The sequence below is a fragment of the Nostoc sp. GT001 genome (genome assembly GCF_030382115.1).
Lineage (GTDB): Bacteria > Cyanobacteriota > Cyanobacteriia > Cyanobacteriales > Nostocaceae > Nostoc.
This window is the reverse complement of sequence record NZ_JAUDRJ010000003.1, coordinates 1,300,243-1,415,585: the sequence shown is the minus strand read 5'-3', so window position 1 is coordinate 1,415,585 and position 115,343 is coordinate 1,300,243. Positions and strand designations below refer to the sequence as shown.

Annotated in this window: 86 protein-coding genes and 5 pseudogenes (2 of these 91 only partly in view); 44 read left to right on the top strand and 47 right to left on the bottom strand. The window is 41.4% G+C overall.

Annotation, left to right across the window (positions count from 1 at the left end):
• The 9 genes from QUD05_RS08720 to QUD05_RS08680 form a co-directional block, all read left to right on the top strand.
• Nucleotides 1-677 carry the 3' portion of a glycosyltransferase gene (locus tag QUD05_RS08720; RefSeq protein ID WP_289795717.1) on the top strand. Its footprint begins 478 nt before the window's first position, so 677 of the gene's 1,155 nt are visible here — the last part of the coding sequence; its start codon lies off the left edge, out of view; the stop codon is at nt 675-677.
• 98 nt (nt 678-775) lie between these two features.
• Entirely contained in the window at nt 776-1,531 is a 756-nt protein-coding gene (locus tag QUD05_RS08715; protein ID WP_289799924.1) for an undecaprenyl-phosphate galactose phosphotransferase family protein, read from the top strand.
• 387 nt (nt 1,532-1,918) lie between these two features.
• A complete protein-coding gene (gmd, locus tag QUD05_RS08710) occupies nt 1,919-2,998 on the top strand; it encodes a GDP-mannose 4,6-dehydratase (RefSeq protein ID WP_289795716.1) in 1,080 nt (359 codons plus the stop codon).
• 22 nt (nt 2,999-3,020) lie between these two features.
• Nucleotides 3,021-3,965: a GDP-L-fucose synthase family protein gene (locus QUD05_RS08705; RefSeq protein WP_289795715.1), complete on the top strand. Its 945-nt coding sequence runs from the start codon at nt 3,021-3,023 to the stop codon at nt 3,963-3,965.
• A gap of 73 nt (nt 3,966-4,038) precedes the next feature.
• Nucleotides 4,039-4,614, top strand: coding sequence for a 5-formyltetrahydrofolate cyclo-ligase (locus QUD05_RS08700; RefSeq protein WP_289795714.1), 576 nt, complete (start codon nt 4,039-4,041; stop codon nt 4,612-4,614).
• Nucleotides 4,615-4,652: 38 nt separating this feature from the next.
• Nucleotides 4,653-5,663, top strand: a complete 1,011-nt coding sequence (locus QUD05_RS08695; RefSeq protein WP_289795713.1) for a catalase family protein — start codon at nt 4,653-4,655, stop codon at nt 5,661-5,663.
• Between the two features lie 199 nt (nt 5,664-5,862).
• Entirely contained in the window at nt 5,863-6,204 is a 342-nt protein-coding gene (locus QUD05_RS08690) for a hypothetical protein (protein WP_289795712.1), read from the top strand.
• A complete protein-coding gene (locus QUD05_RS08685; RefSeq protein WP_289795711.1) occupies nt 6,201-6,626 on the top strand; it encodes an HNH endonuclease in 426 nt (141 codons plus the stop codon). The genes QUD05_RS08690 and QUD05_RS08685 overlap by 4 nt, the downstream gene beginning before the upstream one ends.
• 66 nt (nt 6,627-6,692) lie before the next feature.
• On the top strand, nt 6,693-7,529 hold the full coding sequence (locus QUD05_RS08680; protein ID WP_289795710.1) for a carbohydrate ABC transporter permease: 837 nt from the start codon (nt 6,693-6,695) through the stop codon (nt 7,527-7,529).
• Between the two features lie 157 nt (nt 7,530-7,686).
• Here QUD05_RS08680 and QUD05_RS08675 read toward each other — a convergent pair whose 3' ends face one another.
• Together QUD05_RS08675 and QUD05_RS08670 are read right to left on the bottom strand one after the other, a co-directional pair.
• Complete coding sequence (locus QUD05_RS08675; RefSeq protein ID WP_289795709.1) at nt 7,687-8,340, bottom strand: sugar transferase; 654 nt, start codon at nt 8,338-8,340, stop codon at nt 7,687-7,689.
• A gap of 460 nt (nt 8,341-8,800) precedes the next feature.
• A complete protein-coding gene (locus QUD05_RS08670; RefSeq protein ID WP_289795708.1) occupies nt 8,801-12,856 on the bottom strand; it encodes a hypothetical protein in 4,056 nt (1,351 codons plus the stop codon).
• A 633-nt stretch (nt 12,857-13,489) separates the two neighbouring features.
• Here QUD05_RS08670 and QUD05_RS08665 point away from each other — a divergent pair.
• From QUD05_RS08665 to QUD05_RS08655, 3 genes are all read left to right on the top strand, one after another.
• On the top strand, nt 13,490-14,191 hold the full coding sequence (locus tag QUD05_RS08665; RefSeq protein ID WP_289795707.1) for a Crp/Fnr family transcriptional regulator: 702 nt from the start codon (nt 13,490-13,492) through the stop codon (nt 14,189-14,191).
• Between the two features lie 13 nt (nt 14,192-14,204).
• On the top strand, nt 14,205-14,942 hold the full coding sequence (locus QUD05_RS08660; RefSeq protein WP_289795706.1) for a DUF2232 domain-containing protein: 738 nt from the start codon (nt 14,205-14,207) through the stop codon (nt 14,940-14,942).
• 87 nt (nt 14,943-15,029) lie between these two features.
• Nucleotides 15,030-16,286, top strand: a complete 1,257-nt coding sequence (locus QUD05_RS08655; protein ID WP_289795705.1) for a nicotinate-nucleotide--dimethylbenzimidazole phosphoribosyltransferase — start codon at nt 15,030-15,032, stop codon at nt 16,284-16,286.
• A 100-nt stretch (nt 16,287-16,386) separates the two neighbouring features.
• Here QUD05_RS08655 and QUD05_RS08650 read toward each other — a convergent pair.
• Nucleotides 16,387-18,854: pseudogene (locus QUD05_RS08650) on the bottom strand (ATP-dependent Clp protease ATP-binding subunit).
• 418 nt (nt 18,855-19,272) lie between these two features.
• Entirely contained in the window at nt 19,273-19,824 is a 552-nt protein-coding gene (gene rimI / locus QUD05_RS08645; RefSeq protein ID WP_289795704.1) for a ribosomal protein S18-alanine N-acetyltransferase, read from the bottom strand.
• Between the two features lie 92 nt (nt 19,825-19,916).
• Here rimI and lysA point away from each other — a divergent pair, with 92 nt between their 5' ends.
• From lysA to uppS, 3 genes are all read left to right on the top strand, one after another.
• Nucleotides 19,917-21,347 carry a diaminopimelate decarboxylase gene (lysA, locus tag QUD05_RS08640; RefSeq protein WP_289795703.1) on the top strand — a complete coding sequence of 477 codons (1,431 nt, stop codon included), beginning with the start codon at nt 19,917-19,919 and terminating at the stop codon, nt 21,345-21,347.
• A gap of 146 nt (nt 21,348-21,493) precedes the next feature.
• Nucleotides 21,494-22,417, top strand: coding sequence for a diadenylate cyclase CdaA (gene cdaA / locus QUD05_RS08635; protein WP_289795702.1), 924 nt, complete (start codon nt 21,494-21,496; stop codon nt 22,415-22,417).
• Nucleotides 22,414-23,163, top strand: coding sequence for an undecaprenyl pyrophosphate synthase (gene uppS, locus QUD05_RS08630; RefSeq protein ID WP_289795701.1), 750 nt, complete (start codon nt 22,414-22,416; stop codon nt 23,161-23,163). The genes cdaA and uppS overlap by 4 nt, the downstream gene beginning before the upstream one ends.
• 65 nt (nt 23,164-23,228) lie before the next feature.
• Here uppS and QUD05_RS08625 read toward each other — a convergent pair.
• Nucleotides 23,229-24,244, bottom strand: a pseudogene (locus tag QUD05_RS08625) (potassium channel family protein).
• Nucleotides 24,245-24,483: 239 nt separating this feature from the next.
• On the opposite strand from QUD05_RS08625, the gene QUD05_RS08620 reads away from it, so the two are divergent.
• Both QUD05_RS08620 and QUD05_RS08615 read left to right on the top strand, forming a co-directional pair.
• A complete protein-coding gene (locus tag QUD05_RS08620; protein ID WP_289795700.1) occupies nt 24,484-24,639 on the top strand; it encodes a hypothetical protein in 156 nt (51 codons plus the stop codon).
• A gap of 386 nt (nt 24,640-25,025) precedes the next feature.
• The gene (locus QUD05_RS08615; RefSeq protein ID WP_289795699.1) at nt 25,026-26,306 is read left to right on the top strand and encodes an aspartate aminotransferase family protein; all 1,281 of its coding nucleotides are present in this window, start codon (nt 25,026-25,028) and stop codon (nt 26,304-26,306) included.
• A gap of 47 nt (nt 26,307-26,353) precedes the next feature.
• Here QUD05_RS08615 and QUD05_RS08610 read toward each other — a convergent pair whose 3' ends face one another.
• The 10 genes from QUD05_RS08610 to QUD05_RS08565 all read right to left on the bottom strand — a co-directional run bounded on the left by QUD05_RS08610 (nt 26,354) and on the right by QUD05_RS08565 (nt 39,837).
• Nucleotides 26,354-26,959, bottom strand: a complete 606-nt coding sequence (locus QUD05_RS08610) for a DUF4129 domain-containing protein (protein ID WP_289795698.1) — start codon at nt 26,957-26,959, stop codon at nt 26,354-26,356.
• Nucleotides 26,960-27,164: 205 nt separating this feature from the next.
• A complete protein-coding gene (locus QUD05_RS08605; RefSeq protein ID WP_289799923.1) occupies nt 27,165-27,653 on the bottom strand; it encodes a DUF2243 domain-containing protein in 489 nt (162 codons plus the stop codon).
• A gap of 97 nt (nt 27,654-27,750) precedes the next feature.
• A complete protein-coding gene (locus QUD05_RS08600) occupies nt 27,751-28,143 on the bottom strand; it encodes an Alr5209 family pentapeptide repeat protein (RefSeq protein WP_289795697.1) in 393 nt (130 codons plus the stop codon).
• Nucleotides 28,144-28,231: 88 nt separating this feature from the next.
• Nucleotides 28,232-28,669, bottom strand: coding sequence for an RrF2 family transcriptional regulator (locus QUD05_RS08595; protein WP_289795696.1), 438 nt, complete (start codon nt 28,667-28,669; stop codon nt 28,232-28,234).
• A 184-nt stretch (nt 28,670-28,853) separates the two neighbouring features.
• Complete coding sequence (locus QUD05_RS08590; RefSeq protein ID WP_289795695.1) at nt 28,854-29,528, bottom strand: sensor histidine kinase; 675 nt, start codon at nt 29,526-29,528, stop codon at nt 28,854-28,856.
• 7 nt (nt 29,529-29,535) lie between these two features.
• Complete coding sequence (locus tag QUD05_RS08585) at nt 29,536-30,207, bottom strand: PAS domain-containing protein (protein ID WP_289795694.1); 672 nt, start codon at nt 30,205-30,207, stop codon at nt 29,536-29,538.
• A gap of 234 nt (nt 30,208-30,441) precedes the next feature.
• The gene (gene pgmB / locus QUD05_RS08580) at nt 30,442-33,420 is read right to left on the bottom strand and encodes a beta-phosphoglucomutase (protein ID WP_289795693.1); all 2,979 of its coding nucleotides are present in this window, start codon (nt 33,418-33,420) and stop codon (nt 30,442-30,444) included.
• A gap of 192 nt (nt 33,421-33,612) precedes the next feature.
• Nucleotides 33,613-36,045: a sucrose synthase gene (locus tag QUD05_RS08575; protein WP_289795692.1), complete on the bottom strand. Its 2,433-nt coding sequence runs from the start codon at nt 36,043-36,045 to the stop codon at nt 33,613-33,615.
• 333 nt (nt 36,046-36,378) lie between these two features.
• Nucleotides 36,379-36,762, bottom strand: a complete 384-nt coding sequence (locus tag QUD05_RS08570; RefSeq protein ID WP_289799922.1) for a protein tyrosine phosphatase family protein — start codon at nt 36,760-36,762, stop codon at nt 36,379-36,381.
• A 228-nt stretch (nt 36,763-36,990) separates the two neighbouring features.
• Entirely contained in the window at nt 36,991-39,837 is a 2,847-nt protein-coding gene (locus QUD05_RS08565; protein ID WP_289795691.1) for a PAS domain S-box protein, read from the bottom strand.
• A gap of 471 nt (nt 39,838-40,308) precedes the next feature.
• Here QUD05_RS08565 and QUD05_RS08560 point away from each other — a divergent pair, with 471 nt between their 5' ends.
• On the top strand, nt 40,309-40,560 hold the full coding sequence (locus QUD05_RS08560; RefSeq protein ID WP_289795690.1) for a hypothetical protein: 252 nt from the start codon (nt 40,309-40,311) through the stop codon (nt 40,558-40,560).
• A 592-nt stretch (nt 40,561-41,152) separates the two neighbouring features.
• Here QUD05_RS08560 and QUD05_RS08555 read toward each other — a convergent pair.
• On the bottom strand, nt 41,153-41,374 hold the full coding sequence (locus QUD05_RS08555; protein WP_289795689.1) for a DUF4327 family protein: 222 nt from the start codon (nt 41,372-41,374) through the stop codon (nt 41,153-41,155).
• A 604-nt stretch (nt 41,375-41,978) separates the two neighbouring features.
• Between QUD05_RS08555 and QUD05_RS08550 the strand changes: the two genes are divergently transcribed.
• Nucleotides 41,979-43,211 carry a cysteine desulfurase-like protein gene (locus QUD05_RS08550; protein WP_289795688.1) on the top strand — a complete coding sequence of 411 codons (1,233 nt, stop codon included), beginning with the start codon at nt 41,979-41,981 and terminating at the stop codon, nt 43,209-43,211.
• Between the two features lie 172 nt (nt 43,212-43,383).
• Here the strand turns inward: QUD05_RS08550 and QUD05_RS08545 are convergent, their stop codons facing one another.
• The 3 genes from QUD05_RS08545 to QUD05_RS08535 are packed head-to-tail and all read right to left on the bottom strand — an operon-like array spanning nt 43,384 to nt 45,483.
• Nucleotides 43,384-43,536, bottom strand: a complete 153-nt coding sequence (locus QUD05_RS08545; RefSeq protein WP_289795687.1) for a hypothetical protein — start codon at nt 43,534-43,536, stop codon at nt 43,384-43,386.
• Nucleotides 43,537-43,591: 55 nt separating this feature from the next.
• Entirely contained in the window at nt 43,592-44,833 is a 1,242-nt protein-coding gene (locus QUD05_RS08540; protein WP_289795686.1) for a molybdopterin molybdotransferase MoeA, read from the bottom strand.
• 23 nt (nt 44,834-44,856) lie between these two features.
• A complete protein-coding gene (locus QUD05_RS08535; protein WP_289795685.1) occupies nt 44,857-45,483 on the bottom strand; it encodes a PEP-CTERM sorting domain-containing protein in 627 nt (208 codons plus the stop codon).
• 208 nt (nt 45,484-45,691) lie between these two features.
• Between QUD05_RS08535 and QUD05_RS08530 the strand changes: the two genes are divergently transcribed.
• The 6 genes from QUD05_RS08530 to QUD05_RS08505 all read left to right on the top strand — a co-directional run bounded on the left by QUD05_RS08530 (nt 45,692) and on the right by QUD05_RS08505 (nt 51,814).
• Complete coding sequence (locus QUD05_RS08530) at nt 45,692-46,249, top strand: RDD family protein (RefSeq protein ID WP_289795684.1); 558 nt, start codon at nt 45,692-45,694, stop codon at nt 46,247-46,249.
• 43 nt (nt 46,250-46,292) lie between these two features.
• Complete coding sequence (gene rpmG / locus QUD05_RS08525; RefSeq protein WP_094351774.1) at nt 46,293-46,487, top strand: 50S ribosomal protein L33; 195 nt, start codon at nt 46,293-46,295, stop codon at nt 46,485-46,487.
• 2 nt (nt 46,488-46,489) lie between these two features.
• The gene (rpsR, locus tag QUD05_RS08520) at nt 46,490-46,705 is read left to right on the top strand and encodes a 30S ribosomal protein S18 (protein WP_012411240.1); all 216 of its coding nucleotides are present in this window, start codon (nt 46,490-46,492) and stop codon (nt 46,703-46,705) included.
• Between the two features lie 112 nt (nt 46,706-46,817).
• Complete coding sequence (locus QUD05_RS08515; RefSeq protein WP_289795683.1) at nt 46,818-48,878, top strand: ribonuclease catalytic domain-containing protein; 2,061 nt, start codon at nt 46,818-46,820, stop codon at nt 48,876-48,878.
• Nucleotides 48,879-49,142: 264 nt separating this feature from the next.
• Nucleotides 49,143-50,360: a type II toxin-antitoxin system ParD family antitoxin gene (locus tag QUD05_RS08510; RefSeq protein ID WP_289795682.1), complete on the top strand. Its 1,218-nt coding sequence runs from the start codon at nt 49,143-49,145 to the stop codon at nt 50,358-50,360.
• Between the two features lie 545 nt (nt 50,361-50,905).
• The gene (locus tag QUD05_RS08505) at nt 50,906-51,814 is read left to right on the top strand and encodes a phytanoyl-CoA dioxygenase family protein (RefSeq protein WP_289795681.1); all 909 of its coding nucleotides are present in this window, start codon (nt 50,906-50,908) and stop codon (nt 51,812-51,814) included.
• A 307-nt stretch (nt 51,815-52,121) separates the two neighbouring features.
• On the opposite strand, the gene QUD05_RS08500 is transcribed toward QUD05_RS08505, so the two are convergent.
• The 3 genes from QUD05_RS08500 to hemE all read right to left on the bottom strand — a co-directional run bounded on the left by QUD05_RS08500 (nt 52,122) and on the right by hemE (nt 56,212).
• The gene (locus QUD05_RS08500; RefSeq protein ID WP_289795680.1) at nt 52,122-53,720 is read right to left on the bottom strand and encodes a B12-binding domain-containing radical SAM protein; all 1,599 of its coding nucleotides are present in this window, start codon (nt 53,718-53,720) and stop codon (nt 52,122-52,124) included.
• Between the two features lie 248 nt (nt 53,721-53,968).
• Nucleotides 53,969-54,928: an NAD-dependent epimerase/dehydratase family protein gene (locus QUD05_RS08495; protein WP_289795679.1), complete on the bottom strand. Its 960-nt coding sequence runs from the start codon at nt 54,926-54,928 to the stop codon at nt 53,969-53,971.
• A 222-nt stretch (nt 54,929-55,150) separates the two neighbouring features.
• Nucleotides 55,151-56,212 (bottom strand): uroporphyrinogen decarboxylase, encoded by a 1,062-nt coding sequence (gene hemE, locus QUD05_RS08490; protein ID WP_289795678.1) that lies wholly within the window; start codon nt 56,210-56,212, stop codon nt 55,151-55,153.
• Between the two features lie 221 nt (nt 56,213-56,433).
• Here hemE and QUD05_RS08485 point away from each other — a divergent pair, with 221 nt between their 5' ends.
• Complete coding sequence (locus QUD05_RS08485; protein ID WP_289795677.1) at nt 56,434-57,171, top strand: hypothetical protein; 738 nt, start codon at nt 56,434-56,436, stop codon at nt 57,169-57,171.
• Nucleotides 57,172-57,204: 33 nt separating this feature from the next.
• Entirely contained in the window at nt 57,205-57,828 is a 624-nt protein-coding gene (locus QUD05_RS08480) for a hypothetical protein (RefSeq protein ID WP_289795676.1), read from the top strand.
• A 175-nt stretch (nt 57,829-58,003) separates the two neighbouring features.
• Here QUD05_RS08480 and QUD05_RS08475 read toward each other — a convergent pair whose 3' ends face one another.
• The 3 genes from QUD05_RS08475 to QUD05_RS08465 form a co-directional block, all read right to left on the bottom strand.
• On the bottom strand, nt 58,004-59,320 hold the full coding sequence (locus QUD05_RS08475) for an ABC transporter substrate-binding protein (protein ID WP_289795675.1): 1,317 nt from the start codon (nt 59,318-59,320) through the stop codon (nt 58,004-58,006).
• 42 nt (nt 59,321-59,362) lie between these two features.
• Entirely contained in the window at nt 59,363-60,508 is a 1,146-nt protein-coding gene (locus QUD05_RS08470; RefSeq protein ID WP_289795674.1) for a glycosyltransferase, read from the bottom strand.
• Nucleotides 60,509-60,581: 73 nt separating this feature from the next.
• Nucleotides 60,582-61,241, bottom strand: a complete 660-nt coding sequence (locus QUD05_RS08465; RefSeq protein WP_289795673.1) for a glycosyltransferase family 2 protein — start codon at nt 61,239-61,241, stop codon at nt 60,582-60,584.
• Between the two features lie 566 nt (nt 61,242-61,807).
• Here QUD05_RS08465 and QUD05_RS08460 point away from each other — a divergent pair.
• A complete protein-coding gene (locus QUD05_RS08460) occupies nt 61,808-62,551 on the top strand; it encodes a class I SAM-dependent methyltransferase (protein WP_289795672.1) in 744 nt (247 codons plus the stop codon).
• Nucleotides 62,552-62,602: 51 nt separating this feature from the next.
• On the opposite strand, the gene QUD05_RS08455 is transcribed toward QUD05_RS08460, so the two are convergent.
• The 3 genes from QUD05_RS08455 to dacB all read right to left on the bottom strand — a co-directional run bounded on the left by QUD05_RS08455 (nt 62,603) and on the right by dacB (nt 65,972).
• Nucleotides 62,603-63,406, bottom strand: coding sequence for an FkbM family methyltransferase (locus tag QUD05_RS08455; RefSeq protein ID WP_289795671.1), 804 nt, complete (start codon nt 63,404-63,406; stop codon nt 62,603-62,605).
• A gap of 161 nt (nt 63,407-63,567) precedes the next feature.
• Entirely contained in the window at nt 63,568-64,470 is a 903-nt protein-coding gene (locus QUD05_RS08450; RefSeq protein WP_289795670.1) for a S66 peptidase family protein, read from the bottom strand.
• A 29-nt stretch (nt 64,471-64,499) separates the two neighbouring features.
• The gene (gene dacB / locus QUD05_RS08445; protein WP_289795669.1) at nt 64,500-65,972 is read right to left on the bottom strand and encodes a D-alanyl-D-alanine carboxypeptidase/D-alanyl-D-alanine endopeptidase; all 1,473 of its coding nucleotides are present in this window, start codon (nt 65,970-65,972) and stop codon (nt 64,500-64,502) included.
• Nucleotides 65,973-66,250: 278 nt separating this feature from the next.
• Here dacB and QUD05_RS08440 point away from each other — a divergent pair, with 278 nt between their 5' ends.
• A complete protein-coding gene (locus QUD05_RS08440) occupies nt 66,251-66,850 on the top strand; it encodes a hypothetical protein (protein WP_289799921.1) in 600 nt (199 codons plus the stop codon).
• A 523-nt stretch (nt 66,851-67,373) separates the two neighbouring features.
• Complete coding sequence (locus QUD05_RS08435) at nt 67,374-68,732, top strand: sensor histidine kinase (RefSeq protein WP_289799920.1); 1,359 nt, start codon at nt 67,374-67,376, stop codon at nt 68,730-68,732.
• Between the two features lie 44 nt (nt 68,733-68,776).
• On the opposite strand, the gene QUD05_RS08430 is transcribed toward QUD05_RS08435, so the two are convergent.
• From QUD05_RS08430 to QUD05_RS08410, 5 genes are all read right to left on the bottom strand, one after another.
• Nucleotides 68,777-69,301: a hypothetical protein gene (locus QUD05_RS08430; RefSeq protein ID WP_289795668.1), complete on the bottom strand. Its 525-nt coding sequence runs from the start codon at nt 69,299-69,301 to the stop codon at nt 68,777-68,779.
• A gap of 8 nt (nt 69,302-69,309) precedes the next feature.
• Complete coding sequence (locus QUD05_RS08425; RefSeq protein WP_289795667.1) at nt 69,310-70,569, bottom strand: AAA family ATPase; 1,260 nt, start codon at nt 70,567-70,569, stop codon at nt 69,310-69,312.
• A 91-nt stretch (nt 70,570-70,660) separates the two neighbouring features.
• The gene (locus QUD05_RS08420) at nt 70,661-70,879 is read right to left on the bottom strand and encodes a type II toxin-antitoxin system HicA family toxin (RefSeq protein ID WP_099101175.1); all 219 of its coding nucleotides are present in this window, start codon (nt 70,877-70,879) and stop codon (nt 70,661-70,663) included.
• A 2-nt stretch (nt 70,880-70,881) separates the two neighbouring features.
• Entirely contained in the window at nt 70,882-71,127 is a 246-nt protein-coding gene (locus QUD05_RS08415; protein ID WP_289795666.1) for a type II toxin-antitoxin system HicB family antitoxin, read from the bottom strand.
• A 190-nt stretch (nt 71,128-71,317) separates the two neighbouring features.
• Nucleotides 71,318-72,916, bottom strand: coding sequence for an alkaline phosphatase D family protein (locus tag QUD05_RS08410; RefSeq protein ID WP_289795665.1), 1,599 nt, complete (start codon nt 72,914-72,916; stop codon nt 71,318-71,320).
• A gap of 259 nt (nt 72,917-73,175) precedes the next feature.
• Here QUD05_RS08410 and QUD05_RS08405 point away from each other — a divergent pair, with 259 nt between their 5' ends.
• A complete protein-coding gene (locus QUD05_RS08405) occupies nt 73,176-74,078 on the top strand; it encodes an ABC transporter ATP-binding protein (protein ID WP_289795664.1) in 903 nt (300 codons plus the stop codon).
• Nucleotides 74,079-74,080: 2 nt separating this feature from the next.
• Here QUD05_RS08405 and QUD05_RS08400 read toward each other — a convergent pair whose 3' ends face one another.
• On the bottom strand, nt 74,081-74,761 hold the full coding sequence (locus QUD05_RS08400; RefSeq protein WP_289795663.1) for a tetratricopeptide repeat protein: 681 nt from the start codon (nt 74,759-74,761) through the stop codon (nt 74,081-74,083).
• 651 nt (nt 74,762-75,412) lie between these two features.
• Between QUD05_RS08400 and QUD05_RS08395 the strand changes: the two genes are divergently transcribed.
• Together QUD05_RS08395 and QUD05_RS08390 are read left to right on the top strand one after the other, a co-directional pair.
• On the top strand, nt 75,413-75,739 hold the full coding sequence (locus tag QUD05_RS08395) for a YbjQ family protein (RefSeq protein ID WP_100900674.1): 327 nt from the start codon (nt 75,413-75,415) through the stop codon (nt 75,737-75,739).
• Nucleotides 75,740-76,074: 335 nt separating this feature from the next.
• A complete protein-coding gene (locus QUD05_RS08390; RefSeq protein WP_289795662.1) occupies nt 76,075-76,707 on the top strand; it encodes a hypothetical protein in 633 nt (210 codons plus the stop codon).
• Nucleotides 76,708-76,814: 107 nt separating this feature from the next.
• Here QUD05_RS08390 and QUD05_RS08385 read toward each other — a convergent pair whose 3' ends face one another.
• Nucleotides 76,815-77,075, bottom strand: coding sequence for an NDH complex assembly factor CRR9 (locus QUD05_RS08385; RefSeq protein ID WP_289795661.1), 261 nt, complete (start codon nt 77,073-77,075; stop codon nt 76,815-76,817).
• A 103-nt stretch (nt 77,076-77,178) separates the two neighbouring features.
• Entirely contained in the window at nt 77,179-77,862 is a 684-nt protein-coding gene (sufR, locus tag QUD05_RS08380) for an iron-sulfur cluster biosynthesis transcriptional regulator SufR (RefSeq protein ID WP_289795660.1), read from the bottom strand.
• A 241-nt stretch (nt 77,863-78,103) separates the two neighbouring features.
• On the opposite strand from sufR, the gene sufB reads away from it, so the two are divergent.
• From sufB to QUD05_RS08355, 5 genes are all read left to right on the top strand, one after another.
• The gene (sufB, locus tag QUD05_RS08375; RefSeq protein ID WP_289795659.1) at nt 78,104-79,543 is read left to right on the top strand and encodes a Fe-S cluster assembly protein SufB; all 1,440 of its coding nucleotides are present in this window, start codon (nt 78,104-78,106) and stop codon (nt 79,541-79,543) included.
• 94 nt (nt 79,544-79,637) lie between these two features.
• Nucleotides 79,638-80,429, top strand: a complete 792-nt coding sequence (gene sufC / locus QUD05_RS08370) for a Fe-S cluster assembly ATPase SufC (protein WP_289799919.1) — start codon at nt 79,638-79,640, stop codon at nt 80,427-80,429.
• Nucleotides 80,429-81,823: a Fe-S cluster assembly protein SufD gene (gene sufD, locus QUD05_RS08365; RefSeq protein ID WP_289795658.1), complete on the top strand. Its 1,395-nt coding sequence runs from the start codon at nt 80,429-80,431 to the stop codon at nt 81,821-81,823. The genes sufC and sufD overlap by 1 nt, the downstream gene beginning before the upstream one ends.
• A gap of 14 nt (nt 81,824-81,837) precedes the next feature.
• Nucleotides 81,838-83,124 (top strand): SufS family cysteine desulfurase, encoded by a 1,287-nt coding sequence (locus QUD05_RS08360; protein ID WP_289795657.1) that lies wholly within the window; start codon nt 81,838-81,840, stop codon nt 83,122-83,124.
• Nucleotides 83,125-83,562: 438 nt separating this feature from the next.
• Nucleotides 83,563-84,195, top strand: a complete 633-nt coding sequence (locus QUD05_RS08355) for a Uma2 family endonuclease (protein WP_289795656.1) — start codon at nt 83,563-83,565, stop codon at nt 84,193-84,195.
• Nucleotides 84,196-84,276: 81 nt separating this feature from the next.
• On the opposite strand, the gene QUD05_RS33950 is transcribed toward QUD05_RS08355, so the two are convergent.
• Both QUD05_RS33950 and QUD05_RS08350 read right to left on the bottom strand, forming a co-directional pair.
• Nucleotides 84,277-84,522, bottom strand: a complete 246-nt coding sequence (locus QUD05_RS33950) for an HNH endonuclease (RefSeq protein ID WP_354666173.1) — start codon at nt 84,520-84,522, stop codon at nt 84,277-84,279.
• A gap of 804 nt (nt 84,523-85,326) precedes the next feature.
• Nucleotides 85,327-85,809: a tetratricopeptide repeat protein gene (locus QUD05_RS08350; RefSeq protein ID WP_289795655.1), complete on the bottom strand. Its 483-nt coding sequence runs from the start codon at nt 85,807-85,809 to the stop codon at nt 85,327-85,329.
• A gap of 995 nt (nt 85,810-86,804) precedes the next feature.
• On the opposite strand from QUD05_RS08350, the gene QUD05_RS08345 reads away from it, so the two are divergent.
• Nucleotides 86,805-87,209, top strand: coding sequence for a Na-translocating system protein MpsC family protein (locus tag QUD05_RS08345; protein WP_289795654.1), 405 nt, complete (start codon nt 86,805-86,807; stop codon nt 87,207-87,209).
• Here QUD05_RS08345 and QUD05_RS08340 read toward each other — a convergent pair.
• Together QUD05_RS08340 and QUD05_RS08335 are read right to left on the bottom strand one after the other, a co-directional pair.
• Entirely contained in the window at nt 87,190-87,573 is a 384-nt protein-coding gene (locus tag QUD05_RS08340; RefSeq protein WP_289795653.1) for a response regulator, read from the bottom strand. The genes QUD05_RS08345 and QUD05_RS08340 overlap by 20 nt on opposite strands.
• Nucleotides 87,574-87,957: 384 nt before the next feature.
• Entirely contained in the window at nt 87,958-89,277 is a 1,320-nt protein-coding gene (locus QUD05_RS08335; protein WP_289795652.1) for a tRNA nucleotidyltransferase/poly(A) polymerase-related protein, read from the bottom strand.
• Between the two features lie 86 nt (nt 89,278-89,363).
• Between QUD05_RS08335 and QUD05_RS08330 the strand changes: the two genes are divergently transcribed.
• From QUD05_RS08330 to tsaB, 3 genes are all read left to right on the top strand, one after another.
• A complete protein-coding gene (locus QUD05_RS08330; RefSeq protein WP_251960287.1) occupies nt 89,364-89,612 on the top strand; it encodes a Ycf34 family protein in 249 nt (82 codons plus the stop codon).
• A 173-nt stretch (nt 89,613-89,785) separates the two neighbouring features.
• Nucleotides 89,786-90,277, top strand: coding sequence for a 6-aminohexanoate hydrolase (locus tag QUD05_RS08325; RefSeq protein WP_289795651.1), 492 nt, complete (start codon nt 89,786-89,788; stop codon nt 90,275-90,277).
• 159 nt (nt 90,278-90,436) lie between these two features.
• On the top strand, nt 90,437-91,093 hold the full coding sequence (gene tsaB, locus QUD05_RS08320; RefSeq protein ID WP_289795650.1) for a tRNA (adenosine(37)-N6)-threonylcarbamoyltransferase complex dimerization subunit type 1 TsaB: 657 nt from the start codon (nt 90,437-90,439) through the stop codon (nt 91,091-91,093).
• Between the two features lie 530 nt (nt 91,094-91,623).
• Here tsaB and QUD05_RS08315 read toward each other — a convergent pair.
• Nucleotides 91,624-91,821: pseudogene (locus QUD05_RS08315) on the bottom strand (AEC family transporter); the annotation flags it as partial.
• 102 nt (nt 91,822-91,923) lie between these two features.
• On the opposite strand from QUD05_RS08315, the gene QUD05_RS08310 reads away from it, so the two are divergent.
• Nucleotides 91,924-92,733, top strand: a complete 810-nt coding sequence (locus tag QUD05_RS08310; protein WP_289795649.1) for a M15 family metallopeptidase — start codon at nt 91,924-91,926, stop codon at nt 92,731-92,733.
• A gap of 302 nt (nt 92,734-93,035) precedes the next feature.
• On the opposite strand, the pseudogene mrdA reads toward QUD05_RS08310, so the two are convergent.
• A pseudogene (gene mrdA / locus QUD05_RS08305) lies at nt 93,036-94,858 on the bottom strand (penicillin-binding protein 2).
• Nucleotides 94,859-95,166: 308 nt separating this feature from the next.
• Between mrdA and QUD05_RS08300 the strand changes: the two are divergent.
• The gene (locus QUD05_RS08300) at nt 95,167-96,294 is read left to right on the top strand and encodes an ABC transporter ATP-binding protein (RefSeq protein ID WP_289795648.1); all 1,128 of its coding nucleotides are present in this window, start codon (nt 95,167-95,169) and stop codon (nt 96,292-96,294) included.
• Nucleotides 96,295-96,420: 126 nt separating this feature from the next.
• On the opposite strand, the gene QUD05_RS08295 is transcribed toward QUD05_RS08300, so the two are convergent.
• The 5 genes and pseudogenes from QUD05_RS08295 to QUD05_RS08280 form a co-directional block, all read right to left on the bottom strand.
• Complete coding sequence (locus QUD05_RS08295) at nt 96,421-98,319, bottom strand: PAS domain-containing sensor histidine kinase (RefSeq protein WP_289795647.1); 1,899 nt, start codon at nt 98,317-98,319, stop codon at nt 96,421-96,423.
• Nucleotides 98,320-98,656: 337 nt separating this feature from the next.
• The gene (locus tag QUD05_RS08290) at nt 98,657-104,443 is read right to left on the bottom strand and encodes a trifunctional serine/threonine-protein kinase/ATP-binding protein/sensor histidine kinase (RefSeq protein ID WP_289795646.1); all 5,787 of its coding nucleotides are present in this window, start codon (nt 104,441-104,443) and stop codon (nt 98,657-98,659) included.
• Between the two features lie 73 nt (nt 104,444-104,516).
• Nucleotides 104,517-106,325: pseudogene (locus QUD05_RS34335) on the bottom strand (GAF domain-containing sensor histidine kinase); the annotation flags it as partial.
• Between the two features lie 446 nt (nt 106,326-106,771).
• Complete coding sequence (locus tag QUD05_RS34330) at nt 106,772-109,936, bottom strand: ATP-binding protein (protein WP_502911389.1); 3,165 nt, start codon at nt 109,934-109,936, stop codon at nt 106,772-106,774.
• A gap of 76 nt (nt 109,937-110,012) precedes the next feature.
• Nucleotides 110,013-115,343, bottom strand: partial view of an AAA family ATPase gene (locus tag QUD05_RS08280; RefSeq protein ID WP_289795645.1) — the 3' portion only. The gene runs 513 nt beyond the window's last position; 5,331 of the gene's 5,844 nt are visible here — the last part of the coding sequence; its start codon lies beyond the right edge, outside the window — the gene reads right to left on this strand; it ends in the stop codon at nt 110,013-110,015.

Genomic DNA, 115,343 nt, shown 5'->3' with positions numbered 1-115,343 from the left:
ATCGTGTTGATTACTTCATTGCCAACTCGCAGCATACAGCTCGGCGGATTTGGCGTTGCTATCGGCGAGAAGCAACAGTCATTTACCCACCAGTGAATATTGCAGAATTTCCGTTTCTGTCTGAAAAAGAGGACTTTTATCTGACAGTTTCCCGGTTAGTGAGTTACAAGCAAATATCGTTGATTGTCAAGGCTTTTAATCAACTAAAACGACCATTAGTAGTCATTGGTACAGGAGATGAAATGAACAAGATTCGCGAGATGGCAAACTCAAATATCCAAATACTCGGTTGGCAACCCGATAATGTGGTAAAAAAATATATGTCTAAGGCTAAGGCGTTTGTGTATGCAGCTTGTGAAGATTTTGGTATTGCCCTAGTAGAAGCACAAGCTTGCGGCACGCCAGTAATTGCTTATGGTGCAGGGGGTGCTTTAGAAACAGTGCGAGATATCCGCTCTGATGCGGATACAGGGACAGGTATATTTTTCAATACGCAAACCGAGGCGGCTTTGGTGGAGGCAGTAGAAAAGTTTGAAATGTATGAGGGTTCGTTCAATTCCGAGTATATGCGATCGCACGCCGCGCAGTTTTCACCGCAAATCTTTGCAGATCGTTATCTAGATTTTGTAAACAAGTGCAACGAAAAAAACCATTTTTCCAATGATGGTCTTGATTAACGTCTAATTTTTTTAGGCTTTTGGCAATTTCCACCAGAAGCATCTCATTTTGGCTTTAATATTGGGACTATGTGTGGTGTGGATTATTAAGGAGTATGATGACTGCCCAGAGCTCACTCCTCTCCGGCAAGCGAGGCGTAAGGCAAGACACTAGAGCGTCTACGCGTTTCTTAAAACGCGGTCAAAAAACAAAGACGCCAAAAGTTAAGCCCAAAGGTTTATCTTTTCAGGGTTTAAACGGAGAGTTAGCCAAACGACTGTTCGATATAGTGTTTTCGCTGTCGGTATTAATTTTGTTCTTCCCCGTCTACTTAATTTTGACCTTGCTGATTGCCTTTAGCTCAGAAGGACCAATTTTTTATGTCCAGGAACGGGTAGGGAAAAATTACAAAGCGTTTAGTTGTATTAAATTCCGAACAATGGTAAGCAATGCGGACGAAATCCTCATGCAAATGATGGAAACATCACCCGAATTGCGGCAAGAATTTGAGAGCAGTTTTAAGCTGAAACAAGACCCCCGGATTACCAAAATTGGTCGATTTTTGCGAATTACTAGCTTAGACGAATTTCCCCAGTTCTGGAACGTTTTAAAAGGGGACATGAGTGTAGTCGGTCCCCGACCCCTAGTAGCAGAAGAACTGCCAAAATACGGTTGTCACATTGACGAGATTTTAACAATCCGTCCAGGAATTACTGGTTTGTGGCAGGTATCTGGGCGTAATGACATTCCCTATCCTCGGAGAGTGCAAATAGACCTGCATTATGTCAAATTTAGAAATTTCTGGCTTGATTTATGGATCATCTTGAAAACTGTTGATGTGGTAATTTTACCCAAAAATAACGGCGCATACTGAGTAACTACTTAGGGTGGATTCTGTGGGGCAGTTAATGCCCCTAAATACAAATTTCCCCTCAAGCTAAAGGATTGCTCATTTTTGTTTCTATAATTTGTGCTTTTGTACTTATATTCAGACTTCTGTAAGTGTCGATATTTGGCACTTTTGCCAGAAGTCTAATTTGAAATGACTATTTTATTAAGTCTTCATAAAAATAATCTTGAGCTATCTAAATGTTGAACTTACGTGCTAGATTACTTTTTTTTAAGTATATTTATTTACGGAAAAAGTCTTATAACCACAAGAACTCGTAGGTTTCCCATTAGGCAATTCAGCAATTAGTTGCTAGGTTGTATCAGATTGGCTGTAAATTTTTAATCAAAGACAATAAGGGATAATTGGAGTATGACGCAACAGAAGCGAGCGTTGATTACTGGTATTACTGGACAAGATGGTTCATATCTAAGTGAGTTTTTGTTGGAACAAGGTTATGAAGTTCATGGCATCATTCGCCGGACTTCTACCTTCAACACAGACCGTATCGACCACATTTACGAAGACCCCCACAAAGAGGGAGTACGGTTGTTTCTTCACTACGGCGACTTGACAGATGGTACAACCTTACGGCGTATTTTAGAAGAAGTAAAGCCAGTAGAAATTTACAACCTCGGCGCTCAATCCCACGTCAGAGTAAGCTTTGATTCACCAGAATACACAGTAGATGCGGTAGGAATGGGGACATTGCGTCTGTTGGAAGCAATTCGAGACTACCAGCATCGTACCGGAATTCAGGTGCGATTTTACCAAGCGGGTTCTTCAGAAATGTACGGTTTAGTACAAGCAATACCTCAAACTGAGACAACGCCCTTTTATCCCCGCAGTCCCTATGCCTGTGCGAAAGTTTACGCTCACTGGCAAACTGTAAATTATCGTGAATCTTATAATTTATTTGCTTGTAACGGTATACTTTTTAATCACGAGTCACCACGGCGGGGTGAAACCTTTGTAACCCGCAAAATTACTAGAGCCGTGGCTAGTATTGTTGCTGATAAGCAGAAAAAGATTTACATGGGTAATCTAGATGCCAAGCGAGATTGGGGCTATGCGAAAGATTACGTTAAAGCAATGTGGTTGATGTTGCAGAAAGACCAGCCAGACGATTACGTAATTTCTACTGGTGAAACCCACTCGGTACGGGAGTTTTTGGAACTAGCATTTAGTTATGTGAATCTTAATTGGCAAGATTATGTAGAGTTTGATGAGCGTTACCTCCGTCCATCTGAGGTAGAGTTGTTGATTGGCGATTCCACCAAAGCACGGCAGAACTTGGGCTGGACACCATCAGTAACCTTTGAAGAACTAGTTTCCCTAATGGTAGAAGCAGACTTACAAGCATTGGGTCATACTTCACCCAATGGAAAAGGTTCGCAATTTCCAGATGATATTGCGACTATTCGTCAAACACTGGGCGCTTTGCACTTCTGATTCGCATCACAGAGGATAAAATATGACCGCCTTAGAACTAAAAAATAAACGCATTCTCGTCACTGGTGGGTCGGGGTTTCTAGGCCGTCAGGTGATAGATCAACTGTGTAAAGCAGGAGCCGATCGCGATAAAATTACAATACCGCGATCGCGCGATCAGGATTTGCGTATCTGGGAAAATAGCCAACTTGCAGTTGACCAGCAAGACATAATCATACATCTAGCAGCTCATGTCGGTGGCATCGGTTTGAACCGCGAAAAACCAGCAGAGTTATTCTACGATAACTTGATCATGGGAACCCAGCTAATTCATGCTGCTTACCAAGCTGGAGTAGAAAAATTTGTTTGTGTTGGCACAATCTGTGCATATCCCAAATTTACTCCAGTGCCATTCAAAGAAGACGATCTTTGGAATGGCTACCCAGAGGAAACCAACGCCCCTTACGGAATTGCCAAAAAAGCACTTTTAGTTCAATTGCAATCTTACCGTCAGCAGTACGGTTTTAATGGTATTTACCTACTGCCAGTAAATTTATATGGCCCAGAAGATAACTTTGACCCTGGAAGTTCTCACGTCATTCCAGCATTAGTTCGCAAAGTTCACGAAGCCCAAATTAATGCAGAAAAGCAACTTGCAGTTTGGGGTGATGGCAGTCCCACCCGTGAGTTTCTGTATTCAGAAGATGCAGCACGGGGGATTGTGATGGGGACTCAATTCTATAACGAATCGGAACCAGTTAACTTGGGAACCGGTTATGAAATCTCCATTCTTGATTTAGTAACTCTAATCTGCGAATTGATGGAGTTTAAGGGGGAAATTGTGTGGCAAACTGATAAGCCTAATGGTCAACCCCGCCGCTGTTTAGATACTGAACGGGCCAAGCAAGCCTTTAATTTCACGGCTCAGGTAAGCTTTGAGCAAGGGCTAAAGAATACCATTGAGTGGTATCGTCAACACGCTGCATAACAATGTACTGCTGAATGTAGAGTGATACAAGCTGGGCGATGCCCAGCTTATTTTTTTGAATATTTTTATTTATATGGACAAAGTTAATCATCAGCTAAATAAAGTAGAACTGCGCCGCACTCTACTTAAAAGACGTAAATCAATGTCCGTTGGAGAATGGAGAGAAAAAAGCGATCGCATTTGCTCTCATTTACAAAACTCTACTTTGTTTACCCAAGCAAAAACAATACTCGCTTATTTCAGCTTTCGCCAAGAACCTGACCTCAGTCCTTTATTTGCCAACACCAAATACCGTTGGGGATTTCCTCGCTGCGTTGATAAATCCTTATGTTGGCATATTTGGACACCGAATGATTCTGTCCAAAACGGTGCTTATGGCATTGCTGAACCACATCCCGACGCTCCCATCTTAGATGCTGGCGAAGTAGATTTGATTCTTGTCCCCAGTGTAGCTTGCGACTATCAAGGATACCGTTTGGGCTATGGTGGGGGATATTACGATCGCTTGTTCAGTCTACCGCAGTGGCAGACAAAGCCGACTATCGGAATTGTCTTTGATTTTGCCTATTTGTCCCAAATACCTATTGAACCTTGGGATAAACCACTACAAGTTATTTGTACGGAAACCGGATTGACTCGAAAAGGTTGAAGCATTCAGGATAATGAAGACATCTCATAAAATGTTTTATGACTAATCCAACGTCATCTACCACTGAGCAGGAAACAATAATTGACGAGATTATCGCAACGAGCCTCCAAGCTCAACAAAAAAACGGCCCAGACCTCCGTCAAATTCATAGCAAAAGTCATGGACTCCTTTGGGGAGAGTTTATTATTGAAGCCAATCTTCCTGAAGACCTGAGAGTAGGTTTATTCAAAACGCCCCAAACCTATCCTGCGTGGATTCGTTTATCTAGCGGTGGTTCGCCTCAAAAGCGTGGTAAATTCAACTCCGATAGCCAGCCTGATGTTCGCGGTATTGCCATTAAGGTGATGAATGTGGACGGGCAAAAAGTCCTGGATGATGAAGAAAAAACCCAAGATTTTATACTTAACAATTATCCTATTTTCTTGACTAAAGACGTTCGTGATTACGCCGATCTTTCTCAAGCAGGTAGTGGACAACTTTCCCCAGAACGGCTGGAAGAACTTGGTTATGCCTTTGCTATCTTGCAAAAAATTGGTAGCAAAAAGATAGGAAATCCACTTTTGATTCAATATTGGAGCATGGCTCCGTTTAAATTTGGCGATCGCATTGTAAAATTATCTGTAAAATCTCAACAACCGGAACAAGCACCAGAAACACTTCCAGAATCAGAAAATTACCTTCGAGAAACGCTGGTCAAATATTTGACTGAAGAAGGTCGAGAAGCGTCTTTTGACTTTTTAATTCAGTTTTATTTAGACGATGATAAAACGCCGATTGAAGACCACGTTCAGGAATGGCAAGAAGCAGATTCACCATTTATTAAAGTTGCAACTGTCCGCATTCCCAGTCAGAAATTTGACTTTGAAGAACGCAAACGCTTAGATGAGGGTATATTGTTTTCCCCTTGGCATACACTCCTAGACCATGAGCCTGTTGGAAGTGTAAATCTTTCTCGCAAGAGGCTTTACAGCGAACTTGCAAAGTATCGAAGAGAACAAATTGCCCAACGATCGCGGGAACCACAACCTTATATAGCGGTTGAAGATTAACTACTGTGAATTGGCTAAAAACTGCAAGATAAACCTTTGAAAACTGTGTGTACAACATCAGACTTTCTACCAATTAAATCTAATTAGTAAAAATTGAAATACCAAGATTACCGACTTTTAAAATAAGTCAGTAATCTTGGTTTAATGAATAAACAAATGATAGGTTAGAATAAAATTAAGCAAATTCTCAAGTAAAGCCATGTCTGACTCAGTTCAGTATGTCACTAACGCAGAGGGAAAAAAAGTTGGAGTACTGTTAGATTTAGAAACTTATCAACAGCTAACTAACTTATCTGTAGATTCGGAATTATTGATTGGTTTAAATCTAGATGAGTTGCAAGCCTTGGCAGAAAGTTATTTATCTCCCAAAGCTCAGATACAGTTACAGGAATTATTAGTTAAAAATTCTGACAATGATTTGTCAGATGACGAAACTGAAACCTTAGACAGATTATTGACACAGGTTGATCAATTAAATATTCTTAAAACCAGAGCTAGATATACCTTAAATATTTTTCAAAATAAACAGCAACTAGCGTGAGTGTTTACATTCCTGTTGAATTAAAAAAGGAAATTCGTAATTATTTTGCTGATTGTTGTGCTTACTGTCGCACTGCTGAAGCTTTAACAGTCACTACCTTTGAATTTGAGCATATCATTCCCTTGTCTGCTGGAGGGAAAACTGTATTTGAAAATCTATGCTTGGCTTGTCCATCTTGTAATCGTTATAAAGCAACTCGCCAAACAGCAATTGACCCTAATACTCAGAATGAGGTTAAATTATTTAATCCACAACAACAACTGTGGGCAGACCATTTTACTTGGAGTGAAGATGCTACAGAAATTGTAGGACTTACAACCATTAGTAGAGCAACAATTTATACTTTAAAAATGAATCGTCTGCAATTAACTCGTGTGCGGAAAATGTGGGTGGAAATGGGTGAGCATCCACCAAATATTTGAGCAAGTGCAAAATATTGAAAGCAAGTTGTAATAAATATTTAGAGAACTGGGAAATTTATTAATCAAATGCTGAACTGGAAAAAATCACGATCGCAGATTCTACTAATGTATGCAGTGTTGGGAGCGATCGCCCTGTTGATGCTCTTTCCTTTACTATGGCTAATTAGTACAGCCTTGAAATCACCTACGGAAAATATTTTTCAGTCGCCGCCACAGTTGCTACCGAGTCAACCGACACTAAATAACTTCTCTAGTGTGTGGAATTCTCTACCGTTTGGACAATACTTGTATAACAGTACCTTGGTATCAATACTGACTGTAGGCTTAAATCTGCTGTTTTGCGCTTTAGCGGCCTATCCGTTGGCAAGATTGTCGTTTGTGGGGCGAGACTGGATTTTTATAGCGATCGTCTCTACGATTATGATTCCCTTCCAAATCGTGATGATTCCCCTTTATATTCTGACAGTCCAGATGGGTTTGAGAAATACTTATTTAGGGATGATTTTTCCGAGTTTAGCTTCTGCCTTTGGGATTTTTTTGTTGCGCCAAGCTTTCATGAGTGTCCCCAAAGAAATAGAAGAAGCCGCCCGGATGGATGGCAGCTCAGAGTTAGGATTATGGTGGCATATTATGTTACCAGCAGTTCGCCCTGCATTGGTAACTTTAGCTATTTTCGTATTCATTGGTGCTTGGAGTGACTTTTTGTGGCCTTTAATTGTCATCCAAGACGAAAATTTATACACTCTTCCTTTGGGAGTCGCCAAGCTAGCAGGTACATTTTCTCTTGACTGGCGCTTGGTAGCTGCTGGCTCAGTAATTGCGATCGCTCCAGTATTAGTACTATTTTTATTTTTACAACGTTACATTGTACCTACAGAAACAGGTAGCGGCGTCAAGGGTTGAGACCCAATTCAATAGACTTCTTGCATGAATCAATGAGCTTTCACCCAAAATCCCTCTCCCAAGCTTGGGAGAGGGATTTTGAAATTGTCTCCCCTTCTCACAAAATTGGGAGAAGGGGTTGGGGGATGAGGGCTAGTTTTGCATTCGCGCAAGAGGTCTAATAAGCACCAGTCTTTTTAAATACCACCCAGATAGTTTTAATAATCAGACTCAGGTCATAAGTTATAGACCACTTACGTTGATAATCCATATCCATTTTCACAATGGTTTCAAAGTCTGTAATACTGGAACGCCCATTAGCTTGCCATTCTCCGGTAATGCCTGGTTTGACTCGCAATCTATCCCAGTGGTGTGGATCGTAATTACTGACTTCATCAGGAGTAGGTGGACGAGTACCAACTAAACTCATGTCCCCTAATAAAACATTCCAAAATTGAGGGAATTCATCCAAGCTAGTACGCCGCAAAAATTTACCAACAGGAGTAATGCGAGGATCGTCAACAGATTTAAAAATGTGACCTTTGGCTTGGTTCTCAACCAAATGCTTGAGTTTATCAGCATCGACTATCATGGAGCGGAATTTCCAGATGCGGAAAGTTTTTCCGTTTAAACCACAGCGAATTTGGGAATAAAATATTGGACTTGGTTCATGAATAAAAGTAGCAATTGCTACGGGAATTGCTATCATAAATGTAACAATCAGCCCCACAATTGCTCCAACAATGTCAATTAATCGTTTTCTCACGCTTAAAGTTGACGGGTGTGAAGGCTGTTGCAAACAATTAACTGAATAAAGATAAAGATTATTCACAAGGGCTAACTTAGTTTTATAACAGGAATTTTTACATTAGTAGTGTAGACATGATTGTTGGGCGATTTTTACTACTGTTGTCGTTACTACCGAGTGTTAATATACACAAATTTTAGCCGATGTAAAAACCAAAAACCAAAAATTTACAGAATCTTTCAATTCAAGTGATAGATTGTAAATTTACGGTATTTTATCCACTTAATAAAAACTAATAAAAAGATACTACTATCGTACATATCCCAAAAATTACTGTGCTGAAGTACTAGTAGTAATTCGCAAAATTCCAAATGCTTATGATCATGAGCATTTGGAATTTTGAGTAGTATTCTTATTTCTAGCGCAATCTACTAGTACAACACGGCGGAAATAAACCAATCATTCTAAATCAACAAAACCCTTATGCTGGATTCATTTTTAATTTTTAATTTTTAATTTTTAATTCCGCCTTGCGGTACTAGTCTCAACGATCAACCTCTAAGGCAAAATTCACCGTATATGGTTCCTCTAGTGATTGCTGATTACTAGCCTTAATTGCATCTAGATAACGACGCAAAGATAACAATTGTTGAGAATTGGGACGATAAGTGAGACTCCCTTGTTTTTCAAAAAGTGGTGCTGTGGCGATCGCCTGATAGTCAGGATTTTCTTGCGAACTCTGGGTAAGCCAGGTTGATTCTGTGACTGAAGGTATCAAACCGGAAGGCAGTTCACCTTCCAAAAAAGCCAGCAGCCTTTGCTGACAAATGCGAGTATTGATCCCACGACCCTCAAATAACTGGATAACTTCACCGAAAGATAAGGGACGCTCTGGTAGCAGTCGCAACAATTCTGTAAACAAGAAATAATCAGTGTATTGTTGCCTGGGTATATCTAAAATCTGGGGATGCAGAGGCAGCATCGCCAAACCATAAGCAACCCGACTGCAATTGGGAGCGCCGTTTTCGCCGAGATATAAATCTTGAATAATCTTAGTGCTGGGAAGTTTTTGCCGTAACCAGCGGTTCACCGTCCCGACACAAGCCACTCCACCAGTCAGGATAGCTTGATTAATGGCTTCTGTGGGGATGCCACGAGCTACCAATAACTTGTTGAGTTCTCGGTTCAGGCGGCGCACAAAGGGGATAAATACTTGGCTTTCTAAGTCTCGTCGCTGCAAAACCCACCGCTGATCGGCTAATTCTAGGGTAAAAGAGTCTTGGTGTTGCAAAATCAGCTTTAGGGCTAACGCCGCATCTAATACCGCCTGTCCTAGCAGAGAACTTTCTAGACGCTGTTGGAGGCGAATTCGAGCGGTGATATCTGGTTCTCCGACTCTAGGTAGTTCTAATTCTTCCAACCCTAAAGTCTGCCAACGCATTTGGTCTAAACCGGGAATTGACGGTTGCCATTGCCAAGGATTACTCGTGGAAGTTTTGCTATCGCTTGGTGTTTCTAGGCGTGATTGCCGAGATTTCGGTGGCAATAGCAGCTGGCAAATTATATCTTGTTCAATTCCTTTGCCAGCATAAGCAAAACTATGGAGCATGAAATCACTATATGTCAACTGCTGCAAGGTTTCTGGTAGATTTACCAGCAACATTTCTGTGGCAGTTGTCCCAATGTTAATCACAAGGGTGTTGCCAACAATGGGATGTTCGCTAGTTTTTGCTGGATGAGAACCTTGAGCATCGCTTAGTTTTACTTGCTCACCATTAATAGCATCGAGTTCCGGGAGTAGACTAGCGATCGCTTCTTCGACAAAAAAGACTTGCTGCGGATGTTGAATAAGTTTGCTAGTGAGTAAAGCTTCCCGCACGTTAAAGCGGTATTGTTCCGACCAGCTAGATGGACAGGTACAAATTACACCAGCAATATTATTGATAATCTGCGGAAAATCTTGTTCGCCAATCCCAACAGCGGCAGCCATTAAACTAGGGGTGGTACTTGTTTTTTCGGATTTGAGGGTTAATAGTAACTTAGAGAGCGATCGCACAACCCAAATCAAAGGCCCTGCCGAAAATTCGTTTAATTGCAAAACAGGTTCCCATTTCTGTCGTTCGCTCTTGTAGGGAATGGCTACTTGTAAGTAAGGCTTCAACTGCGCCGAGTAGAGATTATTTTTCGTCGGATCTGCTGTCGATTTTGGTGTTGTAGAAGTGGTAGCCGAGCGATCGGGTGCTTTATCTTGGGCAACAGCCGCAGGTGCTGTCTGCTCATGTGCTTCGATAGTTTCGTTTTCACCGTGAGGTACAGAGGCAATAGGCAGATAAACCTCTGTTGGTAAACGAAACGATTGCTGAAAGGAGCTTGTTCCCGGCGGATTTTCTGCTGACCAGTAGATAGGATGTACAACAAAAGTCGAGCGATTTAATAATGCGGCGGAAATTCCTGTTGTACCTAAATCAATTCCTAAATACCAGACTGATTCTAGAATATTGGGCGAAACTTCTGGATTATTTATGGAGTTGGCAATTGGAGGTAGAGAACTTTCTGGAGTAGGAGTTGTGACTTCCTTTTTTTTTTCAGTTTCTACCTGGGGAACTGCCAAACTGGAGAAAGCAGCTGATGTATTCTCTGCTATTTGGGGATTTTCAAGGGGAGTTGTGGGGATTGTGTCTTGAATGCTATCAAGTAGTTCCGAGAAAACATCCAAGTTGCGATCTGGCTGCGACTCAGAATTTAGCTGCCGATCGAAATTAGCCAAATCCCGATCTAATTGCTGCAACTGTTCTTCATCTAAAGAAATATCTGGTACGGTTGGAGACTGGTTTAACTCAATAGAAAGTAAGTTTTCTTGGGGTGAAGCAGCAATGTAGTTATCTGAAGACAGTTCGGAGCGATCGCTGTTAATTAATACTTCCGATGTGGCGATATCTTCGCTAGGCTCTGCCAACGCAATATCTGCTACTTCTGGAGTCACTGGTGCTGTGGTTATGGCATCATCCACAAAAGATGACACTTCCAACAGTTGCAGTTCACTATCGGTATCAGGCAATAGGTCATTTGCTGTAGTTATGGCATTATCTACAGAAGATGAGACTTCCAGCAATTGCAGTTCACTATCGGCATCAGGCAATAAGTCAGTTAGGGTATTAATTGTATCAACGCTATCTGGTTGAGTGCCGATTTGTGGCAAACTGTCTATTTGTGGAGTAGAGAAGCTAAGAGGTGAATTTAGGTCATTATCTTCTTCAAAAAATAGTTCTTCCTGTGGCTCTGATGAATCTTTGGTTTCGCCTAAAGTCTCTTGGGCTGAAAGACCCGTATCCGTTGTCAAAATCGCAGAATCCACGGTTGGAGAGACAGGCGGGGTCTGGGCGATATTCAACGGAGATGGAGAGGCTGTGGAAGCAGATAATTCATTTGTGGGAACATCGAGGCTGGGATGATTAACATCACCAGCATCAAACAAACTGGCGTAAAGTTGGTCTACTTCATCACCAATTGCCGCAGAAATATCTTCCGGTAATTCGGTCGGGGTTTGAGAATATTCAGATGAGTCTACACCAAGCTGCAACAGCACTGCATCTAGATCCTCCGTGAGGTTAGTTTCCTGTTGCTCAATTGTGAGTGGAGATAAAGTTTCTGGCTGGATAAGCTCCAAGGATTGGGGTGCAACTCTAGCAGCAATCTCGGCTGGTTCAGTCAATGATGGTAGTGTCTCAGATTCCTCTCCCAGGAAAAATGACTGCGAACTAGGTGATTCTTGTTGCAAATGCTGGGTTAAATTGTTGACAAAGCTGGCCATCAGCTGTTCGCCCTGCATTCCCTTGCTATGCATTCTTGCCAGTGCTTGGGACAGAGATTCGTAATAAGTATTAATGTTACGCTGTAGTGCTTCAAAGACTACATTCACCGTTCCATCTAGTGATAATAGGCGTTGATCCAACTCCCTAGCTAGCTGGGTTAAGCGCTCCACATCGTCAGAGGATTCTAATAAAGATTGATTAGCAGAGGTTGCGTAATTAGTTCCTCCTGAAGAACTGGCGGAATTTTCTCTGGTCTGTCCAATCAGTGGTGTTAAAGTCGGCACAAGGCGACTCATGAGTACCTGTAAAAACTCGGTAATCATTTGTTCCTGGTTTGTCAACTGCTGCGCTAAGGAGTAGTTTTGCAATCGCTTTTGTTCTAGTTGCCGAATTTCTTGTATGAGACTGGCTCGTTCTTGCAAAAGCAATTCTAATTCCGATCGCAACGGCTGAATCAATCTCGAAAATTCATTATTTAATTGTCCTGCGCCAACAGTACTCGCTTCCTGACTGAGTTCGGGCTGCGGTAGTGGATACTGGTTGTTACTACGATCAATAAATTTTGTTAACAAAGGCGATCGCGGATCTTCAGAAGACTGATTTGGGATGCTGCTCTCTAATGCTTCTTTTTCTTGTAACCTCACCAAGAAGTCGCGAATTCGCTCTAAAACTTCTTTAGGCTCTTGCGCCTGACCAGACAGAAATCTAGACAGGCGCTTGCCACCGCTGGCAAGTAAGTTGTCAATGTCTGCGATCAGCTTTTGAATTTCATCTGTACTAAAAGTCACTTTTCTACCTTATATATAAATCTATGTAAACTCATGTGAACAATTACTTTACAATCACCGTAACCCTATGGGGATTTTGGTACGTGTAGTGTCACCATAGAAGAAGTTTTGAGTGGCAAGAGCCGCTGCTTGGACTTGTGACTGTCATTATGTTATGGATTACTGGGAGTCGTGGCAATCTTCAATCATCGAAGAAAACAAGGAAAAAAGTTTCTCTTTGCCTCCCCCATCCCCTTGTCTCCCCCTCTCCTTGTCCTCTTCAGACAGCCTTTGCTCGAAAAGCGTAATTTTGCAGGTCATTGGTCGCCTATTTTTTAAAATCGCTAAAATACCTGAGCAATAATTTACTCCCTTTAGTATCATTAATGTTGTTTGCCTATATTCATAACTAATCAAGTTTGCAGTACAGCTAGCCCCTAAGCAATACAACCGCAGGCTATAAACTACTTTTTGCAAAACTTTTACCCCGTTTAAACTTATAGGTAAAGATTATTTAGAAAAACTTCTTGTCGCTTTCTTGTGTAGCATAGTTTAGTTTTTTCTTTGAAAGGGAGCTGTGCAATGATAGCTTAGGCTACAAATGGCGCTCCTGTTTTTTATGTGTACATAGCAGCTTGAATTAAAGATGTCGTAATGGAAGATCGATATAGCTTGCAAGCACAGGCTAATTCCTGGATGATCGCCTCCGCTCCCTTTTTTCAAGGGTTGCCAGAAACTGCTGTGGAAACAGCCCTCACCCATCTTGTTACCCGCACTCACCCAGCCAATCAGGTGATTTTACTGGAAAATGACTGGGGTGGTTCTGTGTATTTTATTATGGACGGATGGGTAAAAATTCGCACCTACAATCTGGAAGGAAAAGAGGTAACGCTGAATATTATTGGCAAAGGTGAATTGTTTGGTGAAATGGCGGCGCTAGATGAAGCACCTCGATCCACCGATGTGATTACCTTGGCCCCAACGGTAATTGGTAGTATGCCTGCTCAGGATTTTGTCAAGTTACTTCAGATAGAACCCTTGGCGGGAGTTCGATTGGCGCAACTCATGGCACGACGTTTGCGGCAAGTAAATCGCCGATTGCGGTTGCGGGAATCTGATAGCCAGTCAAGGGTAGCAGATACGTTGTTATTTTTGGCAGAAGGACAGGGAAAAAAAGGACAAACCGGAACCGAAATCCCCAATTTACCTCATCGGGAATTGAGTAGCTTGAGCGGACTGGCGCGGGAAACGGTGACACGAGTATTGACAAGGCTNAGAAAAAAAGGCTTGATTAAACGGGATCAAGACACTATTTGTATTCCCGATTTGTCAGCCTTAGAAAGAATGATCGTTTAAAAACTTGTCAGATATGAGTATTTTAGATTCTCTCCCAGATGAACCGGAAGAAGATCCATCCCCTGAATCTCCAACTCCTCAGAACCATTGGCTAGATAAAGAACAGCAGTTAATGCCTCCTCAAATCAAGGCAGATGCGCCCTTGAGGATGGTGGAAACGGCATTTTTAGCCAGTGCCGCTAGCTTAATTTGGTTTATTAATTTTTACTTTCCTTTGGGCCCAGTGTTGCGGATATTTTTTCCAGTGCCGATCGCTCTAGTCTATCTGCGTTGGGGTAAACGTGCGGCATGGATGGCAGCACTCACCTCTGGGTTACTGCTGACGGTATTGATGGGGCCAGCCCGCAGTTTGCTGTTTGTCATGCCCTACGGGTTCATGGGCGTTCTTTTGGGCGCTACGTGGTGTCGTCGTCTTCCCTGGATTGTTTCTATCACTCTGGGTACGCTGTTGGGTACTTTGGGAGTTTTTTTTCGGCTGTGGTTGTTGTCTGTTTTGTCGGGTGAAGACTTATGGATTTATGTGATAACCCAGGTGACTGAGTTCATTGAGTGGGTATTTTTTAACTTGAGTTTGTTGGCGAGTCCCAGTGTATTTTTGATTCAAGTGGGAGCGATCGCTTTAATTCTACTCAACAACTTTATCTACCTTTTTGTGGTGCACCTGGCAGCATGGTTGCTTTTTGACCGTCTGGGCAACCCGATCCCCCGCCCACCACACTGGGTACAAGTCCTCATGGATTATGAAGGATAGTCATTTGTCACTTGTACTGAGCGAAGTCGAAGTATTTGTCATTTGTCATTAGTTAAATGATGAGTCCTAACTAATAACCAATGTTCCATGCCCAATTCCCAAATTAGTATTTATACTCAAAAAGAACTAGGTGAACAATGGCTGCAAAGGTATCGTGGTTGTTTACCAGTATTTGCTTGTGTTTTAGGATTTACTGAAACTGCTTTAATTCCAGGTATTTCAGCAGCTGGTCGCACTCCAGAGGATCGGAAATATACAGCTTGTGCCGATGCCGAGTTTTTGTATTACGGCCCAGAACATAAAGCCCAATATCCCCTACCACCATTGACCGCTGGGGCTTCACCTGTGCTGATTTCTCGCGCTGTATTTGAGTCACTAAAGATACCAATTCATTTATTTAATGCTGGTTTACCCCAAGCTCCTGCTGTGCCAGTAATTGATTTGGGTGGCGCTCCTGCTAAGTGTTTAAGTCAAGGGTCTGCTATGGAAATTACAACAGTACACCACTTGTTTGAACAAGGGCTACTTTGGGGAGAACGCCTAGCCGCAAATATTCAACAGGGGTATTTGATTCTCGGTGAGTGCGTCGTCGGAGGTACTACAACTGCCCTGGCAATCTTAACAGGTTTAGGTATAGATGCTGCCGGAAAAGTTAACAGTAGCCACCCTGTTTGTAACCACGCGCAAAAGTGGGCACTAGTGCAAGCTGGACTGGAGAAGATGAGGGAGAGCAGGGTGCAGGGGAGGCAGGGGGAGATAAACTTCCAATCTCAAATCCAAAATCCAAAACTTGCACTGAGCGAAGTCGTTGGCGCAGCCTCTCGTAGAGAAGTATCTAAAATCCAAAATTCTGTAGATCCCTTACAACTCGTCGCCGCCGTGGGCGATCCGATGCAAGTGGTGGTAGCTGGAATGGCGATCGCTGCTAGCCGGAGTTGTGGCGTAATGCTGGCTGGAGGGACGCAAATGCTGGCGGTTTATGCGTTGATGAGTGCGATCGCTCAAGCTTACGCCTTATCATGGCAACCAGAAGCAGTCGTTGTAGGCACAACCCGCTGGGTGGCTGAAGATCCTACTGGCGCTACAGTTGATTTAGTCCTCAACTTAGGAAAAAGCAGCTTAACTCAGAGTGGAAGAACCCCTTCTCTATTAGCAACTCATCTGAGCTTTGCTGATTCTCGTCATCCTCAACTGAGAGCTTATGAGCAGGGCTTTGTCAAAGAAGGTATGGGTGCTGGAGCCGCTTGCATAGCCGCCCATCTTAGCCAAGATTGGCAGCAACACCAACTTTTGGCAGCCATTGAAGCCCAAGTTGAACGGCTAAGTATTGCCTTGAACGTTTAGTGAACGATATACTAACGCAGACCGAAAAAAACGGTAGAGCAATTAATACTCTACCGTTTTCTAATTTTCTATTTGAGATTTAAATCTCAAACCCTAAATCTTACTCAACACCTTGGGGTAACAATTCCCGACGCTGTTGAGAACTAACTTGCACAACCCCATTTTCATCCACATCAACAAGGGCTGTATCGCCATCTTTGATACGACCAGACAGAATTTCTTCTGCTAGGCTATCTTCTAACAGGCGCATAATTGCCCGACGTAATGGCCTTGCGCCGTAGCTGGGACTGTAACCTTCTTGGATCAAACGATCCTTGAAGCGGTCTGTGACTTCTAAGGTGATACCCTTTTCCGTCAGACGACCAAATACTTCCTTGAGCATAATTTCGGCGATTTGGGTCACTTCCGGCTTGTTCAACTGACGGAAGACGATAATTTCATCGAGTCGGTTGAGGAACTCTGGACGGAAGTACTGTTTGAGTTCTTCGTTGACCAAAGAGCGAATCCGGTTGTAAGTTGACTCGCTGGCATCTTCGGAGAATTCAAAGCCGATACCGCTACCGCCTTTTTCAATTACCTTAGAACCAATATTGGAAGTTAAAATCAGCAAGGTGTTCTTGAAGTCTACCGTGCGACCTTTGGCATCAGTTAACCGACCGTCTTCCAAAATTTGCAGCAGCATATTGAATACATCGGGGTGGGCTTTTTCGATTTCGTCGAATAACACCACGGTGTAAGGACGCCGCCGCACGGCTTCGGTTAGCTGACCACCTTCGTTATAGCCAACATAACCTGGAGGGGAACCAATCAGCTTACTGACGGTGTGACGCTCCATGTATTCGGACATATCTAAGCGGATCATCGCTTCTTCGGAACCGAAGAAGTAAGCAGCTAAGGATTTCGCCAACTCGGTTTTACCTACACCAGTAGGCCCAGAGAAGACAAAGCTAGCTATGGGTCGGTTGGGATTTTTCAAACCAACACGAGCGCGACGAATTGCTCGTGAAACTGCTTTCACAGCTTCATCTTGACCAATTAAACGCTGATGCAAGGTGTCTTCCATGTGCAGCAGCTTTTCAGATTCAGATTCGGTGAGTTTGTTCACCAGTACTCCAGTCCAGGAAGCGACAATGTGAGCAATGTCTTCTTCTGTAACTACAGGTTCTTCACCTTCTGTGCCAGTTGCATTGGTCTTGCTTTGAGCGATCGCTCGGATTTCGGCTTTGATTTCCATTTCGCGATCGCGCAATTCTCCAGCTTTGTCAAAGTCTTGAGAGCGCACCGCGTCATCTTTTTCTTTTAATATCTGACGCAGTTCTTTATCTAGCTCTTTGGCTGCGGGTGGCAGCTGGGAATTAATCAAGCGCACTCTAGAACCAGCTTCATCAACTAAGTCGATGGCTTTATCTGGGAGGAAGCGATCGCTAATGTAACGATCTGACAATTTCGCCGCCGCTACCAATGCTTCGTCAGAGATTTTCAGTTTGTGGTGTTGCTCGTAGCGTTCGCGCAAACCATATAAAATTTCAATTGTTTCATCAACTGTAGGTTCACCAACCATTACTGGCTGGAAACGTCGCTCTAGCGCTGCATCTCGCTCGATGTGCTTCCGGTATTCATCTAGGGTTGTAGCACCGATGCACTGCAACTCACCTCTGGCCAAAGCTGGCTTGAGGATATTCGCTGCGTCAATAGCACCTTCGGCTGCACCTGCACCAATTAAGGTGTGTACCTCATCAATCACGAGAATGACATTACCCGCCGAGCGGATTTCATCCATGATTTTTTTCAAGCGTTCTTCAAATTCACCCCGGTACTTGGTTCCTGCTACGAGCAAACCAATATCTAAAGTGACGACGCGTTTATCTTCGAGGATGTCAGGGACATCTTTGGTGGCAATGCGTGAAGCTAAACCTTCAGCGATCGCAGTTTTACCAACCCCTGGTTCCCCAATCAGCACTGGGTTATTTTTGGTTCGGCGACCCAATATCTGAATCACTCGCTCAATTTCCTTGGCGCGTCCCACCACTGGATCGAGCTTATTGTCAATCGCCATCTGGGTCAGGTTTGAACCAAATTCATCCAGAGTCGGGGTTTTTGTGCGCCCAGATGAACCGCCTGGTGAAACTTCGGCAGTTTCTCCCAACATCCGAATGACTTGGGTTCTTACCTTAGATAGATCCACACCGAGGTTTTCTAGCACCCTGGCTGCGACGCCTTCCCCTTCGCGGATTAGGCCCAACAGCAGATGCTCGGTGCCAATGTAGTTATGCCCCAGTTGGCGTGCTTCTTCCAAGGAAAGTTCTAAAACTCGCTTCGCCCGTGGCGTAAACGGAATTTCCACGGCAACAAAGCCCGATCCCCGTCCTATAATTTTTTCAACTTCAATTCGGGCATCTTTGAGATTGACGCCCATTGATTTCAGCACCTTAGCAGCCACTCCAGTGCCTTCGCCAATCAGACCCAGGAGGATCTGCTCGGTTCCGACAAAGTTGTGACCTAAACGGCGGGCTCTTCTTGGGCCAGCATGATTACCTTAATGGCTTTTTCTGTGAAGCGCTCAAACATGGCTTTATCCCATCATCTGCGGTCGTGCCGAGTATGCTGATTTTAGCACAGGCAAAGCTTTTGGATGCCTGTATAACAGATTATAGACATCCTGAACCTATGACTTGAGTTGATGGGCTAATTGTTAACTATTGACTACTTTTATCTTGCTAGTATACTGAGGAGCTTTAGTTCACCAGCTTTTTTGGGATTTATTATAAATAGTTGACTGTTTAAATTAGGGTTTTTTGACTCAATCCCAAACACTTATACTTAACATATATTTTTATTAATATCAAGCAAAAGTAGTTTATATATGTTTTATTTATTTAAATATTTTTTTAGATAAAATATTTAAATAAATAATAGTGCGGCAAAGTTGCATTTTTTTGCTGAAGCCGATCGCAAGCCCCAATAGATCAAAATTAATAATGCCCAACTACTTAAAAAGCAAATGCCAAGAGGATTTGTCCAAGCGATCGCTGACAATAGAATACCATTGGTCTAAAGTTGCTTTAAATTTGCGGTGTTGTAAATCTGGAAGCCAAAGGATTAAAGCATCCTCATCGTTATCTTGGTAGTAACGCCGCCGCCGCCCTGCTGTTTTGAAGCCAAATTTTTGATATAAAGATATTGCCGCCAAGTTGGAAGCTCGGACTTCGAGGGTAGCTCGTTCCATTTTGCGATCGCAAGCTGTCTTAATGAGTGAATATAGTAAAGCCGCACCCATTCCTTGGCGGTGATATTGAGGATGAACCGCCAAAATTGTAATGTGAGCTTCATCTAAAATTGACCAAAAGCAACCCATTCCTAGCAAACTTGTGCTGGAGGAGGGGGAAAATAAACCGAGTAAATCGCTGTTGGGACTATCCAATTCTCGTTTGTAGCCGTCTGGAGTCCAAAGTCCACCAAAACAAGCTTGATCGAGTTCCAGAATAGCACTGAGATTTTCTAATGTCAGTAATTTAATTTCTAAGTCTAATGAGATCACATTTGTTGAATAAGATTACAAACCCTTTGTAAACTGGGAATCGGGAGACAAACTCAAAGCCCGTAATTTGAACAAGGAAAATTTTTATAGTTATGGTATCGACTCACCCCACTGGGGTTCAACATTCTGGAAGTCAATATTTACCTCAAAGGCACGACACCAAGGCAAATCCATCGCCTAATCAGGAACTTTTACCCTTAACTGCCAGAGTCCATAATCATGACTCCCTGGAAATTGGTGGGTGTGATGTCACAACCCTAGTTGAGCAGTTTGGTTCACCTTTATATATTTTAGATGAAGAAACCCTGCGTTCGGGTTGTCAGCAATACCGAGATGCTTTCAAGCAATACTACAAGGGCGAATCTCAAGTATTGTACGCCTCAAAAGCTTGGAATTGTCTAGCAGTTTGTGCGATCGCGGCATCAGAGGGTTTAGGAATTGATGTTGCATCAGGCGGTGAACTTTACACCGCGCTGCAAGCAGGTGTCAATCCTGAGAAAATCTATCTTCATAACAACAATAAATCTCGTGAAGAACTGATTTTTGCCACTGAAGTCGGTTGCACTATTGTGGTGGATAACTGGCACGAGTTACGCACTTTGGTAGAAATTGTTGAGAGGGCAAATTCCCCCTCCGTACAGCCTCGATTCCTGTTGCGTCTGACCCCAGGTATTGAATGTCACACACATGAATATATCCGCACGGGGCAACTAGATAGTAAATTTGGCTTTGATCCAAATGAGTTAGAGGAATTATTTACTTTTGTCAGCAAACAGTCTTTCCTTAACTGCGTAGGGTTACATGCTCATATTGGTTCCCAAATTTTTGAGCGCCAACCGCATCGAGATTTAGCAGCTTTGATGGTGCAGTGGTTACGAGAAGCGGCGAAGTATGGGTTAAATTTTACAGAGTTAAATGTCGGTGGTGGTTTAGGGATTAAGTATATAGAATCAGACGATCCCCCTAGCATTGAAGAGTGGGTAAAGCCGATTTGTGAAGTGATCCAAGAAGCTTGTGCAGCCGAAAATTTACCTTTGCCAAAATTATTGTGTGAACCGGGGCGATCGCTAATTGCTACAGCTTGCGTCACTGCCTATACTATTGGTTCATCCAAAGTTATCCCAGAAATTCGTACCTACGTAGCGATCGATGGGGGAATGTCTGATAATCCCCGCCCGATTACTTACCAATCAGTTTATCGGGCAGTCGTTGCTAATAAAATGTCTTCTCCTTTAACCCAAACAGTCACAATTGCTGGTAAACATTGTGAATCAGGAGATATTCTGATTCATAACGCTCTACTCCCAAAGACTGAACCAGGGGATATTCTCGTAGTTATGGGAACTGGTGCGTACAATTACAGTATGGCATCTAACTACAATCGCTTGCCCCGATCGGCAGCTGTTGTTGTGGCGAATGGCGAAGCAAATTTAATTTTGCAACGTGAAACTTATCAAGACTTAATTCGACAAGATCGCCTACCAGAAAGACTGAAAAATCAAGAGTTAGGAGTTAATAGTTAGAAGTTAGGAGTTGTGAATTTTAAGTTATGAGTTAGTAGTTGTGAACTTTAAGTTTTTTCATAACTCATAACTCATAACTCCTAACTCCTAACTCCTAACTCCTAACTCCCAATCGTAATTAGAGGCAAAAGTTTAATCCAGATGTCATGAGAGATTGGTGGAAGCAATGGCTGACAAACCTAGGATGGTCACAGTCCTTGCTACTTGGGACTCTGGATATTGTGTTGGTGCTGGCGCTGACTTACATGATACTAGTTATCATTAGTGAGCGCCGGACACTGTGGATGGTGCGGGGATTCATTATCTTAATGCTAGCCTCGGCACTAAGTGGCAGATTAGGACTACCTCTGCTAAGTTTTGTATTAGAAAAATTGGTAATTGGTTGTGCTGTGGCGATGGCAGTTGCTCTACAGTCAGAGTTTCGGCGATTTTTGGAGCAATTGGGACGTGGCGAATTCCGCCAGCTATTTCAACCCGATCGGCTGGCAATCCCTAAATCTGATAGTGTAATTGATGAAATTGTTGAGGCTGTTAAAGAATTGTCAAAAAACCGCATTGGAGCTTTACTAATTGTGGAAACCACAGGGCCAATTGATGAGCGAGATTTTTCTGTGCCAGGAGTAAAGCTAAATGCGGAAGTTTCTAAAGAACTGATCCAGACAATTTTCCAGCCGAAAACCTTGTTACACGATGGGGCAACACTGATTCGTGGATCACGAATAGTGTCATCGGGTATAATTTTGCCACTTTCGGGACGCACAGCCTCGCGCCAGTTGGGAACACGCCACCGGGCGGCAATGGGAATTACTGAGCGGGTCGAAAATTGCATTTGTGTCGTTGTCTCTGAAGAAACGGGTTCTATTTCCTTAGCGGAACGGGGAACCCTAAATAGACCGCTGACGATTCGGAAACTGAAAGAGTCATTAGATGCCCTTTTGTCTCCAAACGTGGATAGGGAAGCTGTTGCTCCTGGTCTGTTGAGTTTTGTTCGTCGGATAAGTGGCAAGACACTAGCACTGGTTTCACGTTTACTCAGATTACCATCGACCGCTTCTCGAGATAAAAAATGACAGCACAACAAACTAAACTGCAAGATTTACCTACTGATTTAAAACGAGAACTATTGCCGCAGCACGTGGCGGTAATTATGGATGGTAATGGTCGATGGGCTAAACGTCAGGGTCTACCCCGAATTATGGGTCATAAACGAGGAGTAGATGCTCTTAAAGATTTACTTCGCTGTTGTCAGGATTGGGGAATTCAGGCGTTGACAGCTTATGCTTTTTCAACGGAGAACTGGAAAAGACCGCAAGAAGAAGTAGATTTTTTGATGACTCTATTTCAAAGAGTTTTGCGCCAAGAACTGCGCGAAATGGTCGAAGAGAATGTTCAAATTAAGTTTGTAGGGAATTTGCAAGACCTGCCGCGATCGCTCCAAGAAGAAATTTCCCGTTCAATGGAAGAAACTAAGAATAATCGCGGTATCCGGTTTTCGGTAGCAACTAATTATGGCGGACGGCAGGAAATTTTACAAGCTTGTCAGGCGATCGCAAAGCAAGTCCAGCAAGGTATGCTCCAACCCCATGAAATTAATGAACAGGTATTTGAGAGCCACTTGTACACAGCCGGAATTACTGACCCAGATTTGTTAATTCGCACCAGTGGGGAAATGCGTCTCTCAAATTTTCTTCTCTGGCAAATGGCTTATGGAGAAATTTATATTACCGATGCTCTCTGGCCCGATTTTGACCGTGCCGAATTTCACCGCGCCTTGTGTGCCTACCAACAACGGGAGCGGCGATTTGGGAAAGTCTAAATCTGTTTACGCAATTATGACTATATAACAATACATAATTAGTATAAAAAAGCAATTAAATAAGCTCAACTATTTTTCGGTCGTCGCAGTTTCTTGGAATTCATTGGGCCGAGAATTTGATTCAGGCTACGCAATTGCTCTGCTGTACCCATACCAATTAGCCGATCTCCTGGCATTAAAATCGTATCGCCAGTGGGACCGCCGATTAAAGTGCCATCAACACGGCGAATTGCGAGAACCAATGCCCCAGATTGCGATCGCAATCTCGCCTTTTGCAAACTTTGACCCACAAAAGGACAAAAAGCCGGGTCGAGTAAAAATTCTTCCATATACAATTGGCGGTCTGCACCTGTCAAAATCCCATCTACAAAGTCCAAAACCTGGGGTCTGAGTGCCGCAGCAGCCATGCGCTTACCACCAGTAATATAGGGGGATATCACTTCATCTGCACCCCCCGTCGTAACTTCTGCAAAGCTTCTTCTGTGCTTGCCCGTGCGATCACCCGAATCCCCGAATTCAGTGTTTTAGCTGATAATACAATGTATAAATTTTCAGCATCAGAAGGAAGGGCTGCAACGATGCAAACCGCCCGTTCAATACCAACTTTCAAAAGTGTGTCATCTAATGTAGCATCACCTTGGTAGGCTGTGTAACCTTCAGACTGCGCCCTTTGTACTGATTCAATCTCCGAATCAATCACTACAAAAGGTGCCTCTTCTGCCCGAAATTCCTTGGCAATTTGGCGACCAGTCCGACTAAATCCACAGATGATGTAATGTTCTGTCAGGGATTCCATTAACCGCCTCTGTTGCTGTAGCCGAATTCCTTGTTGAAAGTAGCCTTGAATGATCGCTTCTGTAAATCTGTTGACAATGTAACCGATATTGACTACACCCAACAAAATTAGGGCAATTGTAAATAATCGTCCTCGGCTACCGAGTGGGTGCGTCTCTCCATATCCCACAGTGGCTAAAGTGATGACTGTCATGTAAGCTGCATCTTCCCATGACCAGCCCTCCACTAGCCAATACCACAAAGTGCCAATGAAGAAAACACCGCCAAGAGCGATCGCCCCAGCCATCAACTCTTTTTGGATACGTTGATATTTTTGCTCAAGTGTTGAGAATGAGTTAAAAATAGTACTTTTAGCCTACTTTTTCTAGTTTTCTACTAACTTTAAAGTTATCTATACTAATAGTCCAATAACTCAGGACTACTTACCTTTTTTCTTATCTAGTGCTTCTTGGATAGCGCGTCTACAGAATTCTGGAGGGTCTTCTTGTGCTTTCGCCTCTTCTTTTTGAAGGGGTGATAGATGAAATGAATTCACCCACAGATGAGCAAGCAGCACTTATCAAAATAACATTGGAAGGTAGGAGAATGGCTTACTCTGATCGGTTTGACCAAGAGAACCTGCTGAATTTGCACAAAGCTAAGATGCACCTTGAAATGTTTGTTGGGCTACTGAGCCAGTAACATTTTCAATTTATCGCTAAACTCCCCTCTGCGATGAAGGGAGTTTTTTTGTACTTATCTCTTATACGTCTGAAATTGTTCAAGTAATAACCCCAGGTTAAACAGCAGTTGACGAGTGAAGTATGTACATCCGTAAGAAAACCCCTGGACTCTATGCAAGACTTGCGGTGCCTAAGTTGGGCTGCGCCTATGCAAATTGCCTGTCGCTCATACTCTTGCTCAAGCGTTGAGTAAAAAGTTTTTTTTCACCACCGCCGTGCGTTTGAGGTTATATAAGCGTTAGCCTAAGAAGAAGTACGAGTTGTGCTAAATAAAAAGTATTTTTTAGGGATTTCTAGGAAACTAGTAAATAACTATATAATGAAAAACTTTCAGGAGGAGCGGTAGTGAGCCTACAAACTCTCGTTGACCAAGCCACCATCCCCCCAGATTCAGGGTCAGCATCTAGTCCCTTTGATACAGAGAGCTTTAATGAAGCTGTGATGTCTACCTACGCCCGGTTTCCCTTAGCCCTAGAACGGGGTGCTGGATGTCGGGTTTGGGATACACAGGGGCGGGAATATCTGGACTTTGTAGCGGGAATTGCTACTTGTACTTTAGGACATGCCCACCCAGCGATGGTAGAGGCGGTAACACGCCAAATCCAAAAGCTGCACCATGTCTCTAATTTGTATTACATTCCTGAGCAAGGTGAATTGGCAAAATGGCTTGTCGATCGTTCCTGTGCCGATCGCGTATTTTTCTGCAACTCTGGTGCTGAAGCTAACGAAGCCGCAATTAAACTGGCGCGGAAATATGCCCACACAGTATTAGACATTGAAAAACCGATTATTTTAACCGCCAATGCCAGTTTCCACGGACGGACTTTGGCAACGATTACCGCCACTGCACAACCGAAGTATCAAAAATATTTTGATCCTTTGGTTCCTGGGTTCCACTACGTAAATTACAACGATATTAACGCTGTGGAAGTGGCGATTAGCGAGTTGGATGAAGGCGATTATCGGGTAGCGGCGATTCTGATTGAGCCATTGCAGGGAGAAGGCGGTGTACGTCCAGGAGATGTTGCCTATTTCAAAAAGCTCCGACAGATTTGTGATGAAACTGGCATTTTGTTGATTTTCGACGAAGTGCAAGTTGGTATGGGGCGCAGCGGCAAATTATGGGCTTACGAACATCTTGGCGTTGAACCGGATATTTTCACCAGTGCTAAAGGCTTGGGTGGCGGTGTCCCCATCGGTGCAATGATGAGCAAAAAATTCTGCGATGTTTTTCAACCAGGAGAACACGCTAGCACCTTTGGCGGAAATCCTTTTGTGTGTGGTGTAGCACTCAGTGTTTGTCAGACATTGGAAAAGGAAAATATTTTGCAGAATGTGCAAGACAGGGGCGAACAGTTGCGATCTGGATTAAAGGCGATCGCGGCAAAATATCCTCAGCACATTAGCGAAGTTCGGGGTTGGGGTTTAATCAACGGTTTGGAGTTACGAGCCGACATCGAGATAACCGCAGCCGATGTCGTCAATGCTGCCATCAAGGAAGGTGTATTGCTAGTACCAGCCGGGCCAAAAGTAATCCGGTTTGTGCCACCGTTAATTGTTACAGAGGCGGAAGTCAACACCGCCTTGCAAGCTGTGGACAAGGCGATCGCTCTTCTTACCAAATAGAATATTGTTTGTTTTGTGTAGAGACGTTGCATTGCAACGTCTCTTTTTCATTCCGGGGAAATTTCTCGATAAGCTTGCCGACACTGCTCATAATTGTCTGGCAAAATCTCAGCATTACCAAAACATAATTGCTCGTGAGTCGTAATTAGAGTTTCATAAGGCTGTATGGGAGTCACAGACGATCGCAGCAATTGCAGATATTCTCCATCGGTACGGCTAAGTTTGTGGGGTGCGATCGCATTTTTATCCAACTGCTGCAACATCGCTAAATAAACACAACGGCAAGCCTCACGGTAATTACCTTGACGATAAAATTCTTGCGATCGCTCCAATAAAAGGGCAATAGATGACTCATTAGAGCGATTTTTGACGCGAAAATCAGTGAAATTGCTACTTCTATTTAGCCAAGAATATATGTAGGGACTGAATTCTCGCCATAATCGCCAACCCACCCACGCTATAAATAATCCCAGTACCAGCCAAAACAGGAATTTCAGCAATTCACTAAGCCTTGGACTAATTGACCATCCAGTAGGCAATTCTGGTAAAGCCCGTTCAAAGCGGTAAAACTGGTATTCCCACCATTCACCTGCTTGTTGTTGGAATTGAGACAACTGCCAACTCCAGCTAGTTTTTTCAAAAGTATCTGTCATAGAGGAGAGTGGGGAGTGGGGGAGCGGATGAGTAATGAGTAATGAGTAATGAGTAATGAGTAATGAGTAATGAGTAATGAGTAATGAGTTGGAGCAGGGGGACAAGGAGGAATTATTGAACAAGTCTCTCCCAAGTCTTCCCCCTCTTCCTTGTCTACCTTTGTCTCTTCTGCATACCCAATGCCCAATGCCCAATGACCAATGACTAATGACTAATGACTCTTGACTCTTTTTTTATCATTAGCCAGCCGATGAGAACAAGTAGCGCACCGAATGCCAGAAATCCTAAGTCCCAAGCTAACTCATTTGGGCCTGGTTTAACATGATGGACACCGAGAATTTGGTGGTCAATTAAACCTTCAACCAAGTCGAACAATCCACCACCAATCAGTATCGATCCAATAAAGGTCTGTGATGACCAAGGAACATCATCACGTCTTCCAGCACGCCATAGTAACACAAGTCCAGTTGCGGTGAATACCCAATCCAAGGTATGAAAGAACCCATCCCATACCATGTTCAAATCTATATTCGCCCTGTTTGTCAGAGGTCTAATGTTACTGAGCATGTGATGCCACTGGAGGATTTGATGCAGTAAAATTCCATCAATAAACCCTCCAAGACCCACACCAAGAAAAATTCCAGCAGTAATTAGTGGTGCGCGTCGGTTGAGGTTTTCACTTTTCGCCTCCATTGTCAACCTCATAGATAGGCTTTTTTACCAAAATACAACTCTTTTGAGAGAAATATCTTCTATCTTGAGGCCAGTGCGATCGCTCAACTTAAATTAATCAATCTTCAAATTTAATCTGCATACCCGCTTTCACCGGGTCGAAATCTTGGGGAAAATGGGTGTTGCGATCGCAGTCTGCTTTTTCCAGGTTCGCTCCTTTAAGAGCGGCTTGGCGGAGATTCGCTGACATCAATAATGCTCCCCTAAGATCGGCATCCTTCAGATTAGCTTGACTCAGATCGGCAAAGCTCAAATCAGTTCCCCTCAAATTAGCGCTACTCAGGTTAGCTTCACTCAGGTCAGCATAACTCAGGTCAGATCCTTTCAAGTTAATACCTTGCAAATCAGCATTACCCAGTTCTGCTTTACTAAAGTTCCGTTTTCCTGCTGCATAACTCTCCACGAGAGTAGCAGCACTATTTATAGGCTGTTGAAAATTGACTTCAGGCATATAACAACGTCACAGGTTGTCTCGTTATTACTTTCATCTTCCCTTTTTAATTACGAATTACAAATTAGTAATTATTTGGCCATCCTTGTTAAATGTAATACATTAGTTCCTTCTGTTCTCGGATTGATCTTCGTTCACAAAGGTCTTGGAGTGTATATTTTTCCAAAACGGAGTTAGCAGCTTGACGTGCTTCTTGCCAAACTTCCTGAATTAGCTCACCTTCTACCGTGTTGGGAGTCGGCTCAGAAGGAGAGACAACAATATCTGATCCTTCCATGCAGCTAAAAGCATCCAACACTGTAATCTTTCCAGGATCTCGTGCCAGAACATAGCCACCTTTGGCTCCGCGTATACTCTTAATTAAACCTCCACGTCTTAATGTCGCTAGGAGTTGTTCTAAATAGCGGTTTGGGATATCTTGCAAGGCCGCTATTTCTCGAATTTGTAGGGCTTCACCGTTAGGGTAGCAGGTTGCTAACTCTAACAGGGCTAGAAGTGCGTATTCTGATTTGTTAGAGATTACCACAGGCGTAATATTTTAAGCTCATATTTAAAGATACAAAGTCTTTGAATTCGTTTCCCTAAGCTACTGCTAAGAAAAACTTTACAATCAACTCATTGTTGACCTAGCTAACTCTACTTTAAAGACCTTCCAGCATACAAGCAATTACTTTTTTTTCTAAATTCAATAAATAAAAGTGATTGATTAGCTATACATGGAAATTTATTGAAAATGGCAGAATGACTGTAAAGGTAGTTCCCGTACCGATCGCACTTTCAACTGTCATCTCGCCGCCATGTAAATCTACAGCCTGCTTGACGATGGACATCCCCAATCCCATTCCTGGGATATTGGCTGTATTACTAGCGCGATGGAAGGGTTCAAAGATGTGTTCAATGTCAGAAGGGGGAATGCCAATACCAGAGTCTTGAGTCTGGAATATAGCTTGCTCGTTGGCAGTGGTTACAGAAAACCTAACTGTACTGCCAATGGGAGAGTATTTTAGACAATTTGAGAATAAATTACTTAAGATTTGGCGCAGTAGTTTGGCGTCTAAATTAGCTGATGTACATGGGCACTCACTACTAAAAACGATCGCATGTTGTGAGCGATCGCTCTGTTGTAATTCTTCTAATAAATCGCGGCAAAATTCCACTAAATTTATGGGTGTTGGATTAAAGTCTAACTTGCCTGTTTCATCCTGACTCAGTACTAATAAATCATTCAATAACTGAGTTATATGCATCACTGATGTTTGAATGCGACGCAGGTGGATTTGTTGTCGCTCCTCGCTCCAGAGGTGGCGATAATATTCTAGTAATTCCGCAGAAGAGTGGATGGTAGCCAAAGGGGTGCGAAACTCATGGGAAGTGATGGTGAGCAAGCGGGATTTAATTAAGTTCGCTAAACTCCCTTTCTTTAGCAAGCGCTTGTCGCATCGCCTCTTCTGCCCATTGCAGCTTGGCTTGGGTTCGCTTGCTTTCGCTAATATCCCGCAATAGCCAGTGCAGACTAACTAACTCACTAGATTGATTACGGATAGCAGCAACCTTAACCGCAGCCATAATAGGTGTTTTGTCATGCGGCCGCAGGGTTACTTCCCACTCTTGCATTTTCCAGTCTGGGAATTGGGTGCGATCGCGCAGATGATTTAGTTTCAAATGAAAAGCAATTACTTCTTTCTCAAGCACAAAAATCCCTATGGATTGACCCAACAACAAACTTTTAGAAATGTTAAGCAGAGTGGTGGCGGCTGAGTTAGCTTCCTGAATTATCCCTTTTGTATCAGTCACAAAATAAGCGTCTGGTACTTCCTCAAATAATTCTTGGTAGCGTTGACCTTCTGCTACCAAAGCCTGTTGAGTTTTGGATAATTCTTCATTCTGCTGCTTTAAATCTTCATTCACTAGTTGAAGTTCTTCCAAAGCCAGGTAAACTTCTTTGAATACTGCGGTAACGAGTTCAATATCTGCTTCTGCTTCTTGCTGTTCGCTCTGGCGTTGCAAGAGGGCGACGCGCTTACGCATGTTCTCTATCTGCAAAGCTAAATCGTCCAAATTCACGCTCTTGCTCCTAATTGCTCAAGTGGGGTTTTGTTTTAGATTCCCTACTTAGACGATCTTAGCTTTTGGAGTTTAGCAGTTATCAGCAATTTCAGTGTAGTTTTAGGTAGTTTTAGTTCTTTGGGGTGATTAGGACTTAATACAATACTTGTCGGGTTTTGGGGAAAGGGGGTAATGTTAATTCTATCCCTTTCCCCTTTTCCCCTTACCCTTTACGCAACTTCTGCAAGAAGTCTAATGTTTTCGTTTGGAAATGTTATTCAATTGCTCTCTAAGGTCAGCCCATTTAATATCTTCTAGGCTGGGTAAAACAATATGAGCGGCTCCAACTCGCTCAACAGGGCCGAGTCCTACTGCCCACATCCCAGCAGCTAGAGCAGCTTCGACACCGGCTGCGGCATCTTCTACAACCACAGATTGCGCTGGTTCGATTCCTAGCTGCTTGGCTGCGTACAGAAATAAATCGGGTGCTGGCTTGGGTTCTTGTACGCTGTAACCATCAGCGATCGCATCTACTTTGTCCACAATGCCCAATCGCTCTAACACTGGGCGGGCATTTTTACTCGCTGAACCAATACCGATCTTAATATCAGCTTGCCGCAATTCATCCAATAGAGCGATCGCACCTGGCAACAAATCCTGGGGTGTCATGTTTTGGATCAATTCGACATAGTAGCGATTCTTACGCTCCATCATCTCCTCGATTTGTGCTTCCGAATATGGTCTATCCCCAACAATCAGCATCAGGGAAGCACGACGGGATACACCCCGCAAGGCTTCGTTAGCTTCCCGATTAAATGGTATACCCTCTTCATCAGCTAGCTTCTGCCAAGCTAGATAGTGAAGTTCTGCTGTATCTGTTAGCACACCATCTAAATCGAAGATGAATCCTTGGATGTTGGGCATGGGAGATGGGGCATCGGGCACAAGAGGCAGAGGGGAAAAACTTACTCCAACTTCTCCCCCGCTCCCCTGCTCCCCCGCTACCCTGCTCCCCGGCTCATTTGTCCCCAGTTCCTCATGCAAATCGAAGTCATGCCATTTCCCACGCCAGTGCAGTTTAAACTTTAGGCGCGTCCAGCCAGGGGGTAGGTGGGGGTTGGCTACAGGGCCATTTTCATTTAATTGGATGCCGCCGAATCCAAAAACTACAGCTTGCCAAATCCCACCAGCACTAGCGCCGTGAATTCCATCGTTGGTATTACCTCGGTTATCTTCAAGATCCACCATTAACGCCCGCATAAATTGTTCGTAAGCTTCAGTTGATTTGCCCAAATCGGAAGCTAAAATGGCTTGAACTGCTGGGCCAAGGGACGAACCATAAGTAATATCAGTGCGGGGTGCATAGTAGTCCCAGTTTGTCTGCAATGCTTTTTCGTTGTAGGGAAAATCTGCTGATTCCCGCATTAAATATAGGAGCATTAATACGTCTGGCTGCTTGAGTATTTGAGATTTGTTGGTTTTATCAATACCCAAGATCGGTTGCATGGAGCGATCGCGTGGTTCATAATCTGCTAAGTTGATATCTTCCAATTGGAAAAATCCCTCGCACTGCTCGATTAGTCCTGTTGATGGGTCATAGAAAAACAATATTTTGGCGACGATCTCTTGCCAGTGCGTTCGCTCCTCTGGGGTCAGCTTTAGTTTCTGTTCTAGTTCGATGGCTCGTTCGGGGAATTTGTCAGCCAACCAATCATAGACGGCGATCGCTTTTTCTAAATGCCATTGCGCCATCCGGTTTGTAAAGGCGTTGTTGTGGACTAATTCATGGTATTCATCCGCTCCGATTACTCCTCGAATTTCATACTGTTCGCGCTCAGAATTGAATTCGACTCGGCTACTCCAAAAAATGGCGGCATCCAAAATCACCTCTGCACCGCACTTTTGCATCCAGTCATCATCACCAGTGGCTTGCCAGTAGTTCCAGACTGCATAGGGGATATCTGCATTGATATGAATTTCGCGATCGCGGCACCAAATCCGCACGTCTTCACCATAAAAATCACTACCAATAGCCCAACGCGGTGTTACTTCATCTCCAGTATCAGCACTTTCCCAGGCAAACATAGCCCCTTTATACCTGTAATGGCCTGCCTTGCGTCTAGCTCCTGGTAAGGTGTGCCAACGGTAACTGAGTAAATTGCGAGCGATCGCTGGTTGAGTAAACAGAAATAGGGGTTGCATAAAAATTTCTGTATCCCAAAAAATATGACCGCGATAGCCAAACCCCGAAAGGGTTTTAGCAGGAATGCTCACCCTATCATCATCCCGTGGGGCAGCAATCAGCAGTTGAAACAGATTGTAGCGAACAGCAAAAGTAGCTGTGCTATCCCCCTCAATCAGGATGTCACTTTGCTGCCAAACCTCATCCCATGCTTGCTCATTGGCTTTTAGTAATGTTGCGTAGTCTGGCAGTTGTGCGAGTTTTTCTTGAGCTGCTGGAACTGGTGCTTCAATCTCCCGCGAGGTAAAAACTGTCACAAGTTTTTCCACCGTTACAGTCTGCTGCGCTTTAGCCAAGAAGGTCGTACTTAAGGTAGGATAACCAGGTGCGGTATTAACTTGCAAAGATGCTTCAGTGCCTAATATTGTCACCTTAGCTGCCATACCGAGTTCAATTCGAGAGTTGCGCGTGCGGCGTTGCAACCAGATTCCTTGGTTAGTCTTGCCCTGATCTAATTCTTCCCAGTGATTGAAACCCTGATTTTCGGGATAGCCATTGATGCTAGCTTGAACTTCGATTAACCCCTCAAAATCTATTGGTGTTAAATGGCAGCGTAGCGCCAACACGTGCGGATCTGCAAGACTAGCAAAGCGTTCAAAGCTGATATCTATGGTGTTTCCATTGGGAGAGCGCCAACGCACGGCCTGAATCAGTAGTCCTTGGCGTAAATCAAGCTGGCGATCGTATCTCAATATCTCACCTTGATCGAGACGGAAGCGATCGCCATTTACAATCACTATCAAGGGTAGCCAGTCAGGGCAATTTACTAGTTCAGTGTATACCACAGGCACATCATCATAGACACCGTGAATAAAAGTAGCTGGCAATGCATGAGGATAACCTTCCTCAAAACTGCCTCTTGTCCCCAGGTATCCATTGCCGATTGTAAAGACGGTTTCTTTGGAGTGCAATTGCTCAGGGTCAAACTGGGTTTCGATTAATATCCAGTCTGTGTAGATAAAATGGCGAGAACGACCTTTTGTTTGCATAAATTAGAGATTGGGGAATTGGGCATTGGGCATTGGGAATGGGGCATTGGGCATTGGGCGTTAGGAGTGCTGAGTAATGAGTAATGAGTTAGGAGTAATGAGTTAGGAGTAATGAGTTAGGAGTTAGGAGTTATTCTCCCCCTGCTCCCCTGCTCCCCTGCTCCCCTGCTCCAACTCATTACTCATTACTCATTACTCATCTGCTCTTCCACTCCCCACTCCCTGATGTTTTTCCAAAATCTTTTCGACTCTGGGTTTATAAATGAGATGAAATAAGGTTTCCATGTAGCGATCTCTAGCTTCGTTATTTTCGGGAGCAACAAAGTTCCAAAAACTAAACATTTTCGCAAGCAGTAGTAATTGATTGCTATGTAAATGCCAATTATATTTGTGATGAATTCGCTGACTCATCCATTCCGAAACTTCTTGCCAGTATTCAGCATGAGAATCGCATTGTTCAAGGAAGTCTAAAATTTTCGTTGCTGTTCCTTCTAAATCTGTAGGATTAACATTAAATTGGTTTTCTTTGTTCTCGATAATTTCTAAAGAACCGCCAAATTGAGTAGCAAAAGTTGGCAAGCCAGAAATCATCGCTTCCAAAATACTCCGACCGAAGGATTCAAAAAGGGCAAAATGGACATAAATTCCCTGAGAATCGGCAACTACTCGGTAGGCTTCGCCGATCTCCCGGCTAGGAACACGCATCCCCACCCAGCGAATCTTGCCATCAAGATTATATTGGTCGATAATGTCGTGGAGTTTTTGAATTTCTTCTGCTTCTTCTGGGTTGCTAGCTTCGTGTAAATGCAGTTTAGTAGTTAAGAGAATCAGGTTACAACGCTCTTGCAATGCCTGACTTTTACCAAAACATTCAGCTAGACCAGTGAAGTTTTTGATTGAATTGATAGTATCAAGAGCAAAGATTGGTCGATTATTGGGGCATTCTAAATGACCAAGAATTTGTGGATCTTCGCGGGTAAAAAGTAAGTCGTGGACTTCTGTGCAAAGTTTAGAATCTCGGTTTTGTTTTTGGCTGTAGGGAAAGAAAAGATTTTCATTTACTCCCGGCGGCACTAAGTTAAATTTAGGACTAAACAAATCAATGCCATCAACTACGTGATACAGTTGTGGCATCGTAAACCACTTATACGACTCGTATTGGCCTATGGTGTCAGGTGTGCCGACAATTTCTTGATAGGACGATGTGATGATAAAGTCAGCTGCATTCATGCTAATCAAATCGGCGGTGAATTGTGCCGAAAAATGATATTTATCTTCTAAATCTTGCCAATATAAATTACTAAATAGATATTTAGGCTTTTCCAAAGAATGGGCAATGTTACACTGAGTGACTTTCATACGGCGAGATAGCAGAAAGGCCACTAAGTTACCGTCGCTGTAATTGCCAACAACTAAATTAGGCTTGCCTTGGAAATGAGCTAGTAATTCTCTTTCTGCATCTACAGCAAATTGCTCTAAATAGGGCCAAATATCAAATTTAGAAATCCAATTATTCGTAATTTCTGGATTGAATTCACCAAAAGGAACGCGCAATATCCAAGCATTTTCGGTATCTTGGACTTTTTCTAAGGGCAGGTTACAAAATGTGCCTTCACAGTTAGGAATTAATCGAGTCAGAATAATTACATGGGGTTTAATGCCTAGTTGGTCGAGTCCAGCGAGTTTGATTTGTTCGCGTAGTTCGTTTTCTAGACTGCGAGCTTGTTCGAGGACGTAGATAACTTGACCGAGTGTTTCATCTCTTCCCAAAACATCTTCCTGTCCCACCCAGCCGTGGACGGAAACAAGGACGACGCGAAAGACGGCGGGGACGCGGGCTACAAATGTTTCTAAAATGCCGGGTTCTGGGGAGTAAATAAGTCGATCGAGAAGTTCTAAAGTTTCGGAGACTCGCGCCGCAGTGTTACCCCAACCCGGCTCAAAGCCGAGTTCTTGGAGGTCAAAGCGGAATTTTTCATAAGGTTCATCAGGCGATCGCTCACTCAGCAATTTCAGCGCTAGCTTAATTTGTTTGGCTAACTCAATACCAGAAGAAATGCGATCGCTCAACAATAGGCGAATACCATTGCATTGCAGCCTATGTAATGCTTTAAATAACATTTCTACCCAATATTCAGAGTCAGTCAACAATTGATTGCACAGGTAACGGTTGAGGAAGGCTAAACCTTGACCAATATTTCTCGCGTCGTCAATTCTTGGAGAACTCTCATAGAAGGGGTGGAGGTCGATTTCCAGAATATGGGGTTGGTAGCGGTTGACTAGACGATCTCTCACATCTAACAGCGCTTGAGGCGTCATCTGCTCGAACCTGCTAAAATCGGCTGTCAGTTGCCAAACTTCTTGATTAGCAATCCTCGGTCGAATCACGAACCAAGTACTTTCCTCTTCGAGAATTATTTCGTGGGTATATTGTATTAGTTTGCCAACAGAAGAAGAGTAGTAAAAATAGGCTGGCTTTTGGGATTGATGACAGTAATCAGCAAAAGCTTGCAAAATTTCGTTTCTTAGGAAGTAATGCTTACCTGAAATACTCAACGCATAAATCAACTGATGTAGAGCAGTTTTTTCATCACCGTTGGAGAGAGCTTGAACTAGTTCATACATGATGACGAATTCCAGAAATTTAGCTAGGTAACTACCTCATTTTTCTTTCCAGTTTTCGGTTTGCTGAGGTATATTCCCCAAATGATCGTAAATTACTATAAAAATTTTCGCGTCTAGCTCTGGGATGAAAGGCTGTGAGAACTGCAAATCTGTGGGATGAGAGAGTGGAAAGGCAGACAAGGGAAAATTATTGAACGAGTTTCTTTCTTAATCAGGTATAAAACACTATTTTATTCAATTAAGTACTAAAGCAAAATTGGAGCGATCGCAAGTCAGCTTGGAATATAATTCTTTTGACTTTTAACTTTTGACTTCCGCCTTGCGGTACTAGTCTTATATCAAGCCTAAATTAATAACTTTTTGCAGTGCTTTTTCAAATGCTATGCCTTGTTTGAGGGCGATATACAACAATACTATTGCAGCTGAACGAATTGAATTATCACAATGTATCAGAATCGGTTTGGGTAGTTCAGTGATAATCTGATATATCTGGAGCATACCTTGATGATTAATGTCTTCAGGTTTAGTTGGGATATTAACGTAATACAATCCCAAAAGCTCAGTCTTCTCCTGCTCATTAGCCAGCAAGTCTATTTCGTCGGGTAAACGTAGGTTCAGTACAGACTTATAACCCTCATCAGCTATTTGTCCCAGTTGATCTAGTGTAATTTGCCCAGCGATCGCTAAGTTATCATTAATCTTCCTAACAATATTCATCAGCCAGATTAACCCCATTTTGCCAATATTATCCACACTCTGAATTTAAGAAAACAATTTGAAGATCTTGTGAGGAATTGGGCACAAGAGGCAGAGCAAAAAACTTACTCCCCTGCTCCCCTGGTTACTGAGCGTAGCCGTTGGCGTGGTAACAGAGCGTAGTCGTTCGCGGAGCGTCTCGTAGAGAAGTGCAGCCTCTCGTAGAGAAGTATGCTCCCCTTCTCTTTACTACCCTCTAAATAGGTGGTGTAAACTGTTCAATAATTCTCTGGCCGTATAGGGTTTAGATAAAACTACTTGCACATTAACATCAGCAGCTTGAGCAAACACTTCCATTGAGTTCAGCCCGCTACAGGCAATAATTTGAAGCTGGTTGTTCATTTTTCGCAAGGTGCGAATAGCGGTGATTCCATCCATTTCTGGCATCATTAGATCCATCAACACAGCATTGATTTGATGCTTGTGTTGGGCGTAAAGTGCGATCGCCTCAATGCCATTACTAGCAGTGAGTATCTTATAGTTATGATTTTCTAGAATGATTGTGGTAATTTCCCGAATTTGAGCTTCATCATCTACAACTAAAATCAATTCTCCCTCTCCTGGGAGCAAATCCAGGTCTTCTATCTTAAATGAGTGGGTTGCTTCTACAGCTGGTAAAAACAGGTCAAACTTGCTGCCTCTACCGACATTGCTAGACACTTTAATAAAACCGTCATGGCTTCTAATGATGCCCAACGCTGTTGAAAGTCCAAGTCCCGTACCTTTGTTGACCTCTTTTGTGGTGAAAAATGGCTCAAAAATTCTATCTAATATTTTTGGCGGTATCCCAATTCCGTTATCGGTAACGGTAATCACAATATAATGCCCAACCTTGGCATCAAGATTCATTCTGGTATAAGCTTCATCAATAAACTTATTTTCCACAGAAATATTGATATTGCCACCATCTGGTAAAGCATCGCGGGCGTTTACTAACAGATTCATTAACACTTGATGTAGTTGTGTAGTATCCCCAGCGATCGCGCAAATATCTTCTGGGATAATGGTGGAAAATTCAATAGATTTGGGAAATGTCTGTTTAGCAATTTGGATAATTTCTGAAATTAGATACTGGACTTGAATAATTGTCGGCTCTCCTTTATATCCCCGTGCAAAGGATAAGACTTGCTTCACTAAAGCTGCTCCGCGTTTGGCGTTGCTTTCTATCAGTCTCAGCAATTGCCCAGAACGCTCCTCGTCTTGGAAAAATTTTCCCTGTAATAATTGAGCAGCTGCCAAAATAGGCGTCAATATATTGTTCAAGTCGTGGGCAATACCACCTGCAAGGGTACCAAGGCTTTCCAATCGCTGGGTGCGAAAAAACTGCTCTTCGAGTTGTTTCTTTTGGGTGATGTCAGTGTCAACAGTCAGGATGGATTTGGGATCTCCGGCAGAATCGCGCATCAATGTCCAACGGCTTTCCACAATAATTTTCTGACCGGATTTTGTAACTTTATGTAACTCACCTTGCCACGAGCCACTCTCAATTACGCTTTTTAGTGGTTCTTGCAATTGGTGGTGAATTCCAACTGGGTATAAAATCTCGTAGAGGTCTTTGCCAATAACCTCTGTAGAAAGCCAACCATACATCCGCTCTGCACCTTTATTCCAGAATAAGATTTGAGACTGGAAATCTCGAACTAATATGGCATCGGTAGCGATATCAAGTAGAGCGGCTTGTTCGGAGATTTTTTGTTCCGCCAGCTTCCGCTCGGTGATATCCCTATTTGTACCGATGATCCGGATCGGCTCACCGATTTCGTTATAGTAGACCTGACCTTTGCAGTTTAACCAGTGTAGGCTGCCGTCGGGCCAGATAATTCGATACTCTATAGATCCCTTTCCTTCCTCAATCATGCGAGCTATAGTCGCAGCTACAGATTCGCGATCTGCTGGATGGATTAAATTGAAATAGTCTTCAACGGTTGGACACAAGGTATTGCTCGGCAGACCATAAAGTAGCCCCATATTGGCAGACCAAACACAAGTATTGGTGATCAGGTTCCGATCCCATATGCCTATTTGGACAGCTTCAGTCGCTAAACTCAATCGCGCTTCACTTTCCCGCAGTGACTCTTCAGCCAGCTTGCGCTCGGTGATATCTTCAGCAATGCCACCATAGTAGTTAACTTTTCCTTGGTCGTCATAGACAGCAAAACCCCGATTCCAAATCCAGCGGATCGATCCGTCAGGTCGCAAAATCCGATATTCTGCTGAAATGGATTGACTGCCACTAAGTAGTTGCTTAATTGATTGGGTAGCGCGATCGCGATCGTCTGGATGAACTGTGTCTACCCAAGATATTGGCTGCTCAAATAAACCTTGGGAAGATCGACCCCAAATCTTCTCATAAGCAGGACTAATGTACAAAGGGTAGAATGAATCTGCGCTACCAATCCAGATCACTGCGTGGGTATTTTCGGAAAAAGTGCGAAATTTCTCCTCACTTTGGTGTAGTGCTGCTTCGGCAAGTTGGCGGTCGTGTAACGCAGCTTGCTGTTCAGTAATATCTCTGCCTACCAGTTGTATTTCAACAACCTCTCCTTTGTCATTATGAATTGCGATCGCATTCCATTGAAACCAGCGAATACCGTTGACTGTCAATGCACATCGCTCATAATTAGTCAAGGAATGGGATGAAGATCCTAAAGCTGTGATACTTTCCATCACTTGAGGCAAGTCATCTGGATGAAGAAACTGGAAATATGACTGACCACGAAACTCATCTTGTTTCCAGCCGAAGGTTTGACAAGCTGCCACATTGCCAAAGGTAATCTGCCCCTGCAAATCAATGCGAATAATTAAATCAGTTTGGCTTTCCACAAGTTGGCGATAGAGGTTTTCGCTCTGCCGTAACGCCGCTTCTGCCCTTTCGCGTTCAATAATTTCTTGTTGCAACAGGACGTTAGACATCACAAGTTCTGCTGTCCGTTCCGTCACTCGTTGTTCTAACTCCTCGTAAGCTTGGTGCAGTTTTTCTTTCACAACCCGGAGTTCTTCGAGGGCTTGTTGAAGTTCCTGATTAACTTGCATCATTTGAGCCGATTGTGCCTCAACCCATGATTTTAAATTATTTTGACTTTGGCTGCGGACTTACTCTATCTCAATTGGCTGAATATTTTCTGACTGTTCAAGACAATATCGACTAAAAAACTATCAGGGCTAATCGATCATAGAGAATAATTAATAACATGATTTAAGCTAGCTAATTTAAGCAGTTGCTCGTTGAATCTTATGGTTAATTTGTCAATTATAGTGATCTTCCTGTAATTTATCTGAATATAATTTGAGGATTTTGCGAAAAAACTGCTAAATCAGCCTGAAGTATTACTTAAGAAATATGTATAAGTTTTGCTAATTTATTAAGTATTTCAACTATCCTCACAAGTTCCTTATATTTAAAGACTATAGTCAAAATATAGACAGTTTGTTTTAAATATTTACGGGCTTCTCAAGTAGCTGCCCTGATTTGCAACAACACTTTTATGAACAGGATTTGAGAAAAATATGAATTACTGCCCTTGCTGCTCAAGCCTACTTTTAGAACATATACGCGGTGCAGAGACTTACTGGTTTTGTCGCCACTGCTGGCAGGAAATGCCTATTTATGATTGGAACGAATCCAGTTCATTCGCTGATGTCGTCATGGGTAAACTACCTAGAAAGCCTCAACAAGAAAAACGTAGAAGTACTATTGTTTACGCAAGCCAATGGCAATCGATTACCGAATGGATTGGGCTAGAAGAGTTATCTACGTAATCCAATTTCCTGAAATCATTTAGTATAATGATTTTTCTTTATTTCAGTAATCAATTGCTCAAGAATGTGAGACTTTAGCCAAAATATCAGGTATTAACTGATACAGCTAGGAAAAGAAGACAGAAAACTTTCTCAAACCCACAGCCAAACAGGTGAGGTTGCTTCTGAGGTTAGGCTATATCTGACTTGAGGTAGCAACCTCTAATTAACCATTTCCATACAGAGTAGGGGAACCAGAGGACAATGGTAAGTTTGTAGGGCAACTCTAAAAAACTTGTATGTACACCGTAGCTCGGTGTCAATAATTATCATTGGAATAAAGAAGGGAGAAAAAGGGCTTGAGCCTTGTTTACTTTTCTTTACACAGCTTGTTTTTATTGTGCCAACTTGCTTAACAGAGAATTGTTGCTACGCTAGCGATACTTCTCTTATCTTTTCAAGCACCTCAGCCATCGACCAAGATTTATTGCTTACTTTAATAATCTTTTGCTTATAGCCCCCGATTAATTCGAGAGTTTTTAAGGTTGAAAAATGAATTTGTAATTTTGATTTTATTGGGATGCAGCTAATAGTGGTTTAGCTTTATACAGCCTCAATCATCTTCCCAATATTCATGATTCAGTAAATCGATAATTCTATCTCTGAGTAGAAATTCATTTTTTTCTAACTCAAGTTCAAAATTAACCCAGTCACGAAGAGGAATATATTTACAGAGAGTATAAATTGGCTGCTGACGGTTAACAAGTCTCTTTTTAACAAGTTGAAGTGCTTCTTCCTTGATAACCTTGATGTCATATTTAACCGTAGTATTCATAAGTCGTTCCTTTCTTTTCAATCAAGGAATTAAGACTCAAAACAATAGTTGCTTTGACTCTCCCTTAAACTTATCAAATAAAATTGGCGAGAATTGTGAAGAATCAAGACATTAATAGTTGCTGGAAGTTAAATACAGGAGATTTCAACTTCTCTACGAACGCGAACAGCGTGTCGGAGACAGAGGCTACACCAACATCAGATACAGAAATACCCGACCACTTTTCCTTTTGTAAGTGTTGCCACTACGTTGGTCAGCCCGACTGACTTGTTCGCTCTTAGACTTTCTGCTATGAAAGCAAGTGGGGTGCGCAAGTGTAACTTGTATAGTTACAAATAGTAAAATACTCTTTATGGATTTAAGTATACCCTCTTTAGATAGGTTCTTGTAGAAGACATATCCAGAAATTAAATAATATGCATGATCTAGAACCCTTGTAGAGACATAGCATCGCTACATCTTTCTACATTCTTTTTCACCAGATGTCTAGAGCAATAAGGTTGGCACAACAAGCTACAAACATCAAAAGAGAATATAGATGTTCTCTAGGCGACTTGTCAGAAGATAGGCTAGGGTAAATAACATTCTCTAGAAAACTTATATTATGCTCCTGAATCTTGATAAAGTTCGTCAATATTTTCCGGCTCTAGCTGGTGAGTGGACTTTTTTTGATAATGCTGGTGGGTCACAAACCTTGAAAAAAGTAGTAGATAGAATTAGCGAATTTCTCCTCAGTTCAGATGTCCAGTTAGGAGCTTCTTATGGCATCTCTCAACTTGCTGGAGAACGATTGGCTTTAGCAACTAGGGGAATGGCTACTTTCATTAATGCCAATTCTTATAAAGAAGTGGTTATGGTACCATCTACTACAATGATGTTGAAAGTTCTCTCAATGTGTCTGGGTCAAACCTTTACACCTGGTGATGAGGTTATTGTTACTAATTGTGACCATGAGGCTAATATTGGTGCTTGGGTAGCTCTTGAAAAACAAGGAATGAAGGTTAAAGTGTGGAAAGTTCGCCCAGATACTTTAGAACTTCATTTAGCAGATTTAGAACCATTGATGAGTCATAGCACCAAACTGGTAGCATTGACTCATGCTTCTAATGTTTTGGGAACCATCAATCCAATCAAAGAAATTGCTGCATTTGTACACGATCGCAACGCTATGATTTGTGTAGATGGTGTAGCTTATGCACCCCACAGATTAGTTGATGTCCAAGATTTAGATGTTGATTTTTATACTTTGAGTTGTTACAAAGTCTATGGGCCGCATCATGCCTTACTTTATGGCAAAGAAGAACATTTATTAAGATTGCCTGGTCTTAACCATTATTTTATTGACCAGACAGACATACCTTATAAATTTCAATTAGGGAATGTCAATTTTGAATTAAGTTATGGAATGTTAGGTTTATGTGATTACTTGAGTGAATTAGCACAATTGCACTACGGAAATGAAACTGCATCTGATTTGAGAAATCAAATGGTGCAAGCATTTGATTTAATTAGCATACATGAAGAACATATTAGCGATCGCCTCCTAAATTACCTCAACAGTAAGCCTAATGTGCGAGTAATTGGTCAATCAAAGGCTGACCGTCAAACCCGTGTACCAACTATATCTTTTGTCGTTGATGGAATAAATAGCTCAACCATTCCCGCAAAAATTGACCAACATTATATTGGGATTCGCTACGGAGACTTTTATGCTAAACGGCTCATTGAATACCTGGGGTTAGCGTCCCAAGGTGGAATAGTCCGGGTGAGTATGGTGCATTACAACACCCTTGAGGAAGTTAACAGCCTAATTGAGGCTTTTGAACAGACATTTTAATTAACGTGAATTCGACAGACTTCACCCACCCAGCCTCCCTCTCCTGCGTTCGCGAAGCGTCTCGAAGAGAGGAGAGGGAGGAGCAACGAAAAATTAGGCTTTTTGCTCCCCTCTCCTGTTAGGAGAGGGGCTGGGGGTGAGGTCAAAATCCTGTGCATCGAACTTACGTTAATTAATTCGTAATTCGTAATATTTCGGCTCCCCAATACTGCTCGGTTAAGCCTAAAAAAGCACTCCGGGTAGGTTGGGTTGAGGAACGAAACCCAACATTTTCAGGGCTTTGTTGGGTTTCACTCCGTTCAACCCAACCTACGAATCTATACATGGTTTTCTTTCACATAGTGTCTAAATCCCTTTATGCAACTGTTTTTAATTACAAATTACGAATTACAAAGCTGCAAAACTTGCACTTCTTCTTGTGGAGAAATTAATGTTTTCCCCACAGGTAGAACAGCTAAGGCATTGGTTTGAGCTAAATTAATTAAATTGCCAGAACTGTGACTACCACCAGCTTTGTGAAATTCGTAAACACCATCAATTAAATGCAATTTACCCCAAAGGTAAGTTTCACGTTTGCCGTTTGATCGCAATTCCTCATGCGATCGCACTTTCAAAAAGACTGGTTCCCAACCTTCAGTAATTCCCGAAAGTTTCTTGATTGCTGGTAGCACAAATCGCCAAAATGTCACCAACACAGCAGCAGGATTTCCTGGTAAACCAAAGTATAGTGCTGAATTTTGAGTTGGGAAAGTGGCGACAGTCAGGGGTTTTCCTGGACTTATCTGTACAGCCCGAATGTAGATTTTTGCTTTTAGTGACTCTAGAATTTTGTCAACATAGTCATAATCTCCCACTGAGACGCCACCAGAAGAAAGAACTATATCAGCGATCGCAATGGCGTGAGCAATGACTTTCTCCAAAGCAACTGGATCGTCTTTCACAATGCCTAAAATTAACGGTTCTGCACCACTTTGTCTCACCAATGCTGCCAGCGCATACTGATTAGAATCCACAATTTGCCCTGGTTGCAACGGTCGATCGACTGTCACCAACTCATCACCAGTGGAAAAAATTGCCACACGTGGACGGCGGTAAACACTTAATTGCGGACACTGTGCTGCTGCCAATACGGCAATTTCTGAGGCATTTAACTTAATTCCTGCTGGTAGTAGTTGTGTTCCAGCTTGATAAAAAGATGCTTTGTGTCTGACAAATTCTTGCGGTTTTGGCGCATCCAGTATAAACACGCGGTTTTCCTCGCGGCGTGTCTTTTCTTGCATGACTACAGTATCCGCACCTGCTGGGATTACCGCACCAGTGAAAATCCGTGCGGCTTGCCCTGGTTGAATCGTAGACTTGGGCTGATACCCAGCCGGAATCTCTTCAACAATTTCTAAAATGGCTGGTTGTTCAGTGCTAGAGTGCTGTACATCTTCGTAGCGAACTGCGTAGCCATCCATTGCCGAATTATCCCAATGGGGAAAATCTAGCAGACTGGTGACAGGTGTTGCCAAAATCCTACTATCGGCTGTCAATAAATCTACAACTTCTGTATCCCGTTGACGATCCAACGGCTGCACCAAATTTAAAATAATTGCTTGTGCATCGCTGACTGATAACATAGCGATCGCCTCCGAATTTTCTTTTATTCTTGGGTAGCTTTGTCTAGATTTCTATAAGCCGTAAATCCCAAGCTACATACTGCGAGTAAACCGATAATTATGCTTCCTTCGGGGACTTTGGATACCTGAACTGAATTGTTGCTTAAATCTAGTATTTGCTTTGTACCTGTTGCATCTCTATTGTTAAAACCAAATTCTTTCGCTAGAACCTCATCACTAAAACCTTCATCTATGAGTGCGAGATTATTATTAAGCCATGTGTCCCCAGGAAGCGCATCATCCTTGCCAACATCAAAGGGGCCAAAGATTTGCTCAGTAGTGCTATCAAAGTTGAATCTCAAAAAGCCGTAGTTAGAGATCCCACTAAGCACTGGAGTGAAACTATTTATCAGATTACTCAACGGATCAAAGAAGGAAATTGAGAGAGATTGCAAGTTCTTCGTAACTCCCAAGCCTGTTTCCGAAATGACGCTGGGAGCAGTTGTTGTATCGTAGTTAAATGAACCTTTCGCTGAATAACCAGTGTTTCCTTTCCAGTTAAAGTTGAACTCGGCAGCATGAGCTAGGTTATTCGTGTTTATGGCGATCGCTAACCCTAAAGCAGTAGTCGTCACCACACTAATAGCTGTTTTAGCAAACAGATGTATCATGATACAACTTCCAAACTCATAACATTAAGTTTTTACAACAAAAAAATATTTCCTAAAAACAGACTCTTGTGGCGTAGACAAGATAAGCGCCCGAATTATGGAACTTTGATGTATAACAGCTTAAACGCCAAACCCAAGTCATCATCTTAATATAAAAAACAGGAGCAATTATTATTCTCCAACCCCTAAATAAAAATACTTATTTTGTATGACTATCGAACGACTTCCCCAAAAACACTATCCCAAGGCTGAGATTGGACGCCGAGGTATGGCATTGGGACTTGATTTCCTTGGTGTCTGGCTAGTCAGTTCCCTACTGGGAGGCGGCGATATCGGGATTCAATTTGTGCAAATCCTAGTTTTTGTCATATTTTGGCTGATTTTGCGGGTACTAGTGCCATACAACAATCAAGGGCAAAGTTTAGGGCGTTGGGCGTTCGATTTAAAGGTTTTGGAAGTTGAAGATGGGGAAGTAGTGGGCAGAATTCCCGATTTGCTCTCACTAGTGAAGCGAGAGGCGATTATCGGCTTGGGTGCTTTATTAGTGTCAATTGCCCTGAGCAATATTAGAGCCAATCCCACTGCTATACTGCTAGTAATTCCCCTAGCTATTGATTGTGGGACTGCCTTCTCTGATACCCAGATGCGGCAGGCTTTACACGATCGCTATTGTGGAACTTTTATCGTTTCGTCGCGTCGTGGCTACTCGCTCGATATAAAGATTAAAAGATTAGTTGAAAATATGCGGCGGAATGTGAGAAGATAGTCATTTGTGTTAATTCTCTTCAGGCTTCACTGTTTGTAAGATTATGGCTAAGAGTAAAGGTGCCCGCATTATTATCACACTAGAGTGTACTGAGTGCCGGACAAATTCAGATAAGCGTTCTGCTGGTGTTAACCGTTATACCAGTACTAAGAATCGCCGCAACACCACCAACAGGCTAGAACTGAAAAAGTTCTGCACCCACTGCAACAAACATACCGTTCACAAGGAAATTAAGTAGAGATGAGTTATTTCCGTCGTCGTCTTTCTCCGATCAAGCCAGGAGAACCAATCGATTATAAGGATGTTGATTTATTGCGTAAGTTTGTCACCGAGCGGGGAAAGATACTGCCACGTCGGATTACCGGGCTTACGTCTCAACAACAGCGAGAGTTGACATTAGCAATTAAACGTTCGCGGATTGTGGCTCTGTTGCCATTTATCAATGCGGAAGGCTAAAAAGAGTGATGAGTTATGAGTGATGAGTGATGAGTTAAGAATCAAAACTTCTAACTCCTAACTCCTAACTTAAAACTATTTAAACTGTTCACCAAATTAGAGTGCGAGAGTTGTGGAGAAGGGGACGCTAGTTGAATTTAGGGTTCAAGGCGATCGCCGTCTGGGCATCGTAGAACGTCCAGACGGTAAAACCCGCTGGTTTGTGGTAGACGAACGTGGTCAATCCCACAGCCTCGCGCCTAGACAAATAACCTATACAGTTACCGGACAGACTTACAAGGCTTCTGAAATTGCCAGCTTTTTGGAGCAGATCAAGCCTTATTTAGACCCATCTAGTTTAGAAGTGGCTTGGGAATTACTGGTTGAAGATGGGGAAACAGTTACCCCAAACCAAATGGCGAATCTGCTATTTTCAGAATCAGCCGCGCCTCCTTGTTACGCCGCCTATTGCTTGTTATCAGACGACAAACTTTATTTCAAGCAAAAAGGAGACGCTTACGAGCCGAGAACTGCTGCTCAAGTAGCAGAACGCAAGCACCAACTGGAAGTAGAGGCCCTAAAAGCTAAAGGACAGCAGGAATTTTTAACTCGCGTAGAGCAAGCGCTCAAAGGTGAAGCAGTAGAGTGGCAGCGCCACGATCGCCAGCGCTTAGAAGGACTAGAAAAATATGCAGCGCTAATAGCTGACACGGTGCGGACGGGGGTTAATTATGACTCCTTGGCTCGCGCTTATCCACCCAGCGCTCCAGTACTAGAAACTATGACCATGCTGGGACGCCCCACAACACCCCAAGGGGCTTTTCAACTATTAGTAGATTTGGGTTGCTGGAGTCCTAATGAAAACTTGTTCCTGCGGCGTTCTTCAATTCCGATTCAATTTCCTCATAAGGTATTAGAAGTGGCGCAACAGCGTTTGGATTTCCCGCCGATTGACTCAGATGCAAACCGCCTTGATCTGACTCAACTGAAGGTTTACACCATTGATGATGAAACTACCACAGAGATCGACGATGGTCTAAGTTGGGAAGTACTGCCTGATGGACGGGAGCGCCTGTGGGTGCATATCGCCGATCCCACTAGATGGTTAGTACCGGAAGATGAATTAGATTTGGAAGCCAGAAAGCGCGGTAGTACAGTCTATTTACCGACGGGAATGATTCCCATGTTTCCAGAAGTGTTGGCAACTGGGCCAATGAGTCTGATCCAGGGAAAGGTTTGTTGCGCCCTCAGTTTCGGGATTATTTTAGGTACAACTGGGGGAGTAGAAGATTACAGCATTCATACCAGCTTTATTAAGCCGACTTATCGCCTCACCTACGAAGATGTAGATGAAATGCTGCAATTACGGGTACAGGCAGAACCAGAAATTGCTGCGATCGCTATTTGGGCACAGCGGCGCAGAGCTTGGCGTTACGCCCAAGGGGCAATTAGCATCACCATGCCCGAAGCAACAATCAAAGTCAAAGGTGAGGAGATCCACATTGATATTTTGGACGATTCCCCATCGCGGCAACTGGTAGCAGAAATGATGATTGTTGTCGGTGAAGTTGCGGCTCGTTATGGTAAAACTCATAACATCCCTTTGCCTTTTCGCGGTCAACCGCAACCAGAATTACCTCCAGATGAGGAATTGCTTCTACTTCCAGCCGGATTCGTTCGCGCTTGCGCTATGCGTCGTTGTATGCCCAAGAGTGAAATGAGCATTACGCCTTTGCGTCATGCTGGTTTGGGCTTGGATACTTACACTCAAGCAACCTCTCCCATCCGCCGCTACAGTGACTTACTCACCCACTTTCAAATTAAAGCTCATTTGCGGGGTGAAGTTCTGCCATTTTCCGCAGATCAACTTAAAGAAGTAATGATGACTGTCACCAGCATCACCCAAGAGGTGACGATGGTGGAACGACAAACTAATAGATATTATGCTCTAGAGTATTTACGCCGTCATCCAGAGGAAATTTGGGATGTAACAGTGTTGATGTGGTTGCGAGAAGACAGCAACTTAGCCCTAATTTTGTTAGAAGATTTGGGCTTGCAGTTGCCAATGGCTTTCAAACGTTCTGTGAACTTGGGCGAACAGATAGCGGTGAAAGTTAGCCACGCCGATCCACAAAAAGATATGATTCAGTTCCAAGAAATAATTTATCAAGAAGCCCAGACAGCAGCAAATTAATTCGTAATTCGTAATTCGTAATTCGTAATTATTTGCTGAAATACTCTTGTTTAGTAGCTATCTCATTTTGGAATGAATTCCAAGGTGAGATAGAAACGTAGCGCGAGATTCATTAATATCCATTAATTAAAGATATGCCTGCCGCAAGACTTGTGTATACACCGTAGCTTTAATTCGTAATTGAATTACGAATTACGAATTATTTTAGCCTTGCTCCAATTGCTTTCGGTTACTATATAGAGTAAATGGAATGAGGTAATAATTGTGAATGTATCTTTGACCCCAGAACTGGAGCAGTTGGTTAAGGATAAAGTTAATGGTGGTCGATATCACTCAGTAAGTGAGGTGATGGGCGAAGCATTGAGATTGCTAGATGAACGAGATCGCTTTCAAGAACAACGTCAAGCAGAATTGAAAGCTAAAATCCTAGAAGGTATTGAAGCCTCAGAGCGTGGTGAAGTAGTTGATGGTGAAGAGGTCTTTGCAGAAATTGAAGAAGATATCCGACGTGCTGAAGCTCAAATGCAACAAGCAGAGGCGCTAAATAATGAGTCGGTACGTTTTAACAATTCCAGCCAAGCAAGACCTCAAAGAGATGAATCGCTATCTCTAGCCAATATGTCAGAAAATAATCACAAAGTAATTATTTTTGATACCACCATGCGTGATGGAGAATTGACGCCTGGTGTAAAGATGAATTTGCAACAAAAAATCGCTATCTCCCTGTTGCTCGAAGAAATGGGAGTAGATATTATTGAAGTTGGTTATCCAGCAAGTTCTCAAAAAGATTTTGATGAAGTCTTTAATATTTCTAAAATAATTAAAAATTCTATTATTTGTGGGCTAGCTAGTTCCAATTCAAATGAAATAATCACTCTTGCTGAAGCAATTAAACCAGCAATCAGAGGTAGAATTCACACTTATACTCCGGTAAATCTTAAAAATCAGTCTAAATTAAGCAAAGAAGAAGTATTAGCAACAATCAAAGAGAGTGTTTCTCTAGCACGCAATTACTGTGATGATGTAGAATGGAGCGCTTTTGATGCTCCTAGAAGTGAGCCAGATTTTTTGTGTAAATCTATTGAAACTGCAATTAAGAGTGGTGCTACTACTGTTAGTATTCCTGATAGCTTAGGTTTGGCATCGCCAGAAGAGTTTTCGCAACTTCTGCAAATGATTTTTAATCGAGTACCCAATATTAACGAAGTTGTAGTTTCAGTACACTGTCATGATGATTTGGGTATGGCGGTAGATAATTCACTCATTGCTTTAAGTTGTGGCGTGAGGCAAATTGAATGTGCAATTAATGGTTTGGGTGCGAGGAAAGGTAATGCAGATTTCAGTCAAGTTGTAATAGAGATTTTAAAACAGGGGAATTATCAACTTGAGATTAACACTTCGTTAATGAGTAAAGCGGCAGAGTTAATTTTTCAAATCTCTGGGATAGGAGAGTATTATTTTAACCCACTTTCCGCACCCTAACTGTCACACATCAACAAAAAGCTGACAAAGTAGTACACAAGAACTAAGTTCAATTCAAAAGTCAAGAGGCTTAATAGTAATGATAAGTAAGTCGGTGAGAATAAATCAAACTAGATTAAGTAATGTAAAAAATATTGATATCAGTTCTTAGTGAGGGTTTCAGCCCTCATAAGAGGACTAAAGTCCTCTCTACGAGACGCTGCGCGAACACTACAAACCTTGAATTATTCACGCGGCTCTACTTATTCCGAGATATGTACAACCTTTAAAAGGGTTACAGAGGTTTTTTCTGTAAATAAAAACATTCCTACAAAATTAAATTTCTAAAATTTAAACCCATATCCTAGTTAATAGTTCAAACATTAGCTAAGTAGGTTGGCTCAAATAAACCTAACTATGTAACAAAATGTAAAAGAGTCGAAATCCTTGTGATAGCTTCACTTTGCTTTGCTATGTTCGCAATGACATAGTTATAAATTTTCCCACCTACCTACTTAATCGTGGTTTTTACATTCACTGAAAATAGGAACTGGATTCGATAAATCATGGAGAAAAATATTAGTATCACCTTAATGAGCAATGGTTTCCCACTTTCAATGGACACCAATCGTCTCGGCTGGCTTAATTCTAGCGATATAACTTCTTCTATTGCTACCCTCAAACAACAGTATCAGGAACAAGGATATTTATGGCTCAAAGGGTTACTTGATACCAAAAAAGTCATGGAATTTCGCTATCTATTTTTAACAAAATGCAAGAGACTTGGACTCTTAAAAGAAGGTTCATTAACTGAAGATGGGATTTTTTGTGTACGAAAAATAAAACCAGGAATAATGAATAAGATTAGATGCGAAATGATTACTTCTAAAGAATATGAATTTTTATTTAATTCAAAGGAAATTTTGAACTTTTTTCAGTTTTTCTTGAACGGATCTGTCTGCTCACTGGAACGCAAAATTATTCGGTGTAAAATACCCGGTGACTATAGTAGTGATACTGGATCTCATTATGATTTCACTTACCTAAGATGTGGTACTAATGATGTGTACACTTGCTGGATACCTCTGGGAGATATTCCAGTAGAAATGGGTGGTTTAATATATTTAGAAAATTCTTGGAAGTTGGGGCAACAAATAGAACAGAAATTTGATTCCGATATCAGTAATTTATCTTGCCAAGAAGCTCATGCTATTCGTAGTCAAGGTATGGGGCGAAGAGGCTGGATTACTAAAGACTTAGCTGCTTTATCTGATTTACTAAATAGTAGATGGTTAGTAGCAGAGTATAAAGCAGGAGATGTTGTTGTTCATAGTCCATATATTATTCATGCTTCTTCAACAAATCAAGATTTACAAAAACGCATTCGCCTATCGACTGACATACGTTACCAAAGAGTAGATTATAAAATTGATCAACGTTGGCGAAAAGCTTGGCAACCTGATGATAATCTTTAAATAAGTAGCCGCTGAGAGGTAGAGTCGAGGGAAATGTTGCCATTCCACCCCTCTCTTCCGAAACCGTGCTTGCGATTGTTCACCGCACACGGTTATTCAATATTTTTATTATAGCTGGCAATATCCTTGTCAGGTCTAACATTCTCCATTCTAGGAGAATTAGCATTACCTTGCCGATAGAGAGCAATTGGTGTTTTTGCCATTCAGTGAGTGTCGAGTTAGGACTATCATACTTTGAATAGCATACTAGTTTTAGTAACGGGTAATAAGTAATTTTTTAACTCTTACCTATTAACCGTTACCACACTTAACTGACTACCGCTTCAGCTTTTTCCTCTACTTTTTCCTTAACTAGAACATAAGGCGTTTCTGCACCTTGTGCTAAATATTCAGCTAGCTGACTTTCAATTTGATCGCGGACAATTTGGCGATACTCTAGAAAATGCTCGTTGTGGGCGCAAGCAGCGATGTAATGCTCGATAACTCCAGGGTTACGCTTGAGAATGCTGAACAAATGATGCCAGAATTTCCAGCGGGTTTCCCGTTTGATTCCTTGTCGCCAAATCACAATTAGCAACGCTTTTATAACTACCCACTCTGGCATTTTGGCTGGTGCTTTCCAACTTGGCAAACCCATCATCAAGAAGCAGCGATAGGTGCGATCTAAGTACTGTATTGGGTCGTATAAACTACAGAATGCTTCAATATATTCTCGTGCAAGTTCTTCTAAAGGACGGGTGGGTAGGAAGTTCATCAATGTTGTTTGGTTGATGTTTCCGTCTTGATTTTCCCGTAATCTTCCTTCCTTTTTCAGGCGATGCCAAAGCGCAGTGTTAGGTAACGCTTGTAACATGGCAAAGGTTGTAGAGGGAATTGCTGCTTGTTCAGCAAAGCGGACGATGCGATCGCCTGCACCGGCTTTTTCGCCATCAAACCCGATAATAAACCCAGCCATTGGGCGCAATCCGGCTTTGGTGATGGTTTGCACTGCCTCAGTTAGAGAACTGCGAGTATTTTGAAACTTCTTGGTCATTTGCAAACTATCCTCATCCGGCGTTTCAATTCCCAAAAACACCGCCGAGAAACCACACTCAACCATCAACTCCAACATTTCTTGGTCTTGTGCTAAGTCAATTGAAGCTTCAGTGTCAAATCGGAAGGGATACTTATGTTCTGCCATCCAGACTTTTAACTCTTTCAGCAACAATTTGACATTGCGCTTGTTGCCAATAAAGTTGTCATCCACCATGAACACACCCCGCCGCCAACCCAATTCATAGAGGTAATCTAACTCTGCTAACAATTGCGCTGGGGTTTTGGTGCGTGGTTTGCGCCCATAGAGAACAATAATGTCGCAAAATTCGCACTGGAAGGGACACCCGCGGGAAAACTGCACCGACATCATGTCATAAGCGTTCAGTTCTAATAAATCAAAGCGGGGTATTGGTGTGCTGGTGACATCAGGTTTTTCTGTGGCGCGGAAAGTGCCAGATGTGTCTCCCCTTTTGATTGCCTCAATAAACATGGGCAGCGTGATTTCCCCTTCATCCAGAATGAGAAAATCTGCGCCAACATTTTCAACTTCATGAGGTACAGAGGTAGGGTAGGGGCCGCCAACTGCGACTAACTTGCCACGTTTTTTTGCTTCTTGAATTTGCTCAAGTAAATCTTGTTTCTGGACAATCATCGCAGAGAGAATTACTATATCTGCCCATGCCCATTCTGCTTCTGTTGCTTGGCGGATGTTACGATCTACCAGCTTGAATTCCCATTCTTGGGGCAAAATCGCGGCTACTGTTACTAAACCCAGAGGTGGTAATAAAACCTTGCGATCGACTAACTCTAGGATTTTTTCATAAGACCAGAAGGTTTTGGGAAATATTGGATACACTAACAAGATTCGCATGTAGTATCAATCCTCACACTTTGATTGTTATCCCACTCTAACGAAAATAAAGAGTTATTGACTTTTTATTAAAGTTGTTTTATTTTACCATTGATATTTTTAACTCAAATCAAGGGACTGGAGAGCAGAGAGGAAAGAGGTAATTTTCTATTCTTCACTCATACCCAATGACCCCAGACGCTCTCTACGAGATGAGGATAATTTTCTGCTAATATTTTCCAAACGTTGTCAAAAGCCACAGATTATAATCAATTTTTAGCCTTTTCAACACCGCTAATTTTCAAAACATCACTCATGGTTGCACAATAATTTGGCAAGCCGAAACTATCGGGATTGATGAATTTTTCATAAGTAAAATGCCGATAGTTCATGCAAAACCGATCCCAAGCGGCCATGCGAATGCGGAAAAGGACAATAATTAAATTAGCCAATGCTATGGATATGGGAATGCGAAAGTAAATCTTTTTGCCCAGATAAGCACAAACTTGTTTGACTGCTTGATTAGCAGTTAACGGTGCTTGACCTAAAACAAGCCGAAGTGGCTGATTATCTTTAGCAGGATGATCAATTAAATATCGTACGACAGTGGCAATATCTCGTCCGTGGATAAAGTGAAAACTACCATCTGCTTTTAAAAAACGAATTAAATTAATATATTTGGTAACTTCTGTAATACCAGATGAGACAGCAGAATCGGGTTTATTCGCATCACCGCCCAATACTACAGTTGGAAAAACTGTGGTAATTTTGGGTGCGATCGCTAATTTTTCTTTTTTCTCTAAGCACTCATATTTAGAACGGATGTAATCCGTCCCAATTTCCCCGGCTTCTTTTAATGGTTGATTGTAGCGATCCAAAACGCTAGCTGTCGAAAAATAAATCACCTGTTGGCAACGTTCTGGATCTAGCAGTTCGAGTAACTCGATTGTCTTGACGACATTAATATCAAATGTCTCATCACCACCCCAAGCCGTGGCTGTGAGTACCGCTGTATCAATTGTGGATAGCAAATCGGCAAATTGGCGAATATTCTGCATATCACCTTGCAAAACGTTGATGCCTGAACGTGCCTTAGTATCAACTTGCAGTTTGCTTGGGTTCCTAACCAATAGATACAGTTCGTGATTTGTTTCTTTAATTAAGGCTTCTGTTAAATAATGACCTACACAACCACTTGCACCAGTCACTAAAATCCGCTTCTGGCTCATACTAAGATTTTAATAAGTTAGGAGTTAGGAGTTAAGAGTTAAGAATTAAGTTAAAAGTTCCGAATCAGGAGTTATTTATAAAGTTAGGAGTTAAGAATCAAGTTAGGAGTGAGGAGTGAGGAGTTAAGAATAAAAAAGAACTCTGCACCTCGCGACTGATAACTTAATAGCTCATAACTCATAACTCCTAACTCCTAACTCATAACTCATAACTCATAACTCCTAACCCTTAACTCCTGCAAGATTCAATTCCTTTGCGGTTTCAAAGAAGAAAGCGACATTTTCTTCGGGAGTTTCTGGCAAGACACCGTGACCGAGATTGAGAATGTGACCCCAATTGCTGGCTTTGCGAACCGTATCGAGGATGCGATCGCGGATAAACTGTTTAGAGCCGAATAGCACGCCAGGATCAAGATTTCCTTGAACTTTCATTTGTTTACCCAATCTGGCTCGTGCATCTGCCATATCCACTGCCCAGTCTACAGTGACAATATCAGCGCCAGATTGTCCCATTCTTTCCAACACACCCGCACTACCGCTAACTAGCAAAATCAAAGGTGTATCAGGATGGGTTTGCTTGACTTGCTGGAAAACTCGCTGCTGATAGGGGAGAGCAAAGGTGTCATAATCTTGAGGACTCAATTGACCCGCCCAAGAATCGAACATTTGTACAACTTGAGCGCCACAGTCAATTTGGTAGCGGGCATAGATGGCGATCGCATCTGCTAATTTAGCTAACAGTTGATGCAATATCGCTGGATCTGAAAATGCCATGTTTTTGATGATGGAGTAGGTTTTAGAACCTTTTCCTTCAACTGCATAAGCTGCTAATGTCCACGGCGCACCCACAAAGCCCAACACCGTTGATTTATCGCCTACTTCCGAACGCAGCGCTTGCAATATTGTCTTGATAAATGGTAGAGCTGCTTCTGGTTCTAAAGGATGCAGAGCATCGATTTGTTCTTGAGTGCGGAGGGGCGAGTGAATGATTGGGCCTTTACCTTCGGCAATATCCATGTCAATCCCCAAACCAGGTAATGGGGTGACAATATCAGAAAATAAAATTACTCCGTCTGGTTGGAAAGCTCTCCAGGGTTGCAAAGAAACTTCAATTGCTACTTCTGGAATTTCGGAGCGATCGCGAAACGAAGGATACTTATCTCTTAAGTCTCGATATGCTTTCATATATCGTCCCGCTTGTCGCATCATCCATACAGGGGGACGATCTACTACTTCACCACGAGCAGCCCGTAAGAGATGAGGAGTCGTTGAATAAACACCCATTTATCACTTCATCCTAAGTCACAACTTTTATGCCACTGTTTAGCTTATCATTCTGAGATTACGCTTTATTAGCAAGTTGTCAGCAAAAGCCCTAGTCTCTTTACACCAAAGGGAAATCGGGTCGGGAATGGGATAAAACAAGAATTAACAAAGAAAGTGGAATATAAAAGAATTTCGTCACTCTTTTGTGTTGTCTCCACTATCTACTCTCTTAATTCTCTATGCAAACTGACTCTAACAGTCCCGATCATCTTGCATCTGCTAATAATGAGCCTAATCTAGGAAAGTATTTGATTCCGCGATCGCAGCGACAGAGGTTCTTTATTCAGTTTACCTTAATGACCCTCATCGGATGGGTTGTCGGTGGCGTTGCCAGTATCGCTTTAGAGAAAATTATTTTCCAAAGTCTCTCATCTAACGTTGCTAATCAACCACAAACATGGATCATTTTGGTTAGAAGTCTTAGTAACGTTGTATTTGCCGTGATTTTTGCTGCTGACCAAGCTCTTGTGCTTTACCGATATTTACCGGGTTGGCAGTGGCTATTTGCTACTAGTGTCGGTTGGCTGATTGCCAACGGTGTTTCTACAGCCTGGATTAACTACATTTCAACCATTGCCTCATCATCTTCTGAAGATACTTTGATTTTTGGATTTTTGTCTGCGATCGCATATATAATTTCTGGAATTTGGCTAGGGATTTGCCAATGGCTGGTGTTGAGGCGATATACAGCAGATATTTGGTGGTGGAATTTTTTACCCTCAATCTCTTTTTTCTGGATCACTATTTTGGTTTGGTTGCTTTTTATTATGCAAAATTTGATTCCAGAAACCTACCGTACTCCCATACTATATTGGAGTGGACAAGGACTGACAGCAGCGATTTTAGGAGCCATACCAGCAATTGGTTTGTGTACATTGAAAAGAAATTTACATCTCAAAACTGGAGTTTCTTCCTGACTTTTATCGATATATTCTATAACCTTAATATTTATGACTCGCCCGCGCATTCTCCAACCCGGTCAAAGTTATACATTTAGTAAGTATTTTGAATTACCATATACCCCAGGAGATATCTTGGCGGAACTGGGATGTAGTTACGAACGCGCATCGCTACAACTACCACAATATTCAGGCGTAATTGACTATTTAGAATTTTTACAGCGTTACTTACGGCGCAATATCATGCGCGTAAATCCTATCAGTGAAGCTGCAAAACGTGAAGTTTTAATTGCTCCTATTTTGTTGGAAATTTGCGACCAAACGCAAACTCAACTAAACATTGAGTACCCCATTAATGTTAGCGAACAACTCAAAGGGAGTTTTGATTACTATATTTCATCTTTCAATTCCCTGTTAGTGGTTGAAGCCAAGCAATCCGATTTAAGCCGGGGATTTACTCAACTTGCAATTGAATTGATAGCACTCGACCAATGGACAGATTCGCAAACATCAACTTTGTATGGTGCTGTAACAAATGGAGAAGATTGGCGATTTGGAATATTTTATCGGCAAGATAAACGGGTCATGCAAGATATCAAACTTTATCGCGTTCCCGAAGGTTTGGAAGAATTAGTGCGAGTACTTGTAGGAATTCTTACTAATGCTAGTAGTTAATTACAATAGTTTTCTTTTCTATGAAGTACAAAGCTACAGGTTTGGAGGCAGGAGGCAGTCCCTATGAAACAAATTTCAAAAACCAAGGATAAAAGAATGACTAGGGACTGAGATTTATCACTCAGAACTGGCTCAACACCCCGCTACCGTTAACAGCACTCAGCACTAGTTCTATTTATTTGTCATCCCAAATCAAATCTAAACGCTCTTGTGCTTTCTTAAGGGCTTTTTCAGCAGACTCTCCTAGTACTGTGGCTTCTATAGCTCGACCAAGACTGTCAGAAAGACGACTATATCCAGCAATAATTGGTTGAGAACGTGCCACAGGTAATTGATCGAAAAAAACTTTTAACACTGGTTTTTCATTGATGAATTGCTGATAAGCTTTGCTTTGAGCCGATGTAAGGGTAACTGGCAAAAAACCCGTCCCTATACTCCATTCGGTTTGGAATTCCTCACTCAAAACATACTCTAAAAATTTGAATGCTGCTTGCTCTCTTGCTGGTGTGGTCTTCATCACAAAAAAATTTCCAGTACCTGTGACTGTAGCAGGTCTGATACCTGCTGGTATGGGTAATACCTGATGATCGACCTCAGATTTCATGATTAATGTCCAAGGGCCTGTGATTTGCATCGCAACACGACCTGTAAGAAAAGCTTCCTCTTCATAACCTCGTTCTGGAGCAGAAAGCATTACTGAACCATCTTTTATCAGGTCTTGCCAAAATTTTAAGGCCGCGATCGCACCCGAATTCGTTAAATTGGGGCGATTATTAGTTACAACCTCTCCCTCTGCACCAAATAAAAACGGGAACCAACTAAATACAGTCCATCCTCCTTTTCCTAAAGGCAGTAACATCCCATACTGTTCGGGGCGGCCATCCCCATTGCGGTCTATAGTTAATTTTTTGGCAACTTGTCTCAATTCATCCCAAGTCTTGGGTAATTCTGTAATTCCCGCAGCTTCAAAAAGTTTAGGACGGTAAAAAATACCAATATTACTGGTATGCATTGGCACTGACCAAATGTGACCATCTAATTGCATTTCTGGCAATAAGTTAGGTCTAATGTCTGACTTGAGGGGCGATTTATTCAACCAATCTTCTAAAGGTCGAAGTGCCCCTAATTCCACAAATTGACCTGTATATTCAGGATGGAATGACAGCAGGTCTGGTGGTACATTGGCAACCACTGATGTCAATATTTTTGGTAATTGAGGTTCACTCTCAAAGATAGATTCTACCTGAATATCAGGATGAGTTTGATTAAATTTATCTACTAGTTTTTGAAATATATCTCGATTTGCAGGGGGATTAATAGCTTGCCATAGTGTCAGATGAATTACCCCATCTTCCTTTGGTATTATCCCCTGACAACTAGATAAAAATATAAGACATATCAGAGTAATTCCTAAAAGAGAAAGCTGCCGAGCAAAATTTCTCAATGAACACCAAAAATCTCTAATTTTAAAAGCTAAAAAACTAATATTCATAGAAAGTCTTTAGATATAAGTACTAGGTAAAATAGCATATACTCATTGGGCAATAACTTGGTTTATCAAAACTTCTAATCTTTTAGCACAGCTAGCCTCACTAAATAATTGTGCAATTTGCTCAGAGCATTCAATCTTCTTCTGAGGAGTTTTTACATGCTCAATAATGGCTTCTGCTAATGCATTTACATCATTTGGTGGTATTATCGTTCCACATTTAAGTACTTCAGAAATCTCACGTGGGCCAACTGGACAGTCAGTGGAAATAAATGTTACCCCACTAGCTACAGCTTCTACAAGAACCAGTGGTAAGCCTTCAAAATGGGAAGCAAGTATAACTGCTCTAGACAGTGTGAAATAAGCTCTAGGATTGAGAACAGAACCGGCAAACAGCACAATTTCATCAATGGCTAAAAACTTTGCTAGAACTTGCATTTCTGTCTCTAAATCACCTTCTCCTAACAAAATAAGCCGAATATTTAAGTGATTTTGACTAACTTTAGCAAATGCTTTGAGTAAGGTTTTATGGTCTTTTTGATGGTGAAACCTAGAAGCACATACAAAGGTAATCAACTGCGAATTGTTAAACCAAGATGCGGCTGTAGGATGAAGAGGTTGGTTACTAATATCATCTATTGCTGGATTGTAGGATATCACTATTCGATGATGGTTTAACCCAATATTTGCGAATCTTTGATAGAGAGACTTGCAAACAAATATTAATCCACTAGCTTGCTGAAGCGCAAGCATATCAATTCTGCTAGCAAGACTTATAAAGAATTTTTGAATCAAGGCGCTGATGGGGTTTGTTTTAAGTTCAACCCGTGATTCCGAAATATAATCACTGTGAATATAGCTAATGTATGGAACAGAGAAACTGCCAGGGATGAATTTAGATAGATAAAAGAGTTTAGTAATAAATGCAGTATGACAAACAATAATATCTGGTTTTTGTTCAGCAATAACCCTGCTTAATTTTATCGCTACCCATATTTGGTGTATTATCCCCCCAATAATAAATAGAGTACCTGCAACTTTCATAACAATCACAGTTTTAGCCGCTTTAAAAGATACTATCCATTGTGGCTCTAAAACAGTAAGCACCACAGTAGAGACTTGGTAGCCAGCTTTGGATTGAGAAGAAATTAGCGAATCAGCAACTTTTGGTGCTCCACCAATGTTATTCAAAACTATATGACAAATATGCATAGTTGCAGGTAACGTTATACTGGGTGGATCGAGATAAACTGAATTAAAGTTTTTAGGTTAATGAGCGCTGTTCCAAAACATCCTTGGTAATGCTTGTTTCTGCTCTGGTATAAACGTAGGTTTGTGGTTCTGTAACTTTTTGAGTTTTAAAAATTTTATCTGCCCGTTTCCAAAAATCTGTATCTTCTCCATAGGGAATATTATTAAATCCCTGCAATTCAAAAAATACTCGCCTCCTACCAAAAAATGTAGGACCTAAAACACATTCGCGTAAATTAATTATTTTACCTGGTTGAAAATAATCGGCTACAAAAATCTCTTCTTCAGAGAAAAAGCCTCCTTCAATCAAGTCAATTTCTGGATTAGCCTGCATGTATTTAAGTCGCGACTCTAAATGATTGGGTCTATATGTATCATCGCTGTCAATAAAAGTGATGTATTTGCCAAAGGATGCTTGAACTCCGGCATTTTTAGAGTACCCTAATTTTCTATTTTGGTGTTTTAAATAACGTATATTGTTAAATTTTTGCAAATATGGATTGACAATTTCAAAAGTATTATCTTTACTACCATCATCAACTACCAACAGTTCCCAATCTTTAAAAGTTTGAGCGAGGACACTATTGATGCAAATATTCAAATATTTTTCTCGGTTGTAGGTACAAAGTATAACTGAAATTTCGGGACTAAAGTCAAAGACAATGGGACTCATAAGAGTTAGATGTTTAATTTGTAACTAGTTGAAAATTGTTCATAAGTATCTAGGCATAAATAAATTTAAAGTTTGTAGTAAGGACTTTAGTCCTGATAATCCTTGCTCTGAGCGAGAAATCGCTCACTGCAAACTAGGAGTTTATTTTATATTTAATTATGTCTACCTACTTACTAACAACATAGCATCACAACCAAATAATGATACTATTTGTAATTTATTCACTGGTATTCAATATGCCATAATCGGCATCAAGCAAGCGATGGCTACACCCACCAAAGGCATCGCGCAATACTTGCTGTACAGTAAAGGTAAGTAAATTTTACCGTGATTTACACTAGACTGGTTAATCCCCTCAGGCAATTTTACAGACTTGATAAAACACTACTTAAACATTGTTGCCCTGAAAATGGCATTTAACTTATTTTTCCTTTTGGGGCTATAGCTCAGATTAGTGAGTATGTCTACAGAATTATTAAAATTTAGTTTTTTGAAAAAAAGTAAGTAGAAAACATTGATTCAGTTTAAGATATAGATTATTGAATTAATGATAATAGTTACAATTCATGGTTAAGTATCCCGCTCCAGCTTTCTTAAGCGATTATTGGCAAAATTCATTTAACTTAAAACAACATTTACAGGAATTTTTGCATTTAGATTCAGAAACACTAGAAAAAAAGTTAGCGACAGGACAAGAAGAAATGGCCGAGTTAGGCCATAAAGATTTTGATTGGGAAAAAGCAACAGACTTTTATCGTGACCAGGTGGGAGAAGTTTATTTATTTGAGTTAGGAGCTTGGCATCTAGAACAAAGTCAAAATATTGAAAACACGTTACATTTGATTGTAGATCATGCTCAAGGTCGGGTGTTAGATTTTGGCGGCGGGATTGGCACTCATGCACTTAATGCTGCCCTTTGTCCACAGGTTGATCAAGTAATCTATTGCGATCTTAATCCTATTCATTATGATTTTGTGCGTTATCGAGCTGAACAGATGGGTTTGAGCCACAAAATGAGTTTTTACTTGGAAATGCCTGAAAAAGAGACTTTTGATACTATCATTTCTTTTGATGTTTTAGAACATTTGTCAGATCCCAGCCAACAGTTACTAAAGTTTCATCAAGCGCTGACACCTGGTGGTAAAACAATTTTGAACTGGTATTTCTTTAAAGGCTTTAATCAAGATTACCCTTTTCACATCGACGATCCTCAAGTAGTAGAAACTTTCTACAGGACGATTCAGAGCAACTTCTTAGAAGTTTTTCACCCTTATTACTGTACAGCTCGTTGCTACCGGAAATGGGATTGAGTTAAACTCAAGCCCCACAGTGGTTTTTATGTTTAGGATAAAATGCTGTGTTCATAGACTAGCATGGGTATCATACCAAGGTTCCTGGATTTTAAGCTTGTCTAGGAACATCTTTCCTATGGGGAATCGGTAAATAATCCCATTCACTCCAATTATTTTATAAGTCCAAAAAATGCCTTTGTAGACCTTGATTGCTTCACTCTCAGAAAGCCAAGTACCTGGGGTTTCTTCTCCAAAAAGTCCGCTAGCACCATATTCAAACTGATGTGGGATATATTGACCTTCTCGTGCTGGTGAAGGGCAGACTTGGTTAGGTACATGCTCCTGACTAATAGCTTTGAATTTGTGATAGCCAAGTTCTTTTAATAGCGCAAATTCTTCTAGCAGTTCTTTCCAAGAAGTTTTGGTTGATTCGATAGATAGGAATGATGGTTTAGTATTAAACTGCCGTAATGCTTGTATGCATAATAAATCAGCACCTTCAATATCTACTTTGAGATAGTAGGGAATGCCAAACTCCTCCAAAATTCTTTCAAATCTGCGCCCTTCTACAGTTATCTCAATAGAAGGCGCATCAAAAGAGTGTGCGTTCCGAATAGCCCAATCTGGTGAAGTTGTACCCCAAAAGCTTCTCTCTAAGTTGGCGTAAAAAGTTACTGGCTCATCTTTCGGTGATACAGCAATATTTAGGAGGGTAAGTTGACCATTTTCTATATATAAATTTAGTCGCTTTTTCGTAGCTTCGTAAAGCTCAGGATGAGCCTCAATACCAATAACGCGAAAGCCTTTTTTTAAGTAAAACTCTGTATCTTCACCTGTGTGAACACCCACATCAATTATTAAATTTTTATCCATCAATCACGTTTTCCTTGAATAATCACGCAAGCGTTCAAACATGTAATACTTTACACTATCTATAGTTTTTTATATAGAAATTCTACCAAAAGAAACTTTTGATACAATCATTCTCTTTAGTGTTTTAGAACATTTAATCGTAAGCGGATCTGAATTTTAGCTTAATGGGGATGCGCGATCGCTAATATTCCTGCATCCCCATCTAAAGTTACCTCTACACCCACTGGTAAGGCTGCATTGGGACTATCATGGCCAAAAGGTAAATCGGAGACAATGGGAATCCCCAAATCACCCAAGCGATCGCGCAATACTTCTTCTACACTAAAACTAGATATCGTTGGTGGCGCTTCACAACGAGTAAAACCGCCTAAAGCAATACCGCAGACTTGAGACAAAGCACCACTCAAACGCCACTGCGTCAGCATCCTGTCAATTCGATAAGGTGCTTCGGTAACATCCTCGAAGGCCAGAATTACACCATCCAGATGTGGCAAGATTGGTGTACCCAAAAGGTGAGTAGCCACTGTCAGATTACCTGGTAACAAAGCGCCAGTAACCACACCACCACCCCAACCGCAACCTTTAAGAGGTGTGAAAGAACTACCTTCTACCCAATCAAATAATCGTTTAATAGACCAATCTGACTCATCTGCCAAAGTTGTCATTACAGGGCCGTGAACGCCGGAAATTCCTGCTGTATAAAGACTCCATAATAAAGCTGTGATATCAGAAAAGCCTATAAGCCACTTGGGAAGCCCTGAGTTTGGCCAATTCCAATCTTCTAAGATGCGGGTGCTGCCAAAACCACCTCTGGCACAGAGAATACCACGACAATCAGGATCTTGCCATGCTGCTGCTAGCTGTTGACGACGGGTTTCATCTGTCCCTGCTAGATAACCCCATTTGTCATCTATCTGGGGACTGATTTCTAGTTTGTAGCCACGCGATCGCCAAATTTCTAGACTCTGTTTAAATTCCTCAAATTCTCGCAAAGCACCACTAGGGGCAATTACTCGTAATAAGTCTCCAGGTTTTAAGGGCGGTGGTAAGATTTTGGATGGCATGAAACAAGTTATGAGTCAAAAGTATAATATTAACAATGCTGCAACTGTGTCAACAATACAACAACTTCATCAATTGCCTGCCGTATTACTGTTGCAGACTGATCCGACTGATTCACGATAATACTAAAAACTAGCGGCTCATACTTCGGCGCATTCATATATCCAGATAGAGAAACTACACCCGTTAACGTACCTGTTTTTGCTTGCACAATGCCCTCAGCAGGTGTTTCTTGAAAGCGGCCTTTCAGAGTTCCACTTTTACCCGCCACAGGTAAAGATGCCCGATATATATATGCTGTTGGTGTTCTTGCAATTGCCCGCAAAGTTTGTACAAAAGCTTCTGGTGTTACTAAGTTACGACGTGATAAACCTGAACCATCCACTAAAATGTAATTAGCTGGATCGACCCCCAATTTAGTTAAACTTGCTTTGACAACTTCTAAACCGACATCAGCACTAGTCTGATTTTTCAGTCTGATTTTTTTCACAGCTAATGCTCTCAGCAGTACTTCAGAATAAAGATTATTACTATTTAAATTAGTTTCTGCTAATAATTCAGCTAAAGGTGGTGACTCTACAAATGCGATTTCTTGCTGATTCACACCACCATTTACTACTAATGTTTGTCCCAAGTTAATTTTTTCTGTTGCTAAAGCAGTACGGAAGCGTCGTAAGAAGTAATAATTAGGGTCAACTACAGGCAAATCTATTAAAGATGGTTCAGAATTCGTTGCCAGTTGTCCTTGAATTCGTAATACTGTTCCTGACAATTCGCGGGTAACATTAACGTAGTTCGGTTGATTTTGGGGAACGGTTACTGACTGATTAATTATCCGCCACTGTTTCGCTTCACCAGGATCAATCCACACTAATTGTAAAGATTTACCTACAGCCTGCGGTACAAGTTTTAAGCTAAAAATATTTTGATTCAGAATAAAGCTACTGACTGGTGCGCCATAATCTGACTGCACATCTTCCCATTGCCAGGTGGGGTTAACAATATCACCTTGAATATAACTATCATCAGCAATCAACTGCTGAATTTGGGTAATACCTTTCTTTTTTAACTGCTGTGCCAATTTTTGCAGTTCTGTATCGCTGAAGCTAGGATCTCCCCTACCGACAACACGTAAAACACCATTGCCATTCTGATAAATAGAGGTACGAATCCGAAAATTAGCACCCAATTCCTGCAATGCAGCTGCTGTTGTCAGCAATTTGACGTTAGACGCAGGAGTAAAATATTTTTGAGCATCTCGACTGTAAAGAGTTGGCCCCGTTGACAGAGGTTGTACCAAAATTCCCCAGCGCACCCGATTAAATAAGGGACGATTGATTACAGCATCTATAGCTTTTCCCAGTTGGCTAGAGCAAATTGATTTTGTGGTAGTTGTTGGTGCAACTGTGGTTTGTGCTTTCGCAACCCTAGAACTAAATCCTATCTGACTAGTCAAAAATATTAATAAAACACCCAGTGGTTGATTTAAAGTCTTAAGTCTCACCAATTTTCCTTATCCCAAAGACAGATATTTTTACCTTGCAAACAATTTCCTTCCGGAGAGAGAAGAATTGGCTCAGTAAAGTTACTTAATTAGTATAGGGAAGATGTTCACATGTTTCATACATAGGCGATGTCTACGATGGTCACTGAGCGCAGCCGTTCGCGCAGCGTCTCGTAGAGAAGTGCTGGCTGCGCCTACGCACAAACATATTTATGGGACTACAAAATAGAAACCCAAGTCAACCTGCATATACAGAAATACGAAATCGAGGCAATGGTGTGAGTACATTTTTATCTGGTGTAGCTGTATTACTCTCTACTTTGGCTTTGGGATGTAGCGGCTATGTAGCTTATGAAGTTTTCACGTTGCGGCAGACACTAAATGCTACTAGTACAGCCAGTAACACCATTCCCACTCAAGTCCCAAGTCCTACAGCTACAATTTCTCCACAAGCAACACTATCACCATCCCCAGCGAGTGCTACAACTTCAGCAATTAGTCCTGGTCAATTTGTGCAGCCTGCTTTTGGCAAAAAGGCAGAAGTTGAGTTACTTTCAGCAAAACGAATTAAAGACCCAGAAACCGGAAACCGTGATGTGGTAAATGTGCAAATGCGGATTCGTCGCCTTGCCACAGACGGAGTTGTTGGTAGCGATATTATCTCGGTTGCTAGTACAACAGCCCGCAATCCTGACACTAGCGTAACCTACAAAGGAGTTGCTCTTAACCGCTCAACAGGAAGCGTTTCTTTGTTCCAGGTACGTCCACAAGCCTCCGCAGATGCTTATATCTGGCTAAGAGTTCCCGATGGTATCAATAATTTGGACATTTTTGTGCCAGATACAGCCGCATTTAAAAATGTACCAATTTCATTTTAGCTAGCTAAGTGATCTCAAATAACTCCCCATCAAGGGGAGTCATTAGTTGTTGATTATACAAGATAATGCTTTAGTTCTCTAAACAGTAGCCTGCAACTGTAAGCAGCAGTNNNAGAGATAACCAAATTTCCAAAACCCTTTTTAATTACTTTCTCTTTCACTCCAAGAGCAATGTCGTTGACTGCCATTGATGCNAGTTTGAGTGTTGCNNNTAACTGTGGTTGAAGTTCTTTATTAACCATTGGTAAGAGCGTATCCCAAAATAATTTTAAATATTTTAAATAAACAAGAAATATAACGTCACAAGGTTAGCGAATAGGTAACAGAGGATTTTAATTAGTATCAATTGTCCAGGATAGAAAATAATCGGATGCGCTAACATCAGCAGTTTTGCAGCATAACTGTGATTTTCACTAGTAATCAGGGAAATATAAGTTTGATTAACTTTGCAATTATCGCAATGCTGATTCGCAGTGTTATCAGAAATGTTAACTCAAGGTTAAGGATTTAAACTATGTTGGCAATGCATAGCATGACAAATGCTAATAATCTGAACTTACGATTAGAATCTACTTTGCAAGAATTACCACTTTGGTCTGTTTACATCGAAGCAGATAGTCCAGCAAATGATTTGAATACACTCTTTAAGCAAGAGACTTTACTACCAGGAATTATCCTGGTGAAAAATCATGACTATCTGGGGATGATTTCCCGGCAAAGATTTTTTGAACACATGAGTCGTCCTTATAGTTTCCCACTATTTTCTAAACGACCTGCAATCAATCTGATTAACTTTCTTCAGCCAGATGTATGTATAATTTCTGAGGATACGCTCATTGTAGAAGCAAATAAGATAGCATTGCAGCGAGAACCTCAATTTGTATATGAGCCGATTTTAATAGAAACTCAGTTAGGTAGTTATAAGCTACTCGATTTCCATCATTTACTTTTAGCGTACTCTCAAATTCATATTTTAACATTAGCTCAACTAGAGAAAGTAGAAGAACAATCTAGAATTGCTAAAGTAGGGTTTCGTACCCTTAAGAATAACTATGCGCGATTAATTCAGAATGAAAAAATGGCGGCTTTGGGACAACTCGTTGCTGGTATTGCACACGAAATCAATAACCCTGTAAACTTTATTGCTGGCAACCTTGTTTATGCGATTAACTACACCCAAGATTTACTACAATTAATTAGCCTATACCAACACCATTATCCTGCACCAGTGGCAGAAATTAAAGCTGCGATCGCAGAAATGGAACTAGAGTTTTTAACTGCTGATTACCTCAAGCTTCTTGATTCTATGAAGTTTGGTACTGAACGTATCCAAGAGATAGTTCTTTCATTACGCAATTTCTCTCGCCTCGATGAATCTGATAAAAAGATAGTTGATATTCATGAAGGTATTGATAGTACTCTAATAATATTACAGAGTCGTCTAGTAAATCAGCAAACAGGTCAGATAATTACTATTGATAAAGAATATGGAAATCTCCCTTTAGTAGAATGCTATGCTGGGTTAATAAATCAAGTATTTATGAATATTCTATCCAATGCAATTGATGCTATCTTCGAGAGTTTTGAATCAGTTTATTCAACTCTAAAATCACCTGTAATTCGTATTCGTACTGAAGTCACAGACAATCGGCAAGTAGTTATTCGCATTGCCGATAATGGTACTGGAATTCCCAAGGATATACAAAAGCGATTATTTGACCCTTTCTTCACTACTAAACCCGTTGGTAAAGGCACTGGGTTAGGGCTATCTATCAGCTATCAAATTGTTGTAGAAAAACATTGTGGTCAACTGCAATGTATATCTACCATAAAAGAAGGAACAGAATTTATTATTACAATTCCTATCGAACTTAATTCCTGACAAGTTAGTTAAAAAATCTCTATTTTGGTTAAAGACTAATCGCTTTAGGCTTTTTTGCGAGTACTTCGACGCGTAGGTGCTGGGATAGCTGGTTCATAAGCCTTAAGTCCCCCATCGCCCGTAAAAATTTCTACTTGAAATGTGCTACTGGTTTTGGCGTAATATTCGGCTACAGTCTTAATTGTCGCATCTCCGATAGAAATTTTTCTAGATGCTAGAGTAGGCCATTCAGTAGCCAGTTGTTTCAATTGCTCTGAGTTCCAAAGTTCACCTACTTGAGTTTCAAAAACTCCCCAAGGTATAACTCCATCCGCTACTTTCACTAAAATATTACCGAAAGCTTGAGCAATTTCATATCGCTTAGAGTTAGCTTGGGCAATGTGATTACCTGTTTCTATAATTGTTGCTATTGGTAGTATAAACTTTGCACCTTGTTTCTCTTCTTCCTGAAAACGGGCTTCAACTCTTTTTTTATCCCATTTATCGTTATCAGAACCACAAGTCTCTTTACCAGGTACACCTAAGTAGACGCAAAGTATGGATGTGTTAATAATCAGAACCTTTCTCATATTTAACTTTATTTATTATCAGAAAGGCTCTTTTCAATTGCACCTTTAGTTGCTAGTTTGCCTAAACTACCCGATGCTAACAAAAGAGGAAGATTTTCAATATCTTCTAAAAGTGTAAGTTTGCTTTCTCCAGTTTTAGAATCGCGGTGTGCTACAACTACAAAAGGAACTATCTCCGGGCCTAAAGCATCAAGCAAAGCTGGGTTATGGGTAGTTATTAAAATATCAATTTTTCTTTTGCTGCCAATCTCTCGCAGTATTCTTACCAGTAATTCTGCACGCGAGGGATGAAGCCCATTATCTATTTCTTCAATTACTAGTTGACTACCTTCTGGTCTAGTGAGTAGTGCTGTAATAATTGCTATAAATCGTAAAGTCCCATCGGACATAGTTCTAGCATCAATCTCTATGATATGACCAGGTTTCCATTCTTCTTGACAGTAAAGCATTGCATCAGTACCAAATCTACCAACTTTTTCTGCCCATAGTTTTTGAATATCACCTTCCGGGAAATCTTTGATGTAGCTAGATAGAGTGGATTCTACTTCAGTTTTATGTTCTTCAGATAATGCTGCTAATACACCAGCAATATTGGAGGCATCACTTTCAAGAGTGTCAGATAGGCGTGAATACTCCCGCATTTTCGAGGGAATAGGATTCAGAATCAAAATTTCTTTTAGAGTGGAAACAACACAATTGATAGCTTTAATTTTTAAGGGAAAATATCTCTCTTGAAGTTCTTTTCCTAAAATGATCCTTCCCTCTTCGTCCGTACTTAAATATATATGATTAGATACAATGTCCTTAAAATCAAAATAATTTCCTGGCTCTTTCATGCCACTTTTTGTATTTAAATCTATTTTTTTTACAGTAAACTTTTCTACATACTTAATAGTATGATCTTCATTTAAGTTTTGACGGTCAATATATTCTTCTATAACTTTGACTTCACTTATTATTTGTGTTTGTATAACATACAAGTAGTCTGTTTTCTCATCTTCACCCTGAACTAAAGCATTTAATGTAAATTTTGTTTCAGGTTTAAATACAGCCCACTCTAAGCCACCTCTAATAGATGTAAGTGTTTTATCTCCTGCTAAAGCTGCTTCAATATTCTCACCTCTAGCAATTCGTTGTAAAAATTCTAAAGCTTCAACCACATTAGATTTACCACTTGCATTTGTACCAATAAGAACAGTCAACGGGTCAAGTGGAAGCTCGGCGTAACGGAAACTTTTCCAATTTTCTAAGATGAGTTGCTTAAGCATGACCAACTCCAAAAATGCTAAAATTATATTCCTAATACTTTTGATAGCAACTTAGGGTGCAAATTGCAGAGTTTAATACACCTTTAAAACTTCACTCACCCAACCATTCTTCACGAGAAACTCCAGCTTGTCGCAATAGCCGCGATAATAGACCCACACTAATATCACCCTCATGAGGATTGGTAATAATTACAGTAACATCACCTCGCCGCATTTGTGGGTGCTTTCCTCCCGCATACGGGCCTTCAAAACCTAGCTCTTGCATACGTTTTACTAAATTACGCCAAGAAATAGGGGTTAATCTAGACATTTTTATACAGGTTTGGTCAGTTCATTGAGATTGATACCAGCAATTAGAGGAATCGTTAACCCCAAATGTAACCGTAGCGCCAGCCAGTCACTTAAAGCTTCTCTTAACTCTCGCCTACATCCTTCTAGAGTTTGATGATTTGCCCAGACTCCTTGTAAGCTTGGAATTTCACCCCAATAAGTTTGATCATCTTCAATGATCTCATAAAGCGCTAGTTCCATTGCTTGGTCAATGTAGCTTGCTAGCATAATAATTAGATAATCCAGTACCTATCTAAATTTAGCTCCTAACAGTGGCGTAGGCAAAGCCCGCCGCAGGCACGCACAATTTTTTCATTGTTCAACATACCACCTAAAAAACAGCAAAGCCAGCAGACAAAGTAAAAAATTGCGTAATTACTCTATCTAACTGGCTACATCTCACTATGATTTTGGCGATTTATTTTTCTGGCGGTAAATCTACACTGTAAACAATCTTCCCAGCCAAGTTACGCAATGTTACCGTCATTACCTTTGTATTTCCATCAATTTTAACTCCTCCAAAGAATTGCAAACCTTCACTTGGCGGTCGATTTGCTTTCGTACCTGGAGGAAGGCTTTGAAATACTAATTGTGGCTCAAAGGTATTTTCTAATTGGTTAGGCCCAAATGTGCCAGAGTTAAGCGGCCCGGCAACAAACTCCCAAAAAGGCTTAAAGTCGGTAAACTGTGCTTTAGCGGGGTCGTAATAGTGCGCTGCTGCATAATGTACATCAGCAGTTAACCAAACAACATTCTGGATCTTTTTATTTTTGATAAATCGTAGTAAATCGGCAAGTTCTAATTCTCTTCCTAAAGCTGGGCCATCTCCATTCGCCCAAGCTTCAAAATCAGTGCTACCGTCTCGAATTATCAGCCCCAAAGGCATATCACTAGCAATCACTTTCCATGTTGCTTTTGATGACAGTAATTGCCTTTTCAACCATTGCACTTGTTTTTTGCTCAAAAAGTCTGTTTCTTTACTTGGTACTGACTGATTATTGGGGGAATTTGGCTCCCGGTAGGTGCGCTCATCCAACATGAAAATGTCTAATAATGGGCCATAGTTAAAAGAGCGATAAATTTTCGCTTGCTCTGGATTATTGCTTTCATATCCAATAGGCAGATATTCTAAAAAGGCTTGTCTTGCCCTTTGAGCTAGCAAGTTAACATCCTTAACTGTATAACGCTCATCGCTTAGAAATTCACCAGGATACCAGTTATTTGTGGTTTCGTGGTCGTCCCACTGCGCCAATATGGGAACTTCGGCATTGAAACGCTTGATGTTTTCATCCAGCAAATTGTAAATATAGTTGCCACGAAATTCTGTGAGAGTTTCTGCTACTTTGGATTTTTCTGGTGTGGTGATGTTTTTCCAAATTGTGCCGTCGTCTAAAGTTACTTCTGATTGAATCGGGCCATCAGCATAAATATTATCGCCAGAATGGATGAAAAAGTCGGGATGAAGTTGGCGCATAGTTTCGTAAATTTTCATTCCACCAAAATCAGGATTAATCCCCCATCCTTGACCGGCGGTGTCGCCACCCCAAACAAAGAATATATCTCGTCCAGATTTGGGGGGAGTTTGGAAACTACCATAAAAAGGAGCGCTGTAGGTGCGTTGATAATCTAAATCTTGGAAAATCACCCGATAAAATAATTTTTGGTCTGATGGTAGATTCTTCAGATAAAGTCGTGCTGTGAAGTCGCTATTCTTTAAAGCATTGGACCCGACAACTCGCTGCACGTTGCGAAAAGATTCGCTGGTAGAATATTCTACAATCATTTTGGCGGGGCGATCGCTCCGACTCCAAATCACAATGCTATCGTTAGATATATCTCCACTTGCTACACCATAAGGTATGCTAGGGCGCATTCTATCAGAGGTGATAATTGCAGGTGCTTCGCCAAAAACTGGTGATTTAGCGACAAAATTTGTGGAAATAATTCCACCAGCAGTGATAGCTGAATGTAGCAAAAACTGACGCCGATTTAGCTTCAATGGGTGATGAGATTCCATACTAAATAACAGCAACCTTAAACTAAAGTATTACAGGATAAGTGTTTACCACACCTTGTTATGTCAACAAGTAAAGATTGAGTTATCTAAGGGTTAATAAAATATATTTAGTTTGATGTAATCAGAATGGTAGTCTTGATTTAAGAACTACTATGAGCAAATTTATCCATGACCGAACAGAAAAGGATACAGAGCAACTAAATATATTTATGAGTTGGTTAATTTTGAATTTTGAATTTTGAATTCGGAGCGAAGCGACGTGACTGCTGCTGTCTTTCTAGAAAATGTCTACAAGTTTTACAATAATGTACCTGTAGTCAATGACTTATCATTCCAAATTGAAGCGGGGGAGATATTTGCTCTACTTGGCCTGAACGGTGCGGGTAAATCAACCACAATTCGGATGCTGACTACACTCACAAAACCGTCCCAAGGACGCATAGAAGTAGGTGGATATGATGTGACAAGCCAAGCAACGTTGGCAAAACAGAGTATTGGCGTTGTTTTGCAACAAGTCAGTGTGGATAACGATTTAACCGTCTGGGAAAATATGGAATTGCACGGGAGGCTACATCACATTAGTAACCCGCAGCGACAAAAATTGATTAATCAATGGCTAGAGTATGTTGAGCTAGCAGAAAAACGTGATGATTTAGTAAAAACCCTGTCTGGGGGTATGAAACGACGGTTGCAAATTGCGAGAGCTTTATTGCATCAACCGCAAATTTTGTTTTTAGATGAACCAACGGTAGGACTAGACCCCCAGACTAGGCGACGCCTCTGGGAAATTATTCGGGATTTAAATAAACAAGGGATGACGATGCTACTGACGACCCATTATATGGATGAGGTCGAATTTTTATGCGATGCCTTTGGTTCTACCAAGCCAGGACGCATCGGTATTATGGATAGCGGTAAGCTGATTTCTTTGGGAACTTTACAACAGCTGCGCTCTGCTCACGGTGAAGGTTTGGTGATGAAACAATTAGGTGTATCTAACGTGGGAAGTGATGGCGCTCGTAATTGGGAATATCTGTTTTTCCCATCATTGGAAGCAGCAAATATCTACTTGAATGAACAGCCCGATAAAACGGGAATGATGGTGCGTCCCTCTAATCTGGAAGATATTTTTGTGGAATTAACGGGACGCCAGTTAGATTAACCTCATCCTCCTAACTGCCGCAGCATGGCTTCTACCCTTTCTACGCCATCTGAGTCATTGCGCCGCTTGTACAAGTCACGGGCTTTCTGAAGCAAGCTGTTTGCTTGTTTGGCTTGTCGCCGCTGTTTATACATCGAACCCATCAACTCATAAGTCTGGGCGTTGTTTTTATCCAAGTCGATTGCTTGTTGGTATGCCCAGGTAGCAGCAGTATAGTCTCCCATACGAGATTGGGTTACAGCCAATCCTAAATAGGCGTTGACGTTGTTACGGTTCAGCTGTATTGCACGACGATAACCTTCCTTTGCCCCACGCGTGTCGCCCAAATTGGCTTTGATGTAACCCACAGCGTAGTAAAAATCACTATTGTTAGGGTTGATACCGATCGCTTTACGATAAGCTGCTAATGCTGCCTGGTAATTTCCCTGTTGAGCGTATAAATACCCAATACCTGAATGGATTTTAGCATTTTTCGGATCTATACTAGCTGCTTGCTGATAAACAGCGATCGCACCACCATAATCCCCGGCATTCACTAACCTCCGTCCTTCCTCCAGTAATTGCTTTAACTCTGGGTTTTTGGCCTGCGCCACTAATACCTGAGCTTGAGCTACTGAAGGTATGGTGAAAGTAAAACATCCTAGTAACACCACACTAAACATGAATGATGTTGGTTTGTACACAGTAAATTTCCTGAAATTTTAGAGGACTTTTTTCTTGTACATTAAAACAAAAATATGGACTTTTGAAAACTGTATTTCTTCGTATTGATTAAGATGTTAATAGTTCATTCTTCTTTTCTTTACATTTAGTACTACATAACAGAGTTTTTACTGAAAGATGAAGTGTCAGCGATCGAGCAGCAGGTGAAGATACCATACATATAAATCAGTACTATAGCAAAACGACACATTTTTTAATCAGTAGTTATACGTGTTACCCAGAACAACTCAACAGGCATTTGACTTAATCCTAGATTCTGATGCACCAAGCTTATAGACTTTGACATTTATTCCTATTTTTATTTCATTTCAGAGTTTGCTGATTCTCTATCTAATTTTTCTGAAATTGTTAATCATTGATACTACCATTTAAGAAGTTATCATCTAGGCATTTACATCTTTTTTGCTCATTCAAAGATAAGATAAATTTAACCTGTCAAATGTTGCATTAATCTGTTTAGGACAACACTAGACCCCAACGCGCAATCTAAAATTGTGTGAGATGATGTTTACCAAAGCTGTATTCTGTAATAATAGTTACAATTATTAAAATATTTATCCAAATACTTTAATAATAAATATCAAGATATGTCCCATATAGGAGGTTAATTTATGATTATAACTACCACTGATGTAATTCAAGGAGCTGTAATTGAGTCATATTTAGGCATTGTGACAGCAGAAGTAGTCTACGGCAGCAATTTCTTACGAGATTTTTTGGCTGGGATTCGAGATATTATCGGTGGACGCACTGGTAGCTATGAGCGTCTATTTGAGCAGGGTCAACGCAAGGCACTAGAAGAATTAGAACAACGCGCCCAACGTTTAGGAGCAAATGCTGTAATTGGGATTGAAATTGATACTGGCACAATCAATCTTGACCAGTCAGGAGTTCTTTTGCTGATTACTGCCACAGGCACTGCTGTGAGGATGCGTTAGTTTTTGATGATTTTTACTTTTGACATTCATTACAAAGCTTTAGTTAGATTAAGTCTAATGGCATACATCGTTAAAGCTGGTTTCTGATAGCTAGATAATAGTTATATTTTAAGTTAAGAGTTTTTAGATGGAAATTTTAGAAAAAATACATAAATAAACACTAAATTATATTAAAAGTTGTTAAATGAAGTTTGTTTTTTCTAGCTAAAGATAGACCTATTAAATCTTTCTATCGATAGAGATTAAAACAGAACATTTAGTTATTTAATTTGAAGCATAAAGATGAATATACCTGAGTAGGAATTTTGCTGAAACAGCACTGGAGAACATAAGCGATGTCATACGTAAATCGGACAGGCAATGACGTTATATCTACTGATACTGTGGTAGCAGGTCGAGTAGCCGAATATCACGACCGTGTTCGCTGGGGGCCAATTATTGCTGGTTTGTTGGTTTCTTTGGCTACACAATTAATTTTGAGTTCTATCATTGCTGCGGTTGCGGCAGGCACAGTTGCAGGTTCAGGGGCACCTAGAACAATTGCTCCTAACGCTGCGGGTAATGCGGGGCTTTGGTCAACTATCGCTTTACTAATTTCCCTATTTACTGGTGGTTGGGTTACAGCCCGTGCTTGTGGGCCGATGAACCGCAATACAGCTCTTCTGAACGGCGCAATTCTTTGGGCAACGACTTTGGCAGTTAGCTCATGGCTTTTAGCAAGTGGAGTATCTGGTGCTTTCGGTGTTGCTGCTTCTAACGCAGGGGAAGTTATAAACCAAGTACAACAGCAAGGTGGTGTTAATGTACCACAAGCAAATATAAGTGCCCAACAAGCTCGTGAAACGGCAGCTAATATACGTTCGGGATTGTGGTGGTTTGTGTTTGGTTCTTTGTTGGGTTTAATAGCCTCAATGATTGGAGCCGTAACTGGCGCTCGTAGTCCTCGGACTAACAATTACAATGCTTAAATAATTGTTTGACAAATCAAATGTTATTTATTTTTAAATAAAAGCACCTTTTTCAAGGTGTTTTTTGTTTATATTTAAGGCGGGCATTTGTAAAGTATTACCGCAAATTACCATTTTAGATATGAACCTTCAATGCCCTGTTCACGTCTAATTTTGCCATCTTTTTCAAACCAGGCAATTACTTGCTGTGTTGTCAAATCTTCAATAGCAACACCGTACTCTTGGGCAATATGCTTCAAAAGCTTCAGTGATGAAATTGTCAATCTTGTTAAAAACTTTTCTGGGGAAGATAACAATGCTGCATCTACTTTTGCTGAGTCTTCCAGGGTTAAAAATTGTGCTGATGGTTGCTGTGGTGGTACATCCATAAATGCTATCTCAAACTTAGTTGATTATTGATAATAGGTAGTTGCTATTCAGCTATTATCCATTACCAGGGCTAGATGTAAACCAAGTTTATCTATGATAATTTTACTGACGAATTTGTACTAAATAGCCACAACGGTGTTCGCCATCAATAATCCAGTGGGTGCGTTCTACGGTACAATCTGGTAATACAGCAGCAAACATTTCTAGTTCGTGGCCACAGATACTCGGAAAAGATTCGGCAACGTTAGAAATTGCACAGTTATGCTCCATTAAGATAAAGCGATCGCACTCAAAGGAGTCATTCACATCAACAGCGTGATACTCCGCCATGAAGCCTTCCGCTTTTCTTAACTCTACTAAGTTGGCTACACGTTCTCGCAGTGAACCGTTACCCACGCGATCACGGTATTCTTTAGCTTTGCGCTGCCACTGTTTCTCTAAAATCGATTTAAATTGGTCGTGTCCTACCGTTTCGGCTAAGGTGTCTAGCAGCGAAACCGCAAAATTTCCGCTTGCATCACCAAAGCGATCGCTCATTGTTCGATGCAAGCGATCGCGTCCTTGACGACTCAATTCATAAAGGTGCTGCGGCCGCCCCATCCCCGCCGCCTGCACTGATGTAGAATACAAAACTAGCCCTTCCGTCTCCAAATCTTTAAGATGGCGACGAATCGCTTGGGGGGTAACGTCTAAAACTTCAGCTAGCTCCAAAGCCGTTGCTTTTTCGTGTTTGTGCAGATACTCAAGAATATCTTGCTTGGTTGAGGACTGGTGGGTAGTCGCCATCTTCATTTGGTGCGAAACGTTCAGCGAACGTCCCAAAAATTTATTTGAAAATTTGACTTTGACAACATTGTTGTTGTTAATTTAGCGTAAAATTAAGATAGATTAAACAACATAGCTGTTGTTTTACTCTCCACCACTATTCTAGCAGGCGTGTAACCATTCCGTAACGGGAGATGGGAATCGGTTAGCCGCAGCCCGTCTCCCATCCTAAAAGAGTTCCGAACACGAGAGATTATTACTGATGAGTGCCACTGTCAAAACCTTAGTCAACCAACCCTACAAGTACGGCTTTATTACAGATATTGAAGCCGACACTATTCCGCGTGGACTAGACGAGGACGTTATCCGCTTGATCTCTTCTAAGAAGAACGAGCCGCAGTTCATGCTGGACTTTCGCCTCAGAGCTTATCGCCAGTGGCAAAAAATGACGGAACCAACTTGGCCGAATGTCAAGTATCCGCCCATAAATTATCAGGATATCATTTACTACTCAGCGCCGAAACGCAAGAAAGAAAAACTCAACAGTCTGGATGAAGTTGATCCAACCCTTTTAGAAACCTTTGAGAAACTAGGCATTTCCCTATCTGAACAGAAGCGACTGGCAAATGTCGCCGTTGATGCAATTTTCGATAGCGTTTCTGTCGCCACTACATTTAAAGAAAAGCTAGCGGAAGATGGCGTTATTTTCTGCTCGTTTTCGGAAGCGTTGCAAGAACACCCAGAATTAATCAAAAAATATTTGGGTAGCGTTGTTCCCATCGCTGACAATTATTTTGCCGCCTTGAACGCCGCCGTATTTAGCGATGGTTCTTTTGTCTACATTCCTAAAGGCGTGAAATGCCCAATGGAACTGTCTACCTACTTCCGCATCAACTCTGGTGATACGGGGCAATTTGAGCGGACTTTGATTGTCGCCGAAGAAGGTAGTTATGTTTCTTACCTCGAAGGTTGCACCGCACCGATGTATGACAGCAACCAGCTGCACGCCGCCGTTGTGGAACTCGTCGCCCTCGACAACGCCGAAATTAAATACTCCACCGTCCAAAACTGGTACGCGGGAGATGCTAACGGTAAAGGCGGTATTTACAACTTTGTCACCAAGCGCGGTTTGTGTCAGGGCGTAAATTCCAAGATTTCCTGGACTCAAGTAGAAACAGGTTCGGCAATTACTTGGAAATATCCTAGCTGTGTTTTGGTGGGTGATAACTCTGTAGGTGAGTTTTACTCGGTGGCGCTGACAAATAATATGCAGCAAGCCGATACGGGTACAAAGATGATTCACGTAGGTAAAAATACCCGCAGTACAATTATTTCTAAAGGAATCTCCGCAGGTAATTCTAGTAATAGCTATCGGGGTTTAGTGAAAGTTAATCCGACGGCTAAAGGCGCGAGAAATTATTCCCAGTGCGACTCGATGCTGATTGGGGATAATGCCCATGCTAATACTTTCCCTTATATCCAGGTGCAAAATAATACTGGGAAGGTGGAGCATGAAGCTTCTACTTCTAAGATTGGGGAAGATCAACTTTTCTACTTTGCTCAACGGGGTATTTCAGCAGAAGATGCCATTTCGATGATGGTTAGCGGCTTCTGTAAGGATGTTTTTAATCAGCTACCGATGGAGTTTGCTGTGGAAGCTGATAAGTTGTTGAGTTTGAAGTTGGAAGGCAGTGTTGGATAAATAAGATAAACACAGATACATCGGCGTTCTGTGTTTATCTTTTGGAAGAATGACGAACCGCAGAGGCGCAGAGAGCGCAGAGAAGGGAGAGAAGATGATTATTGAAAATAGTGAAGTTGTGCTGTCAGTTAGGAATCTGACGGCTAATGTTGATGGAACACCGATTCTGAAGGGTGTGAATCTGGATGTGCGATCGGGTGAAATTCATGCGATCATGGGGCCGAATGGTTCTGGTAAGAGTACTTTTTCTAAGGTGTTGGCTGGGCATCCGGCGTATGAGGTGACTGGCGGTGAGGTAATTTTTCAGGGGCAGAATTTACTGGAGTTGGAGCCGGAAGAACGCGCTAGAAGTGGTGTATTTTTGGCGTTTCAGTATCCGTTAGAAATTCCGGGTGTGAGCAATTTGGATTTCTTGCGGGTGGCGTACAATTCTCGTCGCAAGGCGCAAGGTTTAGAGGAAATAGACGCTTTTGATTTTGACGATTTGATTGAGGAAAAGCTGGATGTGGTGAAGATGAATGCCAGTTTTCTCAGTCGGAGTTTGAATGAAGGGTTTTCTGGTGGTGAGAAGAAGCGGAATGAAATTCTGCAAATGGCGCTGCTGGAACCAAAGTTAGGAATTTTGGATGAGACTGATTCGGGTTTGGATATTGATGCGCTCAGAATTGTGGCGAATGGGGTAAATCAATTGGCAAGTCCAGACAATTCGACAATTTTGATTACTCACTATCAACGATTACTCGATTATATTGTGCCTGATTTTGTCCATGTGATGGCACAAGGACAGATTATTACTAGTGGTGGTAAGGAACTGGCGCTGGAATTAGAGTCTCGCGGTTATGACTGGGTGCTGGCAGAATTTGCAGCTGCTGAGGTGGGTGTGTAATGAGTATTCAAGTATCTCCTAGTCCTATTCCTAATTCCAATGTAGTCAGTTTGACATCAACTCTGCTAGATAGAGATGATTATCTGACTGGGTTGTTAAATCAAGTAACAGCAACTAAAACAGAAGGTTGGTTGCAGGAATTACGCCAAAGTGCTGCAAATTGGGTACGCCACTCGACTATTCCCACCACCCGCGAGGAAGAATGGCGATTTACTGATTTGTCGTCTTTGCGGCAAATTCAATTTAATTTTCAGCCAGGCGAGATATCCAATGCAGAGGGTACACCTTTATCGCTGCCAGAAGCCCTAAAAAGTCGTTTAGTGTTTGTTAATGGCAAATTTGCACCTGCTTTATCTGCAATTGCCAACTTACCACCTGGCGTTAAGGTGAGTAATTTAGCTAGCTTGTCTGCGGATAATCGTGAGCATTTAAAACAGTATTTAGCTCAAACAGAAGGAGCGCAGGAAGTATTTACCGCGCTCAATACTGCTGGCATAAACGATGTAGCGGTAGTGTGGGTTTCCAAAAATGTGGAACTGGAAACGCCAATTCATTTACAGTTCGTAACTGTGGCTGAACCTTCAATTTTTTCTCTACCGCGTTGTTTGGTAGTAGCTGAGGCTGGAAGTAGTCTTACTTTAGTTGAAGAGTATACAACTCCTTCAGGTCTTGTAGGCGATTTTGTAGAGAATACCACACCAGAATTTGTTGGCTTTACTAACGCAGTAACGGAAATTTGGCTGGGAGAGAATGCTCAGGTAAATCACACTCGGATTCAACGCGAACATCTGGCCGATTTTCATATAGGTAAGACTGCTGTAATCCAAGCTCGTGATAGTCGATATACAAGTCACGCCATAACTTTAGGTGCGAAGTTGTCACGGCACAATTTAGAAATTTTGCAAACTGGTGAGCAGACACAAACTACTCTCAATGGTTTGACGATAATTTCTGGTAAGCAGTTGTCTGATACTCACAGTGCGATCGCACTCAACTATCCCCACGGTACAAGTGACCAATTGCATAAATGTATTGTAGGCGATCGCGCTCATGCAGTCTTCAATGGTAAAGTTTTTGTACCCAAACCAGCGCAGTTAACAAATGCAGCCCAGTTGAATCGCAATTTGCTGCTATCATCTAAAGCCAGAGTTGATACCAAACCCCAATTGGAAATTACTGCGGATAATGTCAAATGCGCTCACGGTGCTACTGTTAGCCAATTGGAAGATGACGAAATATTCTATCTGCAAAGTCGGGGAATTGATGAAAACGATGCTCGGAAGTTGTTAATTAACGCCTTCGCTGCTGAAGTTATCAACAAAATACCAGTTCCTTCTCTGCGAGAAATCCTTTTAAACACAGTGAATAATCTCAAGTCCCTGACTAATGAGTAATAACTAATCTACCAATGACTTTTACCTCTACCAAAACCCTTGCTGATAAAGTTCGCGCTGACTTCCCGATATTGCATCAGGAAGTCAATGAGAAACCCTTGGTTTATCTCGATAATGCTGCGACATCGCAAAAGCCTTTGTTGGTGTTAAATACCCTGCGGGATTATTACGAACACTATAATGCTAACGTGCATCGAGGTGCCCATTCCCTGAGTGCTAAAGCTACTGATGCTTATGAAGGCGCTAGAGATAAAGTTGCCAAATTCATTAATGCTGCATCGCGTCAGGAAATCGTCTACACCCGCAACGCAACTGAGGCGATTAACCTAGTAGCCTACAGCTGGGGAATGAATAATTTGCAGCCGGGAGATGAGATTATTCTGTCGGTGATGGAACACCACAGTAATATTGTGCCTTGGCAATTGGTAGCACAAAAAACGGGTGCAGTACTGAAATTCGTGGAACTGACACCTGAAGAGACTTTTGATTTGTCACAGTATAAAAAGCTGATTTCCGACAAAACAAAGTTGGTGTCGGTGGTGCATATTTCTAATACTTTGGGTTGCATTAACCCAGTGGAAGAAATTGGTGCGATCGCTCACAAATATGGTGCTAAATTTTTAGTTGATGCTTGCCAAAGTGTTCCTCACTACCCCATTGATGTACAGAAAATAGATTGTGATTGGTTGGTAGCTTCTGGTCATAAAATGTGCGCCCCTACTGGGATAGGATTTCTGTATGGCAAGTTGCAATTGTTAGAATCAATGCCACCATTTTTTGGTGGTGGTGAGATGATAGCAGAGGTGTATTTAGACCATTCCACATACGCAGAATTACCGCATAAATTTGAAGCTGGTACACCTGCAATTGGAGAAGCGATCGCACTTGGTGCTGCAATAGATTATCTTAGCAGTATCGGCATGGATAAAATTCACGCCTACGAAGCAGAATTAACAGCTTATTTGTTCCAACAATTAGAGCAAATTCCCCAAATTAGAATTTANCGCCCCAAACCAAATGCAAAAGGTGTTCGCGTAGCGTCTCCGACAGGAGAAGGGAGAGCCGCTCTTGCGTCGTTCACCGCCGGAGAAGTCCACGCCAATGACTTATCTACATTATTAGATCAAGAAGGCGTTGCAATCCGTTCTGGACACCACTGCACTCAACCATTACACCGTTACTTAGGTCTTGCTGCAACCGCACGAGCAAGTCTATCTTTCTACAACACCCGCGAAGAAATTGATATTTTCATCAAAGCATTGAAAGAAACTATTGATTTTTTTGCTGGCTTCTCTAGTTAAAAGTAGACAATATTTTAGATGCTGATTGTGCCAGTTATTAACTAACAATAGTTGGCACAACTTTGCTGTTTCAATTATTTCCAGCATCAACTAAAGTGTCATACAGTGACTTTACTTTAGATAGAGTTAGGAAAACCTTTAGCTTAACCATTTCTGATAAAACTGATATATTTGCATTTGTACATAAAGTAGATTCTCCACCATTTCTTGCAGAAATAAATATTGCGGGAAAATGCACCTTTAGCTCTTGCAAGTAATACAGAAAAATCCCGTGCAGAAATGATTATTTTTATGGAACCATCACCACTGGAACTAACTGGAAGTTTTTCAAACTTATTGAGCAAGTGATTGAAATTGATTTGGGCGAGTATTATATTAATGACATAGGTAAAATTATCTGAATTTTATCTAACATTCTGACAGAAAAAGTATTGTAATATGCTTGTAAAGTCAACCCTTGGGGAACAAAGAACAGTCTTACACAACGTTAGCTGGGAAACCTTTGAAGCCTTGCTGAGAGATACAGGTGAGCATAGAGGTTCTCGGTTTGCTTACGACTGCGGTATTTTAGAAATTATGACCCCACTTTTTGAACACGAAAATCCTAAAATTCAGTTTGACCGATTTATATTCGCTTTAGCTGAAGAACTGGGAGTAGAAATTAAAAGTGCTGGTTCTACAACACTGAAGCGACGATTAGCACTTCGAGGTATAGAACCAGATAACTGCTATTATATACAAAATGAATTGAAAGTCAGAGGTAGGGCAACGCTAAATTTAGAAACAGAACCGCCGCCTGACTTAGCAATTGAGATTGATATGACTAGCAGTTCAGTTAACAAATTGGGGATTTATTCAGCGTTGGGTGTAACTGAACTTTGGAGATATGATGGGCAAAATTTAAAGTTTTATCAGTTGATAAAAGGGCAATATGTCGAGTGTAAGTTTAGTATTGCTTTTTCTATAGTTTCAGTGAGTGAGATAAGCAGATTTATTGAGCAGAGTAAAAGTATCGGTGAAATTGCTTTGCTCAAATCATTTCGTACTTATGTCAGGGAAAAGTTAAAATAGTTGGGTAGTTATTTGTATTAATTTTTACTATATAAAAATTAATATTAATCTTTTAAATATTTAAGTTTTTTATTGTTAAATTTATATAATTTTTTGATAGTTTGTAGCAAGCTCCATAATATATATACGCCATTCAGAATAATCTTTTGTAATTGCCTCAATGTTATTTGGTATCCAAACAGATTTTCCTTTTATACTATTACAGGACTGGCAAGCTATTACAAGGTTATAAGGCTTTGCTACTCCACCTCTTGAGGCAGGTATAATATGTTCGACCACATATTCTTTATGTAAGGATTTACTTCCACAATATTTCCTGGTTGCAATAGATATTCACCATTTACAAAGCGATACAGTAGTTTGCAGCTAAATGAGGTACAGAACTAAGGATTCACAAATCAAATTATTCTTCTCCCTCCTGCCTCCTGCCTTCTCCCAAGGGGAGACGCTAAAAGCGATCTGCCTCCTGCCTCAAAACCAGTGACTTTGTACCTCATACAAAAGAAAACTGCTGTAACCTTCTAAAGGTGTTTTTCTCCGGCGTTGGGGATTGTAAACAACATAATACAAAACCCCTATATCCTCTTAGTCTCTCGATTTTGACAACTCATTTAGGATTGCTATAGTTAGAAAAAACTTTAGTTTAACAGAGTAAAAGATAAGATTGGTAAGAATTTGAATTGCTGTGTTGGGATGTGCAATAAGACACCAGGGGTCTTTCTTGAAAATTGCTGTAACTGTGGCTATGGCATTTACGGCATCCATACCATAACTCATAAATAAATCTACCGTACCCCCNATCACCAANNNACTACCACTGAGCGCNNNAAGACCACTCATTTTGATAGTTACATCTAAACTGTAGTCTTTGACCAGTAACATAGGCGCAGCCCTAGTAGACATCGTNNNGTAAAATCCACCATATTTTGCTTGTGCTATNNNGTTTGTACTAAAGTTAACTTTATTCAACCGAAAATTGTTATTTGACGGTTGATTGCTGTTAGTACAAGCAGCAATGACGCTGCTATTAATNNNGATAGAAGTGTATTGAATAAAATGATGGCGACTAAGGCGATGAATTGTTGTTGATGAGGATGATAACGGATTCATAAAACAGTATGATGCCCTCTCCTATCTGCCGTTGTAGCTGAACCTAAATGTACATTCTAGAATCAACTTTTGATTCACTAGAGAATAGGGTTGAATTTCTAAAGCACGTTGAAAAGCCCGGATAGCTTGACTATACTCTCCTAGTGCTGCATAACATAAGCCCATACCATGAAGCGCCCCAAAATGTATTGGATTTATCTGTATAACCATCTGACAATCTGCCAGAGATTTTTGATAATCGCCAATACTGTAATAGAGGAAAGCTCGACGATTCCAAGCTTCGGCAAAATCTGGCTGGTCTTTAATTAATGCGGTCAGCGATGTTTCAGCTTCAGCAATTTCACCTGCATCCAGTAACTTTTGACTGCGGTCAATTATTTCCAGCCCATAGATTCCCTTTTGCTGAAACCAGATCCGCCAGATTTTTCTGGTTGCCTTGTCGCGCACTGTGGCATCCGGGTTTTTCAACTCTTCAAGTAAGGAATTGATAAATAAAGAATCCATGAATTTGAGATCAGTGAATATACCTTTGTATTAACTTTCTCACAAAATTTCTCGATTAAATCATTTTTAAAGTCATCTTTAAATTAGGCGTGATTAATCGCTAATTATGAAATTTCTGTGTGACTTATTGTGTTCAACAATACGACTAATACCACACTAGATATTATGTTATATTGGTTTTTCACAAATTATCTCAGTGGCTAACACACTCTTTATTAGAACCTAAGTTTATCCGCTTATTCGCTGTACTGGCAGGTATAGAGAGTTTTGTAATGTACATTACATTATGATGTAACGCTGTAAGCTAAAACACATCTAATTTGCAGATGAAAATTTTCTCAATATCTTGTGGGGTGGGCATCTTGCCATTGGTGTCAAGTTAAGCTCAAACTTCCTATGTCAATAAGTATTTAGGCTTAAAAATTCGGTTTTCAAGGGACAAAAAACGAACTTTTTCAGGGACTATTAATGCTTTGTTTATTAGCATCACTCCCAGCTTGTGTATAGAAGTCAGAAAAAGTTCACCTTTATACTTCGTTTCTAACAAAACCTATCGTTGACAAATGGATTTTAACCTTAAGTTGACACTAATGGCATCTTGCCCGCCCTGATTATGCAACTTGAATGCTGATTAGCTTATCCATCTGCCATTGATGACCATTTGAATGAACATGGCTATATTATTCCTGGGTTGGGAGATTTAGACACGGCGGGCTACGCGGGAGCTTATTTGGCACAAAATAAGCTAATTACCTATAAGCAAATGACGATCAAATCCAGTTATTAGCCGAACACTTCATAAATCGTTAGTTAACAAATTTTACTTCGTCAAAATTGGAAATATTATTAAATCAATGCATACTAGATACATCACATTGGTACACTAACTTCATATAAAATAGTGATTTATTTTATCAGAATCCATAATCATCTACTATAATGTTGGATACTTCAATTTTTCGCTTATAGCAATAAATATTACATAGTAGGTACTAATGGTACAACCGACTATTGGACAATTAGAAACAGAAATATCACAGCGGATTATAAGTTTATATAATGATAGACTAGGTAAGTCTCCTAGCCAAATCATTTGTCATTTTTTTGATGCTGAAATCGTAATTTCTCTAGAAAACTCTGTTACCCAAGCTGAACAAACTTTACTCAAAGGTGGTTATGATACTTTAGCTGAACAAGTACGATTATATTTAGAAAAAATAATTAAACCAGATTTAAAAAAATTGATTGAGGAAATTATTGGTCAACCTGTCCTCTACCTGATGACAAACACCAATTTAGCAACAGGTCGTACTGGGATTGTTGTAATTCTCAAGGAATTACCCGAACTTCGTAATCCCGAATCGATTCCTAAGATAAATGTTAGAAATTTAGCTGAATGATGTGACGACTGATTACCACTTCTAATTGATTAAAATCATAGGGTTTAGTAATGCAATCATCAAATGCTGTGAGCATCGTGGAGCGATCGTCTTGTACCGTTCTTAGAGGTGTGACTGCAATAATTGGAATGGTAGCAGTTTTTGAGTCATGCTTGAGATCGTCAATGACTTGGTTTGCACTCAAGTTAGATAGCTTCATATCTAGCAGGATTAAATCTGGTTGATGAGTTTGTGCCAACACTACAGCCCTCACTCCTTGTTTGGTACAAATACATGAAAAATTTAATATTCCTAGATGAGAATTAAGTAGCTCTAAATCATGTAAACTCTGTTCAACAACCAAAATTAAAGGCTGTGCATTCATAAGCAGTTAGTCCTGTCCAAGAAAACCTATTCATAAAAACTCCACACATCAGAAAAACCTGAAAGTCTTTGTTTCTAATAAGTGTTTAATTTAATGTATGAGAGTATCTTCAGGCAACCAACTAAAGCATAAAAATGAATAGGTTAGTGTACAATTCATTCGGTTGTCCATCGGCGCTAAATTTTAGGAAATAACATAGCAAAGCAGTTCTAATGTCAAGCAAATAGTAGCATGATTGATGTATGTTATTGCAAGGATTGACTATAAAGATCGGTATTTTATGGTAAGTAAGGGATGTTTAAGGTACTTGAAGTTGCAGATTTATTAGCCTTAGCCAGGAGTGCCAAAATTGCGTAGGCATCGCCTTTGGTACATTACCATAAATTAATTAAGTATATTTAACCAATCAAGTAACTGACGTGCATAAGCGATCGCCTCTGGTGGTGTTGAAAGTTTACCCTCAGCTTGTGCTACCCCAATTTCAGTCAGCAGTTGACCGATAATTGGCGAAGCTGGAATATCTAATGCTACGATCAACTCCTTCCCGCTTACTAATGGAGTAGGATGAGCAATCGCATCATCAGGGTTGAGGTAGCGGTCGATCAAAGGTGCTAAAACTTGGTAGCTCAAAGATTTAGTTTCCACTGCTGTGTGTAGTGGCTTGTCACCAGATATTGCCTCTACCAAATTATTAATTGCTACAGCTAGCACTGCCGTAGCGGGGAACACAATATCTGCGTTATGAAACAAAAAGTATTGTTCTCGCAATGACATATCAACTACTTGAAATTGCGGTAACAGTTTCAGAGCAGTAGTTACACCTCGGATTTCAGCACGACTATAAGTTAGTTCCTGTAGCTCTATTTCTGCTAATACTGGATCTGGGTTGACAAGACAAGCAAGTTTGGCAATAGCTAGCCAAGTAGTTTTAATACTATCGCGGACATATTCTTGCAGTTGTACGCCTAGTTGTTGCCACTTTTCTGTGAGTAAGGCGGCAGCTGTGTCAACTGCTGCTAGTTTGAGCAAGCTTTCACGGGTAGCATTCTTGAACAAAGGGGCAAGTAAACCATCTTCCCAAGCACTTGCAATCCAAGGAGTACCCTGAGAATTTGCCAGTAGATAGCCAACTTCTACCCTAACTCTTTCGGCTGCAACTTTGCTGATATGCGATGCCAAAGAACGAATTGCGGCTTGGGTAGCTGGCTCAATAGTAAAACCTAGTTGAGCGGCTTGGCGATAACCTCGCATTAACCGCAAAGGATCATCTTCAAAGTTCGCGGGTGATACCATTCGCAAAATGCCCTGTTGTAAGTCTACATAACCTTGCAGAGGATCGATAATTTCTTGCGTATGGGGATTATAAGCGATCGCATTTACTGTAAAGTCTCGTCTGTGCAAATCAACTTCTAAACTATCTCCTTCCTGTTGGGCAAAATCAGCCGTGGCGTGGGGAAAAACCACACGCGCAATTTGGCGTTTTGCATCGAGTAACACAAAACCAGCTTTGTAATGATGAGCGATCGCTCTCGCTACCTTTACCGCCTTCGATGGTATAACAAAATCTAGATCCAGATATTCGCGAGTTCTGCCCAGAATCGCATCTCGGACAGCGCCACCTACCATGTAAGCGGGTTGTGGCAAGAATTCCAAACTAAAAGGCCAATTTTCGGGAGCGAGGGTAGGAGGAATTGATTCAAGCATTGTAATAAAAATCAACCCAGCAACTCATGAATAACAGTTGGGCTTACGTTAGATTAACAATAAAGGCCCCTGGAGTTGGTTCTATTATGTGTATTTGCGTGAATTGCCACTATGTAGACAGCTGTGTTACCTATCATGCCGTAGAAGGGCAGCACCAACAGCCTCACTTGACTGAAACACCAGATTTTGATCCCAATGAACCTTCTATCAATGTCAACATTCGGACTAAAGATGATGTAATTGAAATGGAATGGGATGTTGTTGGTTGTCTGAGCTTTAAGCGGGAAACAGGTAAGTGGTCGAAATTGCGTCCTGGTGAATTAGTGCCGACTTGATAGAAAATGATTGGTGTATGTTACAGCTTTTTCAGGTAAATAGACCACGCGGTAGGGGCGCAAGTCTTTGCGCCCCTACAACCGATATGGTCAAAATACATGATTTCTGCTGTAATGAGATTTTGTCCATCAGCGATCGCAGAAGATAAAGAAGCCAGCCAAGCAAAAACAGCATGACCAACGCACAGCGATTAGACCATGTTGAAGATGAACTCGAAACTGTTAAGCGATTGCTAGTTTCTACTGCTAGCTACGCAGAATCAGCGAACAGACGGCTTGATGAGTTGACTATAAAACAAGACCGCACCCAATCTCACCTTGATGAGTTGACTATAAAACAAGACCGTACTCAATCTCACCTCGATCAATTAGGGGCACGTGTTGACCAGATAGGGGAAAAGGTTGACCAAGTTTCTGATCAGGTTGATAGTTTTATCACTCACACGCAACGCCTATTTACAAAGGCAGGCAGTGAAATAGAGGAAACAAAGGCACGAACTGAGCGATTAGAAGCACTCATGCTAAAGCTTGACCGCAATTTTGAGGAACAAAAATCTCAGTTTCAGGAGTTTCAACTGACTACAGGTGCTGCCTTAGAGCGAATTGACCGAGTTTTGGACTATCTATTGAGACAGCAAGGCGCTAATCCAAATCCCCCATCCTAGCCGCGATCACTATTAGCAAGTCAAAGCATTGGCTCTCACAAACCTTGTAACAAGACTGTTTGACTGATTATTATTCAGTAGCTTTTCAATTAAGAACCGCTATGTTATATGCTTAAATAAATCGCGTTAACTCTATAAAAATAGATATTTTAAATAATTTTGACAACGGAACTAAAAGACATTGCAATAAATAAATACGCTTTGGCACTACATACTACCACACCAGAATTAGGTTTGGTAATTAGTAATTTTGATGGTGAAACTCGCTCTCAAACTTGGAATTTGGGGCGTGATTTATCTAGCTTAGTGCATCAATATTTAATTGAATTTATCAAACCACAAACTTGGGCAGATTTGTCCTTTATCGCAGTTGCAAAAGGCCCCGGCGGCTTTACCGGAACTCGAATTGGTGTTGTTACTGCTCGGACTTTAGGGCAACAGTTAAATATTCCTGTATTTGCAATCTCAACTTTGGCTGCGGTAGCTTGGTCAGAAGTAGGCAAAAGTCAAAATTTAACGGCTTTTGCTGTGGAAATGCCAGCACAACGAGGTCAAATTTTTGCTGCTATTTATCAGTTTGAGCCAGATATATCTAAACTAAAAGTGTGTTTACCAGATAGAGTATTCACACCAGAAGCATGGCAGAAAACTTTAGCGAATTGGAATACTAGTTATCAGTTGGTTCAAGCCCAATCTGGGTTAGCAGCGACGGTGACAAGTATTTTAGAACTAGCTAATCTCGATTGGCAAGAGGGCAAATTTCCTAATTGGTCAGAGGCTTTGCCATATTATGGGCAACATCCTGTAGAACTTTAACTGATATGCGTCAATTCCTTCGCCACGTTCTAATAATGCTAAGAAATCGCGCAGAAATAACTTACCTATAGAGCAATACGCTTAAGTTAAGGCTAAAACTATTTGTCAAAGTCAATTTTTTTACATAGACGCTGCGTGAACGCGTCTATCTGCGACACGCTACGCGAACGTAGAGAAGCGGCTTCCCGCAGAACGAGACTTTAAGGAAATTTCTACAAGCATAGCAAGTAGCACTTTTTCTACTTGTGATGTTAAAACCATAAAAGTTCAGAGTGGCAGCTATTCTGGGGTTATACAAAATCCCTAGCTGATATTGATACATAAAGTTTGTTGTTCCAATAGAGATTAAATGTATGGATTTGACAGAATTATTATCATGTCCATCTTGAGGGAGGTAAAGTGATGAAGTTGGAAACCCTACCTACATTCAACGAACATTGGGGTAGCCGAGGTGGATTAATAGGATTTAAAAATCATGTTCTAAAAGTGCTTAAATTAGAACGATAAGATGCGTTTTTCTTGGAGTTTCAAGCGATCGCAGGTGCAATCCAAATTTGCCCTGATAAACTAGATTGACGCAAAAACGATACTATGCTTATGGGTACTCCCACTCAAAAAAGAAACAGTCCCAAACGTGTAGGAACTGTCACAGGTAGTTTGCGTCCCAGAATAAAACTTACCAGGACTAATCCTCCCAGCTTGACGTATAGTTCTAAAAGGTTTGTCAAGATTGCGCCCAAGAACCACAGATGTAAAATGCTACCTGTTACGTTTACTTTTGTCCAGTGCAAAATCTGTTATGGCTATTCCACAAAAACAGGAGTTTACCTTTGAATAAGGCAGGGTTTTCTGGAAAACCGCAAAACTCATCGAATGACCTTGGTGATGATATTCCAGTGGCTGTACGCGATACCCCTGTTGCAGCACCTAAAATTTGGTTGCAACCCCGAATTATGCTGATTGGGGGATTTGCGGGATTTGTCTTGCTCGCTTTAATAAGCGGTTTTTTGTTTTTCCTCACTGCACCTAAAAAAACCGCAGATTCTCAACCTTTACCAGCTACTTCTGCTACTACAACTCCAACTCCGCCAGCATCTAATAATTCCAGCGATACTGTATTAGGGCATTTTCCATACCCAGAAGCCCCTGAATCAGAACTAGTAACCATCTCCGCAAATAGGGGCATTAGAATGCGAAAACCTGCTGCCCAAAAGTTTGAGGAGATGGTAGCAGCAGCCCGGAGTTCAGGTGTAATTTTACTACCAATTTCTGCCTTTCGCTCAGTCAAAGACCAGGAGCAGTTGTTTTTTGCTGTCGGTGCCCAGCGAAATCAAACGCCAGCACAACGAGCTGCCCTCAGCGCTCCTCCTGGTCATAGCGAACATCACACAGGTTATGCAGTGGATGTTGGAGACGGAGCAGTACCAGCAACTAATCTCCAAACAAACTTTGAAAATACCAAAGCTTATCGGTGGCTACAAACAAATGCAGCACGTTTTGGCTTTGAAATGTCATTTCCCAAAGATAATGCTCAAGGTGTGAGTTATGAGCCGTGGCACTGGCGTTTTGTAGGCGATCGCAATAGTTTAGAAATGTTCTACAAAGCCAGAAACTTAAAACCCGCTCAGATATCGCCATAAAAGACAGGAGTCAAAATAATTCGTAATTCGTAATTATTATCCCATGCACGCCACTTGCTCTACTTGGGGAAACTCCAAGACCGCAGTGGCTTATAAATACACTAGGTCTGAATAAAAAATCAAATTTATTTTTTTATCAATAAATTGATTAGGTTTGTACCCTGAATGAATTATTAATTACGAATTACGAATTATGCTTCCCCTAATGGAGGCTGAAGCACCACTTCCTTAAGGGCTGGACAATACCCGCGATGTCTTTAGCGATCGCATCATCGCTATCACAAAACGTAATTGCGAATTGTTTAAGGACTCTTAGGCGCTGGTTTCTGATACTTACCTGGATACTTGCGCTGAAAATATTCCTCCATAATTTCTAAGATCATCGGCGCAGCAATGCTACCACCACCGCCACCGGAATGTTCAGCAAATGCCACAATCAGAACTTCTGGTTGTTCAGCTAGGTGCATAGGCTCCAAACCAAGCGTGATTTTGCTTAACACGCCCCTTCCACGCTTCAGCAGTGCCACTCTTGCCAGCCACAGGGGGAACTGTTGGCTGCTTTAAAGCTTTACCCGTACCTTCTGCTACTACTTTCCGTAGTCCCTGACGGAGAACACTTATGGTTGTCGGCTTCATATTTAAAGATTCTCGCCAGCTTTTTGCTTCTTCATTGTCTTTAAGCAAATGCGGCTGGACTCGATAGCCACCATTAGCGGGCACAGCAAACATGATGGCGACTTGTAAAGGTGTCGTTTGTAAAGCACCTTGACCAATTGACATATTAATGCTGTCGCCTACAGTCCAAGGTATCTTCCAAGTTTTCTGCTTCCATGTCTCATCTGGCACTAAACCTTTTGCCTCTTCGTTGCCAAACTCAAAGCCAGTTCTTTTACCAAATCCATACTTACGAGTCCATTCAATTAAAGTTGGGCCGCCGACTCCGCGACCAATTTGATAGAAGAAAGTATCACTACTCCACTGCAATGCTCCGACAAAACCCAATGGCCCGAACCCGGCGTGATTCCATTCACCAAATCGGGTGCCACCAAAACTCAAAGAACCGTAGGTTTGCAGGACTGTGCTAGGAGAAAATTTACCTGATTCTAGACCTAGCTGTGGTGGTAACAATTTTGAAGGTACTAGCGGGTGGAAAGGCGCTGAGGGCGCGATTTACCAAGGGATGATCGGCACCTTGGACAAATTCCCAATCTTTTTGGGTGAGCTTCTGTTTTGAGAAAATATTTGGGTCAAAGGTGGGATGAGATACCATTGCTAAAACCGCACCGTTCTTTGGATCAAGAGCCACGATCGCACCGTCGCGATCGCCTAAAGCTTTTTCTGCGGTCTTTTGCATATCTAAATCTATGGTCAAGTGCAAATCGTTACCAGCTTTCGCCTGTTTCTCACCCAAAACCCGGAGCGGGCGACCTGCACCATCAACTTCTACTTGCTGACCACCCCATTCACCCCGGAGACTTTTCTCATAAGCTTTTTCCGCTCCCATTTGACCAATCACATCACCCAATCTGTAACCTTCCTGCTTCTTTTCTTTTAACTGCTCGGCGGTCAGTTCTCGCGTATAACCTAATACATGAGCTAATTCCTTGCCGTGGGGATAATATCGAACGGCCTCTGTAGAGATTTCCACGTCTTGAAGTTCGGCTTGATACTCCTTCAATGCTGTGATTTGCGCCTCGTTCAAGTCACGAGCGACCCGAATCAGTGAAGAAGAGTTAGCACCTGCCTCTTCTAATTTCTTTTCCATCTCTTCTTGGGTAACTTCGAGAATTTGAGATAGACGTGCCCCTACAACTGACCATGCTGGCTTGGTATGTGCCATCGGCCACAAATATACAGAGCGAGGATAGCGAGTACTGGCTAAAAGTTTGCCATTGCGATCAAAGATATTGCCCCGTTCTGGTTGTTTGGGGATCATCCGAATTCGATTTGACTCGGCTCGTTTTCGGTGGCTTGCTCCTTCAGTAATTTGCAAATATGCCAAACGAACACTGATACCAGTGATCATCAGTAGAGTAAATATAATTAAAAATATCGGCTGGAAACTCTTTCCAACTGTACGTGTATTTTTTTGTCCGCCAAGTGGAGATGGATTCAATAAACTCATAAGCCAAAGAGGATTTCAAGATTAATCAAAATTCAAAATGAATAAACGCAATTCCGGCCAGCCTTTTAGCAATTGCTAATATGCAATTTTAAGGTATGTTAACTTCATTACAGAATATTTATCAGCAAAATAGTATATAAAACTACCATAATCTTATTATCCTTACTGAGTATAAAAGAATCGGGCGAGTATATTCTTGAACAATTGTTTTTGGCGGATACAATAAACCAAAGTGTCAAATATAGTCTGCCCAAAAGACTAGAGCAATTGACAAAATAACGTAATATCACGGCATTCTACTGAGGATTATGGCTCAAATTGTCATGCAAAATCAGAGGGGGATAACAAGTTTTCAGCCACTTGATGTTGAACTGCGTAACGTCTTCAAGTTTTTTAACCAAGAAGCAGCAGTAAATGGAATTGATTTGGATGTCAGACAAGGAGAATTTTTTAGTATTTTAGGCCCCTCCGGTTGTGGTAAAACAACAACACTGCGCTTAATTGCTGGGTTTGAAATTGCTGACGCTGGTAAGGTGTTTATTCAGGGTCAGTCCATGACTAATGTGCCCCCTTACCGCCGACCCGTCAATACTGTATTTCAAAGTTACGCTCTATTTAACCACCTGAATGTCTGGAATAACATCGCTTTTGGACTGCGGTTAAAAAAAATACCCAAATCGAAAATTGAAGCTAGAGTCCAAGAAGTTTTAAAACTGGTGAAAATGGAAAGTTTGCGATCGCGCTTTCCCAATCAACTTTCTGGTGGTCAACAGCAGCGAGTAGCTTTAGCAAGGGCTTTAGTCAACCGTCCCACCGTGGTACTACTGGATGAACCTTTAGGGGCGTTAGATTTAAAACTACGTAAAGAAATGCAGGTTGAGTTATCAAATTTACACAAAGACTTGGGGTTAACCTTTGTGATGGTGACACACGACCAAGAAGAAGCATTGTCTTTGAGCGATCGCATTGCCGTAATGAATCAAGGCAAAATTGAACAAGTTGGCACTCCCAGCCAAATTTACGAACGTCCCTGTACATCTTTTGTTGCTGATTTTATTGGTGATACTAATTTATTCAGTGGTGAAATCGTCGCGGTAGACTCCTCTAATATTAAAATTTCCACAAAAATGGGACTATCAATTGTTATTAACCGCGCTGAAGATACACCAACTGAATTATCACAAGCTGTAGTAGTGAGTGTGCGTCCAGAAAAAATACAGCTTTCGCTGTATCCACCTAATTTGCCAGTTAACTGTTTTGAAGGACGGCTTGTCAACGTTATGTATTTGGGCACACACGTTAATTATGTTATGCAATTAACAAATGGCATTAGCATTAATGTGTTGCAACCTAATACTTTTGGCACTTTACCAGACCGCGACACACCTATTTACGCTTGGTGGTCAGAAACTGATTGTTTAGCTATTAGTCAATAGTCACAATAATTCGTAAAGGGGCTTGAAAGCCGAATGAATTAATTATTAATTTTGTCCGTAATTACGAATTACGTTAGCGTAGCGTTAGCGACGCAGGAGCGTCATTACGAACTACGAATTATTTGGTCAATGCTGAATTGGAATTGTAATTACAAACTCTGTTCCTGCTGCTGGTGTTGAATGACATTCCAGTTTGCCACCATGTGTTTCTGTAATAATTTGATAACTGATAAACATTCCCATACCTGTCCCCTTCCCTACAGGCTTGTTAGTGAAAAACGGATTGAAAACTTGTTGTTGAATCTGTTCTGACATACCTATTCCATTATCAGCGATCGCAATTTTTACCCAACCTGAATCTATGACTGATGTCCGAATGGCGATCGTGGGAGTTAACAACCCAGATGTTAAATTGTCTATTCTTAATTGTGCATTCTCAATTGTCCATTCTTCTAAAGCATCAATGGCATTCGCCAATATATTCATAAACACCTGATTGAGTTCTCCACCATAGCATTCCACTAAAGGTAATGTGCCGTAGTCTTTGATGACTTGAATGGCTGGAAGCTTTGTTGTTTCTTGCAAGCGATGTTGTAATACCATTAAAGTACTGTCGATACTTTCGTGAATATCTACTGCTTTAAACTCGGCTTCATCTATGCGTGAGAAAGTTCTTAACGACAGCACAATCTGACGGATGCGCTGAGTACCAACTTTCATCGAACTCAATATTCTTGGTACATCTTTTTGGATGTACTCTAGGTCAATTTCCTCACACAAAGCCTGAAATTCCGACTTATTACCAGATTGCTGCTGATGGTGAATTATTCGCAACAGGTCTTGAGTATATTCCTCTATATAGGTGAGATTACCGTGAATAAAATTAACGGGGTTGTTGATTTCGTGAGCAACTCCAGCCACAAGTTGACCCAGACTAGACATTTTTTCTGCTTGAATCATTTGTGCTTGAGTTTGTCTGAGTTCTTGAAGAGTTTGTGCTAAATTTTCTGTTTGTTGTCGCAATTGGTCTTCCATCTGTTTGCGTTCACTGATATCCCTAGCGACACAAACAACCGTGTTTTCGCTCATGCTGGCAATATTCGCCTCAAACCAAACCTCTTGCCCACCTATAGGCAAGCTATATTCTACCTTCACAGTTTTTTTAGTTAAGAGTGCTTGTTGAATAGAGTTGAGAAAATAGTCGGCACAAGCAGAGGGTAAAACCTCATATATTTTTCTGCCCAGCAGTTCCGCAGGAGGTTGGTAGAGTAAGGGCGCACCACTAGGAGCGATTTTTAAGTATCTTCCTTCGGCATCCAAGACAAGAATCACATCCTGCATAGCGTTGAACAAAGCGAGTAATTCGGCTTGCGAGGCTTTGATTAATTCTTCAGCTTGTTTGCGACTGCTGATATCGCTAATAGCGCCATGAAGACCAATAATTTCACCATCTGAATCGAAAATTGGCGAAGCCACTGACCTCATCCAGCACCAATTTCCATCCTTTTTTTGGTGGCGAAATTCTATTGCGATTCGCTGTCCTTTGGTTTCCACCATTTCTTGAATTTTTCTCTGAGCTAGAGGGAAATCATCAGGATGAAGCAGGGGGGCAAAGGGTTGACCAAGTAGGTCTGAAGGTTCCCATCCTAAAACATTTTTATACTGTGGTGAGACATAAGTAAAAAGACCTTCCACTGACATAGAGAAAATCAGGTCGCTGATATTTTCCACGAGTTGGCGATACTTAGCTTCACTCTCAGCCAAAGCACTTGCCGCCGCTTGATGATGCCGTCCGCGAATTTTATTTGTTGATTCCACCAAGGCAGAATTATCTACCAATTTCGACTGTAATTCTATCAGTTGTAAATCCTGTGGGACTTCATCAGTAACTAATTCCCAAATTTGATGTTGTTCGGCTAACAGCATAGTTGAATATAGGTTTTGCAATGCTTCTAGCTGTTGTAGCAATTGGGTATTTTGCTGACGTAAAAGCAATATCTCTTCATTGATTTTTTCAGTACACATGTTCAACTCCGATTTAGTTTATTTAGAGCCAGTCCTGAGTTAGGCAGGACTTACGCAAAAATTGCTAAAAGCTTAATTTAATTTATCCAATTGCCTTCTCTTCCAGAGGCTTCCGCTAAGGTAAAGCGTCTCAGAAGATGCCTTTTCTGCATGAACGCTACGCGATCGCGTGCAAGTGGGGTGACAGAATAGACCTCTTGCAAAAGTGACTTTTGCTTTCCGCTTGAGGAAAGGGTAAGAAGAAATTCCATCCCTTTCCCCTTTACCCCTTACCCTTTCCCCTACAAATGCCAAGAAGTCTAATCTTCTTAGCTAAAGCTGGTCTACTCAGTACTGTTTATTGCCGCACTGGAATTGCAATTACAAACTCTGTACCTTTTCCTGGAGAGGAGTTGCAGTCTATTGAACCCCCGTGTTTTTCCACAACAATTTGACGGGCGATCGCCAACCCTAATCCTGTACCTTTACCCACAGATTTCGTAGTAAATAAATGGTCAAATATCTTTGATTTGACTGCTTCACTCATTCCTTTGCCATTATCTGCAATGGCAATTTTTACGAGATTATCTGTTATGGAAGTGGTAATATGAATGCGGTTAGGATTGGCTTGAATATCTTCAAAACTTCGTCCGAAATTCGATTCATCTAAGGCGTCAATGGCATTTGCCAAAATATTCATAAACACTTGATTTAGTTGCCCAGGAAAACATTCAATCAAAGATAAATTTCCGTAGTTAGTGACAACTTCAATCGCGGGACGTTGTTCGTTAGCTTTCAGACGATGTTTGAGAATTAAAATCGTACTATCGATACCTTCGTGAATTTTGAATTGCACTTTATCATCTTTATCGGCACGAGAGAAAGTGCGAAGACTAGTGCTAATATTTTTGAGTCTGTCGCACGCCATTGTCATCGAATCAAGCATTTTGGGCAAGTCTGATAAGCTATATTCCAAGTCAATTTCTTCGGCATGGTCGAGGATTTGTTCGCTCTTATCGGGTAAAGTTTCTTGATAGAGTTTTAAGTGGTCAACAAGATCAGTAAACGTTGGTTTAGCTTGTTCGAGACTGGCAGCAATAAAACCTAAAGGATTATTCATTTCATGGGCGACACCAGCAACTAAGTTACCCAAAGCAGACATTTTCTCACTTTGAACAATTTGTAATTGCGCTTGTTGCAATGCCAGTTCTGCTTGCTTGCGATCGCTAATATCCAAAAACAACCCATCCCAAACCAATGAGCCATCCGCGCGCCGTTCAATTCTAGATTCGCCGTGAACCGACTTAACGATTCCTGAAGGGGTAATGATTCGACCCTCCCAGCACCAAGGAGATTGAGTTTGAACTGTGTCAGTCCTTGATTGCTGGTAAGAAGCCACATCATCTGGATGTACCATTTTCTCGAAAAACTTTGGTTCGGCAGCAGCTTGCTCTGGCGTAATTTCGTACAAATTGTAACAGTCACCACTGATGTAGTTTAGCGAGAGGATGCCATCAGCACTCATCTGGTATTGAAAAACCACCCCAGGCACGTTGTCTACAAGTTTTTCAAAACGAGAGTTACTCGCACTCAATTGGGCAAACGACTGTTCTAATTGTTGGGCATATTCTAAGGAACGTTCATACAGTCGGGCATTTTCCAAAGAAATTGCAGCTTGAGCGCAGAGTAGATTGAGAAGTTCGATGCGATCGCTTGTAAATGCTCCCGTTGCTAAATTATTTTCGAGATATAAAATGCCCATCAACTTCCCTTGATGCAAAATCGGGCTGCACAAGATACTTTTCGGCTGCTGACGCATGATATATGGATCGTTGGCTAAAGCCGGATTGGCACTTGCATTCACCAGCACAGCAGTTTGCCTATCATGCAAGACTTTGTAAATCAGTCTGTGGGGAATGTCCTGGCTATCTTCAATCGGAAGACGCTGCAAGACAACTGGCTTTGAACCTATGGTAATCGACCCTTTGATTAACAGGCGATCGTCTCGCAACAGCATAAACACGCATTTATCAGCCCCAGCATTTTCAATGACGATCTCAAGCAATGATGAAAGCAGTTTTTCAAATTCGATTTCACCTGAGATAGTATGAGAAGCTTTGAGAATGGCAGCTAAATCTAAAGCAACAGATGCATTACTACTGTCGGAAATGCTGGAACTGATGGATGTAACATTTGCCAATGAGAACATTGTGTCTCTAGTGGAGAAGGGAGTATGGATTTGCTGGAGGATAGGGGCTAGCAGTTGCAGATAGTGTCTTTCCAGATCGGCAATTTTGGCTTTTGCACCCCATTTTGCGTAACAATAGTAAGCTTCTTGTATATAGCCTGCGGCAAATTTTTCTTTGCCCCATTCGAGGCAGAATTTGGCTGCAAGTTCGTTTGCTAAGGCTTTTTCTTGGAGGTAGCCATTGACTTCAGCTCCAGAAATAGCGCGATCGAACAGTTCAATTGCTTCTGTTTTTTGTCCTGATAAAACGCTTAAAACTGCATTCACGAGATCGTATTTATGAGCAAAGTTTTCAGGACAACTAGCTGCCCATAGACTCAGTTGCGCTTGGTTTGATTTAACTTTTTGGATGTAACTATTGTCTAAACCTAGAGAATGAGTCCGGCAGTATTCAGCGATCGCAATAGATTGATAAAAATTGAGCGCTGCAACCTGATATTTTCCAGTAATTGTACCAACGAGGTCTTCAGCCCCCTGAGCCGATTCCAATGCCTCCTCATAGCGCCCGTAAAAACAGAGAATTTTAGTTTTTAGGAGCAAATAGTGACAAATTGCATAATCACTGTTGTTTATCCTACATGTTTCAAGATGCTGCTGTTCAGTCGGGATATCAAGAGCATGACTGGCTGTAAGTTCAGCAAGCGCAATGTTTAATCCAGAGAGTACATCCACAGTCAGCTGATAGTTAAGTTTCTTGGCACAAAATTCTAAATATTCAGGAAGATTTTGCTGAATTTCTAATAAACTTTCTCCTGCATAAAATGGATTGAGCAGCTTGTACATCAAAAGATTACCTGAGAAAACCATCTCCCCAGACTGTAGCCCAGCCACTAATCCGCGATCGAAAATCGGCCCAGAGCAACGCAAGGGGCGCACCCAGGAAAGCAAATTATTCCCCAGCATATAGCAAGCTTTACATAGATTTTCTGCTTGCTTAAATCGTTTGGCTAAACTTTCTGCAAGTACTCCAAATTCATAGCCAGATTGATAGTTGCTCTGATAATATCCGAGATACATTCCATAGGCGGAAAATCCATTTCCTGATTCAGCTATTACGCCAAAATTGAGAGATACTGAAACCATCGATAACGCGACGACAAAGTATAGCTCTCCTTTTTGGAGAACATAAACAGGGACGATTAAATTATTCAAGATTTTGATAATCAGGCGTTTTTCTGGATCGGTGGTCTCTGGTTCATCAACGAGCTGCTCTATTGTGCGATCGCCTAATTTCAATTGAATCTCACGTTGGTAATATTCAAGTTTTTCTGGTAAGTCTATTTCTGATAAATCAAAATTCAAGCAAGACAATGCCTTTTGTCCATACTGAAGTGCTTGGAGGTACTGACCTTGCAATGTGAACATCAAAATTGCTAGGTTAAAGGCTTCAGCTCTTTCAATTTGTTGTCTTGCAAAGCTAGAAATCGTTTCAACAATGGCTAGAGAAGATTGAAAATCCCCAGACAAATACTTAACTTCTGCGAGATTGAAATAAACATCTAAAGACTTTTCATAACATTGCTGCCAACTATCTGGAGGTAATAAGCTCTCAGCTACCGTAAAGTAGTTAACAGCAACCCCATAGGCAGTAGACTCTTTAGCCTTTCTCCCGGCAATAGAGTTTAGCTGTAAAAGTTCTGAACGTTCTTCCTGGCTTTGATGAAGTACAAAGCCCTCATTTAAGTGATTGACGATCGCAAAAATTTTGCTGCCTTGTTCTTCTGGCGAAACATTAGCAAGCAGAAGTTTGCCAATTTGGAAATGGGTTGCTTGTCTCAAAGTTTCAGGAATGAGAGAGTAAGCGGCTTGCTGCACTCGGTCGTGGAGAAACAAATAACTAACAGTAACGTTATCAACCGCTTCTACATCGTCTTCCTTTCCTTGGAAAAACTTGTAGGTTGAGTTTTCTGGAATCACTAACCCCTCTTGAAGCGATCGCCACAAATCTGCTGCTACACTATCTTGAGTAGCTTCACAAACTACTGCTAATGTTTCTAAATCAAATCGATTACCAATGCACGCCGCTAGCTTTAATACTTGCTGTGTTGCTTCTGGTAGCCTCTGCAATCGTCGGATCGTAAATTCTACAACATCATCCGTCAGAGCTAACTGTGTCACTTGGGTTAAGTTACACTGCCAATAGCCGGAGGAACGATTGAAAAAAATACATTCTTCCTCGTGCAGTCCGTACAAAAACTGAATGGTGAAAAATGGATTTCCCTGAGTTTTTTGGTAGACCAAGTGCGAAAGCGGCGCTGCAATATTATTTGAACACTGCAATGTATCGGCAACCAAACTGGTAATATCTAATTCATTCAAAGCAGCCAACATCAGAGTATTGAGATTGACACCTTGTTTTCTAATCTCATTCAGGGTTAGCATCAGCGGGTGGGCTGAAAAAACTTCATTATCTCGATAAGCTCCGAGTACGAGTAGATAGCCTGCTTCTGACTCGCTCATCAACAATTTCAAAAGGTTCAAAGAAGCAGAATCGGCCCACTGCAAATCATCGAGGAAAATCACTAAGGGATGTTCTTTTTTCGTAAATACCCGAATAAATTTGCCAAAGAGCAGATTAAACCGATTCTGAGATGCACTACCAACCAACTCGATTATCGGGGGTTGGGAACCAATAATGCATTCTAGTTCGGGAATGACTTCAATCAGAACTTGTCCGTTTTCACCAACAGCAGCAAGCATTTGCTCCTTCCAGTGAGCTAATTCTGTATCGGATGCGCTGAGGATTTGTCCCATCAAGCTGCGAAAAGCTTGGACAAAGGCTGAAAACGGAATGTTGCGATTGAACTGGTCGTACTTTCCTTTGATGAAATAGCCGCACTGTTGGGTGATGGGTTTGTGGACTTCATTCACCACCGTAGTTTTGCCAATACCAGAGAAACCAGCCACCAGCATTAGTTCAGAACTGCCGCTAGCAACCCGCTCGAAGGCTTTGAGTAAAGACCGAACTTCTTTTTTCCGTCCGTAGAGTTTATCGGGGATAATGAAGCGATCGCACATATCATGCTGTGCAATTTCAAAACTTTCAATCTTACCCGAAACTTGTAACTGATGCAGACAATTTTCTAAATCAAATTTTAGTCCCAAGGCATTCTGATATCTCTCTTCAGCATTCTTCGCCATCAATTTACTGACAATTTTTGATAGTACAGATGAAATTTCTGAATTAATTTCGTGTACTAATGGTGCGATTTTTGCAATATGAGAATGTACCAACTCCATTGGATTGTTGGACGCAAAAGGTAACTCTCCAGTGAGTAATTCGTAGAAAGTTACACCGAGTGAGTAGAAGTCTGTGCGATAGTCAATTCCCCGATTCATTCTGCCTGTTTGTTCAGGGGAAACATAAGCAAGTGTCCCTTCTAACACATTAGGATTTACGAGGGTTTGGGTTTCTCTTGGTAAAAGTGATGCAATACTAAAGTCAATTAATTTAACTTGTTTTGTTTCGGGATTAATTAATATATTGCTAGGTTTGATATCTTTATGGATAATGCGCTCTTGGTAAAGCAAATCTAAGGTGTCGCACAGAGTGATCGCGATCGCTAAAAATTCTTGTAGAGATTGGAGATTTCCTCTTATTTTCCACTCACTGAGAGAAATTCCGCCAAAATCTTCCATGACCAAAGCATAGCCATTTTGGTAAGGTTCTAGGCTATAAGTTTGGACAATTAGAGGTGAGTTGAGATTTTTCGCAATGACATACTGATTGCGAAACGACAAGAGTTCGCTGAAATTGGGATAAGGATTTTTCAGCAGTTTGATTGCTACTCTTAAGGAGTCAGTTTCTCGAACTGCTAGATAAACCACGGTTCTCGAACCGTTGTAGATTTCTTCGGTAATGTTATATCCGGGAATTCTCACAAAAGTGGCTACCATATTGCTGAAGAAGTGATGATTTACAGATATAGTGTTCCCAGATATATCAAGTGATTTATATAAAAGTAAATATTTACACCTTAATTTCGATGATAAATTCACTACCCTGACCAACAACAGAGTTACAACTCAATTTGCCGCCGTGAGTTGATTCCACAATTTGACGGGCGATCGCTAATCCTAAACCCGTTCCTTTTCCCACAGATTTCGTAGTAAATAAATGGTCGAATATCTTTTGTTTGACTGCTTCACTCATCCCTTTGCCATTATCAGCAATGGCAATTTTTACATAGTTATTTTCAATAGAAGTGGTAACTGTAATTCGGTTGGGATTGGCTTTGATATCCTGAAGATTACGCCCGATATTCGATTCATCTAATGCATCAATAGCATTGGCTAAAATATTCATAAATACCTGATTTAATTGACCGGGAAAACATTCAATTTGAGGGAGATTGCCGTAGTTGGTGACAACTTCGATTGCAGGACGTTGTTCATTTGCCTTGAGACGATGTTTGAGAATGAGAATAGTGCTATCAATACCTTCGTGGATATTAAACGGCACTTTGTAATCGCGATCGGCACGAGAGAAAGTGCGGAGACTGGTGCTAATATTTTTCAGTCTGTCGCACGCCATCGTCATGGAATCAAGCATTTTGGGCAAGTCTTCCAGGCTATATTCCAAGTCAATTTCTGATTCATGGTCTTCGATTTCTTCACTCTTATCGGGTAAAGTTTCTTGATAGAGTTTTAAGTGGTAAACAATATCAGTAAACGTTGGTTTAGCTTGTTTTAGACTGGCAGCAATAAAACCTAAAGGATTATTCATTTCGTGGGCAACACCAGCAACTAAGTTACCCAACGCAGACATTTTCTCACTTTGGATCATTTGTAATTGTGCTTGTTGGAGGTTATGTAAAGCAATTTCTAGCTGTTGGGAATACTCTAGCGATCGCTCATACAGTCGGGCATTTTCCAAAGAAATTGCCGCTTGAGCGCAGAGTAAGTTGAGAAGTTCGATGCGATCGCCACTAAATGCCCCCGTTGCTAAATTATTTTCTAGGTACAAAATACCCAGCAACTTGCCTTGATGCAAAATCGGGCTGCACAAAATACTCTTGGGCTGCTGACGCATGATATACGGGTCGCTGGACAAGGCGGGATCTGCGGTTGCATCCAGCAGCACAACAGTCTGTTTGTTGTGGAAGACTTTGTAAATCAGCTTGTGGGGAATATCCTGACTGTTCTCGACAGGAATTTCCTGCAACAAAACTGGCTTGGAACCTGTGGTCATTAAGCCTTTAATCAGCAGGCGCGAATCTCGCATCAACATGAACACACACTTATCAGCTCCGGCATTTTCAATGACAATCTCAAGCAACGATGCAAGCAGTTTCTCCAGTTCGATTTCGCCGGAAAGAGTCTGGGAAGCTTTGAGAATGGACTTTAAATCCAGGCTGTCTGAGATGCTACTGCTGGAACTCGAAGAACTGGTGGAGGTGACACTCCCCAGGGCGAAGACGGTTTCGTAGGTGGATAAGGGAGAACGGCTTTGCTGTAATATGGGGGCAAGTAATTGCGGATAGCGGTTTTCTAAATCAGCAACTTTGGCTTTTGCACCCCAACGGGCATAGCCATAGTAAGCTTCAGTCAGGTATTCCCTAGCGATGCGTTGTTTGCCCCACTCCAGGTAAAACTTTGCTGCAAGTTCATTTGCTAAGGCTTCTTCTTGAATGAAACCGTTGGCTTTAGCGCCCGCAATGGCCCGCTCATAGCCATCAATTGCCTCCGAGATATTGCCCAAAACTCGACATCTTTCTGCTGCCAAGAGAGGCACCTTGTGCTGGTGATTCATAGGGGCATTCTCTGCCCAGGTCGATAGGTTAGCGTGATGCTGTTCCGCTAAAGCAAGTAATTGTAACTGCTCATCCTCAGACTTACCTGCTACCACCGCTAAATAGGTTAACCCCCCATAGAAATGCAAGGCGGGAATATGCAGCATTCCAGCAATACCACCTAAATATTGGTTAGCTTCATTGAGATATTCAAGGGCGCGGTTATAATCACCATACAAATAAGCCAAGATTAACTTGTAGATGTAAGCAATGCCAAAGCCTGTTAGTTGCTTATTTTGAAGGTACTGTGGGAATATTTTCGTCTCGTCATAAGCATCTCCAATCAAGAGAGTTGGTTGATGGTTTTTTTCAAGCAAGCGCCCAAAGAATGCTTGGTTCATTGTTAAGTAGGCGAGGGCATTATCCTGCTTTAGTGGAGCAATGGCAGAACAAAACTGAGCGACTTCTGATTGAAGGGCAGATAATTCTTTGCTTAAGCATAGAAATAAGCGTAAAAATAGTGGCTTAGACAATAGCCTAAATACAAAAAGTCACCGACTTCTATTCCAGCTAAATACCCCTGCTTGAGCAAAGCAGCCATAGAAATCATAGATTCTTTTTGATGCTGGACACAGGCAGCGAAAAAAAGGATTGTCAGACACTTATACGCTTTTGTATTGAGCCGATCGATTAAAGCTAAAGCCATTTTTCCCAAGCGATAGCCCCGATCGAGTTGACCCAAGCCCGTTGCTAAGAGCAAGCCATAGACAGCATAGCCAACACTCGAAACAGGAGCATTGCCAAACTGGAGCGACAAGCTCACAATGTTCGCACAAACAAAGGGCAGAAATGCGGGTTGAGCTATAAATACCATTGGCATGATTATTCCCAGCATTTCCATGACAGCCATCATGGTCGGGTCAGTCATTACAGGCAAGTTGACCAAATCCTCAATGACTTTCCTCTCTAGCGCGACTTCCACATTTTGAAAGGTTTGTTCGCTGAGGCTCGGTGTGATGTCTGAGGGAAATTCTATCCCCAATTGAGTGATGGCGTAGGCAGCAATGGCGATCGCATCTGCCAATTGATTCTGAGCCGTCAACACCCTGATTTGCACCATGTAAACAGGCACTTTATCCAAGACCGTCTGAGCCTTATCCAAAACCTCTTGAACTTGGGTAATTGCTTCCTCAAAATCAGCCTTTAAACAGTCGACATCTGCGGCGATCTCATGGAGTTTTAAGCTCAACTCATACTGACTTTGCCAACTATCTTCCGAGAGTAATTCCAGTCCCACCGTCACTAAGTCTCTCGCCGCGCCATAAGCGGTTGCCTTTTTCGCTTTTTCGATGGCAGCTAGATTTAGTCGAATCAAAGACTCACGTTCGGCTTGATGACTTAGCAACCCACGACTTAGATTTAGATGACTGACAATATCAAATAACTTCTCCTCTCGCTCTGCTGCTGACAAACGAGTTTGGAGTAACTGACCCATTTTCAGGTGAGTGGCCTGTTTTTGGTCTTCAGGAATTAGTGAGTAGGCGGCCTGTTGCACGCGATCGTGGAAAAAGCGATAGTGAATTTGCTCAGAAATCTCTTCACTCAGGGAGCGATGCTCCTGGGGTTGGTTATCATCCAAATAAAACTTATAGATTTTACCCTCTGGCACAATCAGCCCCTCTTGGAGCGCAGACCACAAAGTCAAGGCTACTTGAATTTCGTCTTGTTCTGAAACAATCGTCAAAGTCTTGAGGTCAAATTTTGCCCCAATACAAGCGGCAAATTTAAGCTGTTCTTGGGTGGTAACGGGCAGTTTTCGTAACTGCAAAGCCATGAATTCCACCACATCATCGGTTAAAGCTGCATCCTGTACCTGCACTAGGTCGCATTGCCAGTGACAAACCTCCCGGTCAAAAGTAATCAGACTATCTTGATGTAATGCCTTGAGAAATTGGGTCGCAAAAAACGGATTGCCCTGCGTCTTTTGCATGACCAGGTTGGTTAAGGGCTGCACGGCGCTTTGTGAGGCTTGAAAAGCATCAGCAATTAGGTGATTGAGGCTATCAGCACTCAAGGGACTGAGGGTAAGAGTTTCAAGGGTAACATCGGCATTTTCTAGGGTCTTAACTGTTATCAAAAAGGGATGACCGGGAAACACTTCATTATCTCGATAGGCTCCTAAGACTAAGAGACATTGAGAGTGAGATTGAGCTTCCGTCAACAAACTTTGCATGAGGCCCAAGGAGGCGGAGTCAGCCCATTGCAGGTCATCGATAAAGATGACTAGGGGATGTTCTACCTTCGCAAAAACCTGAATAAAGTTTTGGAACAGACGGTTAAAGCGATTTTGGGCTGCCTCACCGGAGAGTTCTGGAGTGGGAGGTTGCGACCCAATAATCCGTTCGAGTTCAGGAATTAAATCGATGAGGACTTGACCGCTATCTCCTAGTGCTTTGAGCAGCTTTTCTTTCCAGGTTTGTAACTGCCGATCGGATTCTGAGAGTAGTTGATTCATCAAGTCGCGCAGTGCTTGAACAAAGGCTAACAGGGGAATGTTGCGGCTGAATTGGTCGAATTTGCCTTTGATGAAGTAGCCTTTTTGCTGGGTAATGGGTTTGTGGACTTCATTGACTACGGCGGTTTTACCAATCCCAGAGAATCCTGCCACTAGCATGAGTTCTGAACTGCCTTGGGAAACGCGATCGAAGGCTTTAAGTAATGCTTGAACCTCGGTTTCTCGACCATAGAGTTTGTCGGGGATGATGAAGCGATCGCACACATCCCGACTCACTATTTCAAAACTTTCAATCTTACCTGAAATTCGTAACTGATGCAGACAATTTTCTAAATCAAATTTTAGTCCCAAGGCATTCTGATATCTATCTTCGGCATTCTTCGCCATCAATTTACTGACAATTTTTGATAGTACAGATGAAATTTCAGAATTAATTTCGTGTACTAATGGTGCGATTTTGGCAAGATGAGAATGTACCAACTCCATTGGCTCGTTGGAGGCAAAAGGTAATTCTCCTGTTAGTAATTCGTAGAAAGTTACGCCGAGTGAATAAAAATCTGTGCGATAGTCAATCCCCCGATTCATTCTGCCAGTTTGTTCTGGGGAAATATAAGCGATTGTCCCTTCTAATACATTGGGATTTACTAGTGTTTGAGTTTCCCTTGGTAAAAGTGATGCAATACTAAAATCAATTAATTTAACTTGTTTGGTTTGGGGATTAATTAAGATATTGCTGGGTTTAATATCTTTATGTATAATGCGCTCTTTATAAAGTAAATTTAAGGTGTCGCACAGAGCGATCGCTATTTCTAGAAACTCCTGTAGAGATTGTAGATTCCCCCTGAATTTCCATTCCTTGAGAGAAACTCCCCCAAAGTCTTCCATCACCAATGCATAGCCATTTTGGTAAGGTTCTAGGCTATAAGTTTGAACTATCAGAGGTGAATTCAGATTTTTGGCAATGGTGTACTGATTGCGAAACGACAAGAGTTCGCTGAAATTCGGATAGGGATTTTTCAGCAGTTTAATGACTACTGCTAAGGAATCAGTCTCTCGATACCCTCGATAAACTAAGGTTCTAGAACCATTGTAGAGTTCTTCAGTTATCCGATATCCAGGAATTCTAACAAAAGTGCTGACCATAACTGCTCAAGGAGTGACGATTTATAGATATAGTGTTCCCAGATATATTAAGTGGTTGATAAACAACACCAAAGATTTACATTGCAATTTCAATGATAAATTCTGTACCTTCACCGATAACAGAATTGCAACTCAATTTGCCGCCGTGGGTTGATTCGACGATTTGTCGGGCGATCGCTAATCCTAAACCCGTTCCTTTTCCCACAGATTTCGTCGTAAACAAATGGTCAAATATCTTGTGTTTGACTGCTTCATTCATGCCATTAGCATTATCAGCAATCGTTATTTTCACTTGATTATCTTTCAATGAGGTTTGAATTGTAATCTTGTTAGGATTTTCTTGGATCTCTGCAAAATTCCGCCCAGTATTCGACTCATCTAAGGCATCAATGGCATTAGCTAGGATATTCATAAACACCTGGTTTAGTTGTCCAGGAAAACATTCAACTTCAGGCAAATTGCCATAATCGGTTATTACTTCAATTGCTGGACGTTGTTCATTGGCTTTGAGGCGATGTTTGAGAATTAAAATTGTACTTTCAATCCCTTCATGAATTTTAAATGGCACTTTGTAATCTTTATCAGCGCGGGAGAAAGTTCTTAAACTAGTGCTGATATTTTTCAGGCGATCGCACGCCATCACCATTGAATCAATTGCCTTGGGTAAATCTTCTAAGCTATAATCTAAGTCAATTTCTTCTGCATGATCAATAATTTCAGTACCCGGATTAGGGAAACTTTCTTGATAAAGTTTCAAGTGTTGCACAAGATCAGCGATAGTGGGTTTAGTTTGTTTGAGACTTGCAGAAATAAATCCCAAAGGATTATTCATTTCATGGGCTACGCCAGCAACTAAATTACCCAGTGCAGACATTTTCTCACTTTGAACAATTTGTAATTGGGCTTGCTGTAAATCTTCTAAGGCTGTTCCGAGTGCTTGAGATTTTTCTGTAACTGCTGATTCAGCTTGTTTGCGATCGCTAATATTAATAGTTGTTCCAACTATGCGATAAACTTTGCCTGTCTCATCTTTTAATGGACTGAGTGTGGTTAACCACCAAGTTTTCTGGTCATTAAATGTTAGACATTCTTCATAGGTGATGGGTATTCCGGTCTGAAAACAATGCAAATATTTTTGCTCGACTGCTGCACCTTCGTCAGCAGCCATTACTTCTTGCGGAGTTTTACCCAGCACTTGAGAAGCAGGTATACCAACCGCTAATTCGCAAGATTTACTCCATCCTGTGTACTCAAACCTACCATCATCACGGATATCAGTCACAAATATCAGACAGCCAACACCTTCGTAAATACTATTGAGGAACTTTTCTCGCTCCTGGAGATGATTATATAACTGGGCATTTTCTAAAGAAATTGCGGCTTGAGTGCAGAGGAAATTTACAAGAGAAAGGCGATCGCTAGTAAATACCCCTTGAGTCAGTTGATTTTCTAGGTAAAGAATCCCTACTAAACGCCCTTGATTAAGAATCGGGGTACATAATACACTCTGGGGTTGTATTCGGTGCATATATTCCCCAATCAACCCAATGGTATCTGTTTTGCAATTGTCTATAACAACTGTTTGTTGAGTATTTTTGACGTAATTGATAATTTTTGCAGGAATCTCTTGACAATCGGCGAGTGATTGTGGTTCCAGAATGGTTTGTATTTGGTCATGATTGATCGAGGTAATTGCCCTAACTTGCCAAGTATCATCTTGGGGAAGAATGAGTACAGCTTTCTTGGCGCCAGAGTTTTCTAGGATAATGTGGGTCAAGCTGGCAATGAGTTGATCTAATTCCAGAGAACTGGAGATAGTTTGAGCAGCTTTGAGGACAGAGGTAAAATCTAATGTCTGGGAAATACTAGTGCTGCCAGTGGTAGAAGTGCAAGTAGATGAGGAAGTGCTACGAAAGCTAATAGTTTCTAGGGTATTGAAGTTGATTCGTTGCTGTTGCAGAATGGATTGCAGTAGTTGGGGATAGCGTTTTTCTAAGTCTTCTATTTTGGCTTTTGCGCCCCAACGAGCGTAACAGTAGTATGCTTCTTGCATATATTCTTGGGCAACTCTTTCTTTACCCCAATCGAAATAAAATTTGGCTACTAATTCATTGCTAAGTGCTTCTTCTTGGATGTAGCCGTTGGCTTTAGCTAGAGTTATGGCGCGATCGTAATTTTCCAGTGCTTCTGCTTTATTGCCCAACACTCGTTGTTTCTCAGCCTCAACTAAATGCCATTTATGCAGATGATTTGTGGGAGCATTTTGCGCACAATGGTGGAGAGTGGTTTGATGGATTTCTACCTGGGCGAGAATTAGGGAAAGTTCAATTTCTGGATGGGTGGAAAATAGAGCTAGGTGCGTCAGGGCTGCATAAAAATGGGAAATCGGAACAAAAATCAATCCTGATACGGCAAGTAAATACTTTTTCCCTTCCTCAATGTAAGCGATCGCAGCTTTGTAATCACCAAAAGAATAGGCAAGCAACAGTTTGTAGATATACAACTCAGCCATCACCGTGAGTTCATTAGCCTGATGATGTTTAGGAATCATCACCGTTTCATCGTAGATACTGCCGCTCAAACAATCGGGCTGAATTTGGGTTTCCCTAAAGTTCTGTGCCGCCTGCCGCATAATACTTACATAAGTCTGGGCAGAATGTTGCTTCGCCTGAGTTAAGGCGGCGTTGTAACTTGCGATATCTAATTCCAAATTGCTAAGTTCAGAGCCACTCCAAAAGACCGCATAGCTGTAACAACATACGTTATAGCCAGCGTGTAAAAAATCGCCAGTTTCCATACCAGAGGTAAAACCAGCTTTCAGCAACGGTATCGTTGCTGAGAGAGTTTCTTGGTGATGCTGAATAAAGCCACCAAACAACATGGAAATCGTGGATTTGAATTCCCGCACATTAAACCGATCTAGCAAATTCAATGCCAATTGCCCAAAACCGTAGCCCCCTTCAACCTCTCCCAAAAAGGCACACAGCACCATTCCGTGCAGCCCATACCCCACAGTTGAGGCGGGCGTATTCCCAAACTGAAGCGATAGAGTCACCATTGTGCAGCTAATCAGAGGCAATAAACCCGGCATTCCCTGAAAAACGGGTGCAAACAACATTCCTAACAGTTGCATGGCTGCCTGTGCTTGGGGATCTGTCATCACTGGTAAGTCAGCTAGTTCCTCAATTCGTTTGCCTGCAAGTTGACTAGCAAGGACTTGTAAAGCTTTACCAATCTCAGCATTGTTTGGCTCGATGGGTAGCTCAACTCCCAATTGCTTTAAAGCATCTCTGCCAACTGCGATCGCTTCTAATAGTCTGCTCTGGGCTGTCTGGGCAGCAATTTGAATTTCGTAAATTTTAACTTTGTCTAAAATCGTCTGGGCTGATTGCAACACCTGTACTGCTGTTTGTTCCATGCCATCAAAGTCAGCATTTAAGTAGGCGGCTTCGGCGGCGGCAACATAGAGACTCAAAGTCAATTCATATTGATCTTGCCAGCAGTTGATTGTAAGTAGCTCAATCCCAGTTTGTAAATAGGCTCTGGCAGCAGCATAAGCAGTAGAGTTTTTAGCTTTACCTCCTGCTGCTAAGTTAAGTCGAGCCAAGGCTTCTCGCTGGTGCGGTTGGGCGATCAACTCTTGCCCTAAATTCAAATGCCCAACAATATCAAACAGTTTTTCTTCTTGTTCTATTTGAGAGGAATTTTCTAGAAGTAATTGACCAATTTTGAGATGAGTTGCTTGTTTCTGGTTATCAGGAATTAGAGAATAGGCAGCTTGTTGTACTCTGTCATGTAAAAATCTATATTTGGCTAATTGTTTATTGGTATTCCCTGTTGACAGCGCCAATCGATCGTGATTTTCTCCCTGATAAAATTTATAAACATCACTAATTGGTAAAATCAACCCTTCTTGTAAAGCTTTCCATAAACTCGCAGCTGTTTCAATTTCTGATGACTCCCAAACAATCGCCAAGGTTGCTAAATCAAATTGATTGCCAATGCAAGCAGCTAACTGCAATACATTTTGAGTTGATGGAGATAGTTTCTGTAATTGAAATACCATGAATTTAACAACATCATCTGTCACCGCTTGCTGATTTATTTTGGTGATATCACATTGCCAATACCCTGATTCAAAGTTAAATTCAATTAATCCATCTTGGTGTAATGCTTTGAGAAACTGGATGCCAAAAAACGGATTACCTTGAGTTTTCTGAAATACCAATTGAGAAACAGGTAATGCCGAATCTTTTGTACATTTAAGTGTATCAGCAACTAACTGATTCACTTGCGATTGACTCAAAGACGCTAAAGTAATCGTATTAATTGTGGCTGCTGTTTGTTGGATATCATTCAAAGTCAACATTAATGGATGTGCTGAATTGACTTCGTTATCACGATAAGCACCGATTAAAAAAAGATGTTTCGTATCAGCCATTAATAACTGTATTAACATCAACGATGCTGAATCTGCCCATTGCAAATCATCTAAAAACATCACTAATGGATGTTTCTCACTAGTAAAGACTTGGGTAAATTTCTGAAATAATAAGTTAAACCGATTTTGGGCAGCAGTTCCTGATAATTCTGTAGCAGGTGGTTGTTGACCAATAATTCTTTCTAATTCGGGAATGACATCAATAATTACCTGTCCATTATCACCTACAGCCGCTAAAATATTGGTTTTAAATTGCTGGATTTGAGCATCGCTTTCGGTTAATAATTGCCCCATTAAATCGCGGAAGGCTTGTACAAAAGCACTAAAGGGAATATTTCGTTGAAATTGGTCATATTTCCCTTTGATAAAATAACCGCGTTTTTTGACGATTGGTTTATGAACTTCGTTAACTACAACGGTTTTACCAATACCCGAAAAACCAGCCACCAGCATCATTTCTGTCGCACCTGTACTAACGCGCTCAAATGCTTGCAGGAGAGTTTCTACTTCTGTTTCTCGTCCATAAAGTTTATCAGGGATAATAAAGCGATCGCACAGATCCCGTTGAGCAATTGGGAAATGCTTAATTTCACCAGTTTCTTGGAGTTGAGATAAACAAGTTTCTAAATCAAATTTCAGTCCCAATGCACTTTGATAGCGGTCTTCAGCATTTTTTGCCATCAATTTTATTACGATGTCACAGAGAACTTGGGGAATCTCTTTTCTATCGCCTAAAATTGGTGGAAGTTTTGCTAGATGACAATGTACCAACTCCATCGGGTCGTTTGAATGGAAGGGTAACTCACCCGTAAGTAGTTCATAAAAAGTGACACCTAAAGAATAGAAATCAGTCCGGTAGTCAATCCCCCGATTCATTCTTCCTGTTTGTTCGGGAGAAATATAACCAAGTGTCCCTTCCAAAACATTGGGATTCATCAGTGTTTGAGTTTCCCGTGGTAGTAGGGA

What these genes read in the sequence shown, in the direction of transcription:
- QUD05_RS08430 (WP_289795668.1), bottom strand. Translation starts at nt 69,301, where the DNA reads ATGAGAAAGGTTCTGATTATTAACACATCCATACTTTGCGTCTACTTA.
- QUD05_RS08340 (WP_289795653.1), bottom strand. Translation starts at nt 87,573, where the DNA reads ATGAATGCACAGCCTTTAATTTTGGTTGTTGAACAGAGTTTACATGAT.
- sufC (WP_289799919.1), top strand. Translation starts at nt 79,638, where the DNA reads ATGATTATTGAAAATAGTGAAGTTGTGCTGTCAGTTAGGAATCTGACG.
- QUD05_RS08300 (WP_289795648.1), top strand. Translation starts at nt 95,167, where the DNA reads ATGGCTCAAATTGTCATGCAAAATCAGAGGGGGATAACAAGTTTTCAG.
- QUD05_RS08460 (WP_289795672.1), top strand. Translation starts at nt 61,808, where the DNA reads ATGGTTAAGTATCCCGCTCCAGCTTTCTTAAGCGATTATTGGCAAAAT.
- sufB (WP_289795659.1), top strand. Translation starts at nt 78,104, where the DNA reads ATGAGTGCCACTGTCAAAACCTTAGTCAACCAACCCTACAAGTACGGC.
- QUD05_RS08620 (WP_289795700.1), top strand. Translation starts at nt 24,484, where the DNA reads ATGAATTCACCCACAGATGAGCAAGCAGCACTTATCAAAATAACATTG.
- QUD05_RS08700 (WP_289795714.1), top strand. Translation starts at nt 4,039, where the DNA reads ATGGACAAAGTTAATCATCAGCTAAATAAAGTAGAACTGCGCCGCACT.
- cdaA (WP_289795702.1), top strand. Translation starts at nt 21,494, where the DNA reads ATGAGAGATTGGTGGAAGCAATGGCTGACAAACCTAGGATGGTCACAG.
- QUD05_RS08655 (WP_289795705.1), top strand. Translation starts at nt 15,030, where the DNA reads ATGCCCAATTCCCAAATTAGTATTTATACTCAAAAAGAACTAGGTGAA.
- QUD05_RS08455 (WP_289795671.1), bottom strand. Translation starts at nt 63,406, where the DNA reads ATGGATAAAAATTTAATAATTGATGTGGGTGTTCACACAGGTGAAGAT.
- QUD05_RS08535 (WP_289795685.1), bottom strand. Translation starts at nt 45,483, where the DNA reads ATGATACATCTGTTTGCTAAAACAGCTATTAGTGTGGTGACGACTACT.
- QUD05_RS08705 (WP_289795715.1), top strand. Translation starts at nt 3,021, where the DNA reads ATGACCGCCTTAGAACTAAAAAATAAACGCATTCTCGTCACTGGTGGG.
- QUD05_RS08385 (WP_289795661.1), bottom strand. Translation starts at nt 77,075, where the DNA reads ATGGATGTACCACCACAGCAACCATCAGCACAATTTTTAACCCTGGAA.
- QUD05_RS08550 (WP_289795688.1), top strand. Translation starts at nt 41,979, where the DNA reads ATGCTCCTGAATCTTGATAAAGTTCGTCAATATTTTCCGGCTCTAGCT.
- QUD05_RS08680 (WP_289795710.1), top strand. Translation starts at nt 6,693, where the DNA reads ATGCTGAACTGGAAAAAATCACGATCGCAGATTCTACTAATGTATGCA.
- sufD (WP_289795658.1), top strand. Translation starts at nt 80,429, where the DNA reads ATGAGTATTCAAGTATCTCCTAGTCCTATTCCTAATTCCAATGTAGTC.
- QUD05_RS08660 (WP_289795706.1), top strand. Translation starts at nt 14,205, where the DNA reads ATGAGTATTTTAGATTCTCTCCCAGATGAACCGGAAGAAGATCCATCC.
- gmd (WP_289795716.1), top strand. Translation starts at nt 1,919, where the DNA reads ATGACGCAACAGAAGCGAGCGTTGATTACTGGTATTACTGGACAAGAT.
- rpmG (WP_094351774.1), top strand. Translation starts at nt 46,293, where the DNA reads ATGGCTAAGAGTAAAGGTGCCCGCATTATTATCACACTAGAGTGTACT.
- rpsR (WP_012411240.1), top strand. Translation starts at nt 46,490, where the DNA reads ATGAGTTATTTCCGTCGTCGTCTTTCTCCGATCAAGCCAGGAGAACCA.
- QUD05_RS08695 (WP_289795713.1), top strand. Translation starts at nt 4,653, where the DNA reads ATGACTAATCCAACGTCATCTACCACTGAGCAGGAAACAATAATTGAC.
- QUD05_RS08325 (WP_289795651.1), top strand. Translation starts at nt 89,786, where the DNA reads ATGACCAACGCACAGCGATTAGACCATGTTGAAGATGAACTCGAAACT.
- uppS (WP_289795701.1), top strand. Translation starts at nt 22,414, where the DNA reads ATGACAGCACAACAAACTAAACTGCAAGATTTACCTACTGATTTAAAA.
- QUD05_RS08450 (WP_289795670.1), bottom strand. Translation starts at nt 64,470, where the DNA reads ATGCCATCCAAAATCTTACCACCGCCCTTAAAACCTGGAGACTTATTA.
- QUD05_RS08415 (WP_289795666.1), bottom strand. Translation starts at nt 71,127, where the DNA reads ATGCTAGCAAGCTACATTGACCAAGCAATGGAACTAGCGCTTTATGAG.
- QUD05_RS08690 (WP_289795712.1), top strand. Translation starts at nt 5,863, where the DNA reads ATGTCTGACTCAGTTCAGTATGTCACTAACGCAGAGGGAAAAAAAGTT.
- QUD05_RS08355 (WP_289795656.1), top strand. Translation starts at nt 83,563, where the DNA reads ATGCTTGTAAAGTCAACCCTTGGGGAACAAAGAACAGTCTTACACAAC.
- QUD05_RS08475 (WP_289795675.1), bottom strand. Translation starts at nt 59,320, where the DNA reads ATGAATATTAGTTTTTTAGCTTTTAAAATTAGAGATTTTTGGTGTTCA.
- QUD05_RS08435 (WP_289799920.1), top strand. Translation starts at nt 67,374, where the DNA reads ATGCATAGCATGACAAATGCTAATAATCTGAACTTACGATTAGAATCT.
- pgmB (WP_289795693.1), bottom strand. Translation starts at nt 33,420, where the DNA reads ATGCAAACAAAAGGTCGTTCTCGCCATTTTATCTACACAGACTGGATA.
- QUD05_RS08560 (WP_289795690.1), top strand. Translation starts at nt 40,309, where the DNA reads ATGAATTACTGCCCTTGCTGCTCAAGCCTACTTTTAGAACATATACGC.
- QUD05_RS08350 (WP_289795655.1), bottom strand. Translation starts at nt 85,809, where the DNA reads ATGGATTCTTTATTTATCAATTCCTTACTTGAAGAGTTGAAAAACCCG.
- QUD05_RS08330 (WP_251960287.1), top strand. Translation starts at nt 89,364, where the DNA reads ATGTGTATTTGCGTGAATTGCCACTATGTAGACAGCTGTGTTACCTAT.
- QUD05_RS08605 (WP_289799923.1), bottom strand. Translation starts at nt 27,653, where the DNA reads ATGGAGGCGAAAAGTGAAAACCTCAACCGACGCGCACCACTAATTACT.
- QUD05_RS08425 (WP_289795667.1), bottom strand. Translation starts at nt 70,569, where the DNA reads ATGCTTAAGCAACTCATCTTAGAAAATTGGAAAAGTTTCCGTTACGCC.
- QUD05_RS08600 (WP_289795697.1), bottom strand. Translation starts at nt 28,143, where the DNA reads ATGCCTGAAGTCAATTTTCAACAGCCTATAAATAGTGCTGCTACTCTC.
- QUD05_RS08555 (WP_289795689.1), bottom strand. Translation starts at nt 41,374, where the DNA reads ATGAATACTACGGTTAAATATGACATCAAGGTTATCAAGGAAGAAGCA.
- QUD05_RS08575 (WP_289795692.1), bottom strand. Translation starts at nt 36,045, where the DNA reads ATGTATGAACTAGTTCAAGCTCTCTCCAACGGTGATGAAAAAACTGCT.
- QUD05_RS08570 (WP_289799922.1), bottom strand. Translation starts at nt 36,762, where the DNA reads ATGAATATTGTTAGGAAGATTAATGATAACTTAGCGATCGCTGGGCAA.
- sufR (WP_289795660.1), bottom strand. Translation starts at nt 77,862, where the DNA reads ATGGCGACTACCCACCAGTCCTCAACCAAGCAAGATATTCTTGAGTAT.
- QUD05_RS08295 (WP_289795647.1), bottom strand. Translation starts at nt 98,319, where the DNA reads ATGTGTACTGAAAAAATCAATGAAGAGATATTGCTTTTACGTCAGCAA.
- QUD05_RS08410 (WP_289795665.1), bottom strand. Translation starts at nt 72,916, where the DNA reads ATGGAATCTCATCACCCATTGAAGCTAAATCGGCGTCAGTTTTTGCTA.
- QUD05_RS08395 (WP_100900674.1), top strand. Translation starts at nt 75,413, where the DNA reads ATGATTATAACTACCACTGATGTAATTCAAGGAGCTGTAATTGAGTCA.
- QUD05_RS08290 (WP_289795646.1), bottom strand. Translation starts at nt 104,443, where the DNA reads ATGGTAGCCACTTTTGTGAGAATTCCCGGATATAACATTACCGAAGAA.
- QUD05_RS08715 (WP_289799924.1), top strand. Translation starts at nt 776, where the DNA reads ATGACTGCCCAGAGCTCACTCCTCTCCGGCAAGCGAGGCGTAAGGCAA.
- QUD05_RS08545 (WP_289795687.1), bottom strand. Translation starts at nt 43,536, where the DNA reads ATGTATAGATTCGTAGGTTGGGTTGAACGGAGTGAAACCCAACAAAGC.
- QUD05_RS08530 (WP_289795684.1), top strand. Translation starts at nt 45,692, where the DNA reads ATGACTATCGAACGACTTCCCCAAAAACACTATCCCAAGGCTGAGATT.
- QUD05_RS08500 (WP_289795680.1), bottom strand. Translation starts at nt 53,720, where the DNA reads ATGCGAATCTTGTTAGTGTATCCAATATTTCCCAAAACCTTCTGGTCT.
- lysA (WP_289795703.1), top strand. Translation starts at nt 19,917, where the DNA reads ATGGTATCGACTCACCCCACTGGGGTTCAACATTCTGGAAGTCAATAT.
- QUD05_RS08345 (WP_289795654.1), top strand. Translation starts at nt 86,805, where the DNA reads ATGGTACAACCGACTATTGGACAATTAGAAACAGAAATATCACAGCGG.
- QUD05_RS08335 (WP_289795652.1), bottom strand. Translation starts at nt 89,277, where the DNA reads ATGCTTGAATCAATTCCTCCTACCCTCGCTCCCGAAAATTGGCCTTTT.
- QUD05_RS08480 (WP_289795676.1), top strand. Translation starts at nt 57,205, where the DNA reads ATGACTCGCCCGCGCATTCTCCAACCCGGTCAAAGTTATACATTTAGT.
- QUD05_RS34330 (WP_502911389.1), bottom strand. Translation starts at nt 109,936, where the DNA reads ATGGTCAGCACTTTTGTTAGAATTCCTGGATATCGGATAACTGAAGAA.
- QUD05_RS08390 (WP_289795662.1), top strand. Translation starts at nt 76,075, where the DNA reads ATGTCATACGTAAATCGGACAGGCAATGACGTTATATCTACTGATACT.
- QUD05_RS08495 (WP_289795679.1), bottom strand. Translation starts at nt 54,928, where the DNA reads ATGAGCCAGAAGCGGATTTTAGTGACTGGTGCAAGTGGTTGTGTAGGT.
- QUD05_RS08505 (WP_289795681.1), top strand. Translation starts at nt 50,906, where the DNA reads ATGGAGAAAAATATTAGTATCACCTTAATGAGCAATGGTTTCCCACTT.
- QUD05_RS08540 (WP_289795686.1), bottom strand. Translation starts at nt 44,833, where the DNA reads ATGTTATCAGTCAGCGATGCACAAGCAATTATTTTAAATTTGGTGCAG.
- QUD05_RS08610 (WP_289795698.1), bottom strand. Translation starts at nt 26,959, where the DNA reads ATGACAGATACTTTTGAAAAAACTAGCTGGAGTTGGCAGTTGTCTCAA.
- hemE (WP_289795678.1), bottom strand. Translation starts at nt 56,212, where the DNA reads ATGGGTGTTTATTCAACGACTCCTCATCTCTTACGGGCTGCTCGTGGT.
- QUD05_RS08420 (WP_099101175.1), bottom strand. Translation starts at nt 70,879, where the DNA reads ATGTCTAGATTAACCCCTATTTCTTGGCGTAATTTAGTAAAACGTATG.
- QUD05_RS08485 (WP_289795677.1), top strand. Translation starts at nt 56,434, where the DNA reads ATGCAAACTGACTCTAACAGTCCCGATCATCTTGCATCTGCTAATAAT.
- QUD05_RS08465 (WP_289795673.1), bottom strand. Translation starts at nt 61,241, where the DNA reads ATGAGTCCCATTGTCTTTGACTTTAGTCCCGAAATTTCAGTTATACTT.
- QUD05_RS08565 (WP_289795691.1), bottom strand. Translation starts at nt 39,837, where the DNA reads ATGATGCAAGTTAATCAGGAACTTCAACAAGCCCTCGAAGAACTCCGG.